The sequence below is a fragment of the Nitrospira sp. CR1.1 genome, assembly GCA_014055465.1.
In the GTDB taxonomy this organism is placed as follows: Bacteria; Nitrospirota; Nitrospiria; order Nitrospirales; family Nitrospiraceae; genus Nitrospira_A.
This window is the reverse complement of sequence record WIAF01000007.1, coordinates 115,344-230,686: the sequence shown is the minus strand read 5'-3', so window position 1 is coordinate 230,686 and position 115,343 is coordinate 115,344. Positions and strand designations below refer to the sequence as shown.

Annotated in this window: 109 protein-coding genes (2 of these 109 cut by a window edge); 70 read left to right on the top strand and 39 right to left on the bottom strand. The window is 59.5% G+C overall.

Translation table 11 applies throughout. From position 1 onward, the window contains the following. On the top strand, positions 1 to 216 hold the final stretch of the coding sequence (locus tag GDA65_14035; GenBank protein MBA5863812.1) for a response regulator. The gene continues 507 nt to the left of window position 1, outside the view; the window shows 216 of its 723 coding nt (coding positions 508-723); its start codon lies beyond the left edge, outside the window; the stop codon is at positions 214 to 216. Here GDA65_14035 and GDA65_14030 read toward each other — a convergent pair. Then, complete coding sequence (locus tag GDA65_14030; protein ID MBA5863811.1) at positions 184 to 1,047, bottom strand: CHAD domain-containing protein; 864 nt, start codon at positions 1,045 to 1,047, stop codon at positions 184 to 186. The genes GDA65_14035 and GDA65_14030 overlap by 33 nt on opposite strands. Positions 1,048 to 1,143: 96 nt before the next feature. Here GDA65_14030 and GDA65_14025 point away from each other — a divergent pair, with 96 nt between their 5' ends. Further along, positions 1,144 to 1,647, top strand: a complete 504-nt coding sequence (locus GDA65_14025; GenBank protein MBA5863810.1) for a phosphohistidine phosphatase SixA — start codon at positions 1,144 to 1,146, stop codon at positions 1,645 to 1,647. Positions 1,648 to 1,758: 111 nt separating this feature from the next. Here GDA65_14025 and GDA65_14020 read toward each other — a convergent pair whose 3' ends face one another. From GDA65_14020 to pstS, 6 genes are all read right to left on the bottom strand, one after another. Next, positions 1,759 to 3,312, bottom strand: coding sequence for an HD domain-containing protein (locus tag GDA65_14020; GenBank protein ID MBA5863809.1), 1,554 nt, complete (start codon positions 3,310 to 3,312; stop codon positions 1,759 to 1,761). Continuing rightward, a complete protein-coding gene (phoU, locus tag GDA65_14015; protein ID MBA5863808.1) occupies positions 3,313 to 3,981 on the bottom strand; it encodes a phosphate signaling complex protein PhoU in 669 nt (222 codons plus the stop codon). A 21-nt stretch (positions 3,982 to 4,002) separates the two neighbouring features. Further along, positions 4,003 to 4,764: a phosphate ABC transporter ATP-binding protein gene (locus tag GDA65_14010; GenBank protein ID MBA5863807.1), complete on the bottom strand. Its 762-nt coding sequence runs from the start codon at positions 4,762 to 4,764 to the stop codon at positions 4,003 to 4,005. 120 nt (positions 4,765 to 4,884) lie between these two features. After that, a complete protein-coding gene (gene pstA / locus GDA65_14005) occupies positions 4,885 to 6,513 on the bottom strand; it encodes a phosphate ABC transporter permease PstA (protein ID MBA5863806.1) in 1,629 nt (542 codons plus the stop codon). A 13-nt stretch (positions 6,514 to 6,526) separates the two neighbouring features. Beyond that, the gene (locus GDA65_14000; GenBank protein ID MBA5863805.1) at positions 6,527 to 8,755 is read right to left on the bottom strand and encodes an ABC transporter permease subunit; all 2,229 of its coding nucleotides are present in this window, start codon (positions 8,753 to 8,755) and stop codon (positions 6,527 to 6,529) included. Beyond that, entirely contained in the window at positions 8,755 to 9,723 is a 969-nt protein-coding gene (gene pstS / locus GDA65_13995) for a phosphate ABC transporter substrate-binding protein PstS family protein (GenBank protein ID MBA5863804.1), read from the bottom strand. Before pstS ends, GDA65_14000 begins: the two co-directional genes overlap by 1 nt. A 244-nt stretch (positions 9,724 to 9,967) precedes the next feature. Between pstS and GDA65_13990 the strand changes: the two genes are divergently transcribed. Further along, positions 9,968 to 10,672: a response regulator gene (locus GDA65_13990; GenBank protein MBA5863803.1), complete on the top strand. Its 705-nt coding sequence runs from the start codon at positions 9,968 to 9,970 to the stop codon at positions 10,670 to 10,672. Between the two features lie 41 nt (positions 10,673 to 10,713). On the opposite strand, the gene GDA65_13985 is transcribed toward GDA65_13990, so the two are convergent. After that, positions 10,714 to 10,956, bottom strand: a complete 243-nt coding sequence (locus GDA65_13985) for a hypothetical protein (GenBank protein ID MBA5863802.1) — start codon at positions 10,954 to 10,956, stop codon at positions 10,714 to 10,716. Positions 10,957 to 11,113: 157 nt separating this feature from the next. Continuing rightward, positions 11,114 to 11,536 carry a hypothetical protein gene (locus tag GDA65_13980; GenBank protein ID MBA5863801.1) on the bottom strand — a complete coding sequence of 141 codons (423 nt, stop codon included), beginning with the start codon at positions 11,534 to 11,536 and terminating at the stop codon, positions 11,114 to 11,116. A 349-nt stretch (positions 11,537 to 11,885) separates the two neighbouring features. On the opposite strand from GDA65_13980, the gene GDA65_13975 reads away from it, so the two are divergent. The 4 genes from GDA65_13975 (at position 11,886) to GDA65_13960 (ending at position 16,218) form a co-directional block, all read left to right on the top strand. Further along, the gene (locus GDA65_13975) at positions 11,886 to 12,596 is read left to right on the top strand and encodes a DNA-binding response regulator (protein ID MBA5863800.1); all 711 of its coding nucleotides are present in this window, start codon (positions 11,886 to 11,888) and stop codon (positions 12,594 to 12,596) included. A 160-nt stretch (positions 12,597 to 12,756) separates the two neighbouring features. Then, the gene (locus GDA65_13970) at positions 12,757 to 14,301 is read left to right on the top strand and encodes a hypothetical protein (protein MBA5863799.1); all 1,545 of its coding nucleotides are present in this window, start codon (positions 12,757 to 12,759) and stop codon (positions 14,299 to 14,301) included. A 53-nt stretch (positions 14,302 to 14,354) separates the two neighbouring features. Then, positions 14,355 to 14,909: a hypothetical protein gene (locus tag GDA65_13965; protein ID MBA5863798.1), complete on the top strand. Its 555-nt coding sequence runs from the start codon at positions 14,355 to 14,357 to the stop codon at positions 14,907 to 14,909. Positions 14,910 to 15,258: 349 nt separating this feature from the next. Further along, positions 15,259 to 16,218 (top strand): hypothetical protein, encoded by a 960-nt coding sequence (locus tag GDA65_13960; GenBank protein ID MBA5863797.1) that lies wholly within the window; start codon positions 15,259 to 15,261, stop codon positions 16,216 to 16,218. 513 nt (positions 16,219 to 16,731) lie between these two features. Here GDA65_13960 and GDA65_13955 read toward each other — a convergent pair. The 5 genes from GDA65_13955 to GDA65_13935 form a co-directional block, all read right to left on the bottom strand. Next, positions 16,732 to 17,850: a phosphate-binding protein gene (locus GDA65_13955; GenBank protein MBA5863796.1), complete on the bottom strand. Its 1,119-nt coding sequence runs from the start codon at positions 17,848 to 17,850 to the stop codon at positions 16,732 to 16,734. Positions 17,851 to 18,012: 162 nt separating this feature from the next. Continuing rightward, positions 18,013 to 18,396 carry a CBS domain-containing protein gene (locus GDA65_13950; GenBank protein ID MBA5863795.1) on the bottom strand — a complete coding sequence of 128 codons (384 nt, stop codon included), beginning with the start codon at positions 18,394 to 18,396 and terminating at the stop codon, positions 18,013 to 18,015. A 203-nt stretch (positions 18,397 to 18,599) separates the two neighbouring features. After that, positions 18,600 to 19,175, bottom strand: a complete 576-nt coding sequence (locus GDA65_13945) for an OmpA family protein (GenBank protein MBA5863794.1) — start codon at positions 19,173 to 19,175, stop codon at positions 18,600 to 18,602. A 74-nt stretch (positions 19,176 to 19,249) separates the two neighbouring features. Then, positions 19,250 to 22,939 carry a DUF255 domain-containing protein gene (locus GDA65_13940; protein ID MBA5863793.1) on the bottom strand — a complete coding sequence of 1,230 codons (3,690 nt, stop codon included), beginning with the start codon at positions 22,937 to 22,939 and terminating at the stop codon, positions 19,250 to 19,252. Positions 22,940 to 23,086: 147 nt separating this feature from the next. Next, positions 23,087 to 23,311 carry a hypothetical protein gene (locus GDA65_13935; GenBank protein MBA5863792.1) on the bottom strand — a complete coding sequence of 75 codons (225 nt, stop codon included), beginning with the start codon at positions 23,309 to 23,311 and terminating at the stop codon, positions 23,087 to 23,089. A 576-nt stretch (positions 23,312 to 23,887) separates the two neighbouring features. Between GDA65_13935 and GDA65_13930 the strand changes: the two genes are divergently transcribed. From GDA65_13930 to rnd, 4 genes are all read left to right on the top strand, one after another. Continuing rightward, positions 23,888 to 25,330: an NAD-dependent malic enzyme gene (locus GDA65_13930; protein ID MBA5863791.1), complete on the top strand. Its 1,443-nt coding sequence runs from the start codon at positions 23,888 to 23,890 to the stop codon at positions 25,328 to 25,330. A gap of 142 nt (positions 25,331 to 25,472) precedes the next feature. Continuing rightward, positions 25,473 to 26,732: a hypothetical protein gene (locus GDA65_13925; GenBank protein ID MBA5863790.1), complete on the top strand. Its 1,260-nt coding sequence runs from the start codon at positions 25,473 to 25,475 to the stop codon at positions 26,730 to 26,732. A gap of 113 nt (positions 26,733 to 26,845) precedes the next feature. Then, positions 26,846 to 27,475 (top strand): DnaJ domain-containing protein, encoded by a 630-nt coding sequence (locus tag GDA65_13920; GenBank protein ID MBA5863789.1) that lies wholly within the window; start codon positions 26,846 to 26,848, stop codon positions 27,473 to 27,475. Positions 27,476 to 27,478: 3 nt separating this feature from the next. Continuing rightward, positions 27,479 to 28,684 carry a ribonuclease D gene (rnd, locus tag GDA65_13915; GenBank protein MBA5863788.1) on the top strand — a complete coding sequence of 402 codons (1,206 nt, stop codon included), beginning with the start codon at positions 27,479 to 27,481 and terminating at the stop codon, positions 28,682 to 28,684. 29 nt (positions 28,685 to 28,713) lie between these two features. On the opposite strand, the gene GDA65_13910 is transcribed toward rnd, so the two are convergent. Then, positions 28,714 to 28,938, bottom strand: a complete 225-nt coding sequence (locus tag GDA65_13910) for a hypothetical protein (GenBank protein ID MBA5863787.1) — start codon at positions 28,936 to 28,938, stop codon at positions 28,714 to 28,716. Between the two features lie 88 nt (positions 28,939 to 29,026). After that, on the bottom strand, positions 29,027 to 29,377 hold the full coding sequence (arsC, locus tag GDA65_13905) for an arsenate reductase (glutaredoxin) (GenBank protein MBA5863786.1): 351 nt from the start codon (positions 29,375 to 29,377) through the stop codon (positions 29,027 to 29,029). Between the two features lie 102 nt (positions 29,378 to 29,479). Here arsC and GDA65_13900 point away from each other — a divergent pair, with 102 nt between their 5' ends. Beyond that, positions 29,480 to 29,857: a hypothetical protein gene (locus GDA65_13900; GenBank protein ID MBA5863785.1), complete on the top strand. Its 378-nt coding sequence runs from the start codon at positions 29,480 to 29,482 to the stop codon at positions 29,855 to 29,857. 78 nt (positions 29,858 to 29,935) lie between these two features. Here GDA65_13900 and GDA65_13895 read toward each other — a convergent pair whose 3' ends face one another. Beyond that, positions 29,936 to 30,283 carry a hypothetical protein gene (locus GDA65_13895; protein ID MBA5863784.1) on the bottom strand — a complete coding sequence of 116 codons (348 nt, stop codon included), beginning with the start codon at positions 30,281 to 30,283 and terminating at the stop codon, positions 29,936 to 29,938. 39 nt (positions 30,284 to 30,322) lie between these two features. Next, positions 30,323 to 30,577 carry a hypothetical protein gene (locus tag GDA65_13890; protein MBA5863783.1) on the bottom strand — a complete coding sequence of 85 codons (255 nt, stop codon included), beginning with the start codon at positions 30,575 to 30,577 and terminating at the stop codon, positions 30,323 to 30,325. Between the two features lie 219 nt (positions 30,578 to 30,796). On the opposite strand from GDA65_13890, the gene GDA65_13885 reads away from it, so the two are divergent. The 4 genes from GDA65_13885 (at position 30,797) to GDA65_13870 (ending at position 35,898) form a co-directional block, all read left to right on the top strand. Beyond that, positions 30,797 to 31,930, top strand: a complete 1,134-nt coding sequence (locus GDA65_13885; protein ID MBA5863782.1) for a citrate synthase — start codon at positions 30,797 to 30,799, stop codon at positions 31,928 to 31,930. Between the two features lie 289 nt (positions 31,931 to 32,219). Continuing rightward, the gene (locus GDA65_13880) at positions 32,220 to 32,675 is read left to right on the top strand and encodes an Hsp20 family protein (protein MBA5863781.1); all 456 of its coding nucleotides are present in this window, start codon (positions 32,220 to 32,222) and stop codon (positions 32,673 to 32,675) included. A gap of 215 nt (positions 32,676 to 32,890) precedes the next feature. Beyond that, complete coding sequence (locus tag GDA65_13875) at positions 32,891 to 34,345, top strand: aspartate ammonia-lyase (GenBank protein ID MBA5863780.1); 1,455 nt, start codon at positions 32,891 to 32,893, stop codon at positions 34,343 to 34,345. Positions 34,346 to 34,548: 203 nt separating this feature from the next. Continuing rightward, positions 34,549 to 35,898, top strand: a complete 1,350-nt coding sequence (locus tag GDA65_13870; GenBank protein ID MBA5863779.1) for an NAD(P)-binding protein — start codon at positions 34,549 to 34,551, stop codon at positions 35,896 to 35,898. A 15-nt stretch (positions 35,899 to 35,913) separates the two neighbouring features. Here GDA65_13870 and GDA65_13865 read toward each other — a convergent pair whose 3' ends face one another. Continuing rightward, positions 35,914 to 36,774, bottom strand: coding sequence for an NAD(+) kinase (locus tag GDA65_13865; protein MBA5863778.1), 861 nt, complete (start codon positions 36,772 to 36,774; stop codon positions 35,914 to 35,916). A gap of 286 nt (positions 36,775 to 37,060) precedes the next feature. On the opposite strand from GDA65_13865, the gene GDA65_13860 reads away from it, so the two are divergent. The 14 genes from GDA65_13860 (at position 37,061) to thiE (ending at position 51,149) form a co-directional block, all read left to right on the top strand. Further along, positions 37,061 to 39,490 (top strand): AAA domain-containing protein, encoded by a 2,430-nt coding sequence (locus GDA65_13860; protein MBA5863777.1) that lies wholly within the window; start codon positions 37,061 to 37,063, stop codon positions 39,488 to 39,490. A 246-nt stretch (positions 39,491 to 39,736) separates the two neighbouring features. After that, positions 39,737 to 40,807, top strand: a complete 1,071-nt coding sequence (gene tsaD, locus GDA65_13855; GenBank protein MBA5863776.1) for a tRNA (adenosine(37)-N6)-threonylcarbamoyltransferase complex transferase subunit TsaD — start codon at positions 39,737 to 39,739, stop codon at positions 40,805 to 40,807. Between the two features lie 25 nt (positions 40,808 to 40,832). Beyond that, positions 40,833 to 42,527: a GTPase HflX gene (gene hflX, locus GDA65_13850; protein MBA5863775.1), complete on the top strand. Its 1,695-nt coding sequence runs from the start codon at positions 40,833 to 40,835 to the stop codon at positions 42,525 to 42,527. A gap of 34 nt (positions 42,528 to 42,561) precedes the next feature. Beyond that, positions 42,562 to 43,233 carry an endonuclease III gene (gene nth, locus GDA65_13845; GenBank protein ID MBA5863774.1) on the top strand — a complete coding sequence of 224 codons (672 nt, stop codon included), beginning with the start codon at positions 42,562 to 42,564 and terminating at the stop codon, positions 43,231 to 43,233. Then, positions 43,110 to 44,108, top strand: a complete 999-nt coding sequence (locus GDA65_13840) for a YicC family protein (protein ID MBA5863773.1) — start codon at positions 43,110 to 43,112, stop codon at positions 44,106 to 44,108. Before nth ends, GDA65_13840 begins: the two co-directional genes overlap by 124 nt. Before the next feature lie 87 nt (positions 44,109 to 44,195). Beyond that, positions 44,196 to 44,855: a guanylate kinase gene (locus GDA65_13835; GenBank protein MBA5863772.1), complete on the top strand. Its 660-nt coding sequence runs from the start codon at positions 44,196 to 44,198 to the stop codon at positions 44,853 to 44,855. Then, positions 44,848 to 45,210: a DNA-directed RNA polymerase subunit omega gene (rpoZ, locus tag GDA65_13830; GenBank protein ID MBA5863771.1), complete on the top strand. Its 363-nt coding sequence runs from the start codon at positions 44,848 to 44,850 to the stop codon at positions 45,208 to 45,210. The genes GDA65_13835 and rpoZ overlap by 8 nt, the downstream gene beginning before the upstream one ends. Positions 45,211 to 45,219: 9 nt before the next feature. After that, positions 45,220 to 46,473 carry a bifunctional phosphopantothenoylcysteine decarboxylase/phosphopantothenate--cysteine ligase CoaBC gene (gene coaBC, locus GDA65_13825; GenBank protein MBA5863770.1) on the top strand — a complete coding sequence of 418 codons (1,254 nt, stop codon included), beginning with the start codon at positions 45,220 to 45,222 and terminating at the stop codon, positions 46,471 to 46,473. Between the two features lie 3 nt (positions 46,474 to 46,476). Then, a complete protein-coding gene (locus tag GDA65_13820) occupies positions 46,477 to 47,169 on the top strand; it encodes a tetratricopeptide repeat protein (protein MBA5863769.1) in 693 nt (230 codons plus the stop codon). A 105-nt stretch (positions 47,170 to 47,274) separates the two neighbouring features. After that, positions 47,275 to 47,772 (top strand): type II 3-dehydroquinate dehydratase, encoded by a 498-nt coding sequence (aroQ, locus tag GDA65_13815; protein ID MBA5863768.1) that lies wholly within the window; start codon positions 47,275 to 47,277, stop codon positions 47,770 to 47,772. Between the two features lie 25 nt (positions 47,773 to 47,797). Further along, positions 47,798 to 48,358, top strand: coding sequence for an elongation factor P (gene efp, locus GDA65_13810; GenBank protein MBA5863767.1), 561 nt, complete (start codon positions 47,798 to 47,800; stop codon positions 48,356 to 48,358). 125 nt (positions 48,359 to 48,483) lie between these two features. Beyond that, positions 48,484 to 48,933: an acetyl-CoA carboxylase biotin carboxyl carrier protein gene (gene accB / locus GDA65_13805; GenBank protein MBA5863766.1), complete on the top strand. Its 450-nt coding sequence runs from the start codon at positions 48,484 to 48,486 to the stop codon at positions 48,931 to 48,933. Between the two features lie 179 nt (positions 48,934 to 49,112). Then, positions 49,113 to 50,462 (top strand): acetyl-CoA carboxylase biotin carboxylase subunit, encoded by a 1,350-nt coding sequence (gene accC, locus GDA65_13800; protein ID MBA5863765.1) that lies wholly within the window; start codon positions 49,113 to 49,115, stop codon positions 50,460 to 50,462. Between the two features lie 72 nt (positions 50,463 to 50,534). Then, on the top strand, positions 50,535 to 51,149 hold the full coding sequence (gene thiE, locus GDA65_13795; GenBank protein ID MBA5863764.1) for a thiamine phosphate synthase: 615 nt from the start codon (positions 50,535 to 50,537) through the stop codon (positions 51,147 to 51,149). Here the strand turns inward: thiE and bioD are convergent. Both bioD and GDA65_13785 read right to left on the bottom strand, forming a co-directional pair. Further along, positions 51,097 to 51,843: a dethiobiotin synthase gene (bioD, locus tag GDA65_13790; protein MBA5863763.1), complete on the bottom strand. Its 747-nt coding sequence runs from the start codon at positions 51,841 to 51,843 to the stop codon at positions 51,097 to 51,099. The two genes, thiE and bioD, sit on opposite strands and share 53 nt — an antisense overlap. 31 nt (positions 51,844 to 51,874) lie before the next feature. Further along, positions 51,875 to 52,633, bottom strand: a complete 759-nt coding sequence (locus tag GDA65_13785; GenBank protein MBA5863762.1) for an SDR family NAD(P)-dependent oxidoreductase — start codon at positions 52,631 to 52,633, stop codon at positions 51,875 to 51,877. A 105-nt stretch (positions 52,634 to 52,738) separates the two neighbouring features. Between GDA65_13785 and GDA65_13780 the strand changes: the two genes are divergently transcribed. Next, positions 52,739 to 53,644: a hypothetical protein gene (locus GDA65_13780; protein MBA5863761.1), complete on the top strand. Its 906-nt coding sequence runs from the start codon at positions 52,739 to 52,741 to the stop codon at positions 53,642 to 53,644. On the opposite strand, the gene GDA65_13775 is transcribed toward GDA65_13780, so the two are convergent. Next, the gene (locus GDA65_13775; protein ID MBA5863760.1) at positions 53,534 to 56,623 is read right to left on the bottom strand and encodes an aldehyde dehydrogenase family protein; all 3,090 of its coding nucleotides are present in this window, start codon (positions 56,621 to 56,623) and stop codon (positions 53,534 to 53,536) included. The genes GDA65_13780 and GDA65_13775 overlap by 111 nt on opposite strands. A 130-nt stretch (positions 56,624 to 56,753) precedes the next feature. Between GDA65_13775 and GDA65_13770 the strand changes: the two genes are divergently transcribed. The 15 genes from GDA65_13770 (at position 56,754) to amrB (ending at position 69,938) form a co-directional block, all read left to right on the top strand. Then, positions 56,754 to 57,293: a hypothetical protein gene (locus GDA65_13770; GenBank protein MBA5863759.1), complete on the top strand. Its 540-nt coding sequence runs from the start codon at positions 56,754 to 56,756 to the stop codon at positions 57,291 to 57,293. A 177-nt stretch (positions 57,294 to 57,470) separates the two neighbouring features. Continuing rightward, complete coding sequence (locus tag GDA65_13765; protein MBA5863758.1) at positions 57,471 to 58,304, top strand: acyl-CoA desaturase; 834 nt, start codon at positions 57,471 to 57,473, stop codon at positions 58,302 to 58,304. 271 nt (positions 58,305 to 58,575) lie between these two features. Beyond that, positions 58,576 to 59,472 carry a P-loop NTPase gene (locus GDA65_13760; protein MBA5863757.1) on the top strand — a complete coding sequence of 299 codons (897 nt, stop codon included), beginning with the start codon at positions 58,576 to 58,578 and terminating at the stop codon, positions 59,470 to 59,472. A gap of 28 nt (positions 59,473 to 59,500) precedes the next feature. Then, complete coding sequence (locus GDA65_13755) at positions 59,501 to 59,806, top strand: Rieske 2Fe-2S domain-containing protein (GenBank protein ID MBA5863756.1); 306 nt, start codon at positions 59,501 to 59,503, stop codon at positions 59,804 to 59,806. Between the two features lie 81 nt (positions 59,807 to 59,887). Further along, positions 59,888 to 60,256 carry a hypothetical protein gene (locus GDA65_13750; GenBank protein ID MBA5863755.1) on the top strand — a complete coding sequence of 123 codons (369 nt, stop codon included), beginning with the start codon at positions 59,888 to 59,890 and terminating at the stop codon, positions 60,254 to 60,256. Between the two features lie 19 nt (positions 60,257 to 60,275). After that, positions 60,276 to 60,629, top strand: coding sequence for a hypothetical protein (locus GDA65_13745; protein ID MBA5863754.1), 354 nt, complete (start codon positions 60,276 to 60,278; stop codon positions 60,627 to 60,629). A gap of 127 nt (positions 60,630 to 60,756) precedes the next feature. Continuing rightward, positions 60,757 to 61,212, top strand: a complete 456-nt coding sequence (locus tag GDA65_13740; GenBank protein ID MBA5863753.1) for a hypothetical protein — start codon at positions 60,757 to 60,759, stop codon at positions 61,210 to 61,212. Between the two features lie 101 nt (positions 61,213 to 61,313). Further along, positions 61,314 to 61,688, top strand: a complete 375-nt coding sequence (locus GDA65_13735; protein ID MBA5863752.1) for a hypothetical protein — start codon at positions 61,314 to 61,316, stop codon at positions 61,686 to 61,688. After that, positions 61,685 to 63,535, top strand: a complete 1,851-nt coding sequence (locus GDA65_13730; GenBank protein ID MBA5863751.1) for a methylaspartate mutase — start codon at positions 61,685 to 61,687, stop codon at positions 63,533 to 63,535. The genes GDA65_13735 and GDA65_13730 overlap by 4 nt, the downstream gene beginning before the upstream one ends. 155 nt (positions 63,536 to 63,690) lie before the next feature. Further along, positions 63,691 to 64,818 (top strand): hypothetical protein, encoded by a 1,128-nt coding sequence (locus tag GDA65_13725; GenBank protein MBA5863750.1) that lies wholly within the window; start codon positions 63,691 to 63,693, stop codon positions 64,816 to 64,818. Beyond that, positions 64,815 to 66,062: a hypothetical protein gene (locus GDA65_13720; protein MBA5863749.1), complete on the top strand. Its 1,248-nt coding sequence runs from the start codon at positions 64,815 to 64,817 to the stop codon at positions 66,060 to 66,062. The genes GDA65_13725 and GDA65_13720 overlap by 4 nt, the downstream gene beginning before the upstream one ends. Then, positions 66,059 to 66,709, top strand: coding sequence for a hypothetical protein (locus GDA65_13715; GenBank protein MBA5863748.1), 651 nt, complete (start codon positions 66,059 to 66,061; stop codon positions 66,707 to 66,709). Before GDA65_13720 ends, GDA65_13715 begins: the two co-directional genes overlap by 4 nt. A 129-nt stretch (positions 66,710 to 66,838) precedes the next feature. Next, complete coding sequence (locus tag GDA65_13710) at positions 66,839 to 67,684, top strand: hypothetical protein (protein ID MBA5863747.1); 846 nt, start codon at positions 66,839 to 66,841, stop codon at positions 67,682 to 67,684. A 5-nt stretch (positions 67,685 to 67,689) separates the two neighbouring features. Continuing rightward, on the top strand, positions 67,690 to 68,445 hold the full coding sequence (locus GDA65_13705; protein MBA5863746.1) for a hypothetical protein: 756 nt from the start codon (positions 67,690 to 67,692) through the stop codon (positions 68,443 to 68,445). Between the two features lie 230 nt (positions 68,446 to 68,675). Next, the gene (gene amrB / locus GDA65_13700; protein MBA5863745.1) at positions 68,676 to 69,938 is read left to right on the top strand and encodes an AmmeMemoRadiSam system protein B; all 1,263 of its coding nucleotides are present in this window, start codon (positions 68,676 to 68,678) and stop codon (positions 69,936 to 69,938) included. A 611-nt stretch (positions 69,939 to 70,549) separates the two neighbouring features. On the opposite strand, the gene GDA65_13695 is transcribed toward amrB, so the two are convergent. The 6 genes from GDA65_13695 to GDA65_13670 form a co-directional block, all read right to left on the bottom strand. Beyond that, a complete protein-coding gene (locus GDA65_13695; protein MBA5863744.1) occupies positions 70,550 to 70,915 on the bottom strand; it encodes a PIN domain-containing protein in 366 nt (121 codons plus the stop codon). Positions 70,916 to 70,917: 2 nt separating this feature from the next. Then, positions 70,918 to 71,127 carry an AbrB family transcriptional regulator gene (locus GDA65_13690; GenBank protein MBA5863743.1) on the bottom strand — a complete coding sequence of 70 codons (210 nt, stop codon included), beginning with the start codon at positions 71,125 to 71,127 and terminating at the stop codon, positions 70,918 to 70,920. Between the two features lie 544 nt (positions 71,128 to 71,671). Further along, positions 71,672 to 72,058, bottom strand: coding sequence for a hypothetical protein (locus GDA65_13685; GenBank protein MBA5863742.1), 387 nt, complete (start codon positions 72,056 to 72,058; stop codon positions 71,672 to 71,674). Positions 72,059 to 72,104: 46 nt separating this feature from the next. Further along, complete coding sequence (locus tag GDA65_13680) at positions 72,105 to 72,635, bottom strand: hypothetical protein (protein MBA5863741.1); 531 nt, start codon at positions 72,633 to 72,635, stop codon at positions 72,105 to 72,107. Next, positions 72,616 to 72,951 carry a hypothetical protein gene (locus GDA65_13675; GenBank protein ID MBA5863740.1) on the bottom strand — a complete coding sequence of 112 codons (336 nt, stop codon included), beginning with the start codon at positions 72,949 to 72,951 and terminating at the stop codon, positions 72,616 to 72,618. Before GDA65_13675 ends, GDA65_13680 begins: the two co-directional genes overlap by 20 nt. Positions 72,952 to 73,038: 87 nt before the next feature. Beyond that, on the bottom strand, positions 73,039 to 73,590 hold the full coding sequence (locus tag GDA65_13670) for a peptidylprolyl isomerase (GenBank protein ID MBA5863739.1): 552 nt from the start codon (positions 73,588 to 73,590) through the stop codon (positions 73,039 to 73,041). A 255-nt stretch (positions 73,591 to 73,845) separates the two neighbouring features. Between GDA65_13670 and GDA65_13665 the strand changes: the two genes are divergently transcribed. Beyond that, the gene (locus tag GDA65_13665) at positions 73,846 to 75,375 is read left to right on the top strand and encodes an MBL fold metallo-hydrolase (protein MBA5863738.1); all 1,530 of its coding nucleotides are present in this window, start codon (positions 73,846 to 73,848) and stop codon (positions 75,373 to 75,375) included. A gap of 163 nt (positions 75,376 to 75,538) precedes the next feature. After that, entirely contained in the window at positions 75,539 to 76,513 is a 975-nt protein-coding gene (gene lepB, locus GDA65_13660; protein ID MBA5863737.1) for a signal peptidase I, read from the top strand. Between the two features lie 76 nt (positions 76,514 to 76,589). On the opposite strand, the gene GDA65_13655 is transcribed toward lepB, so the two are convergent. Further along, on the bottom strand, positions 76,590 to 77,876 hold the full coding sequence (locus GDA65_13655; GenBank protein MBA5863736.1) for an MFS transporter: 1,287 nt from the start codon (positions 77,874 to 77,876) through the stop codon (positions 76,590 to 76,592). Between the two features lie 434 nt (positions 77,877 to 78,310). Here GDA65_13655 and GDA65_13650 point away from each other — a divergent pair, with 434 nt between their 5' ends. From GDA65_13650 to GDA65_13615, 8 genes are all read left to right on the top strand, one after another. Further along, entirely contained in the window at positions 78,311 to 81,724 is a 3,414-nt protein-coding gene (locus GDA65_13650; protein ID MBA5863735.1) for an AsmA family protein, read from the top strand. A gap of 52 nt (positions 81,725 to 81,776) precedes the next feature. Next, entirely contained in the window at positions 81,777 to 82,934 is a 1,158-nt protein-coding gene (locus GDA65_13645; GenBank protein ID MBA5863734.1) for a M24 family metallopeptidase, read from the top strand. A gap of 79 nt (positions 82,935 to 83,013) precedes the next feature. Continuing rightward, complete coding sequence (gene sdhB, locus GDA65_13640) at positions 83,014 to 83,988, top strand: succinate dehydrogenase iron-sulfur subunit (GenBank protein ID MBA5863733.1); 975 nt, start codon at positions 83,014 to 83,016, stop codon at positions 83,986 to 83,988. Between the two features lie 5 nt (positions 83,989 to 83,993). After that, positions 83,994 to 84,434: a hypothetical protein gene (locus tag GDA65_13635; protein MBA5863732.1), complete on the top strand. Its 441-nt coding sequence runs from the start codon at positions 83,994 to 83,996 to the stop codon at positions 84,432 to 84,434. A gap of 47 nt (positions 84,435 to 84,481) precedes the next feature. Continuing rightward, positions 84,482 to 85,933: an RNA-splicing ligase RtcB gene (locus GDA65_13630; GenBank protein ID MBA5863731.1), complete on the top strand. Its 1,452-nt coding sequence runs from the start codon at positions 84,482 to 84,484 to the stop codon at positions 85,931 to 85,933. A gap of 55 nt (positions 85,934 to 85,988) precedes the next feature. Next, positions 85,989 to 86,375 carry a hypothetical protein gene (locus GDA65_13625; protein ID MBA5863730.1) on the top strand — a complete coding sequence of 129 codons (387 nt, stop codon included), beginning with the start codon at positions 85,989 to 85,991 and terminating at the stop codon, positions 86,373 to 86,375. A 28-nt stretch (positions 86,376 to 86,403) separates the two neighbouring features. Then, on the top strand, positions 86,404 to 87,132 hold the full coding sequence (locus tag GDA65_13620; GenBank protein ID MBA5863729.1) for a hypothetical protein: 729 nt from the start codon (positions 86,404 to 86,406) through the stop codon (positions 87,130 to 87,132). A gap of 148 nt (positions 87,133 to 87,280) precedes the next feature. Continuing rightward, on the top strand, positions 87,281 to 89,482 hold the full coding sequence (locus GDA65_13615; protein ID MBA5863728.1) for an EAL domain-containing protein: 2,202 nt from the start codon (positions 87,281 to 87,283) through the stop codon (positions 89,480 to 89,482). On the opposite strand, the gene GDA65_13610 is transcribed toward GDA65_13615, so the two are convergent. The 3 genes from GDA65_13610 to GDA65_13600 form a co-directional block, all read right to left on the bottom strand. Beyond that, positions 89,448 to 91,145 carry a tetratricopeptide repeat protein gene (locus GDA65_13610; GenBank protein ID MBA5863727.1) on the bottom strand — a complete coding sequence of 566 codons (1,698 nt, stop codon included), beginning with the start codon at positions 91,143 to 91,145 and terminating at the stop codon, positions 89,448 to 89,450. The two genes, GDA65_13615 and GDA65_13610, sit on opposite strands and share 35 nt — an antisense overlap. A 94-nt stretch (positions 91,146 to 91,239) precedes the next feature. Next, positions 91,240 to 92,658 carry a Si-specific NAD(P)(+) transhydrogenase gene (locus tag GDA65_13605; GenBank protein ID MBA5863726.1) on the bottom strand — a complete coding sequence of 473 codons (1,419 nt, stop codon included), beginning with the start codon at positions 92,656 to 92,658 and terminating at the stop codon, positions 91,240 to 91,242. After that, positions 92,658 to 93,578 (bottom strand): HDOD domain-containing protein, encoded by a 921-nt coding sequence (locus GDA65_13600; protein ID MBA5863725.1) that lies wholly within the window; start codon positions 93,576 to 93,578, stop codon positions 92,658 to 92,660. The genes GDA65_13605 and GDA65_13600 overlap by 1 nt, the downstream gene beginning before the upstream one ends. Positions 93,579 to 93,720: 142 nt before the next feature. On the opposite strand from GDA65_13600, the gene GDA65_13595 reads away from it, so the two are divergent. The 3 genes from GDA65_13595 to GDA65_13585 all read left to right on the top strand — a co-directional run bounded on the left by GDA65_13595 (position 93,721) and on the right by GDA65_13585 (position 95,534). Further along, positions 93,721 to 94,167, top strand: coding sequence for a hypothetical protein (locus GDA65_13595; protein MBA5863724.1), 447 nt, complete (start codon positions 93,721 to 93,723; stop codon positions 94,165 to 94,167). A 129-nt stretch (positions 94,168 to 94,296) separates the two neighbouring features. Beyond that, positions 94,297 to 95,220 (top strand): heterodisulfide reductase, encoded by a 924-nt coding sequence (locus tag GDA65_13590; protein ID MBA5863723.1) that lies wholly within the window; start codon positions 94,297 to 94,299, stop codon positions 95,218 to 95,220. After that, positions 95,217 to 95,534, top strand: coding sequence for a cupin domain-containing protein (locus GDA65_13585; GenBank protein ID MBA5863722.1), 318 nt, complete (start codon positions 95,217 to 95,219; stop codon positions 95,532 to 95,534). The genes GDA65_13590 and GDA65_13585 overlap by 4 nt, the downstream gene beginning before the upstream one ends. Before the next feature lie 2 nt (positions 95,535 to 95,536). Here GDA65_13585 and GDA65_13580 read toward each other — a convergent pair whose 3' ends face one another. From GDA65_13580 to GDA65_13550, 7 genes are all read right to left on the bottom strand, one after another. Further along, the gene (locus GDA65_13580) at positions 95,537 to 96,379 is read right to left on the bottom strand and encodes a DUF3365 domain-containing protein (protein MBA5863721.1); all 843 of its coding nucleotides are present in this window, start codon (positions 96,377 to 96,379) and stop codon (positions 95,537 to 95,539) included. Then, positions 96,318 to 97,379 (bottom strand): transporter substrate-binding domain-containing protein, encoded by a 1,062-nt coding sequence (locus tag GDA65_13575; GenBank protein ID MBA5863720.1) that lies wholly within the window; start codon positions 97,377 to 97,379, stop codon positions 96,318 to 96,320. Before GDA65_13575 ends, GDA65_13580 begins: the two co-directional genes overlap by 62 nt. Next, positions 97,349 to 97,978: a hypothetical protein gene (locus GDA65_13570; GenBank protein ID MBA5863719.1), complete on the bottom strand. Its 630-nt coding sequence runs from the start codon at positions 97,976 to 97,978 to the stop codon at positions 97,349 to 97,351. The genes GDA65_13575 and GDA65_13570 overlap by 31 nt, the downstream gene beginning before the upstream one ends. A 62-nt stretch (positions 97,979 to 98,040) precedes the next feature. Further along, complete coding sequence (locus GDA65_13565) at positions 98,041 to 98,373, bottom strand: hypothetical protein (GenBank protein MBA5863718.1); 333 nt, start codon at positions 98,371 to 98,373, stop codon at positions 98,041 to 98,043. Positions 98,374 to 98,500: 127 nt separating this feature from the next. Then, complete coding sequence (locus GDA65_13560; GenBank protein ID MBA5863717.1) at positions 98,501 to 99,430, bottom strand: multicopper oxidase domain-containing protein; 930 nt, start codon at positions 99,428 to 99,430, stop codon at positions 98,501 to 98,503. A 215-nt stretch (positions 99,431 to 99,645) separates the two neighbouring features. Next, positions 99,646 to 100,425, bottom strand: coding sequence for a cyclic nucleotide-binding domain-containing protein (locus GDA65_13555; protein ID MBA5863716.1), 780 nt, complete (start codon positions 100,423 to 100,425; stop codon positions 99,646 to 99,648). Then, the gene (locus tag GDA65_13550; protein ID MBA5863715.1) at positions 100,343 to 102,229 is read right to left on the bottom strand and encodes a transketolase; all 1,887 of its coding nucleotides are present in this window, start codon (positions 102,227 to 102,229) and stop codon (positions 100,343 to 100,345) included. Before GDA65_13550 ends, GDA65_13555 begins: the two co-directional genes overlap by 83 nt. A gap of 328 nt (positions 102,230 to 102,557) precedes the next feature. Between GDA65_13550 and pyrR the strand changes: the two genes are divergently transcribed. The 11 genes from pyrR to GDA65_13495 all read left to right on the top strand — a co-directional run. Continuing rightward, a complete protein-coding gene (gene pyrR, locus GDA65_13545) occupies positions 102,558 to 103,118 on the top strand; it encodes a bifunctional pyr operon transcriptional regulator/uracil phosphoribosyltransferase PyrR (protein ID MBA5863714.1) in 561 nt (186 codons plus the stop codon). Positions 103,119 to 103,132: 14 nt separating this feature from the next. Next, entirely contained in the window at positions 103,133 to 104,056 is a 924-nt protein-coding gene (locus GDA65_13540) for an aspartate carbamoyltransferase catalytic subunit (GenBank protein ID MBA5863713.1), read from the top strand. Positions 104,057 to 104,164: 108 nt separating this feature from the next. After that, on the top strand, positions 104,165 to 105,457 hold the full coding sequence (locus GDA65_13535; GenBank protein MBA5863712.1) for an amidohydrolase family protein: 1,293 nt from the start codon (positions 104,165 to 104,167) through the stop codon (positions 105,455 to 105,457). A gap of 12 nt (positions 105,458 to 105,469) precedes the next feature. Further along, positions 105,470 to 105,979, top strand: a complete 510-nt coding sequence (locus tag GDA65_13530; GenBank protein MBA5863711.1) for a DUF4149 domain-containing protein — start codon at positions 105,470 to 105,472, stop codon at positions 105,977 to 105,979. 2 nt (positions 105,980 to 105,981) lie between these two features. After that, complete coding sequence (carA, locus tag GDA65_13525; protein ID MBA5863710.1) at positions 105,982 to 107,166, top strand: glutamine-hydrolyzing carbamoyl-phosphate synthase small subunit; 1,185 nt, start codon at positions 105,982 to 105,984, stop codon at positions 107,164 to 107,166. Then, a complete protein-coding gene (gene sppA, locus GDA65_13520; protein MBA5863709.1) occupies positions 107,159 to 108,313 on the top strand; it encodes a signal peptide peptidase SppA in 1,155 nt (384 codons plus the stop codon). Before carA ends, sppA begins: the two co-directional genes overlap by 8 nt. 41 nt (positions 108,314 to 108,354) lie before the next feature. Continuing rightward, positions 108,355 to 109,344 (top strand): M48 family metalloprotease, encoded by a 990-nt coding sequence (locus GDA65_13515; GenBank protein MBA5863708.1) that lies wholly within the window; start codon positions 108,355 to 108,357, stop codon positions 109,342 to 109,344. Positions 109,345 to 109,366: 22 nt separating this feature from the next. Then, a complete protein-coding gene (gene carB, locus GDA65_13510; GenBank protein MBA5863707.1) occupies positions 109,367 to 112,636 on the top strand; it encodes a carbamoyl-phosphate synthase large subunit in 3,270 nt (1,089 codons plus the stop codon). Positions 112,637 to 112,779: 143 nt separating this feature from the next. Next, positions 112,780 to 113,256 (top strand): transcription elongation factor GreA, encoded by a 477-nt coding sequence (gene greA / locus GDA65_13505; GenBank protein ID MBA5863706.1) that lies wholly within the window; start codon positions 112,780 to 112,782, stop codon positions 113,254 to 113,256. 79 nt (positions 113,257 to 113,335) lie between these two features. Beyond that, complete coding sequence (locus GDA65_13500; protein MBA5863705.1) at positions 113,336 to 114,136, top strand: hypothetical protein; 801 nt, start codon at positions 113,336 to 113,338, stop codon at positions 114,134 to 114,136. A 351-nt stretch (positions 114,137 to 114,487) separates the two neighbouring features. Then, a protein-coding gene (locus GDA65_13495; protein ID MBA5863704.1) for an efflux RND transporter periplasmic adaptor subunit crosses the window boundary here: on the top strand, positions 114,488 to 115,343 show its 5' portion. The gene runs 293 nt beyond the window's last position; the window shows 856 of its 1,149 coding nt (coding positions 1-856); the start codon lies at positions 114,488 to 114,490; the stop codon falls past the right edge of the window.

The window sequence follows — 115,343 nt, the reverse complement described above, 5'->3', positions numbered from 1 at the left end:
ACGGCCGGGAGCGTCGTTCCTCGCGAGGAACTCAAATCCTTGCTGTGGGAAGACGAGAGCCTCATGCACGACAGGGAGCTCGACCGGTGCATAGAACAGCTGAATCGGAAGTTGACGGACGAAGCCCCGCCTGCGGCTTGCATTAAAACCGTGCCGGGCGGTTTTCGTCTGGCGACATCAACCTCAGAGAGTTCCGGCGGACCTCCGGTTCAATAACGCATCGGGATGACCCGCCGCAGTCCACACATGCCCGGCTGCCAATGCATCCAATAACCACGACATCTCCCCGGGAACAAGCCGGGCCCGTTTCCTCGCTCGCCTCCAGTCCTTTCTAATGCGTGCCTGCACCGGCGGACTCAGCTTCTTGCCCCAGCGATGAAAATCAGCCAGTTCCTCATACTTTCCCATTAGGGCCTGAACCCGTTTGAGTTGGGAGAGCAAGTCCTGTTTTGCTGCCGTTCGCCCCGGCAACCATTCCGTCTGATACCGGATCGTCTTCAGGGCCAGGCGCAAGGCATGAAGGCGCTTTCGCCGGGGGTTGTCCGATGCGGCTGCGATGAGCCGTTTGAGCAGGCATTCGTGCTCATGACGCAACCCGTCGAGCCGATCGGTCAAGGAATACGCAGGGGAGGTGATCCTGGGAAGCCCCTGCTTCCAGACAACTTGCTCGATCCGGTGATAGATCTTTGTGCGGTTCAGCTTCCTGATCCTTTTGATGAGCCGGTCATCCACCAAGGCCAGATCCTGCTGCGGAGCATCGCGGGTGACCAGATAGTGACGGAACACCTGGAGCGCTCGGAGCTTGCTTAAACTTCGGACACAATCCGCCATTGCGCCGGCGCGTCTCGCCTCCCCATACAATTCCAGTAATGCTTGAAGTCTTCGGCAATGCGTACGAATGGCGTGGATCGTGCCTGCATGCTCGTCGCCGGCAATCACCTGCCGCAACAACCTGAGGACCGTGGCCTGACTGGACGCGGCCATGTCGACCAACCCTTGAGTAGGGGACTGCGCTCCTGTATGAATAGATCGTCGCGCGCCTGCCATAGCGGTCAGTCCATGTCTGTGCGATGAGGCGACCGGACATCACCTATCGCGTGAATAATCGCGCTACCGAACTGCTCGAGTCTGTCTCGATGGAGGATGCTGATGGATTGCCTCTTATTTCGACATGGCATTGCGTACGATCGTGAGGACTGGCGCGGAAATGACCATGACCGGCCGCTCACGGAGAAAGGGCTGGTCCGCGCCCGGCAATCGATCAAAGGCCTCCTGACTCTGGGCCTCATTCCGACGCATATCCTTTCTAGCCCGCTGACGCGCGCGCTTGAAACAGCCAGGATCTTCACATCGTTGATTCCCGCAACGCCACCGCTACGGATCTGCCCGGAACTCAAGCCCGAGGTCGCCCCGCGCGCGCTGATTTCCCTGCTCAATACACTGCCGTCCGACGGGGTCGTATTGTGTGTAGGCCACGAGCCGCACCTGAGCGCGACGGCCGGAATTCTCCTCACGGGTAAGCCTTGCAAAGGGTTCTCGCTTAAGAAGGCAGGCGCCTGCCTTCTTCATCTCGAAGGATCCGTACGTCCGGCAAGAGGCCGGCTTGATTGGTGGCTCACGGCATCTCAGTTACGCGCACTTGCATGAACCTGCGCATCGGCGCGGAGACTGCTGCTCAGGCAAACGATGATATCCCGTCGATGATGCGGCGCACGCCGGCCGGCACAGAAAGGGCAGGGCGTTACCAGCGATCCCGAATCAGGATGCCTCGTCATCCCGGGTAGTCGTAATAAACTGCAGCGGCCGCTTGAAGACTTTCTCAAACAGATCGCTGCGGCCGCGCGCCGCCCAAATTTCCAGTTCAGCATCACCTGAGACCTGCGCGGTAATGACCACGGTTTTCCCGAGCTTGACATCGATACTCTGCACGACTGAAAACTGGCTTCGGTCCAATCCGTCCGCGATTCGCAGCAGCGCCGACAGGACATTGATGACGCGCTGAGAGCCTTCCGGCAAGGCCGTAAATTCATCATGCTTGCGGGTGGGAACCGAGCGCCGATGGTACCGGGCGACATTCGCGATCAGATCGATTTCCTCAGCGGTAAACCCCGAGAGATCGCTGTTCTTGATCAGGTAATAGGCATGTTTGTGATGTTGCCGTGAGTTGATGAGATACCCGATATCATGCAGGATCGCGGCACATTCCAGCCACTCGCGTTCCCGTTGCCCGAATCCATGCAACGCCTTCGTCTGATCAAAGAGGCGCAAGGCCAATCCCGCGACGTGGAGGGCATGGGTCTCGGAGACATGGCATCGATGGGCGAGGGCCAGGATGTTCCGTCTACGAACGTCGGGAATATCCCGTTCCGCCTGGATACGTTCGTGATGCCGTTGAATGAAATCGTAAATAATGCCTTCGCGGATGGCCTTATCGCAGATGGTGAGTTCGGACTTCTGTAATACCTCAAGCAGGATCCTGAACACCATGGCGGCCGGGAGCAGGGTATCCACACGCTTGGGATCAAGTCCCGGCATGGCCAGACGCGTCTTCAAGGAGGCCTCGGCCAGGCGCTTTTCGACGGCAGCGATGTCCTTTGCCGACACCTTGGCCAGATTGAGCTGCGGAAGCGGCCGGCCGGTGCGTTGCAGATGGATGACCTCCGCCAGGTTTCCCGCCATGCCGGACGTCGCGATGATCTGTTCCACCCGCTTGGTCTTGTACGAACCCAAGGCATTCTTCAGTTGAACGGTCACGGCGGCTTCCAATTCCCGGAGCATCGTCTTCGACGGCGGCGTTTTGGACAGGTAGAGATCTTTTAACCGGATCGCGCCAAGCTTGAGACTCCTGGCCTGAAAAATGGCCTCGCGGTTCCCAACGATCACCTCGACCGAGCCGCCGCCGATATCAATGACCAACGTCGGCTGCTCAGGCAGGGCCACGCTGTTCTGCACGCCAAGAAAAATCAACCGTGCTTCTTCCGCGCCTGTAATGACGCGCACGGTCAGGCCGGTTTGCTGTAGGACGTGATCTAAAAACTCGCCGCCGTTTCGCGCCTCCCGCACCGCGCTGGTCGCGACGCCTTCAATCTGCTCGTATCCCTTGTTCCGGGCCAGGGTCACGAGTGTCCGGATCACTTCCAACCCTCGCATCATGGCCTGGTCCGACAGGCGCCGGGACGTGAAGACCCCGTCGCCCAGGCGCGTCATATCTTTAAAACGATCCAGGATTTTATAAGAGTAGTCCGGCTGGACCTCGGCTAACACCATGTGAATGGAATTGGTGCCGATATCGAGGACGGCCAGCTTGGGCATCTACAAACTCGCGGTAGGAGCGACGTGCCGGATGTTCTTGCCTTCAACCATATAGACGACAAGTTCCGCAATATTGGTGGCGTGATCGGCAATACGTTCGAGCGACTTGGCCACGAACGTCAGGCGGATCGCGCGCGTGATGGTGCGCGTGTCCTCCAGCATAAAGGAGAGCAGTTCTCGAAACAACTGTTCGTTCACCTCATCGACGAAATCGTCGTCGGCGCAGACCTTCCGCGCCAACACCGGATCGGAATTCACGAAGGCGTCCAGGCACTCCTTGACCATGCGCATGGTCCAATTGGCCATGCGTGGAATATCGATATAGGGTTTGAGCTGGGGCTCGCCGTTCAATTCCAATGCGCGCTGGGCGATGTTGTCGGCCAGATCACCCATCCGTTCCAGTTCGGAAGAAATCTTCATCCCGGTTGTGACAAATCGCAGGTCGCGGGCCGTGGGTTGCTGAAGAGCCAATAATTGAACGCACAATTCGTCGATCTCGACATCCAACCCATTGACGTCGTGATCCTGCTTGATGACGTCGACCGCCAGATCGGAATCCCGATCCACCAGCGCCTGCAGGGCCTGCTGAATCTGCGATTCGACCAGGCCGCCCATGCGGAGCAACTGCTGCTTGAGATGTGCGAGGTCTTGATCGAAGTGTCGTTGCATGATGCCAACTCCTCTCGCGATTTATCCGAATCGCCCGGTGATGTAATCTTCGGTTCGTTTGTCGCGAGGCGTGGTGAAAATGGTCTTGGTGTCGCCAAATTCCACTAACTCCCCCATGAGAAAAAACCCGCACTGATCGGACACTCGCGCCGCCTGTTGCATATTATGCGTCACAATGACGACCGTGTACCTATCCTTCAAGTTATAGATGAGCTCCTCAATTTTACCCGTCGCAATGGGGTCCAGCGCGGAGCAGGGCTCATCCATGAGGATGACCTCCGGTTGCACCGCCAGGGCGCGGGCGATACACAGCCGTTGCTGCTGGCCGCCTGAGAGTCCGACGGCGCTGTGCTGAAGGCGATCCTTCACCTCATCCCAGAGACCCGCTCCTTGCAAGCTGTCCTGCACGAGCTCGTCCAACGACCGCTTGTCTTTCGTCCCGTGCAGACGCGGACCATAGGCCACATTGTCGTAGATCGATTTAGGGAAAGGATTCGATTTCTGAAACACCATGCCCACGCGCTTCCGGAGATCCGTGACATCAATGGCTGCATCGTAGATATCGACGCCGTCCAGTTCCACACGGCCTGCCGCTCGCGCGCCTTCCACCAGGTCGTTCATGCGATTCAAGCACCGGAGCAGGGTGGATTTTCCGCAACCGGAAGGGCCGATGAAGGCCGTCACGGAATGGCTCCGCACCGTCAATCCCACGTGAAACAGAGCCTGTCGGTGCCCGTAATAAAAGTCGAGATCGCGCACCGAGATTTTTGCCTGCACGGGCAACCCGAGATCCCGCTGGGATGGCACGACTCTGGACGGGGAGATGGCTGGGCGAAACGGTGCCATTGACGCCGTCGCCGTGACTCTGTCTGAGTGAACTTCCATACGAACTCCTCCCTGTGATCACACCGCCGACGCCGCGAAGCGTTTGCGTAAGCGATTGCGCAACATCACCGCGGCCAGATTCAACAGCACCACTACCAGAATCAAAATGAAGGTAGTCATATACACCATCGGCTTTGCCGCCTCGACGTTCGGCGACTGAAATCCCACGTCGTAAATATGAAAACCCAAATGCATGAACTTTCGTTCGAGATGCAGAAAGGGAAGATACTCGTCCAGTGGAAGCGCCGGGGCTAACTTGACGACGCCCGTCAGCATCAGCGGCGCCACTTCGCCTGCGGCTCTGGCCATGGCGAGAATCAATCCCGTCAGAATTCCCGGCAAGGCGCAGGGTAGAACGACATGCCGGATCGTCTCGAATTTCGTAGCGCCCAGGCCCACCGACCCCTCGCGAAAATCGCGCGGCACCGCTGACAGGCCTTCCTCGGTTGCGACGATCACCACAGGAACCGTGAGCAGCGCGAGGGTCAGGGAGGCCCAGAGAATCCCGCCCGTGCCGAACGTGGGATTCGGCAAGGATTCAGGAAACAGAAGCTGGTCGATGGTTCCTCCGAGCGCATAGACGAAAAACGCCAAACCAAACACGCCGAACACAATCGAGGGCACCCCGGCCAGGTTGTTCACCGCAATCCTGACCAGCCTGACGAGCGGTCCTTGCTTCGCATACTCCCGTAAATACACCGCCGCCATGACACCGAAGGGCATGACCGCCAACGTCATCAAGAACACCATCAGGACCGTGCCGAAGATGGCCGGAAAGATCCCGCCCTCCGTGTTCGCCTCTCGAGGTTCGCCTGAAACAAAGAGCCACAGATTACGGACATAGGCCATCATCTTCTCAACCCAATTCATCGCGTTCGGCCGGCTGACGGCCACGATCTGATCGAGCGGCAGACGCACCGATCGCCCGGTGGAGAGGGTGAGGAACACCACGTCCTGGCTTGCCTCTTTGTGCAAGCGCTCCAACGCTTGGGTCTTGGAGAGGTATTCGCGCTCAAGCCCGGCAATCTCATCGACGAGACGCCGGTCGGCTTCGGCAGTGGTTGCAGCAACTCCACCTTTCAACACTAGAGCCTGCCGCGCAAGCCTGGCCTTTTCGATACGATAGTTGATTGATCCGATGTCCTCGCGCTCGAGATGTTCGATTTGCTGGCGCAGCTGGTTTGCTCGATCCACAAGCCTGACGATGGTAGACCAGGTGCTTTGGTCATGAGTCGTTGCGGTGCTGCCTTCTTCCTCCAGGCCGATACGGCCGTAGGCAGGGCCCCATTCGCGCCGCTCCACGAACGTCAGATCGTCTGGAGAAGACGTCGACACGATGTCGGCTTCGTTGATCCACCGATACTCGGAGCCGAATTGATCCCGATTGCCGACGCGATACCGAAAGCGGCGTTGTCCCGATCGGGCATCAGTCGTGCCAGAGTGAGGGATTGTCTCTTCGCCCACGAGCTGTCCGATCAGCGTCTCCTGCGTGTTCAGCGTCACCTGCTGCAGCGTCCTTGGCCAGAACTGCCCCAGGCCATTGAACATGATCAGGGCAAGCATCCCGGCTACCATCAGCAAACTGATCGCCACGCCTGACGCCGTCATCCAGACGAAGAGCTCTCCGCCTCGCCAAAAATTTTTCATGCGCGTGGAGTGTTTACCCATGACTATATTTATCCCGGAGCCGCTGGCGAACGAGTTCAGCCAATGAATTGATGACGAACGTCACAATGAACAACAGGAGCGCGGCCAAGAACAGCACCCGGTATAGACTTCCCCCATGCGGCGCCTCCGGAATTTCGACGGCAATATTGGCCGACAGGGTGCGGAAGCCGTTTGCCCAATTCCAATCCAGAATCGGGGTATTCCCCGTGGCCATCAGCACAATCATGGTTTCTCCGATTGCGCGGCCGAACCCGATCATCACAGCGGAAAATATCCCGGGGCTGGCGGATAACAACACCAGATGCCATACGGTTTGCCAACGGGTGGCGCCCAGCGCAAGAGATCCGGCGATGTGGGATCTCGGCACGTTGGAGAGCGCCTCCTCGGCAATACTGTAGATCACCGGCACGATAGCAAACCCCATCACGATGCCGACGACCAGGGCGTTGCGCTGATCATATTGGATGCCGAGCCGATTCGTAAGCCAGGCTTTGATGTTTCCGTCGAACCACCAAACTTCAAAAAAGGAATGAGCCCAGAGGCACCCGCCGATCCCGAGCGCCAGAATGGGCATCAACATCAATGCTTCGTTGCCCGGGGAGAGGCGCCGTTTAACCGACAAGGGACAGAGGTGCCAGAAAAAGGAGGCCGTGATGACAAGCATGGGCAACACCAGCACCATGCCAGCGAGAGCCGGGAGCATGCGCTCCAGCAGAGGCGCTAACCAGAGTCCGGCCAGGAAGCCAAGTACCACGGTCGGCAAGGCCGCCATGACTTCAATAATCGGTTTAACTTTTGCGCGAAGATCGTGATGCATGAACTGGGAGGTGCAGATCGCGGCAAGGATCGCAATCGGGACGGCAAGGAACAGGGCATAGATTGTTCCCTTAAGAGTTCCGAACGCCAGCGGCAGCAAACCCAGTTTCGGTTCCACATCATCCGACCCAGAAGACGATTGCCAGACATACGCCGGCTGATCGTACCCCTCATACCAGACCTTGCCGAAGAGCGTTTCCCATGTGACTTCCGGATAGGGGTTCTGGACCTGATAGAGCGACAGTTGCCCGGCTTCATCCAGAGCGATCACCCCATCTCCCTTCGGCGCAAATGAGACGGCACGAATGGGAAACTCGCCGACGGTCAGCCGCAACAATGTTTGAGAAGATGTGGCGTGGTGCAGGAACACATTTCCCTTCGCATCTCCGGTGATAAATCCTTTAACTCGTTGCGACGGGGCGAATGCGGTCACCGGCGAGGGATGAGAGCGGAACGTATGCATTTGCGTGAGCTTCCAGCCCGATGGCGCGTCGGCGCGCCGGACGAGCCCCCACGTTGACACGACCCCGTCAGCCGCCATGACCACCAGACTGCGATCACCACTGAGAAATCCTAACATGGTGACTGCCGTCGTGGGCGCAGCGACCACGTAGGAACCCCTCACCTCAGGCGGCTGGGCCTCTGACAGTCCGACATGAACAACGTGCCCGTCGGCGGTGCCGACAAACAGATGTTCATGCGATGCGTCCAGCGCCAGAGACGTGACGGCGCTGGGCGGCTGAGGCAGCTCGGTGATAACCATGTCGGCTCCCCCCGGATCATCCGGAGCAATCCTCGCGAGAAACAGCCGCCCCGCCTTCGTAGCAAGGGCAAGGAGACTGCCCTGGTCGTTGGATCGATAGGCCAGGCGAACAATCGGGCTCTTCGCCACGGGAATGGGTGGACCGGCGTGAATCTGCGGACGTTTCCGTCGTTCGCCCTGCTCGGAAAATTCCGTCATGGTGCCGATCTTTAACACTATGAGTTCGCCGTCAGCCGTCCCCACGGCAAGACGCGAAGTGTGGCCGCCTCCCGAGGCCATGGCCGTCACCTGCCTTGACGTCAGCTGCGCCGGTGTCTCCACCAAGATGGGCCGGCCCGAAGCCAGGTCAAAAAATTGAATCGCACCGGACGTGAAAATCTGCGCGATTTCCCGATGTTCATCCACGGCCACCTGCGCGGGGCCTTCGTCTGCCAGCAAGGCAGGCACATTCAGGCGTTGGCTTAACTTCGCGCTCGGTGCCGTGAAGAGCGGAGTGACTTCGCGAAACAGAAAAAAGAACATGCCGAGAATACTGACAATGGTGGCCAACCCACCCACCGTAATGACAGCGCGGGCAACCCGGTCGATCAGCGACCGCACACGTACGGGCGCAAAAAAATATCTTAGGGGGTTCGTCTTCATTAGTGAATCTTGGCGAGTTGTTTCTCTGCCAGTGCCCCGGGGACGGGAAAGTATCCATCCCTGAGCACGTCGGACTGCCCCTCCTTGCTGTAGACGTACGCAAGAAATTCTTTCACGATGGGGGAGAGAGGTTTGCCAGGAGCCTGGTTCACATAGATATACAAATACCGCCAGAGCGGATAGGTTCCATTCTTCGTATTCGCATGGGTCGGTTCAATAAACGGCTGTCCCGGCTTTGCCGCCAGCGGAACCATTCTCACCCCCGATGTGCTGTATCCGATTCCGCTATAGCCGATGCCGTACCGATCCTCGCTGATGCCTTGCACCACCGAGGCCGATCCCGGCTGCTCCTTCACCTGATCCTTAAAGTCGCCGTTCTTCAACGCGTGTTCTTTGAAAAATCCGTAGGTGCCCGATGCCGAGTTGCGACCGTAGAGACTCACCGGTGCATTGACCCAATCGCCGCGATGACCGAGCTGGCCCCAACGGGTCAAGTCTGTGGTATGCCCCTGGCGTCGCGACTTCGAAAACAAGGCGTCCACTTCTGCAATGGTGACCCCTGCAACCGGATTGTCTTTATTCACGAACAACGCCAGCGCATCTACCGCGACGGGGTACGCGGTGGGGGGATACCCGAACTTGCCTTCGAAGGCGTCAATCTCACTGGATTTCATCGTGCGTGACATGGGACCCAGTTGAGCCGTATTTTCGATCAACGCGGGCGGGGCCGTACTCGATCCCTTCCCTTCCACTTGAATTTTGACATTGGGGTATTGCTTCCGAAATCCCTCCGCCCACAACGTCATGAGATTGTTGAGGGTATCCGATCCGATGCTGTTGATCGTCCCAGACACGCCGCTGACCTTCGCATAGGACTTGATTTCCGCATCAACGATGATGGTTTCGCTCGCGGAAGCATCACCCGGTGCGGCGCTGACCAGACACGCCGTCATCAATAACCCCAACATGGCCAGTGTGAGACTCAAGCAAATCTGACGTGAGATGACCATAGACACAATTCCTCCGGTTAAAGCGGCCCTGTACCGTTGCACTGCTCAGCATAGGATTGTGGCATTTCCACGCCATCAACCCAGTGTAAACAGCATGTTAACTTTCCTTGCCGCGCCTTCTCAGCAACGAGCGCCGATCTCATGGTGAAATTAACAGCACCAACAACAAGCGTTGAGGAACCTGAAACAATTGCTCCATAGCATGTCACACCGTATGACCATTCCAACCGTGCACATCATTGAAGACGAACCTCTTCACGCCGAACTGCTCGATCGCGCACTTCGCCATGCCGGATTTCATACGTGGCTGTCCACCGATGGCCATAGCGGGTGGCGGGACATTCAAGGCCGCCGACCAGCGCTCATTCTGCTCGACCTCATGTTGCCCGGACTCAGTGGTCATGAGATCTGCCGGATGGTGCGCCAAAGCCCTGCAACGCGAGGCATCCCGATCATCATGCTGACGGCGGTCGGAGGTGAAGCCGAACGGATCGCCGGCCTGGATATGGGCGCCGACGATTATGTGGTGAAGCCGTTTAGCCCAAGAGAGGTTGCCTCCCGCGTACGAGCCGTTCTTCGCCGACGCGAAGATTCATCCGCGGAGGTCAGCGCCGTTCCAAATGCGACGGTGACAGCGCAGGGTCCGTATTTTGTCGTCCTGCTGGGGAAACGAGAACTCACACTGTCACGGAAAGAGACGGTGCTGCTCCGCTGCCTGCTCGGTCGCGAACACACCCTGTTGAAGGCGGACGCATTACTGGCTCCTCTGTTCGGGGAGTGGCCGGAAATAACGCTTCAGGAGTTGGATCGCGACATACGCGGGCTTCGTCGAAAGCTTGAAAACAGTGGGGCGGGGGTTCTCGAAATACTGCCGGGATTTCGGTATCGATTGAGCTCGCGCCTCTGACGGCTCGTGCGTGAACGGATCAAACGATCCCGGTCACGTCATCATCCAACGCAGGACAATGCAGGCTGCCTGGGAGAAACCCGCTCGACTTCGTAGTCAAACCCTTTTCGCAGCAGAATAATCTTTCCTCGCCGACTCAACTCATCAACCGTCTTAAAGACCTGATTCCAGCTCAGTTCAGGAAGCAGGGCCACCACCTGCTCCAGCGTGAGAGATTTCTTCAGGTGCACTAATTCTAGAACTTTGTACTCGCTGCTCGGCAGTGCAACGTGATGAACCATCATAGAACCTCCTTGTTGAATGTTTCCAAGTTTCCGAACCGATGAACCGTAGAACCGGAGGGCCGTGGCAACATAGGCCTCTCACCTTGTGGTTTCTCTATGTCCACGTCCTCAGCGAGGCCTGACAATGGCGTGAACGTATCCCTGTGGCGACAGGGGGCTAGATTCCCTCCCGGCAAGAGCCCGCGCATTTCCCGCTGGCTTCTCCTTGTGCGGGCGAGCAACGCACGGCAACAATCCGTACCGCTCCCAATGCCAAGACAATGGCTCCTAGCGACAGGAGCTTGGTCTGATCGGCTTCCTTGAACCACAGCGAAATGATCTCCGTCAGCATGACGACCAGAATCGTATCGACGATAAAGGTCACCTTCACGCGTCCTTCTGAGAAATAGGTCAGCGTCGTCTTGAAGACTTCGACCACCGCGAGGAGAATCAGCGTATCCACAATGATCTGCCGAAGCCCGACCTCAACCGGCGCATCAAGTAACAATCGGATATCTAGAAACGTCTTGATAACGCCTCCCGTCAGGGCGAGAAGGATCGTCAGAATCAGGAGACTCAGTACGCCTTTAATTCCTTTCATCCAGAGGTCGGTGAGATCCGTTTCAATGATGCGATCTGCGACGTCTGCGACACGTGGCACTCGAACCGGAAAATTGGTGAACGTCATAATCTGTATACGCCTCCTTGCGAATGATAGGAGTCATGGCTGAGCCGTTTGCCCGCGGATCCTTCCCGAATCCTGTGAACCACGACCTCCAGCGCAAATCTATCTCGCTATTGTTCCATGGCATTCACAACGGCATTACAACTACGTTACGTTTTGGCGAATCGAACGGCAGTCGCCACTATACGTCGCTCGCGTCGCGGTATTTACACCGGCGTAACAATCGGGATACAAGCCTGCAACGGAGCGCCGGTAGCATCGGGTCATGCAGCTGGCGACGGAATCGGGACATCCTCACGGCATCGCGGTGCTGTTCGTGACCAAGGACGAGAACTTCGCAGCGGTCGTCCTGCATGTGCTGCGACCGAACGGGTATCAGGTGTCCCTTGCGCCGACGGCTGAGATCGCCCTGTCCCTCGCTCCTCGAGCCGCCTTCAAACTGGCGCTGATTGACCGGCGGCACAAGATCATTTCTGTATTACGGCAAAGCCATGCGTTCCAGCACATCCCCATGATTGCGCTTCAACCACGGGGAGAAGCGTGCACGGAAGAAGACACCGTAGAGGACCTTGCCGCAGGATTCGATATCGTGGTCGATTCGTACCGTCATCGCGAATGGCTGGCCATCATCAAGGCGCTCCTCCGGAGACAGGAATTTCAATCCGCGCCTGCCAGGGAATTTCGAGTCCGTGCGCTGTCCATGAATCTCGATCGACACGAGGTCAGGGTCGAGGGAAAATCGATTCAACTGACGCCGAAGGAGTTCCAGATTCTCCGTGTGCTCTTGCAAAACCCGGGACGCGTGCTGACGCGCCAGGCGCTGCTCAATCTTGTCTGGGGAGAAGACTACGCGCTTGAAGAACACGCATTGGACGTGCATATCCACGCGCTCCGCCAGAAACTGGAATACAAGCCGTCGGTCCCGCAATGGATTGTCACGGTCAGGGGCGTTGGCTACAAACTGTCGTCAGACTGACTAACTGCAAGAGGATCGGTGTCGCAAAAAATCTGACTCATCGAGCAATCCACGCCATGGTTTTACACATCGGTAACACAGTGTGAACGTGAGTGTGACGCCTCTTGACTACAATCCCCCCGCGTTCACGAAATCACCAGACACAAGGAGGATGTCCGTAATGGAAATACGTCCGTTGGTTGCATCTATCAGCGGCCTCATCGGAACCGCAATGTTCAGTCTGTGCGCGACTGCGTCCTGGGCCGGCGATTCACGGTTAGGCCCAGTGGCCCCGCAGACACACACGGTGGTCGCCCAGGCAATGGGCCCTTCTCCGGGTGGAAGCGGAACGCCGCCTCCCGCGACGGATATTCCTCTCGGCGGCACGTCAATCGAAGACCTCCTGATGCAGAAGGGCACGATCAGTAAAGAGGAGTGGATTCAGATCCGGGCCGAACAGGAATACAAGAGCGGAGAGCGGGACAAACGAGTCGACGGCCTGGAGGAATGGAAGTCGAAGGCGGAGTTGCTGCCGATTCTCAAGGACAAGGTGAATTTCGGACTGAACGCGCTCCAATGGTTATACACCCATCAGGATGCGCATGTGCCCGAAGGGCGAAGTCAGGACAACCTCTCCATCCGGCGGTCGGAAATTCTCTTCTGGGGCCGTATTAGCGATACCCTGCCGCGATGGCACACATTAATGGAATTTCAAAGCATCAATCTCTTGAACAACACGCCGACGGGAGGCAGCGCCGCCACCGGTGGAGTGCCGACCTCGTCGACCTTCTTTCGGGAAGCCTATCTCGACATACGACCCGTGCAGTCATGGGCGCCGAATGTGAATTATTTCCGTATGGGTATCTTTCGAATGCCCTTCGGTATTTTCACGGAAACCTCCGGCGGGTTGCGCGATATCATCAGTTCGCCATACCTCACGTCGGTCGGCTCCGGAGTCGGCAATCGTACCGGGTCCGCCGGGACAGTCGAGTTTCTCCAAGAGCGTGACTATTTCCTCGATATGCGAGGCAAACTGTTCAACCGGCTGGAGTATGTGGTCGGTATTATGAACAACAACAATTATGAGGCCAACGCGACCGGATCAAACGCCCCCAAAAGCTTCTACTCGCGGATACGCTTGTTCGGAAGCGACGTGTCCTTTATCAGTTTCACCACCATTCAAGGCGAATCGAACAACGCCAATACCAATATCAACGGTCGCGGGAAAGGAGCTTTTGATCGCTACGGATTGGACTTTCGTTATACCTCTAAAATTCTGCCCGGCTTCATGGTGCAGGGAGAAATCTGGCAGGGGCACGACGGAGCGAACCAGACCACGGTTGGACGACCGGCCAACGGCGCCTGCGATGTCCAACTTATCTGCGGCGGCTCCGGCGCACCAGGGGTGCAACGACGCACCTGGTATGTGCTGGCCAAGTATTTGATTACTGACGGACCGCTCGAAAACTTTGAGCCGGTCATTATGTACGAACAATTCGATCCCAATACCAGGATCAGTAATGATCTGTACACCAGAACCATTATCGGCCTGAGCTACTATTTCGAAAATTTCCCGCCCAAGGTGCAGTCCAAGCTCCAAGTCAACTACGAGTTCCGCCATCACTCCGGCAACGGACCCAACAACGTCGTCGATCCGACACGCGGCGTGGGCGACCCTTTCGCCCAGAATGCCTTCTTGGTACAGTGGCAAATACGATTCATGTAACGACACGAATGCAGACGTCGTCACGCATCGTTCACCGAACCGGTCTCTAGAAAATGGAAAGGCCTGCAATGAAGATATACCGAGGAGCGATCGTGGGTGTGCTGATCGGCATGGTACTCAGCGGATGCGGACCACAACGCATCTTCTCGCCCCAGGTTCTGGAGGGGGCGGATCAGAATTTCGACTTTACGGACTGGCGCATGGCTCCGAATGGCAAAGTAGGGAAAAAAGTTCAACTGGGTGGTCGAATCCTACAGGCTCCCCAAAAAGATGGCCTGGTGACTATGGTCCTGACTCAACTGCCGATCGTCGAGCACCCGGCCTATGGTCCGACTGATACGGAACGAGGCAGGGGGGAATTCCTCGTCTATTTCAACGGCAAAGTTCCCGCAAACCATTTGCAGCCCGGGAATCGCGTCATTGCCATCGGGACCACGCAACACGCCGCGGTGGTCGCCATTGAGGATAGTCAACGCAGTCTTCCGGCCCTTACGGCCCAGTGCCTTCACATTTGGAACACCGGAGGAAAAGAGATTGCTGATTTCCCGAACTTTGGGGCAGGATATCAGCCGCTTGAGGAGGAGACCTATTGCGCCGAGTCCCGCTGACAGTCTTCGAGAGGATCCGACCGGCGCGAGGGCGGAGTGGTTTGCTCAACGGCACCGTCGCACTCGCGCTGGTGTGGGCCTGCAGCGCCTGCGGAGGAGGCGTGACGCTGGTCCGCGACACGCCGACAGGAGGGCTCGTCACATACCCATTTCAAAATGAAGTCGATGTCCTCACATCAAGCGAGCGGCGAGACGCCATGGAGCTTATCAACCGGAAATGCCCGGCTGGATCCAAAGTCCAGAAAGAAGGCGAGATACCAAAGGTGAGCCGCGCCGCGGATCGAGCATGGCGAGGGCAAATGGGAGGCGAGAGATTGTGGGGAATTCAGTTCATATGCCAGTAGGGTCCATGGGCACCACAGCAGCCCCGCTCGTGAAATTGCGCCGCAGTCTCTGCCTCGTCGCGCTCATGTGCCTGACCTCCGCCTGCTCACTACTCAGCGGGGGCAAGGTGTTGTTCGACCAACAGAACAGCCAGGTGGGGATTCAAACAGATCCCACCGTCCACCGCGGGCCTTCTCCGGCAGAGAACAATCATCCTGCGCAGGTGACGACCGAGGAGGTTCGAGTGCTTCTCGGTTCGTTGATGGTGAGCGGGTGGAGCGGAACCCTCGTCGGCCTCCTGGAACAGCCACGGCCGGTTCCGGTCTTCACTGATATCGAGTTGAACCGTATCGCCGCGCCGCTCGCACAGGCTTTTCAACAAGTGAGTCCAACCGAGCGCGTGTTTTTCTCCTTGCCCAAATCGCAGACGAGCTATAGCGAGGAACGCACAACCGGCGCGCTGTTTCTGCGTGGCCGGTATCTTCATATCGTGCTCACGGATCACTCCGCCTTCACCCGGGCTGATACGGCCGGAGGCGAGGTGAAGGATCTACGGGATACCAAAGGAATGAAGTTGTGGGCCGCGGCGCCGGCAACGGCAGCTATGGTGCCCGACGCAGAAGAACCACGCTGGGCGTACTTTGAGAAAGTCCATCTCTCGCTCAATGCCAAGGAGGTTCTCGCGCTGCGAAACCGTCCAGCAGCCCCCTCGCCTGAAGGGTCACATTCAATCCCGCTCCCTGCGGAAAATTCAACAGAAACCGGCGTAAAGGGCAGCGTACCGGTGGATGCCACAGGCAGTCAGGCAGAGGAGCTTCGCCTTCAAGTCCGTGAGCTGACCACCTCAAATCTTGAACTTCGGAACCGCCTGGACAATCAACGTAAACAGATGCAGGCGTTGCAGGATCAGCTCACACAAATCCAGCAAGACCTCGACTCCGCTCGCGCGAAAAGCAAAACACCCCGCAGGTCCACCACTCAATAGCGACACCCCGGAGAAGTCTCAATCACTCGGGTCGTGAGGCATGACGGTTCCTGTCACCCGGGAGAACGCTGCGGCCTTGCGGGTGCTGGATGGCCATGCCCCATCTGCTAAGGCGCCCGCCCAAGTTCCGCATCGTCGCTCCACTGACTCCCGACAAGCTGGTTTTTGTGCATGTGCTGTGCGTCATCCTCCCCGGATCGGCAAACGCCCGTATCGTCATGTGCGACGCAAGCCTTATGGCTGCTCGCATGACGCCGAGGTTCGGTAACCATGGATCCGGACCAATTCTGCCGGACGGAGAGAAGCGTCGGGAGGATAACCGTGGAGTATACCACGAACGACGAGCGTTCGGAGGGACGATAATTCGAGAAAGGCGGGAGGATCGCGTGGAGATGCGAACGCGGGCCGTCATTCATCAAAACGAGGAGGAGGATCACGGCTTCTCGCCGCAGGCATCGGAGGAAATCGCCTCGATGACCTGCGGCTCTAGCGCTTGTTCTACCTCACGCGGGATCAATTCGGGAGAGGAGTATCCTGACCGGCAAGGCCGAGAGCCAGGAAATTCTTCTTGACCTGGTTCATCGGAAGCGGGAAAAACCCCGCCTTCATCACGGCTTCCTGGCCTTCGCGACTCGTTACAAAGGTCAGAAATTCCTGCACGGCAGGGGCAAGAGGAGCCTTCCGGGATTTATCGATATACAGATACAGCATCCGGCGAAGAGGGTACGTTTGGTCGGATACGGTTGCTGCCGTGGGAGCGACAAAGGGCATCCCTTGATTCTCCGCGAGTGGAACGATCCGTACATTGGAAGTCTCCAGACCTAATCCGCTGTAGCCGATACCCAATTGATCGCGCGTCAGGCCAAGAATGACCGACGCGGCTCCCGGTTCCTCCCGAAGGGTCGGCGCGAATTCACCGCCGGCTAAACAATGTTCCTGAAAGAAGGCGCGCGTCCCAGATCGCCGATCCCGACCGTACAGTCTGACGGGAGCCTTCTCCCACCCGTCTTGCAGGCCCAGAGCACCCCATTGGGAGAGGTTCGTTTTTAATCCGCGATTGTGCGTGGTTGAAAACATGGCATCGACCTGGTCGAGCGTCAGGCCCTGAATGGGATTATCACGGTGGACGTAGAGCGCCACAGCATCGACCGCGACAGGGATGCCGGTCGGTTCATATCCATGCTGTGCAACAAATTGTTTGATTTCCGCATCAAGCAATTCCCGCGAGGAGGCCACCAGAGACACATAGGTCGGGCGTTCTTCCTTGAGGGCGATTTTCCCGCTCAACTTTGCCGGGGGTTGGACGAACTCGTTCACGGCCTTCGTTGAACCGCCCCCGCTCACAGTGATCGAGACATTTGGCTGGCGCCGTTGGAACTCACCCGCAAGACGACTCATGAGGAGCGACATTGTCTCGGAGCCTTGAACGCGAAGACTTCCCGCCACTTGAGCCTGCGGATTGTATTGCACCAATCCTTCTTCAGTTGCCAGACTCGCCGCAGGCCCCGCGTTCTCGGCCCGCGCCACTCCTGTCGGAAACACGGCCAACGAACCAGTCGTAGCCAGGACTCCCGCCAGGCCCACAACGACTGCTCGCCGTCCCCATCGCTGCCTCTGTCCCTGACTCAACATGTTCCTCTCCTCCGCTAGAGTAGTGGTATCGTCCGTAGTCGACTCATCCTACAAACCGATGATTGCTGGCACATCACTGGCATGTTACGGGTGTGTTAAATACTGGCGTCTGAGGGCTGATAGACTGGCACGCACCCGGCATGAATACCTGCCGGATGCCGACTAAAACTCGTCCACCGCGACCGGTTGCAACAGGTCGCGCACCGACAGCACACCAACGATCGCGCCGCTTTGTAACACGCCCAAATGACGGGTGTGATGGCACTGCATCAAATCGGCGGCTTCCGTAATCGATCGCCGCTCGTCGAGACTGATGACAGGGCTACTCATGATGGATTCGACCGGAACAAAATGTACTGGTTTGTTTTCCCCGACGACCTTTCGAACAATGTCGGATTCGGTGACTATGCCCACCACACGATTGTTCTGCTCGATAAACACGCTACCGACATGACACTCGTTCATCACCTTGGCGGCCTCGGCCGTCGACGTGCCAACCGGTACCGTCACCAGTTTCTTGGTCATGAGATCGCTGACCGTCACCATGCTTGATCCTCCTTGTTAGATGAGTCGACTCAGTGAAACATCCTGAGTCTCTATCGGCAAGAGTAGACCGGGTGTGTTGAGACTGCGTTATGGGCAGGTAAACTCTTTGTTACGATCGACGGGGAGTCGGACGTAAGCGAGCTCCACGCGGCATGGACAACAGCTGCCCATGCCGCGTGGAATCCAAACGATGCGAGGCGCGATTACTCTTTGACCACGAAGTGCACACTGCGATTCTTTTGCCAACAGACCGGATTATGTTGCAAACACAACGGCCGATCTTTGCCGTAACTCGTCACATCCACCTGCACCTGGCTCATCCCCAACGATTCCAGGTAGCGCTTGACGGACAAGGCGCGGCGTTCACCCAGAACGAGGTTGTACTCGGCGGTGCCGATTTCATCGCAACGCCCCTCCAACAACACCTTGGTGACCCGATTGTCCTTCAAACGTTGGGCATTGGCCTCGACCGCGTTGAGGGCATCGTCCCGCAGCACATACTGATCGAAATCGAATAACACGTCGGGGAAGAGAATATTTTGCTCTCCGGTCGCGTTCCGGGCGGCCATTTCCACTGATCGCAAGGGAACCGGCGCCGGTTCCGGAGGCGGAGCAATTTCCTGAACTGGGGCAGCGGCGATACGCTCCTCCACACGGGGTTTGGAAGGAGTCACGGTCACTCCTCCGCTGGTTCCCGCCTTGCTCGAGCAGCCGTCAAGCACAAGGGGAGCGACAACGGCCAGCAGTCCGAGCAGGGCAAACGGACGCAAACACATCATGAAAACCTCCGGCGCTAGGTGAGTTCCTGGACTAGACGAGGGACAGAATAATCAAAACCTGCGAACGAGGCAAGTTACTTCTTCCCGGCACAACGATCGTAGACCGGTTTCCAATCCGGCAACGGTGGCCACCGCAAAATGTGTAGCGCATCTTCCACGTAGGCGGGCGTACGCATACCGTTGAGCACGGATGTGACACCCGGCGTGCTGGCAAGCACCCACAGCGCTTTCTGCGACAAGGTCGCCGTGCGCCGTTCATCCGGCAAGAGCGGATTGAGGGTTCGATGGAGTTCATCCGAACGCAGGCGGCTTTTTTCGGAGGCCTCCCGATGCAGGGTTCGCAAGAGGGCCAGCAGTTCCGGCACATACCGATCCCGCCAGGACTCCCACTGTTCAGCCACAGTGCCGGTAAAGGCTTCCGCCAGCGCGCGAAGCACCTGGTTCACATGCGGCGCGATCATTTGTTGTTCGATTTGTTCCCAATGCTCCAATCCTTGCACCTGACCCCGTATGCGCGTCAGTTCATCGGCCCATCGGAAAAAGTCGGCGGGAAGCATCCCTTGCCCGCTATGGGCCACGGCGGGGGCAAGACTGCTGCGATATTCTTCTTCTAAGGCTGCAACCTTGCGCTGCTGTGCCTCACATTCGGCCTCCGGGGGCGGCACCGGCACATCCGCCAACCGGACAACGCCGCCCCGCTGGACAGGCATGGCATTTAATGGACGATTGACCAACACGGCGATCCGTTCCCGCATCGCTTCCTCTAACAGCGTGCTGCCGTGGTGAGTTCCGGTGTTTTTGATCAGCGCGGCGCCGGACTCGTACAGATTCATCGGACATTGGAGAACGTGAAAGTGATGCGACGCGGTTCCGACGGTGGTGGCCGCCGATTTGGCCGCATCGATCATCCAAGAGAGGGAGGTGGCGCCCGGATCGTCGGGAGGCGAGGTGGCCGTGTTCGACGAGACGCCGTACCCACACAATCGGCCCGCCTGAACTTGCGTCTCAAAATATTCGAATGCCCGTTGCAGTCGGGCATAGAATTCCTTGCGCAAGACAGACAGGTCCCGCGGCTCATTCCCGCCAAGACGCGTCGCATGAGAGAGGAAATACTCCGGATTGTGAAGCAGGCACACATCGAGCGTAGCCAACCCCAGCCGGTCCAGGGACAACGTCAATTGATCCGCCAGAAAATCCGGATGGATGCAGTGCCAGATGTCGTCGCCGTACTTCACCATCTCCGGGTAGGGTTTGCCCGATTTTTCCCGCGCCTGGGCCTGCGTCAAATTCTGACCCTGCACATAGCCGATCTTCGACACCACGATGACGCTTTCACGGGCCAGATCACCTGCGCGCATCATGTCCCGCAGGACCGACCCGACCAGCTGTTCGCTCTCACCATCCATGTAATTCGTCGAGGTGTCGATCAGATTGCAGCCCCGGCGAAGCGCGGTGCGTAACGCCTCGCGATGCTCGCCCTCGCGTTGTCCGACCCGATAGGTTCCGAAACCCAATCGATTGACTGTCAGGCCCGTCGCACCGAAGAGACCGAATCCATTGGCCAGGGCCTCGTTGCCGTCGTGGATGTTTCGCGCAGCATAGGCCGCCGTTCCCTGCACGGTTGCATGGCCAGGGCATAATATCCCGCGTAGCACCTTTTGCTCAGACGTGGGAGACAGTGACGCCTGTGGTGTAGGATCGAGCAGGGCGGGAAATTCCGCTGGATCGGTGATCGGCCGGCCGCAGGCGAAATTCCGGCACACGTACAACGCCGCCTTTCCGTTGACCAGAGTCTTTCCCTGCAACAGCGGATGGTGTGTTTCGGTTTGTCCTGGGTCGCGGTAGGCCAGCACGCGGTTCGGAAGATAGGTTCCATTGACGGCGGCGCGCAAGGACTGCGTTCCGGACTCCCCGGGCCGACCGACCAGCGCGATCTCCACGGGACCGTTCATGAGGAGATCGACGACGATCAGACTCTTGGCAAAGGCTCGTGGATAGCGCGCAATCTGACGCCCGTACGCTCGAACCGCCGCGGTCGCGGCCTGCCGGAACTCCTCCCGCGCAAAGTGATAGGACAGTCGCCCGAGTACGGAGGCAGCCACGGCATTCCCGCTCGGTGTGGCTCCGTCAGGACTTTCCCTGCTGCGCATGATCAACGCCTCATGCCCGGTGGCGGTGGTGAAGAAGCCGCCATGCTGGCTGTCGGCAAAATCCGCCAGCATCCGCTCGGCGAGGCGAACGGACGCGAGCAGATAACGCTCCTCGCCCCCGGCTTCATAGGTGTCGATCAATCCTTCCGCGAAATAGGCATAGTCTTCCAGGTACGCATTCAAGTGGGCCGTACCCGCACGATAGGTCCGCAAGAGCCGGCCATCCGATGTGGAGAGCGTCTTCAGGAGAAAATCGCAGGCCCGTTCGGCGGCTTCGCGATACCGCGGCAGGCCAAACACCCGTCCGGCCTCCGCCATGGCGCTGATCATCATCCCGTTCCAGGCCGTAATGACCTTATCATCGAGCCCCGGCGCAATCCGTTTCGTGCGCGCTGCATAAAGTTTAGGTCTCAGGCGCGTGATGGTGTCCCGCAACTCGCCGGCGCTGATCCCCAATTCTTTGGCGACGGCCTCGACGCTCTTCGCGGTATGGAGCACATTCGTGTGTTCCCAATTGCCGGCCGACGTCACATCGTAATAGGCGCAGATGCGGCGAGCATCTTCATCATGGTCGACCGCCGCTCGCACGTCTTCCGGCGTCCACACGAAGAACTTCCCCTCGACGCCCTCGGAATCGGCATCGGTGGCGGAGTAAAACCCTCCCTCAGGCGAGGTCATTTCCTTGAGGATATAGTCCAGCGTCTCGCAAGCAACACGGCGGTAATTCTCATCTGCCGTGACCTGGTAGCCTTCCACATAGACGCGCGCCAGTAACGCATTGTCATAGAGCATCTTCTCAAAATGCGGCACCAGCCAGCGCTCATCCGTGGAATACCGGGCAAACCCGCCGCCGATGTGATCGTAGATTCCGCCGGCGGCCATGGCATCCAGCGTGGTCCGCACCATAGTGAGGGTATGGGGGTCCTTCGTCCGATGATAACAATGGAGCAACAACGACAAACCCGTGGCCGGTGGAAACTTCGGCGCCCCGCCGAACCCGCCAAGTTTCGCGTCAAAATCTTCCGCAAACTGGGTCACGGCCACATCGAGTTCCGCTTCGCCGACCGTCGTCGGTGAAGGAGCGTGAGCCCCCTCTTGAAGCCGCGCCGTCAGATTCACCGCCTGCGCAACCACGCCGTCATGATCCTTTTCCCAGTACTCGGCGATCTTCTTCAGGAGCGTAGGGAAGCCCGGCCGTCCGTAGCGATCCGTGGGAGGGAAATAGGTGCCGGCAAAAAACGGCTTCTGGTCCGGAGTGAGAAACACGGTCATCGGCCAGCCGCCTTGGTTCCGATTCAGCGCCAAGGTCGCCTGCATGTAGATTTCATCCAGATCTGGCCGCTCTTCGCGATCGACCTTCACGCAGATGAAGTGTTGGTTCATCAACGCGGCAATCGCCGCATTTTCGAACGACTCCCGCTCCATCACGTGGCACCAGTGACAGGAGGAGTAGCCGATGGAGAGCAGGATCGGCCGCCTCAGTTTCGCGGCCTGGGCCAAGGCTTCAGGCCCCCAGGGATACCAATCCACGGGATTGTACGCATGCTGCAACAGATAGGGACTGGTTTCTCGAACGAGGCGATTGGCTGTGCGATTCGCGTGGTGTTCAGTCATTCGCGAACCGTAACACGGGCTAACTTAACGGGTCAATGAAACGGGGAGTCGAGCAGGGAGGGCGCAGAGGGCATAAAAAATTGGCCCGCGCCGGCATCCGGAATCGCGAGCCAATTTTATCCTACGACTGAACGTCGGAAGCGGGGCTCAGTGGCCGCCCTTCTTTTCGTCCTTTTTCTTCTCTTCGCCGAACACGGTCTGGGACAGGTGTCCACCCTTCTTCTCTTCCTTCTTCTTGTCGTCACCGAAGAGGGTCTGGGAGAAGTGGCCGCCCTTCTTCTCTTCCTTCTTCTTGTCATCTCCGGCGAAAGACGGAGCGGTGAACGCAACGAGAATAGCTGCCGCTACGAATGCGAATAGAGCACGCTTCATGGAACCCCTCCTTGAAAGGTTGAGAATATAAGTGCCCACCACAAGGGCGCCCGAGGGTAGCCAACCTGTCAAAAAAAGTCAACGAAACTCTTTGCGTATATTTCAGCAGCAGGACATTCCGCCCGCGGGACTTCTGCCCACCCTCAGAAACTGGGTGATGTTCCTTTTATTTTAAGGCCTTAGCCACCTGACTCATACCGGTTCGTCATGCAATCGCCGCGTCATTTTGCAAGACCGGCTCGCGGAGCCGAGGGGACCCGTGGCGTACCCGTGCAGGATGTTGAGGGACAGAGGGGGAGAGCCCGCCGTCCGAAGGCCCGTCGCAGCCGTGAATCGGCACATGCGACAGAAGCGCTCATGAATAAGGCGGATTCAAAAGAGTCGCCCTGTTGTCAGACAGATGGCCTACGCCGCTCCACGAGAACATCCCCCGACACACGGGCGATGCGCCGTGCTATGCAGCCAGCAGTCAGACGAGGTGTATGATCTCGGGAGCCGCTACGTTCGCAGAGCGTCTGATATGCCGCGCTGTGATACACTCTTGCTGAGTGCTCCTCACGTTCGCAGAGCTAGTCTATGACCACCGACGACATCGGCCCTTACTCGAACTATCGCCTCACCGTCCGCCTCGCACTCCTCAACAAACCCGGCATCTTCGCGAAAGTGGCCGCCCTGCTCGCGGAGGATGGGGCGAATCTTGGAGCCGTGGATATCGTATCAGCCAATGCGGAACGCATGATCAGGGACATTACCTTCGATGTGCAGAATGAGGCGCACTGCGACCGGGTGCTCGAACACCTGGAAGCGCTACCAGAGGTCAATGTCCTCTCGGCGTCGGACCGGATCTTCCTCCTGCACCTGGGTGGGAAAATCAGGGTTCAGAGCAAAGTCCCGGTCACGACCCGCAATGTGTTGTCCATGATTTACACACCCGGCGTCGGGAGGGTTTGCAAGGCTATCGCCAAAGATCCGTCGAAAGCCTATGCCTTCACCAGCAAGAGCAATAGCGTGGCCGTCGTCACCGACGGGTCCGCCGTGCTGGGGCTCGGGAACCTCGGCCCTGCGGCAGCGCTCCCCGTGATGGAAGGGAAGGTGATGCTCTTCCGGGAGTTAGCCGGCATCGACGCCTGGCCGATTTGCGTCAGCACGCAGGACCCGGAGGAAATCATCCGCATTGTCCACGGCATCGCTCCCGGGTTCGGCGGAATCAATTTGGAGGATATCAGCGCCCCGCGCTGTTTCGAGATCGAACGCGCGCTCAAAACCTCCCTCGATATTCCTGTCATGCACGACGACCAACATGGCACTGCCGTGGTCCTGCTTGCAGCGTTGACCAACGCACTCAAGGTCGTCGGGAAACGAATGGACGACGTGCGCATCGTGGTGAACGGCCTCGGTGCAGCAGGAACCGCCTGCTGCCGCATCCTGCTGGCGGCCGGAGCGAGTCATCTGGTCGGATGCGATAGGGAAGGGATTGTCTTAGTGGGGGAGGCAGAGGAACTTCGCGCCTGCCGCACCGACCTTCAGACGTGTATCCGACGCGACAAGCCGCGCGGGACCATCCACGACGCCTTACGCGGCGCCGATGTGTTTATCGGCCTTTCCGTAGGCAACGTGCTCGAGAAAGCTGATCTCGACAACATGAACCCCGATCGTATCGTATTCGCCATGGCCAATCCCGATCCCGAAATCGACCCGAAGATCGGCGATGAAGCCTCGCGCATTTTTGCCACGGGCCGCTCCGACTATCCCAATCAGATCAACAATGCCCTCTCGTTTCCGGGAATTTTCCGGGGAGCCCTCGATGTCCAAGCCAGCGAGATTAACGAGGCCATGAAACTGGCTGCGGCTCAGGCTATTGCGGAATGTGTTCCGACCGAGGCGCTGTCGGAAGACTACATCATCCCCAGCGTCTTCGGTCGCGACGTGGTGCCGCGCGTGGCCAAGGCCGTGGCCGCCGCCGCCCGCGCGACCGGTGTCGCCCGACGCCGGGCTAAAATCGACGACGACCCGCGCTGACCCGAGCCCCCTTCACCCCAGTTCATTTTCGTGACCATTGGCGCCATACGCACAATCCATGTACAGTACGGCCAACGCCTGATGCCGGCGCCGTTGAATCTTCGCCACGCATCTGCACAGTGATGACCACCCGGAAACGAAAGTGACGCCAACCACCATTCAGCTGATCGGAACCCTGCTGTTCGCTGTCGCAATTTTGCACACGTTTGCGACAACCTTCTTCGAACATCTGGCGCATACCAGACCCACACACGCCGGGCTGTGGCATTTGCTGGGTGAAGTAGAGATTGCGTTCGGATTCTGGGCTTTTGTGCTCATCATCATCATGTTCGTCACCGACGGCGCAGCCGCCGCAACGGAGTATCTCGACTCCCGCAGTTTTACGGAACCCATGTTCGTCTTCGCAATCATGGTCATCGCCGGAACCAGGCCGATTTTACAAACCGCCATGACCGGGGTCCGGATCGTCAGCGGCGCCATCCCGTTTCCGCAGGGCATGTCCGTCTATGTCACCGTTCTGACACTTGTTCCGCTATTAGGATCTTGCATCACGGAACCGGCCGCCATGACATTGGGAGCACTGCTGTTGCGTGACGCATTTTTTCGCTATGGCCTATCCACACGGCTGAAATATGCCACCTTAGGGGTGCTCTTCGTGAATGTGTCCATCGGTGGAACGCTCACCCCGTTCGCTGCGCCGCCCGTGCTGATGGTCGCCGGCGCCTGGAACTGGGACCTTGGATTCATGATGGAAATGTTCGGCTGGAAAGCCACTCTGGCCGTGGTGATCAATGCATTCGCCGCGACCATAATCTTCCGTCGGGAACTCTGCCGACTCCCGACCGCTATCGATCAAGGGGAGCACGACCGGGCACCGCTAGCTCTGGTCGTGACGCACCTTGCCCTGCTCGCAATGGTGGTTGCATTCGCCCACCATCCCGCGATGTTCCTGGGGATACTGCTGCTGTTTCTCGGAATCGCGCAGGCCTATGAACAGTACCAGGATCGTCTGATTCTCCGCGAAGGATTGCTCGTGGCGTTTTTCCTGGCGGGCTTGGTGGTCCTGGGTGGGCAACAGCAATGGTGGCTGCAGCCAATCCTGCTGGGCATGGGCCCCGATACGGTCTTCGTAGGGGCAACCATTCTTACTGCGTTCACCGACAATGCGGCGCTGACCTATCTCGGATCCCTCGTGGATGGACTCTCGGATCGATTTAAGTATGCTCTGGTGGCAGGCGCCGTCACGGGCGGCGGCTTGACCATTATTGCCAATGCACCAAATCCGGCTGGAGTGGCCATCTTGCGAAGTTATTGCGATGAGGACACAGTCAACCCGTTCCGACTCTTCCTGGCCGCGCTGCCACCCACGCTGATCGCCGCCGTCATGTTCTGGTGTCTGTAGCCGGTGACCGCAGCCACGAATCGAACAATCGACTCTTATCGCGGCCCAAAGTGATGTGCTAAGATGCGGCCAACTGGGCCTTAGGCCTGCGAAGGCGCGCCTAACGAGGACTCGTGGCATTTTCAACCAATCGCCTGTTCAAATATCAGCGGGGCATGCGGCGCCGGATCGGCATGTTGCGCGCCAAGAATATCGACAGCATGGAGTTTGCCGTCGATTTCATGATGCAGGAACGGGTCGACAGCTATTTCCGGGTCGAACCGGCGTTGGAAGAAATCGAACGTTCACTGGGGCAGATTGAAGACGAATTGGACCTGGTGAAGGATGTGTCCGGGGCCATTCGATTGGAATCGCGCCTGGAGTTCGTGGAGGATCGCTGGGATGAACTGGACAGCGAAATACGTGAGCGCCCGCGAAGGCGACGGCGAAAAATCAACCTGGCCGATTTCTTGAAAGCCGCGGGAGGGGAGGGAAATCCCACCGGCACGTCTAGCGAAGTCACGAACGCCTACGACGCGTACCAATTGCTGGGGCTGGAATTCGGCACGTCCCTCGCAGATGTCACCACAGCCTTTCGTCAACGCGCCAAAGAATTGCATCCCGATGCCCGCAATGGAGACCGCAGCTCCGAACCTGAACTCCGGCGCATTCTCGAAGCCTATCAGTTTCTGAAAGAGTACCTGAGCCTGAGCAACACCGAACCGCCGATTTCACGCGGGGCGGAATATCGTCCTACCGAGTAATCCATGGCTATTGTAGAACCAGACCAGACTGTGATTGCGTCCGAGGACATGCTTGACCGCCTGTGCGACCAACTGGCGGAGAGTACGGTGATCGCCATCGACACCGAATTCATGGGGGAAGACCATTTCATTCCGCGCCTGGAACTCATCCAGGTGGCGGCGGAAGGGGTCGCGGCCGTCATCGACTTCCCCGCCGTGCAGGATAGCGCGCCCATGACGCGGTTCTGGGAGCTCGTCTGCGACACCCGCATCGAGAAGGTGCTTCACGCGGGTCGTCAGGATCTGGAGCTGTTTGCGCACCATGCCGGGCGGCTGCCGAAGCCGTTTTTCGACACGCAGATTGCCGCCGCGATGGTCGGGTACGGCGCGCAAACCGCCTACGCCAACCTGGTGCAGCGGGTGCAAGGCGTGAAACTCGATAAAGCCCATACCTTCACCAACTGGAGCCAGCGCCCGCTGAGCCGGGAACAACTGGTCTATGCCCTCGACGACGTGACATTTCTGCTGCCCGTCCACCGGCACCTGCGGCAAAAGCTGACCGTCATGGGGCGGCTACAGTGGGTGGATGAAGAGTTCTCCCGCCTGGAGATCTCACTCGGCGCTCAAGCCCGCGATCCGCAGGAGCGATATCAACGCATTCGCGGATGGGATAGTCTTAAACCGCGCGCCGCCGGCGTTCTGCGCGATCTGGCCGCCTGGCGTGAAGGGGAAGCCCGGCGCCGCAATGTCCCGCGGGGACGCGTGATGCGCGACGAGGTGCTGGTGCAGCTCGCCCGCCAAACGCCACGCACGCTTGATCAACTTCGCGGCATGCGCGGGATGTATTCCTCGGAAGTCGAACGGAACGGCCAGGCGCTGCTCTCCACCATGCAGCAAGCCTTGGCGCGGCCGGAGTCCGAGTGGCCGGAGGTGCCGCGAGACCGAAAGCCGGATCCTGAATCCACGGGAGTGCTAGAACTTCTGCAGGCCGTGCTGAAGTCCCGCGCCGCAATGGAGAACATCGCGCCGACCCTGATCGCCACGACCGGCGATTTGCAGGCCCTGGTCGAACGCGCCTCGCCGGTGGAAGAAATCGATATTCCGGTTCTGCGGGGATGGCGGCGTCAACTGGTGGGAGAAACGCTGCTCAGCGTCTTATCGGGGAATCTCAAAGTGTGGATCGACCCGCACATCGGCAAGCTCCGTTTCGGACATTTGGACCATCCATAAACACGCAGACATCGAGAAGAGGTGGCCTATCACCGGGATGCCCCGCGAGCAGGCCCCTCCCGATGGAGCGAGCGACGGTCTTTCCACATTCCCAATAACAGCGTCAACAGCGCCAGCCCGATTTCGTCAGCCAGCGGAATCACATCAGGAACGATAAGATCCGCCAAGGTGAGGAAGGCGAATACCACGAACAGGGATGGAAATCGAAGATTCAGACGCTGCACAACCCGCCCCAGCAGTGACACCCGTTCCATCGAGCTAGATGCAAACACCTCTGCCTCCCCCCATCTCACCGTCCCGCCACTGCGGGCTGGGTCTCCGCGATCGTCTCAGCCGGATCGTTCAGAGCAACTCCGTCACCGTATCGGCCGGGCGCGCCAGCATGACGTTGTCGCCTTTGACAACGATGGGCCGCTGGATCAAATCAGGATGCGCAAGCATCTGATCGAGCAAATAGTCCTCGCTCAGCGAGGGATCGGCAAGCTTCAGTGACTTATAGAGGTCTTCTTTCGTGCGCAACACGTCGCGCGCCGAGAGGCCGGCCTTTTTCAGCAGGTCTTTGAGCCGGCTCTTCGTGAACGGTTGTTCGTAATAATTGACCGCCGTGAACGGCTGCCCGCTCTCCCGCACCAGGCGCACGGCCTCTCGACAAGTTGAACACGTGGGTTTCTGATAAATGGTGATCTCCGGCATGCCGTCAGCCTTTCTCCCTCATAACAGGGTTCCCTTGACGCAAATTTTTCACCTGTGTTACATGGACACACGACATTCATCTCAACACGATAGTCACCACCGATGCCCATCTTTGGAACCGACACCAGCGATCAGACCGGCAAATTCGCCTGCGCCACCGCCACGCAGCGCACCTTGAAAGATCTGCGCACCAAACGCAAAGGCCAACCGGTGTTTGTCGTGGGGCATCGGTTGGAGCGGAAGGGAAAAGAAGCCACGTTTGAGGTCTTCAACGACCGCTTGGCCATCATCCGGTTCGAAGACGACGTCCGGCTGGGCTACGATCCGCTCGAACTGCTGCTCCCCACGGATATCGATGACAAGGGGATCGCCTATTTCGAGATCCGCACCTGCGGACTCTGCGAGCAATTTTTCCCCCTCACGGCTGATGAATGCGACAGGGAGGAAGAGCCGACAACCTGCCAGGACTGTCAGTCCTGACGAATGTGGTGACTCCTCAGGCCTGAGCCGCGAGGCCCCTCTCGTGACTTCAAACTCACGACTAACCGCCGTTTCATATCACTCTGCGAACGGGGCAATCTCCACGGCCTTCTTAATCAGACAATCGCCCGCGAATCCTTGTAGCGCCATCGGCAACATGCTGGCATCCAACACGCGCGCAGACATCACCTTCAAGCCCTCGCCGATCTTCACGCCCTCGATCTTGAGGGCATGACAGACTTCCAACGTGCGCCAGACGGGATTCGTGATCACCGTCTCGCTCGGAATGAGTTTCATGTCGGAAGAGGCGCTGTCCTGGAGGACTTTCGCAGAAATGCGCGTTTTATCTTTCGGCACCTCACTGACGACGGCAAAGAAGATCTGGTCGTCATCAGCCCGGGCCGTGATACTTAGGGCAGATACCATCAGCATTCCTAGCGCCATTCCACGGAACCAGCTCATGCCTTACCTCTTTGTTGCCGGTGGAAACTGTGTGGACGGCTCGTGGCTTCCGCTGGCAGGCAGCCGTTCGGAATTGCCGGGAACGGCCCCGGCAGCCGGGCCTCCATGACTCAAGGTGCTGCGTCCCGCCCGATGTGATCCCGGAGAGGCGGCGGCATTCTCGTGCGCATCCGGCCGCTCCCCAACCTGCAGCATCACCAGCGCGACGCCTGCCGCCAACAGCCCGGCCAGCAGAAGCATTCGCGCGAGTCGCCTCACAGTGTATTCTCCACAGTCGACCGTCATACGTGTTTCGAGGTAGTATGCCAAGCGACTCCGCTCAATTCAAGGTGACGGCTGAGTCCATCCTATCGATCGTGATAAGCTGACGCCATGCGGCCCCCCCCCTCAGGAACCCGGGACGCGAGGGCCGTTCGTGGAATCCATCGCATCACGCGTGATGCCCCATAGAATTGTTGAAGAGAGGAGACAGACTCTATGCCGCATGACTTCATGCCGGGTCTTGCCGGTGTTCCTGCCGCAAAATCAGCGATCAGCGACGTGGATGGACTGCGAGGAGTGCTCGAGTATCGCGGCATTCGGGTGGAGGAACTGTGTCAGCATTCGTCCTTTCTCGAAACCAGTTACCTGCTCTTGTTCGCTCGGCTGCCGACTGCAACTGAACTCACGCGGTGGGTGGATGACGTCACCCACCACCGGCGGATCAAGTTCCGCATTGTGGACCTGCTGAAGGTCATGCCTGAACATGGGCACCCGATGGACGCCTTGCAGGCGGCGGTGGCGGCGCTCGGCATGTTTTACCCGGGCCGCAACGTCAAGGATGTCGACAACAACTACTGGTCGGCGGTACGCCTGATCGCCAAACTGCCCACCATCGTCGCGGCCTGGGCGCGGCTGCGGCGTGGGGACGAATATATTCCTCCTCGGGACGATCTGCCCTTTGCCGAGAACTTTCTGTACATGCTGACGGAAACCGTCCCGCATCCCCTGTGGAGCGAGGTCTTTGATGACTGCCTGATTCTCCACGCCGAACACACCATGAACGCCTCGACCTTCGCCGGCATGGTCACGGCTTCCACGCTGGCTGATCCGTATACCGTTGTGGCCTCCTCGATTGGGGCCCTGAAAGGCCCGTTGCACGGAGGCGCAAACGAAGAAGTGGTGACGATGCTGAAAGAAATCGGCACTCCGGCGCAGGCCCGCGCGGCGGTGGATGCGCGTCTCAAGGGGAAACACAAATTGATGGGATTCGGACACCGCGTCTATAAGGTGAAAGATCCTCGCGCAACCGTGCTGCAGGATCTCTGCATGCGACTGTTCAATGTCTGCGGAACGTCTCCGCTCTATGAGGTCGCGGTGGCGGTGGAACAACTCGCCGGCGAACACTTACAAGGAAAGGGCATTTACCCGAACGTCGATTTCTATTCGGGCATCATCTACGACAAGATGGGCATCGAGGTCGATCTGTTTACGCCGCTCTTCGCCATGGCGCGGGTGAGCGGATGGCTGGCGCATTGGCTGGAGCAATTGCGGGAAAACAAACTCTACCGGCCCGATCAGATCTATTCCGGGGAACATGATCGGCATTACGTGCCGATCGATCGACGATAGGCTGACGGCGGATTATTCGGTTCGGCCGATGAACCACCACAACACCACGGACGTAACCATCATGATGACGCCGAGCAATGCATAGGAAATGAATTCCAACATGGCGAATGTCTCCTGTATGAAGGGGGCTACTAAATAATGCCGAGGGTTCCAATGTCAAGGCCCCGGCTACGACCATAACTCTCGAGGCCGCGCCCTTGACTTCGCCGGCGCGGAGATTACCTCCCCTATTGTAAGTAGGATGGCTCAAGTGAAGACCATCAAGACATCCACACAAGGAGGTTCCACAATGGCGATCGTACGATGGGATCCATTTCGGGAATTGGAAGAAATGTCCGACCGGCTGAACCGGATGATCACACGACCGGGAGCCGCTCAAACCGCCACCCAGGGCAAGGAAGTGATGACGGTGACCGATTGGGCGCCGACGGTCGACATCAGCGAAACCGAAGCCGAATATGCCATCAAGGCCGAGCTTCCCGAGATCAAAAAAGAAGACGTGAAGGTGACGGTCGAAGACGGAGTCCTTACGTTGCAGGGCGAGCGGAAGCAGGAGAAGGAAGAGAAGGCGAAGAAGTATCATCGGATCGAACGGTCGTACGGCCGGTTTGTCCGGAGTTTCACACTTCCCGATTCAGTGGACGAGAGCAAGGTGAAGGCTGAATATACGGATGGCGTGCTGCACCTGCACCTGCCCAAATCAGAAAAGGCGAAACCGAAACAGATCGATGTGAAAATCGGCTGAGCAGAGTGCGTCCCGGTCAGGAAGCAAGGCCCGCCCCCCCGGCGGGCCTTTTCTTTTTTTCATCGCGTCACCTGCCACCCATTCCCCTCCGAACGGTCCTTGACCAATCGCCCATCGTGCGGTTGCTCAAGGCCACGCTTGTGCTTCTGAAGGGCGAGCGTTTATTATGCGCGCGTCAAGCAGCTCAACCGCCAGTCATTCGAGGAGATTCAACGATGAAGAACGCTTCGCGCATGCCCAAGAGCCCCGCATCAGCGACGACCGCCACGCGCATGGAGCGCGACACGATGGGGGAACTCCCGGTCCCCTCCAACGCCTATTACGGGGTGCAAACGGCCCGCGCGATCGAAAACTTTCCGATCAGTTCGCTGCGCATTCCTCGCGCCATGATCCGGGCGATGGGACTCATCAAACGCGCCGCCGCCTCAGTCAATCACTCGCTGAAGCTGCTCGACAAAAAACCGGCAGACGCCATCATTCGCGCCGCGACCGAAGTCGTCGACGGTCGTTTGGATGTCGAATTTCCGGTGGATATTTTTCAGACCGGCTCCGGCACTTCCACGAACATGAATACGAACGAGGTCATCTCAAACCGGGCAACGGAACTGCTCGGCGGCGCCAGAGGCAGCAAACTCGTGCACCCGAACGACCATGTGAACCTCGGCCAATCGAGCAATGACGTCATTCCGACCGCCATTCATATTGCCGCCTCGGAAACCATCCAGCGGCAACTCATTCCCGCGCTGACCCAACTCCATAAGGCGCTGAGCGGCAAGGCGCGCGAATTCGACAAGATCGTCAAGATCGGCCGCACGCATTTGCAGGATGCGACACCGGTCCGATTGGGGCAGGAATTCGGAGGCTACGCCAGGCAAATCGAACTGGGGATAGCCAGGATGAAGCAGGCACAGGCGGCCCTGTCCGAAGTCGCTCTCGGCGGCACTGCGGTCGGCACTGGCCTGAACTGTCACCCCAAATTTGCCGGCAAGGTGATGACGCTTATTTCAAAGGAAACCGGGTGCACCTTCAAGGAAGCGGCTAATCACTTCGAAGGACAGTCGGCGCAAGATTCACTGGTCGAAGCGAGCGGGGCATTGCGCACCTTGGCCGTCAGCCTGATGAAGATTGCGAACGACATCCGCTGGCTCGGTTCCGGTCCGCGGTGCGGCCTCGGCGAGATCAATCTGCCGGAAACCCAACCGGGGTCCTCCATCATGCCGGGCAAAGTGAACCCCGTGATTGCAGAATCCGTCACCATGGTCTGCGCTCAGGTGATCGGCAATGACGTGACCATCACGGTCGGGGGGCAGGCCGCCAACTTTGAATTGATCGTGATGTTGCCGGTGATGGCCTACAATCTGCTGCAGTCTATCGAATTGCTTGCGACGGCTTCGACAAACTTTGCTGTGAAGTGCATTGCGGGCATCAAGGCAAATGAAGAGCGCTGCAAGAGCCTCATTGAGGAAAGCCTGGCCATGTGCACAGCACTCGCGCCGGTCATTGGCTACGAAGCCGCCGCAAAACTGGCCAAAGACGCATATAAGTCCGGCAAGACCGTCCGCCAGGTGGCTCGAGAACAAAACGTTTTGCCTGAAAAGCGACTCACTCAACTGCTTGATCCTTGGCGCATGACTCAGGCCGGAGGACCGGTCGGGAGCGCAGGCGGGTAGAGAGCGGGCAAAGCGGATCGCCGGAATTTCGTGTCAGCAGGGCAGGAGCACACCGCCGGCTGCGCTCGGCTTTTGACAGCCCGAGGAGCCCTATGCTAACGTGCGAAAAATTTTGGGGACTTTAGCCGTCTGACCGTCACGATCCGCGGAGGGTCCCTGTGACCACGATTCATCCATTGTCGATATAGATTGAAGGATAGATAATGAGCGGACATGTAGTCATTGTTGTCGGCGCAGGCCCTGCGGGAATGGCCTTGGCAAAAAAGATGGCGGATGCGGGCCACGAGGTCATCATACTCAATCGGGACATCAAGTTCGGCGGACTGGCCGAGTATGGGATTTTCCCCAGCAAGTTGAAACTGCGCGGCGGTTTGAAAAAACAGTATTGGGAGATGCTCGAACAGCCCAATGTGCATTATTTTGGAAACGTCTCGGTGGGACAGGGGAAGGATCTGACGGTCGAGGAGTTGCGCGGATTGGGCGCCTGTGCCGTGGCCTTCTCCATCGGCGCCCAGGGCACCAAAGCGATCGGCGTCGAAGGTGATTCCGCCAAAGGCGTCTTCCATGCCAAGGATGTGGTGTATCACTTCAATCGCCTGCCCGGTTTCGGTGATCGTCCGTTCGACATGGGCAAACATGTCGCCATTATTGGGGTGGGCGACGTCATGGTCGATATCGCGCATTGGCTGATTCGCTACAAGAAAGTGGAGCGGGTGACCGCTATTGCCCGCCGCGGTCCCGTCGAGCGCAAATATAATCCAAAAGAGATTCGAGCCGTCTGCTCAAATATGGATCACGATGGCATCGCCAAAGAATTCGCCCGCATCAAAGAACGGCTGGCGGCAGTCGGACAAAATGCCGACGAAGTCCTGGCCGGCCTGACGGCGGAATTTACGAAGTGCGAGTCGACAGATAGTTCCTCCAAAATGGGATTCCGGTTTCTCGCTTCGCCGAAGCGCGTCCTCGTTGATGCCAACAACCGTGTGCGCGCCCTCGAGATGGAAGAAAATAAGCTGGAACCGAAAGGCGAAGACACTGCCGCGGTGGGGCTCAAACAGCTGTATGAGTTCCCGGTGGACAGCGTCGTATTCGCCGTGGGCGATCGGGTAGATGACACGGTAGGATTGCCCTACAAGAACGGCGTGTACGTCACGAATCCGACCAAGACCGGCAATGATCCGGACGATTCGTTGTTTCAGGCCTATGATGAAAAATCAGGGCAGGTGGTGGACGGAGTGTTTCTCGCCGGATGGGCGCGCAAGGCGAGTGAAGGTCTTGTGGGCATCGCCAAGCGGGACGGCGACTGGTGCGCGGAAGTGATCTCGCGCTACCTGACGACCAAGTCTTCACAATCCGGCGCTCCGGTAGACCAGATTCTGTCAAAATTGCACGCGATCCTGAAAGAACGGAAGAGCAAGCCAGTCGACCTCGACGGCCTGAAAGTGCTGGATACGGTGGAGAAAGCTCACGCCACATCGCCAGATGCCATCGGAGAATTCAAGTTTGCGTCGAACGCCGATATGCTGTCTCACATCGAGCGCGGGCGCGTCTAACGCGCCCGCTTCTATTTAGCCATCGCCCCACTTCAGCTTTTCCCGCAACACCTCATAATAACTGCTCTCTGGAAATCGGATCAGCCTGGTCAGGTGCTCGGAGGCTTGAATTTCCACCGTGTCGCCCTGAGTCAGGGCCACACCGACCTGGCCATCGAGCGTTGCCATCGCCCCGTCATCTTTGCTGGTCAACACGACTTCGATTTCCGCGCTGGCCGGCACGATCAATGGGCGATGTGTCAGCGTATGCGGACAGACTGGCGTTAAGATCAATGACGGGACGGCAGGATTGATGATGGGTCCTCCGGCTGACAGCGAATAGGCCGTCGACCCCGTAGGCGTGCTAATGATCAGACCGTCGCCGCGCAGGTTCGTGACGAACTGCCCTTGAATGGCAATTTTGAGTTCAATCATCCTGGCCAGAGTGCCCTTGCTGATGACCACGTCGTTCAACACGACCCCTCGCGCAACTGTTTCTCCGTGCCGGTGCACGTGCGTCCTCAGCATCAACCGTTCATCGAGCACAAAGTCATTGGCAAACACGCGCTCCAGGGACGGATACAAATTCTCCAGGACGACTTCGGTCAGAAATCCGAGGCCGCCCATATTGACTCCGAGAATTGGAATGCCGCGTTCGCCGGCCAATCGCGCCGCGTTGAGCATCGTCCCGTCGCCCCCCAGAACGAGCAGCACATCGGCCTTGCTGGCTAATTGAGTTTTTTGAAACCCGCCCTGTTCTCCGAGCAAGGTCGTCGAAGTCGTATCCAGGAGCACGTCGATGTTCCGCGAGCGTAACCAACTCACCACGGCTTGCACCGTAGCCTTCACTTCAGGAAATTTGGGTTTGGTGAGAATGCCGATGCTCTTGCTTTTCATACGTGAGACCGCGTCGCGCTGAGATGAGGAGCCGGTTGAAAGGTGCGGGATTGTATCGGGATGGTTCTTTTACTGTCAAACCGGCGCGCAAGATAATCCTGCGACGCCAGGTCTCCCAAGCGCGCGTTTCCCCAATCGCAGCGCGTCGTCCGCGATTCGCTCAATACCTTGACACCCCATATTGTGGTAGTTAGAATCACAACATCAGTATTTTCGAGCCTTTGACCTGCATCTATTCACTCAGCTAAGGCTTCTCTTACAGGCCCCATCACCATAAGGAGGCGGGATGTTCGAACGGTTCACGGACAAGGGTCGCAAGATCATCATCCTGGCACGTGAAGAAGCCGAGCGCCATCAGAACGATTACCTGGGCACCGAGCACCTGGTGTTGGCCATCCTTCGCGAGACGGATGGGATTGCGCTGATGATCCTGAAAAAAATGGGCCTCTCGACCGAACAGATTCGCCTCGAAATCGAGCGCAACCTACCGGGCGGCGGCACGACAATGACCTTCGGAGAAATTCCTTTCAGTCCGCGGGTCAAGAAAGTCATCGAGTACGGGGTGGAAGAAGCCCGGCTCCTCGGTCATAACCATATCGGCAGTGAGCACTTATTGCTCGGACTTCTGCGTGAAGAGGAAGGCATCGGCGGAAAGATTCTGCGGAGTCTTGGCGCCAACCTCTTGACCGCCAGGCAGCTCACGGTGACCTTCCTGCGGAAGTCCGCCCCTCGCGAGCGGGACCGCAAGAGCAACACCCCGGCGCTCGACGAGTTCGGACGTGATTTGACACAACTCGCCCAAGAGGGGCAGTTGGATCCCGTCATCGGACGGGCGGATGAAATCGAACGGGTGCTTCAGATCCTCAGCCGACGCTCGAAGAACAATCCTGTACTCATCGGGGAATCCGGCGTCGGCAAGACGGCCATTGTCGAAGGGCTCGCGCAGCGCATCATCGCGTCGGAAGTCCCGGACAATTTGCTGTCCCGTCGCGTCATCGCGCTGGACCTGGGCTCGCTGGTCGCCGGCACCAAATACCGCGGCCAGTTCGAAGAGCGCTTGAAAGTGGTGATGAAAGAGATCGTGCAGGCTGGCAACATTATTATCTTCATCGACGAATTGCACACGCTGGTCGGCGCCGGCGCTGCTGAAGGTTCGATCGACGCCTCCAATATGCTCAAGCCGGCGTTGTCGCGCGGAGAAATTCAATGTATCGGCGCCACGACGCTGGACGAATACCGCAAGCACATTGAGAAGGACGGGGCCCTCAAGCGCCGCTTCCAACCCATTCATGTGCAACCGCCAAGCACAGATGAAACGGTGCGCATCATTCAGGGCTTGCGTGATCGGTACGAGGAACACCATGGCGTAGAGATCACCGAAGACGCCATTGTGGAGGCGGTCAAGTTAGCGGATCGCTACATCACCGACCGGTTCCTGCCGGATAAGGCCATCGATCTGATCGACGAAACCGGCTCCCGGGCGAAGTTGCAGACCTACGCGCTTCCGTCCGAACTCAAAGCGCTGGAGCAGGAGCTCAAGAAGATCTCGCGGGAAAAAGAACTGGCCATCTCGATGCAAAATTTCGAAGAAGCTGTTCGTCACCGGGAGGAAGAAGAGCGTCTGCGGAAACTGCTCGACGAGTCCAAGCGCGAATGGAAGAAGAACCAGGAAAAGCACAAACCGACCATCGGCAAGGAAGAAGTCGCGTATGTCGTGTCGAAAATGACCGGCATTCCGCTCTTCAAGCTGGAAGAAGAAGAATCCAATAAACTGCTCCGCATGGAAGAATTCCTCCACAAGCGGGTCATTGGGCAAAACGAAGCCATCTCGGCGGTTGCTCGCGCCATCCGTCGATCCAGGGCCGGGCTCAAGGAAGCAAAGAAACCCATCGGTTCCTTTATTTTCCTCGGTCCGACCGGAGTCGGAAAAACGGAGTTGGCGAGAACTCTGGCGGAGTTCCTCTTCAATAGCGAAGATGCGCTCATCCGGATTGATATGTCCGAATACCAGGAGAAATTCACCAGTTCGCGGCTCTTCGGGGCGCCTCCCGGTTATGTCGGGTATGAGGAAGGCGGCCAGCTGACGGAGAAAGTTCGCCGCCGGCCCTATTCCGTGGTGCTGTTCGACGAAATCGAAAAGGCGCATCCGGATGTGTTTAACGTCCTGTTGCAGGTGTTGGACGACGGCGTGCTCACCGATAGCTTAGGCAGAAAAGTCGATTTCAAGAACACGGTCGTCATCATGACGTCCAACATCGGCACCAAGTTGATTCAAAAAGGAGTCTCGCTAGGATTCCAAAACGACGAAAAGAGCGGACAAGCGTTGCGCAAGAAGGATGAAGTGATGGGCGAGCTCCGCCGCTCCTTCAGCCCGGAATTCTTGAACCGCATCGACGAGATCGTGGTCTTCCACTCACTGGAGAAGGAACACCTCATCCATATCCTGGATATTCTGCTGCACGAGCTGAATCTCCGCCTCATCGACAAGAGCGTCAGCATCGAGGTGGATGATGAGGTCAAACAGTGGCTGATCAAGGAAGGATACGAACCGCTGTACGGCGCGCGCCCCATGCGGCGCATCATTCAGCGGGCCATCGGCGATCCGCTGTCCGAAGAGCTCATCAAGGGCCGGTTCAAGGACAACCGGAAAATCAAAGTCGTCCTCCGCGACGGCGCGCCGGCCTTCATCGAACAGGAAGCCATGGCGGGCGTGTAACCTCACGAGCGCCTGTCACAATAGGATCGATTGATATTTGAGATCCTGTACACTACCCGGCAACCCCCGCGGTCCCAACCGGATCCGGGGGTTGTCGTTTTTCACGATGGAGTGAATTGCGAAATTCATCCAGTACCGAGCAGGTTGACTCCCGAGGCTCCTTGCCATAAGTCCACGTGACTCATCACTGTCATCACAGCCGATCAAACGGCTTGTCATTCCGGAAAGGTTGCGCCTGTCCGCCATATGAATAGGGCTACTTCGGCAACACTCCTCGGTCCCATCCTCGGCATCGAAACCTCCTGTGATGAAACTGCCGCCGCCGTTCTTGATGGGAACGGACAGGTTCTTTCCAACATCATTTCGTCGCAACAAGCCGTGCACGAACGATTCGGCGGAGTGGTCCCGGAACTCGCGTCGCGGGCGCATATTCAGAATATAGACCAGGTAACTCGCAGGGCGCTTGACGAAGCAGGTCTTGGCTGGAGAAATTTGCGAGCCGTCGCCGTCACGCAGGGGCCTGGTCTGGCAGGCGCCCTTCTGGTCGGCCTCAGTTATGCCAAATCCACGGCGTATGCTCTGGGGATTCCGCTGGTCGGCGTGAGTCACCTGGAGGGGCATATCGCGTCGGCCTGGATCAACCGCCCGGCATTTCCGAGAACCTGCGTTGTGCTGATTGCATCGGGGGGGCACACGCATCTCTTCCACGCGGAAGAGAAAGGCGGATTCCACCTCCTGGGACGCACCATCGATGACGCCGCAGGCGAGGCCTTCGATAAAGGCGCGCAGATGCTCGGCCTCGGGTACCCGGGCGGGCCGCTCATCGATGCCGCAGCCCGGAACGGGCGACCAACGGCCGTGCGATTTCCCCGCTCACGCGTCAGAACGGGCCAGTTTGATTTCAGTTTCAGCGGGCTCAAAACCGCGCTGCTGTATCACCTCCGGGACATGAGTCTTGATGCGATTGCCCAACAACAGGCCGACCTGGCTGCCGCCTATCAGGAGGCGATCGTGGATGTGCTTGTCGGCCAGGCCTTCGCCGCAGTCAAACGTGCGGGGGTATCCGCGCTCGCCGTCGTGGGCGGCGTGTCGGCCAATTCGCGGCTTCGCGCTCGTTTGGCCGAGCGAGCCGTCAAGGAGGGGATTGAATTGGGGCTTCCGGCACTTTCGTACTGCACCGATAATGCGGCCATGATTGCCACTGCAGGGCAGCGAGCGCTCCTTCAAGGCAACGTCGCGTCTTTCGACTGCGAGGCTATGCCCGACTGTGCATTGCCGGTCTGGTCGGGGAGCGGCGCCGTCCGCCACCCATCTTAACCTTCCCGTCGCAAGGAGCAGGACTATCCCAACCGTCTATGGACATGTCAACGGCCTGAAGGCCAGCCATCTCGCAGCGCTGGAACGATTGTATCGCCGCCGCATCCCTGCCTCGAACGTGCTCACTGCCGAGTTGGCCCGAACCACAACCCTGCTGTCGCGTGACCTTCGCCGTCCGATCGGACTCCTCATCACGCGCCGCGGAGTCGTTGAGCAGGTATTGGTGGGGGCCGGCTGCGCGCCGACGTTCGAGTCGCTTGCGAAGTTCAGGGGCGGCCCCCATTCATTGCGCGGCCTGAGGCTCATCCGAACGCATCTTCATGACGAGCCGCTCAGCCAGGACGATCTCACGCACTTGGCGCTCCTGCGACTGGACATGATCGGAGTCCTGGGCGTGACGGAAACGGGCGAACCAAGCCGGCTGCACCTTGCGCACCTGCTGCCGCCGAATCAACAAGGCGAGGTCTGCCGCATTCTGAAACCGGTCCCGTTCCATGATCTGGATCTGCAACTGGATACCTTCCTCCATGCGCTTGAAAGCGACTTCCAGCGATCGGACACGCAGCATACCGTCGCGGCAGGCCAGGAGTCGGCCATATTGGTGAGCGCCGCACCAAAGGGCCACGCCGAACAGGAAGAGCACTTGGAGGAATTGAACGAACTCGCCCGGTCAGCGGGGGTACGCGTATTGGATCGTGTTGCGCAACGCACCCATGAGGGCTATGAGCGGTATTTGCTGGGCAAGGGCAAACTCAAAGAAGTCGTTATGCGCGCGCTGCAAAAGGGCGCCGACCTTATCATCTTCGACCAGGACCTAGCTCCGGCACAGGCACGGGCGATTTCCGAAGTGACCGACCTGAAGATCATCGATCGCACCCAACTCATTCTGGATATTTTTGCCCGCCGCGCGCACACGCGGGAAGGCAAGGTCCAAGTCGAATTGGCCCAGCTCCGGTATCTGCTGCCGAGGCTTTCCGGACATGGCGCCTCATTGTCACGGCTCGGCGGAGGAATCGGCACACGCGGACCTGGCGAAACCAAATTGGAAACCGACCGCCGCCGCATCCGCGACCGGATCGCCCATCTGGAGCGCGAGATCGATGACGTGGCTCGGCATCAGGATCAGCGGCGGTCCAGGCGCCTCCGGCAAGGATTACCGATTCTCTCCATCGTCGGTTATACCAACGCCGGCAAATCGACTCTGCTCAACACGCTGACCCACAGCCAGATCCCGGCGCAGGACCGCCTGTTTGAAACGCTGGACACCACCAGCCGCCGCCTGCGCTTTCCGCATGATCGCGAAGTTATTGTGACCGATACCGTCGGGTTTATCCGTGACCTTCCCAAAGATTTGGTCGGCGCCTTTCGCACCACGCTGGATGAATTGCGTGATGCCGACATGCTGCTGCACATCGTCGATGCCTCCGCACCCAATCTCGACCAGCAGGTGACGGCGGTTGATACCGTCCTGCAATCGCTCCAGATGGATACGATACCGCGCATCATGGTGCTGAACAAATGTGATCGACTCTCGGCGCGAGAGGCTGAGGCGCTCTGCCAACGGTATCATGGCATTGCCATTTCGGCACTGGACCGGGAGACCTTGCGGCCCTTGATCGCGCACCTGGAAACTCTGTTACCAACCGTTTCCAGCCCCGCTTCGCTCGAAACAGACCCCGGCCAGCCGCCTCAGGACCTGGCACTTGCATCTCACCCCTGACCACTGCACAATTGGCCGCCACCAGCCGCGCATCATGAAAGCCGCCGCCTCACATCACGCGTCTGCTCAGACCGGCAAGCGCCGCCTTGCGCGAATGCTTGACGCGTTACGGACAACCGCGCCCGCCCTGAAAGTCGAGCTGGACTATCACACGCCGTGGGAGCTGTTGGTCGCCACGATTCTCTCGGCGCAATGCACGGACCAGCGCGTGAACCAGGTCACTCCGGCTCTCTTTCGGCGGTATCGGCAGCCGCGCGACTATGCGGCGGCTGACCCTGCGGAGTTGGAGGCGTTCATCCGTCCGACCGGTTTTTTTAAGACCAAGGCCAAACATCTCATGCACTGTGCGAAAGCCGTGGTCGAAACGTTTCAAGGCAAGGTGCCGGATACAATGGAGGCGCTCACGGGACTGCCGGGGGTCGGGCGTAAAACCGCCAACGTCCTGCTCGGCAATGCGTTTGATAAGCCGGCCGTGGTGGTCGATACCCACGTGAAACGAGTGGCGGGGCGACTGCACCTCACCCGCCATACGGATCCGGAAAAAATCGAGATGGACCTGCAGCGGTTGCTGCCCGCAGAGGAATGGACGGAAGGCTCGCAGCGACTCCTCTTGCACGGGCGGTATGTCTGCCTGGCGCGCGCGCCGAAATGCGGGCTCTGCGCGCTCTACACCGATTGCCATTGGGAAGGGAAACTCGCACGATGATCCGAAGTATGACCGGGTATGGGAAAAAAGACGGCACCTCGCAGAAGGCCGGCGTCACCGTAGAAATTCGCTCCGTCAACCACCGGTTTCTGGAGGTGGCGGTCAGGGTCCCTCGATCCCTGGCGCAGTTGGAGGACCACATTCGCAAGGCCGTTCAACAGCGCTGCCTTCGCGGGAGAGTCGATGTGTCGGTGTCGGTACAGGCCGCCGGCGGCAGCCTGAAAACCGTTCAGATCGATCACGCGCTCGCCAAACAATACCATGCGGCCCTCAAAAAGCTGCAGAAGACCCTCGGATTGCGGGGCGCGGTAGAGATGTCCATAGTCGCCGGGTTTCGCGACATCGTCTCCATTACAGATGAACCGGTCGATACCGACCATCTTGGGAAAACCGTGTTGCGCGTGCTTGGCGGAGCCCTGACCGACCTGGAGAAGATGCGCAAGCGCGAAGGGGACGCGCTGGCGAAGGACTTGGCTGTTCACTTGGACGCGATCCGGTCAGCCAAATCAACCGTGGCGGAAAAGGCTCCGGAACTCTCCAGAATCTCCTTTGAACGCATGAAAGCACGGATCGAGGCCCTCCTGCAAAGCGAGCTGCCGGATCCGGCCCGTCTCAACCAGGAACTGGCTGTGTATGCGGACCGTTCTGACATCTCGGAAGAATTGGTCAGACTTGAGTCACATATGATACAGTTCGACCAGACACTCCGCAGCGAGGAGTCCGTGGGGAAAACGCTGGAGTTTCTCCTTCAGGAAATGGGGCGTGAAGTGAACACCATCGGCTCGAAAGCCAATGATGCGGAGATCGCCGCGCTGGTCGTCCGCATGAAAGCCGAACTGGAAAAATTGCGCGAACAAGTTCAAAATGTGGAGTAACGTCGGCGCCGAGCCGGCACAGAATCATCTATGAACACTGCGCCCGTTCCATCTCACGAGAAACCGGCTCAAGTACGGCGGGGCATCCTGTTCATCATTTCCGCCCCGTCAGGGAGCGGGAAAACGACGCTGTGCAAACAGATCACGGCCAATGTTCCAGGCTTGTGGCATTCCATTTCTTACACCACCCGCAAGCCGCGCCCCGGAGAGGTGGATGGGCAGGACTATCATTTCCTGGATGAAGCCTCATTCCGGCAGATGATTGATCGAAACGAATTCGTGGAATGGGCCCACGTCTACGGCAATCTATACGGAACGCCCCGCAAGGAATTGACGGAAAAAATGGAACAGGGCATCGATGTCCTGCTCGAAATCGACGTGCAGGGCGCCCGGTCAGTGAAGAAGAAATTCGAGGACGGCGTCTATATTTTCATTCTCCCGCCGTCATTTGATACCTTGCGAACCAGGCTCCAAAACAGAGCCGGGGACTCGCCGGAAGAAATTCAGCGGCGCCTGCAGAAGGCCAAGGAAGAGGTCTGGAGCTATCGCGAGTATTACTACATCGTCCGGAATGATGATCTGAAACAATCGCTGAAAGAACTCGAAAGCGTGTTCCTGGCGGAACGCATCAAAACGAAACGCCTGAACATGACCTGGCTGGAAGAAAAGTTTATTCTCGACAAAGAGGGCAAGCAGGGGAATTCCTCCTCCGCCCCCGCATCAAAGGAGCACTTGCATCATGGGTGAAATGTTATCGTTGTTACCGGAATATGCCGCCGGCGAATTCGATTCCCGCCACCGCCTGGTCATCGTCGCGGCGCAGCGCGCCAAACAATTGGTCCAGGGCGCGCGCATGACCGCGTCCTCCAAGTTCACCAAAGAAACCAGCATCGCGCTCGATGAGGTGTTGCGACATAAGGTGAAGTTCCTGGTCGGCAAGGAAGCCCGCGATGCGATCAAGGAATCCAAGCGCGTGAAGGAAGGCGAGACCGAACGCCTGGCGATGATGACCGGAGAAGACGCCAAGGAGATCAAAAAAGAACTCAGCGTCTACGTCGACGATACCGCCAAGCCCGTCGCCGCCCCGGAGGCCGAGGAGTAGTTCCCCTTCGTGCAGACCACCGGCCCCTCACTTCCCGGTGTCCGCCTTGTGCTCGCCGTCACCGGGAGTATTGCCGCCTATAAAGCGGTGAGTCTGCTGCGCCTTTTACGGCGCGAAGCCGCCACGGTCAATGTCGTGATGACGGCCGGCGCCTGCCGGTTCGTCACCCCGCTGACATTTGAGGTGTTGTCCGGCGCCCATGTGGCGACGGACCTCTTCGAAGCTCACCAGGAGATGCTTCACCTGTCTCTGCCGGAGCAGGCGCACGCCATCGTGATTGCACCGGCCACGGCCAATTGCCTCGCCAAGGCCGCCCTCGGACTCGCAAACGATCTCCTCTCCACCATGCTCCTCACGACTCAATGCCCGGTAATCTTCGCGCCGGCCATGGACGGCGACATGTGGCGACATCCCACCGTCGTGGAACATGTCGCCGCCTTGCGAGCACGCGGAGCGATCATCGTGGAACCGGAGGATGGTCCGCTGGCATCCGGCCGCCAGGGACAGGGACGGTTGGCCGATGAGGAACGAATCCTGGCAGCCGTTCTCACCACCGTTCACCCGCGCCGAGATTGGTCTGGCCGTAAAGTGCTCATTTCAGCCGGACCAACCCAGGAAGCCATCGATCCCGTCCGGTTTATCTCCAACCGATCGTCGGGGAAAATGGGATACGCCTTGGCCGAGGCTGCCCGAACCCGTGGGGCGGAAGTCGTGCTGGTCTCGGGTCCGACATCGCTGCCGTCACCCGCCGGAATTGAATATTGTCCGGTCGTCACGGCCGAGGAGATGCGAAAGGCGATCACACACCGGTTGGCCTGGAGCGATACCGTTATTATGGCCGCCGCCGTCGCAGACTTTCGTCCCGCGCGCCCCTCGGCCAGCAAGATTAAGAAGCAGCGCGGGCCCGTCACTCATCTCGAACTCGAAACGACCGACGATATTCTTCGCGAACTGAGTGAACGCCGCACGAGCCAATTACTCGTCGGATTTGCCGCAGAAACTGAGGATCTCCTTGCCCACGCCAAGGAAAAACTGCATGCTAAGGGCGTTGATCTCTTGGTCGCCAATGACGTGACAGCGGCAGGGTCGGGCTTCGGATCCGACACGAACCGGGTCTGGCTCCTAACCCGCGAGGGTGATCCCGAAGCGCTTCCGCTGCTGTCCAAGCGCGATGTCGCAGACCGGATCCTGGACCGCATGCTGACAGTGCAGAGCGGCCAGCGACGGTCGACACAACCATCGCGACCGCGTCGGAAGGAGTAACACGTGTCGTCACCGCACCGTATCGCCCCCAGTATCGCCGCCGAGATCGACCGTTTGGCAACGGCAGTGGCCAAGGATCCCCGCTCCAAAGACTTCCTTCCTCTCGCAGACGAATACATCAAAGCCGACATGTGGCAGGAAGCCGCAGCCGTGCTCGAGGATGGCCTGAAGGTCTATCCGGGGTTCGTAACAGCCATGGCTGCGCTGGGCAGGGTCTACGATCAACTGGGCCACTCAGCAAAAGCGAAGGCCATTCTCGAAGACGTCGTCAAGCAACGCCCCGACAATCTTCGCGCGCACCGCATCCTCGCCAAGCTCTACGACACGGAGGGACAGGCTGAACTGGCGCTCCGTTCCTGCGCAGCCATCCTCAACGCCAACCCCTTCGACGAAGAAGCGCTGGCATTCAAGCGACACGTCACTGGCGCGCCGAACGATCCGCCGCCAGCGAAACGCGACAAGAAACGCAACGCCACAGAACCAACCGCCGACAAGCCTCCTGCGGCTAATCCCGCCGTGTCGGCTGCCCAGTCCGCGCTGTCGGAGGTGGCGTTGCCCACCATGCCGACTGGTGAACCCCTTCATGACCCGGTCCCTGCACCTCCCGCCGTTCAACATGCCGCCGCTATCGCGCGCCTTGAAACCTGGCTCGGCACCATTCAGGCCAAACGGCATGCCGACGCGAGCCGACGCTAGTCCGTTTCAGCGTTTGACCCACCCCTGACAGCCTGTTAGAATGCCGCGCTGCTGGCATCCCTATCCATTTGCAGCCTACTGCTAACCGAGGCGCGCGACAGACACATGGTGCGGCTACTGGTGCTTCATGGTCCCAATCTCAATCTCCTGGGGACGAGGGAACCCTCCCTTTATGGGCAGATGTCGTTACCCGACATCGATCAGTCTATTACCCGCCGGAGCGGTGAACTCGGGATTGCGGTGCAGACCAAGCAGTCCAATATGGAAGGGGAACTGGTCACCTGGATTCAAAACGCCAGAGGACATTTCGACGGGATCATCATCAATCCGGCCGCCTATACGCATACCAGCATTGCGATACGTGATGCGATTGCCGCCGTCGCCTTGCCGACGGTCGAAGTCCATCTGTCGAACATTCATCAGCGGGAGGAGTTTCGCCATCACTCCTTCATCGCCGGTGTCGCCCTGGGACAGATTGCCGGTTTCGGCCCGACCGGATACCTGCTGGCGCTGGAAGCATTGGCCGCACATCTGGGAGCCAGACGCACCCCCTCGCGCAGACGAGCAGACGTGAGAAAAAAACCCGCGGCCTTGCGCCGTTGAACTTGTTGCACCAAGGAGAGTTGTTGTGATTTCGACCGCAGAGTTTCGGAACGGCAGCCCGTTAATGGTAGAGGGACAACCCTTTTATATCGTAGAATTTCAACACGTCAAACCCGGCAAGGGCGGAGCATTCGTGCGGACGAAGCTGAAAAGCTATCTTTCAGGCAACGTGCTCGACCGAACCTTCCGCTCCGGGGAAAAATTCGACACGCCCGAGATCGAAGAATGCGACATGCAGTTCCTCTATGCCACGAACGATTCCTATACCTTCATGGATACGGACACGTACGAGCAGTCGACGTATGAGAAGAGTCAGTTGGGCAGCAATGCCGATCTGCTCAAAGAGAACATGATCGCGAAGATCCTTATCTATGAGCACAAGCCGATTACCGTCGTCTTGCCGAATTTCATAGAACTGAAGGTCGTGGACGGCGAACCGGGTGTGCGAGGCGATACGGCCTCCGGCGGCAGCAAACCGGTCACCGTGGAAACAGGCGCCACGATCAAGGTGCCCCTCTACCTGGAAATCGGGGAAGTCATTCGTATCGATACCAGAACCCGTGAATTTGTGGAGCGCGTGCGTTGAGCTCATCACGTAAGAAGACCGGAAAAGGCGGCACTGCCGGGAAAACCATTGTGCTGCCGAGCGCCTTTGCGCCACGAACGTCTGCAGCCGACGAGACGATCTTGAATCCTGACCAGGCCGCGCAGATTCAGCAACTGGCCGATCTTCTGAAGCGAAATCATCTGACCGAATTGGAAATCGAGCGCAGCGGCATGCGCATCCGGATCCGGCATGAGCCGGCCGCGCGCGCCACAACGACGCACACCGTGGAAACCGTCCACAACCAATCGGCGGCGCCCGGCGCGGCGCCGGCGCCGCAAACTCGCCCCTCGGCAGAAACAGACGGCCAGGTGACGATTACATCACCGATCGTCGGCACCTTCTACCGGTCGCCCTCGCCCGACGCCGACCCATATGTGGAGGAAGGCGACTATGTGAAGAAGGGCCAGGTCTTGTGCATCGTCGAAGCCATGAAGCTCATGAATGAAATTGAGTCCGAGGCCGACGGACGCATCACCAAAATTCTGGCGGAGAGCACCAAGCCCGTCGAGTATGGACAACCACTCTTCTTGATAGATCCCAGCGCCACGCCCTAGCCGCAGAGGTCATGGGGATTCGTGACGAGACCCGTCCTGGACTCACCAGCCTCATGAAGCCCATTCCATCTGCGACCGGCGAATGCCCACTGGCAACGGCCTTCTCGAAAGCTGAACGAGCGCGACGGACAGCGGCAGCATAAGGTAGACGCACAGCAAGATGCGCATCGGAGTATCTCGTGTTTAAAAAAGTATTGGTTGCCAATCGCGGAGAGATCGCCCTTCGGGTCATCCGGGCCTGTAAAGAGCTCGGCATCAAGACCGTGGCGATTCATTCCGAGGCCGATGCCGCCAGTCTGCACGTACGGGCGGCGGACGAACATGTCTGCGTCGGCCCGCCCGAAGCCGCCCTCAGCTATCGCAACATTCCCAATGTCCTCAGCGCCGCCGAAGTGACCGGCGCCGACGCCATTCATCCCGGCTATGGATTTCTTTCCGAAAACGCGCACTTTGCCGAAGTCTGCGAATCGATCGGCGTCAAGTTCATCGGCCCCACGTCCGAACACATCGCCCTGATGGGCGACAAGTCCAAAGCGCGTGAAGTCGTGGCGAGGAAAGGCCTCCCGGTCACGCCCGGCAGTCCAGGCGAACTCCGGAGCGAACAGGATGCACAGGAGGCCGCCAAAATCATCGGCTTCCCCGTGATCATCAAAGCCTCCGCTGGGGGCGGCGGACGCGGCATGCGCGTGGTGAATAAGCCGGAAGAATTGACCAGGGCCTTTCAGGCGGCGCAGGCGGAAGCCAAGTCCACCTTCGGCCATGACGGCGTCTACCTCGAACGGTATTTTCTCGAACCCCGGCATATCGAAGTGCAGATCGTCGCGGACAACCGCGGCCATGTCGTCCATCTCGGCGAGCGTGACTGCTCGATCCAGCGGCGCCACCAGAAACTCGTCGAAGAAACCCCGTCCCCGGCCATCGACGAACGGCTGCGGCGCGAGATCGGCCGGACGGCGGTCGAGGCCGTCAAAGCCATTCGCTACTGCAATGTTGGCACAGTGGAGTTTCTGCTCGACAAGGACCGGAACTTCTTCTTCATGGAAGTGAACACGCGCATCCAGGTCGAACACCCGATCACGGAAATGGTGACCGGCATCGATCTCGTGAAAGAACAAATCCGTATCGCGGCGGGACTGCCGCTTTCGTTCAAGCAACCGGACATTAAGCTGACCGGGCACAGTTTCGAATGCCGGATCAACGCCGAAGACCCGGAAAAATTCACTCCCTGCCCGGGCCAAATCACTAAATATTCCGCCCCCGGCGGTATGGGCATCCGCGTCGACTCAGCGATGGAGCCAAACGCTGTCGTGGTGCCGTACTACGACTCCTTGATCGCCAAATTGATTACCCACGGACGCGACCGGCAGGAAGCGATGGCCCGTATGCGCCGGGCGCTGGACGAGTTCGTCATCGAGGGCATTAAAACCACGATCCCGCTCCACCGAAAGATTTTCAACGATCCTGATTTTCAGAAGGGGCATGTCTCCACAACATTCCTCGACCGCTTTCTCGCCGGCCAGTCTGCGTAACCAATCGACGATACCAGGGAGCGCGCCACGTCTCAGTCCGCTCGACAATCTTCTCTCAACGGGCTGTATCTCATCCTTGATCCGACCGTGCGTCCTGAGCGCCCGCTCACTGATGTGCTGCGGGTCGCCGCGGCAGCGGGAGTGCACCTGTTTCAATACCGCGACAAACAGGCGACAATGAAAGAAGCCTACGCGCTGGCGCTCGCACTACGTCAGGCGGCGACGGAGGTCGGGGCGACGCTGATCATCAACGATCGTTGCGACCTGGCATTGGCGGTTCAAGCAGACGGGGTGCACCTGGGACAGGAGGATCTCCCGCTGGCCGATGCGCGGCGACTCTTGGGACCAGAGAAAATCATCGGGCTCTCGACCCATACTCCGGAGCAAGCGAGTGAAGCGGTGGGGCTGCAACCGGACTATATCGGCTTTGGACCGATCTTCAGCACGGCCACCAAAACCGATCACGACCCGGTTGTAGGGCTTAAGGGATTACGCGCAGCCCGCGCACTCACCACCTTGCCGATGTTCGCCATCGGCGGTATTACTTCTCAGCATGTCACGGACATCATGACGGCAGGGGCAGACGGGGTGGCGGTGATCTCCGCAATTCTCACAGCCGCGGACCTTGAGGCAGCTATCCGGAGCTTTCAGCAACCGCCTTCCACACCAGCTCGGCCAGCTCACTGATCGGACGGCTCCCGGCCAAGTGCTCGACGGTTTTGTTCCACAGACCATCCAATTGCGGTTGATAGGGCAACGGTCCCAGCAATGGAACCGCAACTCGCGTTTTCAATAGCGCCACGGTTGATGCACTTTGCGCTTCTTCAATAGGAGTGGTCGCAGGCGCCGTCTCATTCAAGAGCAGAGCCAGAACCCGGATTCGGCGTCGCTCCAGCGCTTCCAGCGTGAGCAGCGCGTGATTGATTCCACCAAGACCAACCCGTCCAACCAACACGACGGGAAGCCCGAGACGGCCGATCAGATCACTCATATCCCATTCGCTGCCCATCGGCACAAGGAGGCCGCCGGCTCCTTCCACGACGACGCAAGGATACCGCAGGGCCAGCTGATCGTACCGTCGAGCAATTTCACTGACATCAAGTACCCGCCGTTCCGCTGAAGCCGCAGACCAGGGGGCCAATGGCGCGGGAAAACGATAGGGCGACACAAGGTCGAGAGAGTCCCGTACCCGCGCAGCCGCCATCAGTCGAGCGGCGTCGCTGTGATCCGGCTGGACAAAATCCACGCCGGTTTCGACCGGCTTCATCACGCCGACCTGGCGGCCCAACTGCACGAGCCTACGGACCAGCGCCGCGGACACGAGCGTCTTACCGACCGCCGTGTCGGTACCCGTCATGAACACGCCCGCCCTGTTCGTCATTCCTGTTTCGTCTCCAGCGCCCAGGTATCGATTAGAGGATCCGGCTGTCCAGGTTCATGATCTGTCCCGACAAGCCGGGCATTTGAGCAAGGTGGCAGATTGTTCGGCTCACATCCTCCAGATTCGAGATCTGTCCCAGCACATGGTCGCTCAACTGGCCGGAGGAAGGAAATGCATCACCGGCCAATGCGGTCGGTTGCCAACCCGGGCAGACCAGATTCACCCGGATATGGTACGGCCCCCATTCGCGGGCAGCGGTCTGCACGAGCCCCACAAGGCCGGCCTTGGAGGCCGCATAGGCAGCCTGGCCGCTCGTCCCATGCCATCCGGCATAGGACCCGATCACGATCATGGATCCGCCGCCCTGCTTCATCATTACCGGGGCCGCAGCCGTCAGGCACCGATAGGTTCCCGTGAGGTTCGTGTCGATCATGCGCTGCCATTCGTCTTCCGGACAACGCACCACGAGATGGCTAGACGCGACGCCGGCATTGCACAACAGCACGTCGAGGCGGCCCTGCCGATCCAACACAGCATCGATCATCGCCTGAATGTCCTGACGTGACCGTATGTCCGCCTGATACACGGCGCCTTCTGCCCCATCGACGGAGAGCTGGCGTAATGTCTCCTCGGCTGCCTCCTTGTGACGGCAATAGTGCACGCCGACCCAAAATCCAGCGCGGGCGAAGGCAAGGCACAGGCCGCGGCCGATCCCGCCGGACCCGCCGGTGACTAACACCGTCCGGGGTTCGCGAGTAGAAGAACGGGGGAACTGTGGTTCAAGTTTCACGGCGAGCGATTATGCGAGCAGCACAGAGAGAAGGCAAGGCGGCAGGAGCCGGCTTGCCGCGGCAGTTCCGGTATGGTACCGTATTTTTTTGACTGGAGGATCGCTGTGATTGTTCAGAACCTGGTTCGCTCGACCCTGATCGCAGTAGGCATTTTCGGATCCGCGGCCATTCTTCTTGAACAGGACCGGGCCTCGGCCGCCGACGCAGGGCAGGCCATCGCCCAATCCGCAGATTACTTTCCGGACACCGTCGGCACACGTTGGCAATATCGCGGGCAGATTTCTGAAGGGCCGCTGCAGACGATCGAGAATAAGTATTTCAGCAACGTGTCTTCGGTCACCGGCACCCGCACCTTGAAGGGCGGCCTGGTCGTCACCGTCTTTCACGATACCAATCCCGGCAACCACGGTCCTTCCGATAGTTTTTACCGGCGCGACGCCGCCGGCGTGGTCTACTACGGGTCCGAACCGGGCACGCCGCTGGAGAAGCAATTGACGCCGTACCAGATCATTCGGTTCCCGATGAAGGTGGCACAATCGTTTCAACAGTTCAACCGCACCGATATCGACTTCGGCAGCGATATCGACGGGGACGGAACCAACGAACATGTGGACGTCGAAGGGCTTTCAACGGTGGTGGGCCGGGAATCGATCACCGTTCCGGCAGGAACTTATCCCGATGCGGTGCGCGTGGAGGCGAGGATGACGCTGAAGATCCGGCTCTCCTCTGTTGAGCGAACCGCGGTGGGCACGGATGTGATGACGGCCTGGTTTGCCAAAGGCGTGGGGCTGGTGAAGTATATCGAACGACAGGAACTGGCCGCGCTCAAGGACGACCGCGGAAACATCACCGACATCACGGAAGAACTCGAAGAAGTCAGCGTGAAGTCGGCGCCGGGCCTACAGGGTCGGCACGAACCCGCGCCGGAGGGTTTGCTCGCTGACGACGCGGGCAACCAGAAATTGTTTCAGGTACTCTTCGCCCCCGGCCTTCGCGCCTACGCCCGATAACCGGTGTCCGCCGAATGGCTGGCGCCCGACCAGGGCTCCGGTAATCGGACGGTTGATGTACAGATTCCCGACATCAAACGCCTCGCGCGCGCGCGCGATGTGCCGGGGACTGCGCGAATAGAGTCCGCCGGTCAGCGCGTAAGCGGTGCCGTTGGCGCATTCCAGCGCCTGCTCAAACGAGGCGACACGCAGCACGGCTAGAATCGGACCAAAAATTTCCTCCTGTGCCATCCGGTGCGCAGGATCAATGTCCGCGATCACCACGGGGCCGACCGAGTATCCAGGCCCTTCCGCCGACCGGTCCACCAGCACCCGCCCTTCCCGCCGCCCGAACTCGAGATACTCCAGAATACGTTGTTTCGCGCGCGCATCAATGACCGGGCCGACTTGAGTCGCGGGATCGTCAGCCGTGCCGATGCGGAGACTCATCACGGCATCGGTCAGCCGTTCGAGAAACGCATCGTGAATCGAGTCCGTCACAATCACGCGCGAGCAGGCGGAACATTTCTGTCCCGCATAGCCGGTGAACGATTGCACCACGCCTGTCACGGCTTCATCCAGATCCGCCGTCTCATCAACGACGATGGCATTTTTCCCGCCCATCTCGGCGATAACCCGCTTCACGAAACGTTGTCCCGGCTGCTGAACCGCAGCGGCCTGCATGATGCCCAAGCCCACGTCTTTCGATCCGGTAAAGGCAATGGTTCTCACCGCAGCAGAGGCCACCAACTCGCGCCCGACTTCAGGCCCGCCCGGAACATATTGCAACAACCCTTTCGGCACCCCGGCGTCCAACATGATACGCGCCAGTTGATACCCCACGGCAGAAGCCCGCTCAGAGGGCTTGAATAACACCGGATTGCCCGCAACCAAGGCCGCAGCCACCATGCCGGTCGGAATCGCCAGGGGGAAGTTCCATGGCGCAATCACTACCGTCACCCCACGCGAGCTCCAGCACACCTCGTTTGATTCACCCGGATACCGGCCCAAGCGGGGCGGGGGATCGAGCCGCGCCATTTCCCCGGCATAATATTCCAGAAAATCGATCGACTCCGCGACATCACCGTCGGCCTCCCGCCAGGGTTTGCCTTCCTCGAACACTTCCCACGCGGCCAGATCCCACCGTTCCTCCCGCATCAGGGCGGCAGCCTTCCGCATCACCGCGACACGGTCAGCAACCGGCCGTCTACTCCAGGCCTCTTCAGCAGCCTCGGCAATCTTCGTCAACGCCGCGACATCGGCGGGCTGATAACTCTGCACCACCGCTATGAGTTGATCCGGCTGACCCGGATTATGCGTCGACAGATCGGACCCTGTCGGAAGATGGACGGCCAGCTTCGATATGTCGAGTCGTTGTCCCAATTGCCTGCGGCGCCGCTCGATCGCATCGGCCATGGCGGTACGGACGGGTGCACGCGAAAAATCCGCGACCGGTTCGTTCACAAATTCGGTAGATGAGGCGGAGGGGGAGGAATGTTGATCAACAGGCGGGGAGCCTGCGGACTGGTACAGGGTGCCATCAGGCGGGGACAACAACAACGACAGCGGCTGCGACTCCACGTATTCTTTCCGCAAGAACGATTCATTGGACGTGTTCTCCAACAGCCGACGGACGAGATAGGCCATGCCGGGCAAGAGTTCACCGACCGGCGAATAGAGCCGGAGACGGCGACCCCGATCACTCATCGCATGCTGAAACGGTTCTGCCATGCCGTAGATCATCTGATATTCCCAGGCCGCCTGGGGCAGGCTGAGCGCTTCCGCCACCGCCTCGATCACGGCCAGGCTCCGCAGATTGTGCGTGCCAAACGCCGGCCTGATGAGATGCGATTGCTCCAGCAACAGACGAACCAGCGATTCATAATTCACGTCGGTCCGGGACTTCTGTTCGAAGAGCGGCATCGACCATCCGCGCTGGCGATACCGGATCGCGTCGGAATCCCAGTAGGCGCCCTTCACCAGGCGAATCGTCATCGGCGCCTGCCGAGTTTTCGTCCAGGCCAGCAAGCGCTGCACATCATCCCCGGTGTCGGTGCGGTAGGCCTGCAGCGCGATCCCTGCATGGGGGAACGTGCGATACGGTTCCTCCTCAAAGAGGCGCATGAAGATGGAAAGAATCAGATCCTTCGTCTCCGCCTGTTCCATATCGAAGATGATGGAGGCGGGGAGTGTGCCCGCGACATTCAAGAGCGGCCGCAGGCGAGCCGCAACGGCACGATAGCTGCGCTCGGGATCGATGGGATCGAGTTGCGAATAGAGGGCCGAAATTTTAATCGACAACTGGACACGGGGAAGCGGGCCGAGATGATCGCGCTCAAGCAACGGCGAGGGGGACCAGGCCGGGCAGACGTCACCGAGGATCCGCAGGGCTGCCAGGCAGCGATCCCGATAGGCATCCGCCTCCCGTTCGTTCACACTCGCTTCGCCGAGCAAATCCACCGAAAAGGCCCGCCCCTCGCCCCACAATCGGCGCAGCGCCGGCACCGCCTGCTCGATGGACGCCCCGGCAATGAAGCTGGTCGCCATCTGCTCCACCTGATGCCGGATGGCCTTCCCGCTGAGCGATGCGCCGAGCTTCGTGGACGCGAGTGCCTTAAGTCCCCACTGTGCACCGAAGAGATGCCCGCTCATGTCGCCGAAATATTCTTCAGCCAACCGCACAACCTGCGCATCACCCTTCAGCGACGGCAACACATCAATGAAGCGAAACAGCTGCGCCTTGAAGGCAGGATCTTTCATGGCCAGGTTGATCGCCGCCTGCGACCACCAGCGGGAATCGAACAGACCGGGCGACAATCCGCTGGAACGGCGGGCCAAGTCCTCGCCAATCGCGCGAATACGGGGTTCAAGCAGGGCAGGGTCGAGAGGCATCGGTTCCTCCTGAGCAGCGTGAGCGGTACTTACCGCAGTATACACCGCGCCGCAGGGCGTGAACATTTGATCGCGAACGCCTGTCTCGCACACCTGGCCGGGCTGCACGAGCAAATCCTATCCCTTGTAAACTTCTTCTGACTTGTTAGAATCGGCCCCTTGTTTCACGGCCTCCTGAAGACATCGTCACGGAACGGCACACGACATTCTTTCTCACTTTTTCTTGCCCATGAACCTTATGCCGATCGAGACCACGCACGAGCTGATCGAAACAATTCTTGCGAAATGGGCAGGGGCGATCGGGGAAGACTATCTCGGATACAGGGGACATGTGTACCGCATGTTCAACTTCTGCCTGGCGTTGCATCCATGCACCGAGGAGGAGAACACAAAGTTAGCCATCGCGGGCTGCTTTCACGATATTGGTCTTTGGTCTGATCTCACGCTCGACTACCTCCCGGCATCAATTTCCCACGCCGCCCAATACCTGTCCGATTCAGGGCGGGAGGAGTGGTCTGAAGAAATGGCCTTGATGATCGGCATGCACCATAAGGTGCGCGCCTATCCTGATCGCCGTTACCCTCTTGTCGAAGTGTTCCGAAAAGGCGACCTGGTTGACGTTTCGTTGGGCCTGTTGAGTTGCGGGATTCCGCGATCGCACATCACAGACGTGAAGAACCACTTTCCCAATCACGGCTTTCACAGATTCCTCCTCAAAACAGGTGGAGCCTGGTTGCCGAGGCATCCTTTCAATCCAGCACCCTTTATACGGTGGTAGCACAGACTGAGTAGGTCAGGTGACCTTCACGCCCACCTGGCTGGCGGCAGCCAACCACGTTTCTCCCTTGAATATCCGACAGCCGCTCCGGTACAGTGCGCCGTTTGCCTTGACCATTACCCTATCTATGGCGGTGCACTGTGGCGATGAGTGGCGCACAGGTTCCGAAGGAGTACGATGGCCGACTCATCAGCACAATCCGTCTGTTGGGGCACTGTGGCCCTCTTCACCACGCTGACGATCCTGACCTTCGTCGGGGTTCCGCTCTTCGCCTATTACTATGACTATACCGTCCTGGATTGGACGCTGCTGGCCATTCTCTATGTCATCACCGGCATGGGGATCACGGTGGGGTACCACCGCATGATTACCCATCGCAGCTTCGAGAGCCGTCCCTGGATCAAGATCTGCCTGCTGGTGATGGGGGGATGGGCTGTACAAAATTCCGCCTTGCTCTGGTGCGCCGATCATATTCGCCACCACGCGCATACGGACAAGGAGCCCGATCCGTACAACGCGAGCAAGGGGTTTTGGCACAGTCACGTGGGATGGTTATTCATCAATACGCCGTATCGTGAAGACCGGTTCGCCACAAAATTACGGACCGACCCGATGATCAGGTGGCAACACCGGTATTACTGGGTGATCGTGGCCTCAGGCCTGTTATTGCCCTTCGCGGCCGGCTATTTGAACGGCGGATTGATGAGCGGCCTCGGGTGTTTTTTGCTCGCCGGCGTGTTGCGTACGGTCCTGGTGTTGAATTCCACGTTTACCATCAACTCTCTCTGCCACATGGTCGGCACCCAGCCGCACGGCGCGCAAGACAGCAGCCGGGACAGCTGGCTGATTTCATTCATCAGCTTCGGCGAGGGGTACCACAATTACCATCATACCTATTCGCGCGACTATCGAAACGGGTCGAAATGGTACAACTTCGACCCGTCCAAATGGTTGATCTATACGCTTTCGGTGGTTGGGCTGACCTATAACCTCCATCGGGAACGCACGTAAACGGCTGGTGAACAACGCCCGCCGCTGTTGTTCCCGCATCGCTCCGCCCCTCGACGTATTTCTGCAGATGCACCTCGGCTCTTCGCTCGCTGCGGCCGTGCTGGACAGACTTTTTGACCATCCTTTCAGCTTATACCTTTCGCATCGCTGATCTCTTTTACCCAACCACCTGCTGCGCCGGTTGACCCATTTCTTTTCGCCGCGGCGATAGCTTAAGATGCGTGAAGCCCGCGCAATCCAATCGGACCAGCGGGGTGGAGGAGGCATCACTATGGCAGAAGAAGCAGGCGGCGCGCCGCACCAGGAAGAAGCAGCCGCCAGACCCAATATCATTCCCGGAGTCAAACACGTCGTCGCCGTCAGCAGCGGCAAGGGCGGCGTCGGTAAATCCACGGTCTCCGTCAATCTGGCGGTCGCCCTCGCGCTCACCGGCGCCAGGGTCGGATTGCTGGATGCGGATATCTATGGCCCCAACATCCCGATGATGATGGGGGTCGAGAAAACTCCCGAACAGAAAGACGGCAAAATCGCGCCGGCGGAAAGCCACGGCGTGAAGCTGATCTCCATGGGATTTTTTGTGCCGGAAGACACGGCCGTTGTGTGGCGCGGCCCGATGGTGCACACCGCGATTCAACAACTCTTCCGGGATGTGTTATGGGGGGAGTTGGATTATTTGCTGATCGACCTGCCTCCGGGAACCGGAGACGCGCAGCTCACCCTGACCCAGCTCGTGCATCTGTCCGGCGCCGTCACCGTCACCACGCCGCAGGAAGTGGCGTTGCACGATGTGCGCAAGGGCATGATGATGTTTCAGAAGGTGAACGTGCCGCTTCTCGGCATCGTGGAAAATATGAGCTTTTTCGTCTGCGGCCATTGCGGAGAACGGACGGAGATTTTCTCTCATGGCGGCGGCGAGCGGGCGGCGGAGAAACTCGGGATTCCCTTCCTCGGCCGGGTTCCCATCGATCCCGTCATTCGCGCCGGTGGTGATACCGGCAATCCGATCGTGGTCGCCAAACCCGATTCTCCGCAGGCCCATGCCTTTCGGGAGATCGCGGCAAAATTGGCGGCGGCCTTGCAAACAGGCGGGGCATCGGCGGCCAAGAGCCGGATCGAGAGTCTATTAGATAAAATCAAACGGCCGGCCGCCGATCGGAAGCCGGACTAGGAAAGAGTGACGCACTCAGGGAGGATGTATGGGCGAGTTGATCAGAATCGCAGGAACCGCCGACGTGAAGCCGGGAGCCGGCATGGTCGCGGAAGTGAACGGGAAAGCCATTGCGGTCTTCAATGTGGACGGGACGTTTTATGCCATCGACAATACCTGTGTGCATCGCGGCGGCCCGCTGGGCGAAGGCGATGTTGTGGGGGATGTGGTCGCCTGCCCGTGGCATAACTGGGAGTTCAATGTGAAGACGGGCGCCTGCATCAACAACCCTTCGGCCAAAGTGACCACGTACGAAGTCACGGTCGAGGGCACCGATATTAAAGTCCGGCTGTGATGCAGGGACCACCTTGCTCGCGACGTCGCCACAACGAAACAATCATTCCGACACCATCGTGAATAGTGAATGGAGGCTCCAATGGCGGACAATCAGCTGACCCCGAAACACATCGAGATCGCCGAAACCTTCGTGCGGCTCTATGTCTTTCTGACCCAGTACATCGACCGGTGCGAGGATGAATCCGCGCGGAAGGAATATCCGGAAGCGGAACTCCAGAAACATCTGGGCGAAACCCGCGCCAAGATGCTGGAGATCCTGAAGGTGAATCCCGTGGTGAAGGGCAAGGTGGAAAAGGAATGTGAACGCGTCCTCGCACTGGGCACGAAGTGCCTCATGGGCGGAACGGAAAAGGTCGCCGCGCTGGATGTGCTGGGCGCGGAACGCGTCATCCTCAAGAACAAGACCATCGCGCTCAGCGATCTGCTGGCCGTGTATCGCGCCTTGTAACGTGCAATGGTAACGTCCAATGCCGGAGCCGGCTGGAGAGAAACACCAACTCGCCGGGTTTGATGCCAGGGAGCGAGGGTTTAATCGCCCCGTGGAGTTGGTACGGACAGCCGCCGGTTATCAGGCAAGGTTGCGGTACGAATCCACCCACGTCGTCACTCCCGATGCGCCCAGCGCAGCCGAAGCACTGCAGCATATGATCCAGCTGCTGCTGGAACAGGGCTACACGCAATTGCGCAGCCAGCAAAGCTACCGCGACGGCCTGTATCTCGGATCGCAGGAACTCTGGGTGGAATACCCCGACCGCCAGCCGGAGCCGGAGGTTGGGCTTCTGGGCCTGATGAAGAAATGGCTGGGGCGTTCATCCGGCTGAAGGCCGCCACGCACATCCTTGCAGATTGACAGGCTCCTGTTCTGCGCCTATAGTCGATCAGAGTCACAGGCGTCCTGCCTCAAGCGCCATCCGGCCTCTGCCATGGTCTCGCTCAGGGAAATTGACGATGATCCGGGTTTACGTCCTGCCCTTCAGCTTCCTGGCTCTGCTCCACTCGATCCCGGTTGAGGCCAAGGTGTACAGCTGCGAAGGCCCGAACGGCGGGACCATGCTGACGGATCAGCCCACGGGAAAACGCGGATGTACGGTCGTCAAGACTCCGTCTCCGTCACCGCCGGGCGGATTCACTCCACCGGTTGAAGAAACGCCGATACCCTCACCTGACCTTCCACCCAACGCGTTTCCCCCATCCCAGCCGCTTTCGCCGATCCATCAACAGAGCCCGCGTCAGCTCGGCCCGAACGATCAGCCCCAACCACCGACCGGCTCACCGGCAGGAGGGGAGAAGGCCGCAGCGGAAGCCCAACACTGTTCGCCGCGCGTCAATCCACTGAATCCCTTCGCCGGCATGAATTGCCCGCCGGCCTCCGGCAATACGGCAGAGGAGCCGAAGAAACCCTAGCCCGGCTCTCTATAGGCTGCGGCAGTGCCGATTGATTGACTCTCCCTTGGCCCCTTCATATAATGCCGAACCAATCGTTTAAGCTGATCTGACAAGCACTTATGGCTGTCTTCTCATCTGAATTGTTCTCCCGTCGCGCAGAGAATCTTCGTCACAGTTTCCGGCATGCCTTTGCCGTGCGTTCCGAGCAACCGGCCTTCACGACGGAGGAGCTCGCGCTGCTCGAACGGATCGCCGAGGCCATCGTGGCCCGCCGCATGGCGGCGCCCACCACACTGTTTCTCGAATCGATGGGCCCCATGAATTTTCTCGGCAGCCAGGCGTTACACTTTCTGACTCCGCTCGTCGAATGTGTCTTCAGCAGCACCGAACTCGTTCAGATCGCTCGTCTGCTGGAGCGACGGGACTCTTTGCAACGCCTCGCCGCGCTCATCGAAACCAAGGCCGCCGCGTCCAGAGGAGCGCCGGCTCGATGACGGCAGCGCATCAGTCTCCCGCCATATCGAACCCCGCGCAATCGTTGAACGTCATCGTCGCGACCGACTGCGGCAGCACGACCACCAAAGCCATCCTGATCGAGAAGGTCGGCAACGAATATCGCCAGACCTACCGCGGCGAAGCCCCCACCACCGTGGAAGCTCCGTTCGAGGACGTGACTCGCGGTGTACTCAATGCCATTGCGGAAATCGAAGAACTCTCCGGCCGGACGATCCTGGACGGCGACCGTATCATCACGCCGAATCACGCAGCACAAGGCGAACCAAAGCGAGGCGTGGATATTTACGTATCCACCAGCAGCGCCGGCGGCGGCCTGCAGATGATGGTCACGGGTGTGGTGCAGAACATGACGGGGGAAAGCGCCCAACGCGCCGCACTCGGCGCCGGCGCCATCGTCATTGACGTCCTGGCGTCGAACGACGGACGCTTGCCTTACGAAAAGATCGAACGGATTCGCACCATGCGGCCCGACATGATCCTGATGTCCGGCGGTACCGACGGCGGCGCCGTGACCCATGTAGTAGAAATGGCCGAATACATTGCCGCAGCCGAACCACGCCCGCGCTTCGGGAGCACCTATCGGTTGCCGCTCGTGTATGCCGGCAACAAGGATGCGCAATCACAAATCAAGATGATCCTCGGTGAGAAGACGGCGCTCGAATTCGCCGACAACATCCGGCCCGTCCTGGAACGGGAAAATCTCGCCCCGGCGCGCAACAAAATCCATGACCTGTTTCTCGAACACGTCATGCAGCAGGCCCCGGGCTACAAGAAACTCATCGAGATGGCCGGCGCGCCCATCATGCCGACTCCGGCGGCGGTCGGCGTGATCATGGAAACCATCGCCAAGCGCGAGGGGATCAACTTGATCGGCGTGGACATCGGCGGCGCCACCACCGACGTGTTCTCGGTATTCGGCGGTCTCTTCAACCGCACGGTCAGCGCCAATCTCGGCATGTCCTACAGCATTTCGAACGTGCTCGCTGAAGCGGGGCTGGACAACATCATGCGGTGGGTGCCGTTCACCCTCGACGAACAGACCCTCAGGAATCGCATTAAGAACAAAATGGTGCGCCCCACGACCATCCCGCAGTCACTCGATGAGCTGCAAATCGAACATGCCATCGCGCGCGAAGCATTGCGGCTGGCGTTGATCCATCATAAGTCGCTGGCGACGGGACTCAAGGGCGTGCAGCAGGAACGCACCATCTCCGATGTGTTCGAGCAACGCACCTCCGGCAAAACCCTCATCGATCTCTTGAAGTTGGACTTGATCGTCGGCAGCGGCGGCATCCTGTCGCATGCGCCGCGCCGCATCCAGTCCATGTTGATGATGGTCGATGCCTATGAACCGCTCGGCGTCACCACGCTCTCGGTCGACAGCATTTTCATGATGCCGCATCTCGGGGTGCTGTCCACAGTGAACGAGCAAGCCGCAACCGATGTGTTCGTGCGTGATTGCATGGTCTATCTTGGCACCTGCATTGCGCCGATCGGCCAAGGCAAGGACGGAGAGCGTTGCGCCGATTACGAGGTCGCGCTGCCGGATGGCCGCATCGAAAAAGGCCTGCTGGCATTCGGGGATCTGAAGTTGTTCAGCCTCACCCGAGAACAGCAGGCGATGGTCACTATACAACCGGCCAAACACGTGGATCTCGGCGAGGGTCCCGGGCAATCGTTTACACGAACGGTGAAGGGCGGTGTCGTGGGTCTCATGCTGGACGGGCGTGGCCGTCCGTTACAGTTGCCCACGGAGCAGGCCGCGCGAGTCGCCATGCTGACGCGGTGGTATCAAGCCGTCGGGCTGTATCCAAAAGGGAGTTGATGGCTGATAGCGAATAGCTGGCGGCAAGAAAGGTTGCTCAAAACGCCCTGCAGCAAGGCCGCTAGGCGCGAAAGCCCCGAGCCGTACCGGGTGTTGTACGGTGAGGGGCGCGAGCAACTGAGAACGACGCTGCAGGGCGTTTTGAGCAACCGATTATGGCGCATTCGTATACACCAGGCTTGACCGTCACCGAGCGGACCACCGTCCGCCGTCGGCGCATTCTTCCGTTGCCAGGCGCCGTCCTGGTGAAAGTCGGCGACGCCGTACGGGCCGACACCGCGGTGGCGCGCGCCGAATTGCCGGGAAAAGTCGTCCCGCTGAATCTGGCCAATCAGCTCGGCATCGCGCCCGATGAGATCAACGACTATCTGGTCAAAAAAGAAAAAGACTCCGTCCAGAAAGACGACGTGCTCGCCGAAAACAAACCCTTCATCAAATGGTTTAAGACCGAAATCCGTTCGCCGATCACCGGCAAGGTGGAATCCGTCTCAACAATCACCGGGCAAATCCTGTTGCGCGAACCGCCCCGGATGTTGGAATTGCGCGGTTATATCGACGGCTCCGTGGCCGAGGTGCATCCCGAGCAGGGTGTGACCGTGGAAAGCACCTGCAGCCTCGTGCAAGGCATCTTTGGCATCGGAGGAGAAACGAGCGGCGAACTGGTGATGGGCGTGAAGGCGCCGGATCAGCCGCTCTTGCCGGAACACCTCAACCAATCCATGAAGGGCAAGGTCATCGTCGGAGGCGCCTTTTTACCCGCAGCCACCATGGCGCGAGCAAAAGAACTGGGCATCGTCGGCCTGGTGGTCGGCGGCATCCATGACAAGGATCTGCGCGCACTGCTCGGGTATGATCTCGGCGTGGCGATCACCGGCACCGAGCAGGTTGGCTTCACGTTGATTCTGACGGAAGGGTTCGGCACGATTCCGATGGCGCCCAAGACGTTCGCCTTGCTCTCCGCCCATGCGGGACAAAAAGCGTCGATCTCGGGAGCCACGCAGATCCGCGCCGGGGTGATCCGCCCGGAGATCATCATTCCGCACAGCGGACCGGCAGCCGCCACAAAGGTGGCGCAAGCCGAGCGCGAAGGGATTCAGCTCGGCGATCCGGTCCGCATCATCCGCGACCCGCTATTCGGGAAGATCGGCGCGGTTTCAGGACTACCGTCGGAGTTGCGCGCCATTCCGACTGAAAGCGAAGTCCGCGTGCTCGAAGTCCGTTTTCCGGACGGCACGAGGACGGTGGTGCCACGCGCCAATATCGAAGTCATCGAAGGAGCCTGACCCGCGTGCTGCATCGCGTTCTCATCCTAGCCCTCATAATCTGCCTGCCGGCGCTGATGCCGCCTCTCGCCCTGGCGCAGACCATGCCGCGACAGCTCCGCGTGATCGACACCCCCAGCGACGGAGGCGGAAGCCTGACCGTACTCTGGGCCCCTTCCGCGAATGACACGGCCACCGCGAAATATCAAATCCTGGTCCATGAGGGCGGCCTTCCCAGCGACCCGACGGCCTGGAAGGTGGTGGCGGAATTTCCCGCCAATACGCGTTATGTCCGCGAGAGCAAGTCCGCTTGGTGGACGAGAGAGGGTGATCCCAATGACCATCTGTTTTTGATCAAGAACGGCAAAGGCCTGGAGATCAAATCCGGCCAACCCTATGCCGTGACCGTCGCCTCCGTCAACGGGCAGGAACGATTGATCGCGCCCCCGGTCGTCGCTTCGGCGGAAGCGAACTGGATGAACTGGAACCAGGTGAACAATCTCGTGTTAGCCCTGATGTTCGGCGCAATCGTCTTTTACGCCATCAACCTGGCCAAGCGGAAAGACATCTTCCTCCGCCGCATTCCCGGTCTGGATGCCGTCGATGAAGCCATCGGGCGGGCCACGGAATTGGGCAAGCCGGTGCTGTACATGACCGGCGCGCACGACTTGCACGACCCCTCGACGATCGCCGCCGCCGTCATCCTCGGGCGGGTCGCCAAGAAAGCCGCCTCCTACGAAACGGAACTGCTGGTGCCCCATCGCGAGCCGATCACCATGGCGGTCTGTCAGGAAATCACCAAACAGGCATACATGGAAGCGGGGAAACCGGACCTGTTCAAGGACGACGCGAACTTTTTCATCACCAGCGACCAGTTCAGCTACACCGCAGCGGTCGACGGCATCATGCTGCGGCGAAAACCGGCGGCGAACTTTTTTATGGGGTCGTACTTCGCCGAGTCGCTCCTCCTGACGGAGACCGGCGCGAGCACGGGGGCTATTCAAATCGCCGGCACCGACTCGGATCACCAGTTGCCATTTTTCGTGACGACCTGCGACTACACCCTGATCGGCGAAGAACTCTATGCCGCCAGTGCCTACCTCTCGAAGGAGCCGGTCCAGATCGGGACGTTGCGCGGACAGGACCTCGGCAAGGCGTTCATTCTGGGTGTGATCGGGATCGGGACGCTGCTCGCCACGGTCGCCGTGCTCACGGGCAATGGTTGGGCGCAACCGCTGCTGGACCTGTTTAAGGATCTCAAATGATTTTCCTCCGCCGACAACTGCCGCTGCTCATCACCATGATCACGGGACTGGTCATGGCGGCGCAATACTACGTGCCGCATCCGGCCTCCGAGCAACTGCTCACCACCGTGACCAAATGGCTGCAGATCATCGGCGGCTTCGCGCTCGTGCTCGGCATCACCAGCCTGTTCCATCTCCATGCCGCCAAGATCCGCCGGAAAGAAGCGGGATGGGCCTATAGCCTGGTGCTCTATGTCGGCATGCTCGGCACCATCATCGTGGGACTCTGGAATAACGGCAAGGAAAGCATTGACGGCGCGTTGACCTCGTTCGGCTGGGTCTATTCCTATACGTTGGTGCCGCTGCAGGGCACCATGTTCGCCATCCTGGCCTTCTTCATCGCCTCTGCTGCTTACCGATCGTTCCGCGCACGAAGCCGCGAGGCCGCCGTGCTGTTGGTTGCGGCCGTCATCGTCATGATGGGACGGGTGCCGCTCGGCGAATATATCCTGCCCCTCAGCGGCGACCTATCGAGCTGGATTCTGAATGTCCTCAACGCCTCCGTGCGCCGAGCGATTCTGATCGGCGTGAGCCTGGGCGCCGTCGCCCTCTCGTTCAAAATCATTTTCGGCGTGGAACGCTCCTACCTCGGCGGAGGCAAAGAATGACACGTGAAACGTGAAAGGTTAGACGTAAAAGGGACCACGTGTTGAGATTGGAATTAAGAGACATGACAGTACTTCCGCCGTTTCACGTTTCACCTTTCACGTTCGTTTTACGTTTCACGAGGAACCGAAGTGACCTTCGCTGAGCGCATGTTGCGGATCGACCGGCGGATCATCTTTTTGGTGATCGGCCTCTGCACACTCGTGCCGCTGCTCTTCCCGGTCGGACTGCCCATTAAGATTTCTTCCGAAGTGCGAGGCGTCTACGACTATATCGAAGGGCTGCCCGAAGGATCGGTCTTTCTCCTCTCGTTGGATTTCGATCCGGCCTCCAAACCTGAACTCTATCCGCAGGCCATCGCCATTCTGCGCCACGCGTTCAAGAAGAATCTCCGGGTCGTGGCCATGACGCTCTGGGTCTCCGGTACCGGTCTCGCCGATCAGATCCTGACGCAAACGGCCAAGGAGGCGGGCAAGGAGAACGGTAAGGATTACGTCTTCCTGGGCTGGAGTCCCGGCGGCAGCGCCGTCATTTTGAACATGGGACAGGATCTGTATAACACCTTCCCCGCCGACTACGGAGGCAAAGCGACCAAAGGCCTGCCGGTGCTGGCCGGGGTGCAGAACCTGCGCGACGTCACCTATGCCGTGAGTCTAGGTGCCGGGAATCCCGGTGTCGAAGCCTGGTACGTCTTCGGCAAAGATAAATATAAATTTGAACTCGGCGGCGGCTGCACCGGTGTCATCGCGCCGGGCCTCTATCCATTGTTACGCAGCGGGCAGATCAACGGGTTGATCGGCGGCCTGCGCGGGGCGGCGGAATATGAAACATTGATCGGCCAGAAGGGCAAAGCGGTCGCCGGGATGGACGCTCAATCGGCCACGCATCTGGCCATCATTGTGCTAGTCGCCATCTGTAACATCTTTTACTTCTCGTTACGGCGGCACCAGCGCCGGCAGGACGAGATGGGATCCTAGCCGCTATGGAACTGTCGTTCGGTGTCATACTCGGCGCCTGGGTCGCCACAGGGTTGACTCTTTTCATCCTCTCGTTCTTGTATGAGGATAATCCGCTGTTCAAGCTCGCCGAACATCTATATGTCGGCGTGTCGCTCGGCTATACCATCGTCAAGACCTACGACACGGTCGTCATGACCCTGATCGTCCGCCCAATCATCGACAAGGGGGAATGGTCGCTGCTGATTCCGGTCGGCATCGGCATGCTCATGCTCACGCGCTACGTGCCGAAGGCGGCCTGGCTGTCGCGCTACGCCTTCGCGTTTATCGTCGGCGTCGGGGCGGGGTTGGCGATCCCACGCACGATCTCATCGTTTATTCTCAAACAGATCGAAGACACGGTTCGACCGCTCCTGGGGGTCGCGCCTGGGGGAGGCGTCACCTTCGACTATTCGCTGCTCAATCCGGCGAGCCATCTGAACGGCATCATCATCCTGGTCGGCGTGGTATCGGTGCTCTTTTACTTCTTCTTCTCGGTGGAACATTCCGGCCCGGGCAAGACTGTGGCACGCGCGGGAATTCTGTTTCTGATGATCTCGTTCGGTGCGGCCTTCGGTTATACCGTGATGGCCCGCATGTCGCTCCTGATCGGCCGCCTGACCGATTTGATCGAATTTTCCGACGCCTCCTATGGACGCCCCACGCTTTGGCTCTTCCTCCTCACCGTCGCCACCCTGATTGTCCTCAGCCGGCGCGGCAACGCCCATCCGCCGGATCAGTAACCGGCTGATGGAGCCACGAGGTTGTTCTGGAATAGCGACCAGGTTGTACATTGCGAAGACCTGCCACGCCGCGGGATGTTCAACAAGTCGTCCAGCAAGGCCGCAGGGAGCGCAGCGGCGAGGCGTACTGTGAGTCGTACGTCGAGTCGGTAAGCGATCCGAGAACGCAGCTGGGCGGCTTGTTCAACATCCCGCTCTCCTGTTGCGCCTGAGAAGTTTGCTCCGTTACAATGCGCCTCACTATGGAATCCACACCGACCATGACCGCCAAAGATCCCAAGCAGTATCCGCTGCTGCGCAATCTGCAATTTTCACCGATCAAGGAAGGGGAGGAGCAGTTCATCGTGCTCTGGGACCCCACCGGATTGAGCAAGGAACGCTTGGTCCTGCCGTTGAATTATTTCTTCATCGTGCAGCACCTCGACGGGGAGCATAGCGTTCAGGATATCGGGGCGATTTATCTGAAGCGCTTCGGCGAATTCCTCATGCCGAATAAGGTCGAGCAGTTGCTGGCCGATCTGGATACCAAACTGTTTCTGGAAGGGGAGCGGACCGAGCAGGCCAAGCAGCAGGCGCTCAACGCGTACCGCCAGGCCCCCGCCCGCTCGGCGCAATTTGCCGGTCGCAGCTATGAAGCCGATCCCGCCAAGTTGCGCGCGCAGATCAACAGCTTCTTCGTGTCGAAAGAAGGCCCGGAAGTGAAGGCCTCCGAACACAAGGGCAAACTCATCAAGGCGCTCGTCGCGCCCACCTACGAACTGAAACATGCCGGACCGATTTATGCCTGGGCCTACAAAGAATTGCAGGACGCCCAGAAGCCGGATCTCTATGTCGTCATCGGGACTGCCTACTCAGGCCTTGAACAACCGATCGCCGTCACGGACAAGGATTTCCACACACCATTGGGGCTCGTAAAGGTCGAACGCGCGGTCACCGACCGCCTGCGCGAACAGATCCCCGCCGCTTTCACCGACGAATTGGCACATCACAATGAACATGCATTGGAATTTCAGCTGCCGTTCCTGCAAGAGAGTCTCGGCCAGGACCGGGCGTATACGATTGTTCCGATCCTCACGGCGTTTTCAGCGAACAGCTTGCGCGATCCGCAGATTAGGGAGCAGGTCGAGACGTTTCTTCAGACCTTAAAAGAGGCGCTCGCCGCCACCGGCAAGTCCTATTGCGTCGTGGTCGGCGCGGAACTGGCCCACATCGGCATGCGCTATGGCGACTCGGCCCCGCCGACAGACTTCTCCTTCCATCGCTGCATGCAGACCGATCTCGAAATGCTCAAACATGTCGAGAATCGCGACCCGGAAGAGTTCGCCAAGTTCATTCAGAAAGAAAACGATCAGCGCCGTATCTCGGGCTTCTCGCCGATTTACTCCATGCTGCGTCTGATTCAGGCGGAAACGGGGCAGGTGCTGCGGTACGATCGCGGGATCACGGATCAGTATAATTCCACCGTAACTTATGCCAGCATGGCCTTCTTCTAAGGCAGGCCGCTGAAAAATCCCGCCACCTGCGTTCTCAGCTCGACAAAATCCTCAACGTAGCCAGAGGCTACGCCTCCGGTTTTCTCTCGCCTGCGGCCTTGTTGGACGGGCTTTTTGAGCAGCCTGCCTGTGAAAGCGAGCCGTCGTTCTCGCGTCGCTCAGCTCGCTCAACGTAGCGCAAGGCTACGCCTCGCTCCTTCGCTCGCTGCGGCCTCGATGGACAGTCGTTTTGACCGTTCTGCCGCAAACCTCCTGAAACAGGCCTCCAGCTTCGTTCTCCCCTCGAAACCATCCTCAACGTAGCCCTGTGGGAAAAGAGCCTGTCCCGGCAGGCGAAGGGTGGGCGGTAAGAATGTCCCGCCTCCGGTTTTCTCTCGCCTGCGGCCTTGGTGGACGAGCTTTTTGAGCGGCCTGCCTGTGACAGCGAGCCGTCATTCTTGTGTCACTCAGCTCGCGCAACGTAGCGCAAGGCTGCGCCTCGCTCCTTCGCTCGCTGTGGCCTAGGTGGACAGTCGTTTTGACCGTTCTGCGAGAGAGCTGCAGGCACACATTCTTGCGCTTTCATTCTTTCTTCAGCATCGAGGCGTTTCCCGTTATGCGCTTGTATCCGTCTACTTTAGGTAGAGCACTTCAGGTAAATCTTTTAAATCGGCATCGCCTGTAATCACCTCTGCATTCTGGTCTTGGGCCGTCGCGCAGACAATCGCATCTGCCATCGCCAAACCGTGCCGAAGGCTGAGATCCGCAGCCAAATAGGCGATGGATTCCGTGAGTGGCGCCACCCGGGTCGCATGAAGCCGTCCGGAGAACAGTATGGCTAGTTCCTTGCCACGCTCGCGTTTAATCTCCTTATAGACTTCATACAACACGATCGACGGCATGATGAGGTCGTATCGGGAAGCAAGATATGCGGCATAGCGATCAGCTAATGGTCCGCCGGTAAAGAATTCGATCCATCCGCTGGAATCCAACACAATCTTCACAGCCGATTCTTCTTTTCTCGAATCCCTGTCTTAGACATACCCTTGAGCGCACCCTTCAGAGACTTCAGCGGTGCTTCCGGCACAAGCGCAATGACTCCACCTTTTTCCAGAACCTGCAACCGTTGCTGCGGAACCAAGTGCAGTTTTTCCCTCACGTCTTTAGGAATCACGATTTGAAACCTTGACGAAATGGTGGTCATGGACATGTGGAGACCTCCTTACCACTACGTGATCGATCATCGTATCGTCATACGCCTTAGTCGTCAAACTGTCAGGCTATGCCCAATGAATGTCGGAGGAGGCTTCAGGGAAGGCAGGAAGGATTTACGTTTGACGCGGGCGATCCCCGGCTACAGGCTGTTCAAAAAGGCCGGCCAGCAAGACCGCGGGAAGCACGGCGGCTGAGGCGGTGCAAACCAAACTTCGTTTGACCCGTTCGCCGAATTAGATGCTCCCGGCGAACGGATACACCCCACCAGGATACCCGTATTAGCACTTGGACGTCGCAGGGAGACGAGCGACCGAGAACGCCACTGGCTGGCCTTTGTGAGCAGCCTGATAGCCCGCGTTATTCATGACGGGGCGTCGCGAAATCGCGGAGTCCCAAAGCGAGACGGGCGCGCGGAGTCGTGAGGGAGGAAGGCATCCTTGAACGGGATGTCGCCCGACCGAACGGCGAGCCCGCCCGCCGACAGGCTTGTCGCAGCTGCGAATCTGCGGTGCAGCAGAGGCGTTCATGAAGAATGCAGGCTAATAGGCGGGTACGCCGTCGGCCGGATCGGTATATCTGGTCGGTGTAGTGTAGCGATCCCAGGTGGTGACGGCGCCTTGTTCGAAGTAGACACGGAAGGCGCTGGTGATACAGGCGTTGCGTCCGATCGGCGGGTAGAGCCAGACCGTCACGGTCCGCCCCTCGTCCTCCACGTCCTTCTTGCACACCGGGGAGCCGAGAGCCAGGTAGACCTGATCCTGGGTCATCCCGCGCAGCACGTTTCCCTTATCGATCGCCCAGCGCACACTTTCCGGATAGGAAGGATATTGCTCCGTCATCAGGCGCTGTCGATGGCCATCGCAGGCCGACAGAAAGATAGTAAGCAGGAGCATGCCATTGAGGGCAACCAGTCGTAACCTTGTCATGGAGCCCCCTGCCTAAGGCCGAGCACAGATGGTCAACGCACAGGAATTATGCAGTCGGCTCTGGGAGTTGCCGACAGAACAATTCCACTGTTTTCCTGAATAAAAAGAGTGCAGTGTCCTGGGGAGAGGCAGCGATAGCCGCGGCCGCAGCTTGTTCTACGGCACCTCGTGAAATCTGAAACCGGCGCACCACATACAGCGCATCGTCCAAATCAAGCTCAATGCCTCGTCGAAGTTTTGCGATGACAAAATCCACCGGCTCCAGCAAACGGATGCGCAGACCCGGATGTGAGACAAGCTCTGTGGCACGATCTCGATATCCTGGCGGCATCGCCACAATGGACCAGCCTGAAATATCCTGCGTGAGATCTGCCGGCACACCTTCACCAGTCAAAAATGTGACAAGCGGCTCGAGCGGACCGGTCAGTTCGCCGTCCACGTCATTCGTGTAGCGTTCGCGCAGACCATAACATTGCATCGCGAGCGCGCCGACAAGCAGCAAGTCGACCGGCTTTCCGGTCGTTTTGACAAATTGCTCCAATAAGGCAAGGAGGCGGTCAGCGGTGATGGTAGGCAAATTGAAGGGCCTCTGCAAAAGTTCGATAATCTCGAAAATCGATCGGGCCTGAATCATCAGGGAGGGGAGCCCGGTTAAACAAAAACGTGATCAAACGACGATACTGGGTATACCAGCGACAAGCATTTCGATAGACCGCTTCAAATTCAGGATCTATCCGCCAGGCCGACCAATCCGGTTGGTCGTTCACCACAATCTCAAGCCACAGAATGCGACGCCCGCGCGGAGTCTTCAGAGCTTCAGCGATGGAATCTGTATTCAGATAGGCAGGAAGGAGCTTCAGGGAACAGGAGAAGGGGTGATCGGGGGTGTTCATGCGGCGAAGTCTAGCACAATCGCGTTTTCCAGAGAACTTGCGAGGATGCCGGAAGGTCGCAAACACCGAAAACGGAACATGACACGACTATTCCTTGACCGTCACCTTCATGCGAATCGGCTCCAGCGGATTGTCGCGCTCGTCGCGCGGCATCTTGGCGATCATGTCGATGACTTCGATGCCCCGGATGATTTCGCCGAAAATCGAATAGCGCCGGTCGAGCCCGCCGTTGTCCTCAAGGGAAATGAAAAACTGAGAACCGTTGTCGTTGAAGTCGCGCGTGCTATTGCCGTCGCGGGGCATCTTCGCCATCGAGATCGCGCCGCGCTTATGGGGCCGGTCGTTCGTCTCGGGATTGAGGAAATAGCCGGGGCCACCCGTGCCGTGCAGCAGGCGATCCGGCGTCTTGCTCAACGGGTCGCCGCCTTGAATGATGAAGCCCGGCACCACACGATGAAAGGTGGTGTCGTCGTAAAAGCCCATCTTGGCCAGGTTGATGAAGTTCTCCACGTGACGGGGGGCGTCGTCCGGGTAAAACCGAATCCGGATGTCGCCGAACGGGGTGCTGATCGTGGCACGGGGATCTTTTTTCTGGAATTGCATGGTCATGGCGCAAATGTACCAGGCGGGAGATTCCATCGGCAAGGGGGCGGATCGCGTGATTTCTCCCGATGAACGGCGTATTCTGTCGCCGAAATCGTCGGGTCACCGTTAAGAGGGCAATGGCGTGAAACCGGCCGCCACAATGTGTGCAGACTGCTCAGAGTGACGGTCCGGCAAGGCCGCAAGAAGATCGGCGACTGCGACGCACCCTTGCGGTACGTCGCTGGGAGAGGAGCGACCGAGCACGCCGCCGGAGGTCATTCCAACAGCCTGACGGGGAAGGAAGATGCGATGCCAGATCAAGCCGTGCTCAATGTCGATCTTGCCGATGTGTGGGAAGAGCGGGGCCGCAAACAGTACATTCGCACGATCGCCTGGGGCGACGACATCACCGTGGTGAAGCAGACAGCGACGTACCTCGAGGTCAGCATCACCGTCTTTCGCGAAAAACCCGACGGCAGCATCCTTCCCGAATCCGTCACCGGCTACATTGAACCGACCAAATCCTCCGGCATCAAGGTGGCCGATCTGGTCCGTCCTGTCGCCGACAACAAGGTGCTGAAGGTCAACTTCGTCGATGTCCAACAGGGCGACGGCATGGTCATCGAATCGCCGGACGGCAAAGTCCTCCTCATCGACGGGGGCGACAACCAGATGTTCGCGCGTTATCTCGCCGGGCGCTTCCGCAATACCAGCGCCGACCACCCGAAGCAGATCGACTGCATTGTCGTCACCCACGGCGACGCGGACCACTTCGCTGGCCTCACGGAGATCCTCAAATCTGAGACCAACAAGGTCAAACGCAAACAGCTCTTCATGCAACCGCAGCGCGTCTATCACAACGGCCTCGTCAAACGTCCGTCCAGAATGAACAATAAAAACGTGCCGGATACCAAACTCCTCGGGCCGGCCAAGACGGTGGACGGGCAACTGTACCTCACCGGCCTTGAAGAGAATCTGCTCGACGTGGACGACAACCAGATGAACGAGCCGTTCAGGGAATGGAAACAGACCCTCGCCACCTACAACAGCCGCAGCCCGGTCAGTTTCCGCCGCCTGCAACTCGGCGACAACCAGGCCTTTGAGTTTTTCAATCGAACCGACATGCATATCGAGGTGTTGGGCCCGATCACCACACAGGTGGAAGGACAACCGGCACTGCGTTTTCTCGGTGAGCCACCAAAGGGACCGCGCATCGGCCATGACTCGTTCAACGACAGCGATGAAGGCTTCACCGGCCATTCCGCCTCCCATACCATCAACGGTCATTCGATTGTGCTCCGGTTGAGTTACGGCGGGTTCAGTTTTCTCTTTTCGGGCGATCTGAACGACGAGGCCAGCCGCTTCCTCGCCCGCGAACACAACAAGGGTACGCTCAATCTGCGATCCGAAGTCTTCAAGGTGCCGCACCATGGCTCGGCCGATTTTTCCGGCGCATTCATTCAGGCCGTGTCGCCCATCGTGAGCGTGGTCTCCAGCGGCGACGAAAACGCGCGCAAAGAATACATCCATCCCCGCGCCACCCTCATGGGTGCCCTGGGCAAATGGTCGCGCGTGCCGGAGCCGCTCATCTTCGTCACCGAACTGGTGGCCTTTTTCCAAACCGAAGGCCCTTGCCGCCTCAAGGATGACAATGCCGCCAAGAAACGCGGGCCCTTCTATGGCTTCAGCCGCACGGCCTATGGCCTCGTCAAAACCCGCACCGACGGCCACCGCCTGTTCGTCTACACCGACAGCGGCAACGTGCAAATGAAAGAAGCCTACGCTTACCAATTGGATTCGTCCGGCGTGCCGCAACCGGCCGAAGTGAATCGGGCGTGATCGGCTGGAGTTGCGCAGGCCCAACGGACGAACCACTTTCCTTTCTCGCCCACGAGAAACGACTATTTTTCCTTTCGTGATCACACATGTCACGATCAGCGGCTACGCTGACCCTAGGTGAACAGACAAGGAGGGCACTCTGGGATCGTTACAACTTTCCGCCATGATGACCTTGGCATTCACGTTTTCGATTCATGCCGATACCGTCCTTGTGCCTGAGGCGTACGGCCGCACAGATACAGTCACTGCTATACCGGATCGTGTATCGGAGGTGTTTCACGAATTGGCTCGACGCGACCTTGCGAGTGGAGCGCTGACGGAGGCTCTCGACAACTCAATCGACGTCGCGGACCTCAGCACGATGCTGCAAATAAAAGCGGGCCTCGCGAACACGTTGACCACTCTCGAACTCAAACGCATCAAGCAATCCTTGCTGAAGGCGATCAAATACATGTTGGTCGATCTGGCGCCGTCAGGCTTCTTGGAGACTCGATTAGCCACACACTATGAATCGTCCTTCAGCAGAAATGACGCGCAGAAGATCATCGACCGCTATCATGACGTAAGGGATCGACCAGAAAAGGCGAGATTGCACACCGCTCGTTTAATATTCTGGGAGAAGGCTGGTCAAGACCTGACGACTGAGGCCCGATCCTGGTCGCAAAGCTTTCACATTCCAAGCGGAGCCATGCTCCCCACTTTGATGCCGGGGGACCATGTCCTTGTCAACAAACGAGCCTATTCGGATACCACGCCACAGCGTGGTGACGTCATCGTGTTTAGATATCCTGAGGACGAATCAAAACTCTTCGTCAAACGAATCGTCGGACTTCCTGGTGACATCGTGGAGCTGCGCAATCAATCGATGTATTTGAATGGTGTCCCTTTTGCCGAGAGGTACATTCAGCATACCGATAACAACATTCTGGCGGACAACCCTCGAGATAATTTGCATGCCGCGACTGTTCCGCCCAACGCATACTTTGTGCTGGGTGACAATCGTGAGAGCAGCCTGGATAGCAGATTCTGGGGCTATGTCGCCAAAGACAAGGTTCTCGGTAAGGCCGAATCCATATACTTCTCAATAGATCGACCATCACTGACCATCCGTTGGGAGCGATTGGATTTGCCGGTCTGATAGCAGCTCACGCTTTGCATTCGCGGACAAAGAAACAATTGAGCTTCTTTCTCCTGCGTTACTCGGCTTCAGCGCCTCACTCCCTCAGCCCTTCCTCCGGATCTACCTTCATCCACATGAGCCCTCCGCAGAGTGCAATCACTGCGGCTACCAACAATGATGCCGTCCATCCCCAATGGTCGGCGAGCCAGGGGGTGAGGCTGGGCGAAATCACGCCGCCCACATTGGCCCCCGTATTCATCACCCCCGACAAAGTTCCCGCATGGGTTTTGGACAAATCAGTCGTCACGCTCCAATAGGCGCCGACGGTGAAATAGAGCCAACCTGCGCCGAGCGAGAGACACACGATTGCCATGGTCTGCGATTCCACCCAAGCCCCGACCGCAATCAATCCACCGGCCAATGCCATGCCGAGCATGCCGATTGAGAGGCGGGCCTTGCGCAACCCGAGGCGGGGCACCAGCCTGTCCGTAATCAATCCGCCAAGCGGGCAAAATAGCAAGATGGCGAGAAAGGGACCCGCCGCCAGCCAGCCGCCGCGCAAAAGATCAATCCCGCGCACGTTCACCAGATAGAGATAAAACCAGCTCATGTAGATATAGGCGACATAGCCGAGACACGAATAACTCGCGACGAGCCACCAGAGAGACCGAGAGCGCAGAACGTGCCGCCAGGGCACCGGGGTGGAGATGGTCGCAGCCGGTGCTGAGCCTCCGCTCCGCCCATCCCGCGAGCACAACACCCACAGGATCGCCACCACCAGGCCGATCAAAGCCGAAAGATAGAACACCGATTGCCAGTGATAGTTCACCATGACCCAGGAGGCGAGGGGAGGCGTAACCGCCGCGCCGATGCCGATGCCGCCGATGGCAATGCCGATGCCGAGCCCACGTTGGCCTGGCGGCATCCAGTCGGCCACGGCGCGATTGAAATTCGGCAGGGCCACCGACTCGCCCACGCCCAGGAGGAACCGCACGATGACCAGCGCTCCGACAGTACCAACCACGGTGGCTAGCGGCAGGGTGGCGACCACGGCGGTCAAGACCGTGCAGAGCGACCACCAGACCAACGCGCAGGCCAACACCACCCGCGCCCCCCAACGATCGCCCAGGCGGCCGCCTGGGATCTGGCACAGCGCGTAGCCGAAGACAAACGCGGAGAACACGTAGCCCATGTCCTGACCGGTGAGCCCGTAGGCGGGCATCATCTGCCGGGCGGTGACGGAAATGTTGACCCGGTCCATGTAGGTCACCGCGCTGATCGCGAACAACAGGGCGAGAATGCCCCAGCGCGGCCGTGTCGTCGATGTGTCAGCCCCCACTCGTGATTCTCCCAGTGTCCCGCCATCCGTCAGCCGGCGCATTATAGACTGGCGAGCATTCACCGACGAAAGTTATTTGCGAGGCCTCCTAATCGTCGTTTGTTCAGTGGCCATCATGTCCGATCCCAAACGAGAGCCGCTTCACGAGAGACGAGATACGGTCCTCTACCGTGTGACCTTGCACGGTGTACGACTCCGAAGCACGCCCGTGTATGGATTTCCCGCGCATGCATCCAGTACACTGCATTCTTGTTCTACCTAGCAGGATGCAGAAAAAGTCCACCAGCGGCGTTCTCGCATCGTTCAGCGGCTCAACGTACGACAAGAGCACGATTCGCCGCTTCACGCACTGCGGCCTTGCTGGATGGCCTTTTTGCGCATCCTGCGTACTATCCTGATACCAACACGCCACGTGACCTGATCGCGGCGTCGCGTGCAAAAAATGAGTTTTTCCGCAGCCTGCTAGAGGAGGGTCAGTGAGGGTTCGTCCCCGCACGGTGGTGCTGTCGCTGCTCGGCCTGGTGGTCGCGGGGGTTCTGCTCCTCTTCTATTCGCGCGAGTTGTTCGGCGTCGACATTCTCAAAAACTTCTTCCTGCAGCAACTCGAAACCAGCCTTCGCCGTAAAATCGAAGTCGATCGCATCAAACTCGTGGTGCTGCCCAGCCTTCGCCTGGAACTCACCAACGTCGACATTTACGGCCATGATGATCCGACGCACGTCGTGTTTTCCGCCAAGGAAATCGATATCGTCCTGCGGTTGCTGCCGCTGCTGAAGAAGCAGGTTGTCGCGAAACGCATCTTTCTCAACGAACCCACCGTGACGCTGGTTCGAAACCGCTCCGGACATTGGAATGTGTTGGCGGGCCTGCCCTCGGCGGCGAAGGACGAGTCGGCCTACCAGATGTTCAGCCGCCTCCTGCTGATCCGTGAGGCCACCATCCAGAAGGGCCACATCACGGTGACGGACGAGGCGCGGCCGGACGGCGTCCGGACCACGCAGCTCGAAACGGTCGAGATGGCGTTGAAAGTCTACCCGGGGAAAGGCCAAGGCGACTTGCATATTTCCGCCGCGCTGCCGACCAATGGCGCGCCCTCCTCCTTTTCGCTGACCGGCACGATCAGCCTGAGCGAATCGTCATCCACGCTGGCGGCCGAGGAACCCTACTCCGTCCGCCCGGCCTTCCAATTCGACGGTGAGATTGACACGACCAATCTTCGCCTGCGCGAAGCCGCCGACTTCTTCGGGCCCCGGCCGGTTCCTCCGCAACTGCAAGGAGGCGCCAGTCTGCACAGTCGCATTCGCGTGGCGCCGGGTGTCGCCGGTTACGATGTCGTCCTGACCGAGATTGCGGCGAACGTGGATGAACTGGCGGTGACAGGCAAGGCCAACCTGGCCGGGCTGTTGACGTCGCAACCCACCTTTTCCATCACCTTCGCCGCACCCTCGATCGATCTTCGGTCGCTCTTTACAAGGATTCCCGCGCAGTGGATTCACCCTCAACTGCCGGCCATCGTCGAGCAACGCCAGTTGGGAGGCACCGTTGAAATTCTCTCCGCCACCTTGACCGGCGCCACGGCGCCCAGCCCGCAGTTGTCGTTGACGGGTGATTTCCGGATCGACAAGGGCATGGCCCTGATCGGCAACGATCGTGTGCCGACGCAGAACCTGGCTGCCACCGTTTCGGTGGAGCCGGGACGAATCCGGGTCGGCAAGGTGACGGGCGCCTACGGCACATTGCAGATCACCGACGGCAAAGCCCTCGTCTCGTTCCTGGACGAGGGCCCCTGGATGGAATTGGATGTGAGCGGCGACATGACCGCCGCCGACCTGGTCAAGTTTTTGACCAAGACCATTCGCGCGGACAAACTGACGTCGTTGCTCGCGCAGTCGCGCGACATCGAAGGACAAACCCATCCGACCTTTCGCCTCGTCGGTCCGCTGGACAAGCCCGAGGGCATTACCTTTGCGGGCGGGGAGGTGCTGGCCGAACAGGTCAGTCTCATGAATCCTTCGCTGCCGCAACGCCTCACCGCCATGCACGGCCGTATCGTCTTCTCGCAAACCGGCGGCGCGCAGTTCGACCAGGTCACGGCCAATCTGGGGGAGGCGCAGCTGCAATTCAACGGCATGATCAGCGGAGGCACGCCCAGCGTCTTTCAAGATTTCGTCATCCGCGCGAAGGGCAGCGCCTCGCAACTGCGGCAGATGATCTCGGCGGGCACCTTTCCGGACGATCTGCTCTACGGCATGGTCAACGCCCGGGTGCAGCTCTCGGGGCCGTCCGGGGCGCCGCACTTGCGCGGAGAGATCGGCCTGAACGAAGCCAAACTCGTGCTCCCGACGCTGGGCGAAAAACCGCTGGGATCACCGGCCTCCTTGGAACTGGACGCCGACGTGACCAAAGGCATCGGCCTCGTCATTTCGCGCCTCGAACTCGTCGTGCCGCCCTTGCGCCTGCCGTTGAAGGGCCGCATCACCCTCGGCGACCAGTTCACCATCGACGCGTCGCTGGCCACTGGCACCGTGTCGGTCTCCAGCCTTCCGGACTGGGTGTACCGCAGCGGGTTTGAAGCCGGCAATCTCGAAGTCTCCATGGACGTGAAGGGCTCGGATGCCGAGTGGAAAAATTGGCGCACCGGCGGCTGGCTGGCGCTGACCAACGGCCTGATGACGCTCAAAGGCGTGGATGGCGCGGTGGAAGACATCTATCTTCGCTTGAAGTTTTCTAAAAACATCGCCGACATCAAGCAGCTGTCGTTCCGCATTAAAGACAGCGACGTCAGCCTGTCGGGCGCCCTGAAGAATTGGACCACCAAGCCGGTGATCGCAGTCAAAATCGAGTCGGCGCAAATGGACCTGGATCTGCTGATCCCGAAAGGACACCGCTCGCCGATCCGTGAATTTCTCGAAACCCTGGCTTCGACCAGTCAGGTCAGCGCCACGGCCACCATTGAAAAGGGCCTCTACAAACAATTGCGGTTCGGCGGGCTCTCGGGGCGGCTCACCATACAGGACGGCATGCTGGATCTCGACCGGGTCGTCGCGCAATCGGGAACCGGGCATGCGGCGGGACGGATGGTCGTGCGGCTTCCCAAAGGAGAACCGGCCGAAACAGAAACGTCGGTCCGTATGACGGGCATCCCCGCCGAGACCGTGCTGCAGTTGCTGGGCGCGCGCGAGCAGCCCGTGACCGGCGACATGAAACTCACCGGCGCGCTGCGCGGTCATGGACGAAATCCTCATGGCCTGCTGCCGACGCTCAACGGCAAGGTGGAACTGGTGCTGCAGGACGGACGCATTCTCAAAGCAGAGAAGCGCGCCATCTGGAAAATCCTCTCCATCCTGAACCTGCCGGCCGTGTTGCAAGGCAAAGTCGACCTGGAAAAGGATGGCCTACAGTACAACCGTGCGAGCGCCACCCTCACGGTGCAAAACGGGCTGGTCAAAACACAGAACATCATTCTGGACAGCGCGGTGCTGAAGATTTCGGCCGTCGGCACCTACGACATGCCCACCGATCAACTGGACATGATCTGGGCCGTGAGCCCGTTCGGGTCCTATTCGCAGTTCTTGAAATCCATTCCACTCTTCGGGCGGTTGGTCGCGGGGGATCGCAAGGGGCTGGCCACGGCCCTGTTTCAGGTGAAGGGGTCGATCGACGATCCGCAGGTGACCTACCTGCCAATGAAATCGTTTACCACCGGCCTGACCGGCGTGGCGCAACTTGCCTTCGATCTGTTGAAGAATACCGTCATGCTGCCGATTGACATTCTCACGCCGCACGAGGAAAAGGAGCCGCTGTTCGATCCGTCATTGGAGATTCAGACGCCGCCGTCCGCGCCGCCGCCCGTGGAGGTTCCGACTGCGCCGGCGCCGGCCGCGCCTTGACCGCCTCCGGAGCGCGTGATAGCATCCGCGATCATCTGATCGCCTCAACCTCATGAGCCAGTCCATCGACCGCCATACGACTCCCGGGCCCGGCGCGACGCTCTTCATCGCCGCCAGTGAAACCGATTCCAATCTCTACTACGCGACCAAATTCATCGCGCCCGATCCCTTTATCTACCTTGAGGTCAAGGGTGAGCGGTTAATGATCATGAGCGACCTGGAGGTGGATCGCGCGCGTCACCAGGCCACGGTCGATCGCGTGGTGTCCTATTCCGAATTGGAACGGCGGGCGAAATCCCTGGGCGAGAAAGATCCCGGAACCATCGACGTCATTCATCTCGTCCTGCAGGACGCCGGCGTGCACGACGTTCTGGTGCCGCCGACATTTCCGTTTCTCCATGCGCAACGACTGCAGGAGCTGGGATACCGGCTGCGCACGAAACGCGAGCCGTTTTATGAACGCCGGGTCGTGAAGTCGGACGAAGAGATTCGACACATCGAGGCCGCCCAGCGCGCGACGGAAACCGCCGTCGCCGCCGCGCACCAGAGCCTTCGCCGCGCTGAGATTCGCGAGAATGTGCTGTGGCTCGACGGAGAGGTCCTGACCTCGGAGCGCGTGAAGAAACTGATCAACGTTGCTCTGATGGAATGTGATTGCGTCGCGCAACATACCATCGTGGCAGGCGGGGAGCAGGCTTGCGATCCCCACGACGAAGGCAGCGGCCCGTTGCCGGCGCATCGCAGCATTATCTTCGACGTGTTTCCGCGTTCAGCCGATTCCCGGTACTTTGCCGACATGTCTCGCACCGTAGTTCGCGGACAGCCTTCGCCAGAATTGATGAAACTGTACGGGACCGTCAAGGACGCGCAGGAGGAAGCCATAAGCAAAATTCGCGACGGCGCAGACGGCGCCGTCATCCATCAAGGGATTTGCGATCGCTTCGAGAAGGCGGGCTACAAGACCGGCCTGGTCAACGGCCGCATGCAAGGGTATTTCCACGGCACCGGACACGGCGTCGGCTTGGACATTCACGAAGCGCCTCGCATCAGCCGCACCGGGTCATTGCTCCAGGAAGGGCATGTCGTCACCGTGGAACCAGGACTGTATTATCCCGGTCTCGGCGCCGTGCGCATCGAAGACATGGTGCTCGTGACCAGGGACGGTTGCCGAAACCTCACGAACTATCCGAAAGTGTTTGAACTCGACTGACCTTTTGTGAACGCTCCATCAACGGGGAGAGGAAGCCTTTCGCTCGTTTCACGTTTTACGTCTCACGCCTCACGCTAATATGCGCCTCACCTTTACGATCCAGCGCTTCAATCCCGAAACCGATCAGCATCCGCACCAAGAAGAGTACCGCCTCGACATCGGACGAGGCATGACGGTGCTCGAAGCCTTGATCCGCATCAAGAACGAACTCGATGGCCGCCTGGCGCTTCGCTATTCCTGCCGCTCCGCCATTTGCGGCTCGTGCGCCATGCATATCAACGGCACGCAAAAGTTGGCCTGCCGGACGTCCATCCGGAAAGAGCTGGAGCGGCATGGCGGAATCACCATCGCGCCCTTGCCGAATCTTCCGGTGATCAAGGATCTGGTCGTCGATATGGCGCCCTTCTGGGAAAAGATCCGGGCGGTCACGCCGTGGCTGACCCCGATCACGCACCCGACCAAGCGTTACGGCTCGTCAGGGCAATTGCGCTTACTGCCCGACAGTTATCAATTTCACAACGTGGACGCGTGTATCATGTGCGCGGCCTGCGTGGCTGCCTGCACTTCCCACGAAGTCTCGCGCGGGTTTCTCGGGCCGGCGGCGCTGGCCAAAGCGGCGCGCTTCGTGGCGGACCCGCGCGAACCGGCGGACGCCAAACAGGTGCGGCTCTCCGCACTGCAAGAAGCAGACGGCATCTGGGATTGCACGCGGTGCAACATGTGCGTGCAGGTCTGCCCGAAAGATGTTCAGCCGATGGAGGCGATCATTCGCTTGCGCCGGTCTTCGCTGCGACACGGCCTGACCACCGCCGAGGGTGCCCGCCATATCACCGGCTTTGTCGATCTGATCCGTCAGGACGGGCGCTTGAACGAAGCCCTGATGCCGCTCAAAGTCCTCGGCTTCAGTGTGCGACGGGTCCTCGACGTCATGCCGCTGGGCTTCCGCATGTTTTTCAAGGGCAAAGTCCCGTTGCCGTTCGGCCACACTATCCCCGGTATCGAGCAGGTCCGGGCGATCTTCACTGCGGCGCGACGGCGGACCACGCGTCTCTGACGCCCATGCCGGGCACGTTCCGATACCTCGACGACATCGCGCTGGCCGATATGGCCTTCGAAGCGGAGGGCGATTCCCTTTCGGAGCTGTTCGAGGCCGCGACTGAGGCCCTCATCCAGATCCTGGCCGATCCTGCGTCTGTTGCCCAAACCTGGCAACAGACGATCGAGTTGGAGGAATCGGATATCGGCACGCTGCTGTTCGAGTGGCTGAACCGGCTCGTCTATTTGAAAGACGCGCAGGCCGTGGTCTTTCACCATGCCATCCTGGCCCTACACGCAACGCCTGATCAATCCGCCTGGCGCCTCCATGCCGAATTGGTCGGAGCGCCGGTGGATCAGGCGACGCAGGATCTGCGATCCGACGTGAAAGGCGTGACCAAACATCTCTACGCCGTGACACAGACCGGGAACAGCTGGAAGGCCAGGGTGGTCTTGGATGTCTGACGCATGACAAAGTCCCCACAACGTTTGTTTGACACCTGGGTGAAGCGATGACACTCAACACCGACATGCAGGTCAATCGTCTTGATGATTACCTCTGGGAAATTCCGCCCTCCGAAAAGGCGGGCATGCTGGTCCCGGCGAGAATCTATGCGAGTCCGGCCATTCTCAGCGCAATGGATCGCGGGGTCTTCGATCAGGTCACGAATGTTGCCTGTCTGCCCGGCATCCATCGGTATGCGCTCTGCATGCCCGACGGCCACTGGGGGTATGGGTTTCCCATCGGCGGAGTCGCGGCCTTCGATCCGGATGACGGCATCATCTCGCCCGGCGGAGTCGGTTATGACATCAACTGCGGCATGCGGTTGATCCGGACGGACCTGTCGCTCTCCGAGGTACGGCCGAAACTTGAACTATTGATGACCGAATTATTTCGCCGCGTACCGGCCGGCGTGGGATCACGCGGCTTCGTCACTGTAAACCGGCGGGAGTTTCGCGAGGTGATGCGCAAAGGCGCGGCCTGGTGCATCGCCAAGGGTTACGGATGGGAAGAAGATTTGGATCGAATCGAAGAGCGGGGCTGCCTCGAAGGCGCTGACCCGACGCACGTCACGGATTACGCCATCGAACGTGGCATCAACCAACTCGGGACCTTGGGATCGGGCAATCATTATCTGGAGGTGCAGGTTCTCTCGGATAAGGGCATCTTCGATCGGGAGGCGGCCGCCGCGATGGGCCTAACCGGTCGCGACCAGGTCGTGGTGATGGTCCATTGCGGCTCGCGCGGCTTTGGGCACCAGGTCGCGAGCGACTATCTGAAAATATTCGAGAAGGCGATGCGCCGCTACGGAATCTCCGTCAAGGATCAGCAACTCGCCTGCGCGCCGTTTCGCTCACCAGAAGGGCGGGACTATTTCGGCGCGATGAACTGCGCAGCCAACACCGCGTTCGCCAATCGCCAGGTCATCACGCATCAAATCCGCGAAGCCTTCGCCGCCGTGTTCGATTCAACGCCGCATGCGCTCGGCATGCATCTGATCTACGATGTGGCGCATAACATCGCGAAGGTGGAACGCTACGGAGACGGGGAGTGGCTGGTGCATCGCAAGGGGGCCACCAGGGCGTTCGGCCCAGGCAGTCCCGAGCTGCCGGACTGTTATCGCCATATCGGCCAGCCGGTCATCTGCGGCGGCTCGATGGAAACCGGATCCTATCTCTTAGTCGGAACCAATCGCGCCATGCACGACACCTTCGGCTCCACGATGCACGGATCCGGCCGGACGATGTCGCGCGCCCAAGCCAAACGCACGGTGCGGGGCGAACAGCTGCTGCGCGACATGAAACAACACGGCATTCTGGTAAAAGCGGTGTCCATGTCAGGCCTCGCCGAGGAAGCCGGGTCGGCGTATAAGAACATCTCCGATGTGGTGAACACGGTGGACCAGGCGGGAATCACAAAAAAAGTGGCGGAACTCAAACCAATCGGCAATATAAAGGGCTAGCACGGCATGCACGCGACACACATGCGCGGCTCCGGGGTCACCGGGGGTCGAAAGCGTGTCGTCACCCAATCAGCGCCGCCCCACGATGGAACAACGCCAGCACGAACGGTTTCCCGCTCACTTCCGAAGCGCCTTCAGCTCAGTGAATCGCGTCGAGGGAGATGGCACCGTGGTCGATCTCTCCTTGCGAGGCTGCGGAATCGTCAGTCAGACGGCTATTCATCCTGGCACCATGCTGACGCTCCGCATTCATGTGCCGGATCCGGAGACGACGCTGACGGTCCAGCAAGCCGTCGTCCGCTGGCGCCGGGACGGGCGCCTCGGTCTCGAGTTTCTCTCCCTGCCGCCTGACGAATGGGCTCGCCTCCAACGCATCGTCAAAGAACTCTCTCGCCATCCCTACGAACGGACCCACGACCGGCAGGACGATTCCGGCGCCTAGCGCCGCTTCCTGTCGAGGAGGATACAGCATGGCTGACGCTTCCGCATCGCGATTGCCTCGAACCTGGATCCCGGCGCTGCTGATCAGCATCATCGTGTCAGCCGTCTGCGCTGCGGCTCTTTACGTGCTCCTGGCTCAGCATGACCGCTCGCTCGTGGCGCAACGAAATGCCTCGGCCGTCATGGCGGCGGAGTACAGTGCGCGCGCCACGGCGCGAACCCTGGCCTGGTTCAGCGAATCAATGGGCAGCGAGAATTTCGCCTCCATCCAGCAGACCCTTGAACAACATACCCAACAGGCCAATCTCCTCTCGGCCGCTGTCATCCTGGAAGACAATCTGGTAGTGGCAGCCAGCAATCCCGCCGCCATCGGGACCACGCTTCAAGATGCGGCCTGGCTGGCCGCGCGCCGGACACAGACCGGTGTCATCACGCCCGGTATCGAGCAGGGCAGACCAGCCTTCATCGTCGTGGAACCGTTCCGCCGAGACAACCGCGTGGCCGGATGGATCAGACTGGCCGTCGCCACGCCGCCCGAAGCAGCGGCGCCGCGATCCGAGGATGATTTAGGCCGGGATGTCGCCCTCGTCATCACGCCGCTGCTGCTCTTGATGGCGACCCTCTTGATGCTGACCATGCGCGGCCTCATGAGCCGGGTCCGCTCGCTCCTCGCCGGCATTCTGCTCGAAGCCAGGGAGCAGGCTCCTCACACGATGCGCGGAGGCGTCGAAACCCAGGACGGAGGCGGGATGGCCTGAAATCCCACCATCCGGGACGTGGCCTGGTCCCTATCACCTTCACCCAGAAAGGCAACCTGCCCTTAGGGCGCTCGACAAGTGCTATTTCTCTGGCAGTTCTTCCAAAGTTTGATAGGCTGAGACGAACGCACAGGCAGTAGGCCGGCCAATGCGCGCGAGGCGCCTGCCTGGATCCGGCGACGCGATTCAACCGACCGATCGCCACACAGGTGATACCGACATTATGAGTCAAGCGAATCCCAAGATCCTCATCGCCGACGACGACCCGCTCGCGCGGCTGTTCGTCAAGAACGCCTTGGAACCGGCCGGCATGGCCGTCTTAGAGGCCACCGGCGGGAAGGACGCGCTGGCGAAGTTTGAGGCAATCGGCCCGGATCTCGTGATTCTCGACATCATGATGCCGGATCTGGACGGGTATCTGACCTGCTCCCGGATCCGCTCGCTCCCGCGCGGCAAACGGGTGCCCATCCTTGTGCTCACCGGCCTGGATGACGCGCAATCCATCGGGCAGGCCTATCAGCACGGCGCCACGGACTTCATCACCAAACCCGTCAATGCCACCATTCTCTGCCATCACGTCCGGTACATGCTCCGCACCAATAACGTGCTGCACGCGTTGATCCGCAGCGAATCCCGGCTGGAACTGGCGCAACGCATTGCCCGCATCGGGAACTGGGATTGGAATCCCAAGACCAATCGCTTCACCATGTCGAACGAATTGTGCCGCCTGGTCGGTGTGCGGCCGCAGGATTTCGCCGGCACCTTTGAAGCGTTCCTCGCCCTCGTGCATGCGGATGACCGCCCGATCGTGACGGGCGCCCTGCAAAAACTTATCGGGCAACAGACTCCCTGCGATATCGACCATCGCATCGTACTGCCGAACGGCACCGACTTCATCATCCATTTGCAAGCCGAGGCGGTGCGCGAAGAAGAGACGGACGACATCACGGTCATCGGGACGGCCCAGGACATCACCGAGCGCAAACAGGCGGAACGGGCCATCCATCAATTGGCCTATTACGACAGTCTGACCGGCCTGGCCAATCGCGTGTTGTTCAAGGACCGCCTCTCGAATGCCCTGTCCTATGCCGCGCGCCATCACCAGCACCTTGCCACGCTGTTTATCGACCTGGATCGTTTTAAAATCATCAATGACACGCTAGGACATACCGTGGGCGATCTCCTGCTGACGCATGTCGCGGAACGTCTCAGCGACTCGGTTCGTCAGAGCGACTCGGTCAGCCGGCATGCCGACCATGAACCGGTGCATGCCCTTGCCCGGCTTGGCGGGGATGAATTCACCATTCTCCTGACGGCACTGCCACAGCCGGAAGATGCGGGCAGAGTCGCCCGGCGCATTCTGGAATCGCTGGCCCATCCCTTCAGCATCGACGGACATGAAATTTTTATTTCCGCCAGCATCGGCATTTCAATCTTCCCGTCGGACGGCTCCACCGTGGAGGCGCTGCTGAAGAACGCCGATACCGCGATGTATCACGCGAAGGAACAGGGCCGGAATAATTGTCAGTATTATTCGTCCGGCCTGAATGCCGCGGCGGCCGAACGCCTCGATCTCGAAAACGAACTCCGGCGTGCGCTTGAACGGGAAGAGTTTGTCGTCTTTTACCAGCCGAAGCTGAATATCCATTCGCGCCGTATTCTGGGCGCCGAGGCGCTGGTGCGATGGAAGCATCCCAAGCGCGGCCTGGTGCCGCCGGGGGTTTTTTTGAACGCCGCCATCGACACCGGCCTGATCCGCTCCATGGACGAATGGGTGCTTCGGGAAGCCTGCCGTCAGGTCAAGGCCTGGGAGAAGGCGGGCCTTCCCGCGATCACCATCTCCGCCAACGTCTCCAACTCGCTCTTCCACGGACGCACGCTGCCCGCCACGGTCGCCGACGCCCTGCGGGATTCCGGCTTGAACCCTGCGCAACTGGAACTGGAACTGACCGAGTCCATCGCGATGCGGGATGTCGAGGCTTCTGTCACCATGTTGGAGGGGCTGCGGACCATGGGGGTGCGGCTGTCGATCGATGACTTTGGAACCGGCTATTCGTCGTTGAGTTATCTCCAACGATTTCCGCTGAGCCGGTTGAAAATCGATCAATCCTTCGTTCGGGACCTGCTGACGAATGAGAATAACGTAAAGATCACGCGCGCCATCATCGCCATGGCCCACAGCTTGAACCTCTCAGTGTTGGCCGAAGGCGTGGAAACGGAAGGGCAGTTGGCGCGGTTACGGGAAGAAGGCTGCGATGAAGTGCAGGGCTATCTGTTCAGCCGCCCTGTCTGCGCGGAGGAGTTTGAAACGCTGCTCAAGGGCGATGCCGATGCCCGTACAGCAGCGTAATGTTGATCCGCCGGTTGGTGAGTCCTTCCTTGAACGCAATGTCGTCGGTTTCGTGAAACAGATCTGAGTTAAACAGGACCGCTCGATTGGCCCGATAGGGAATCTTGATTTCCTTCGCCCCTTGCGATGTGAGCCATTCGTAGATGCTGCCCCGGGCCTTGTCGCTATTGTAGGTTTTGAAGTCCCACTCCCTCGGCGCTTCCTTGTCCCATACCACCAGCCCCCCGCTCTCAGGATTGAGATTCGCGTCGTCCGGCGTGATCCAGAAATTGACGTTCACCGCGGCGGCATCGGCATGGATATTCAAGCCGCGCCGGGCGCTATCGTGCTTGAAGGCCCAGGCCTGCGTGAGGCGGTGTGTGCCGAAAATGCGCGGCAGCCGCCGGCGAAGTTCCTCGGCAATCTGCAGCAGCAGGGGTGACGCAAAGCCGTCGCCGAGAAACGCCCCGATGTACCCGTTCTCATAGTCTTTCTTCCAGATCGTCGACGTCCAGCAGAACTCTCTCAGGCGCCGCAGCGCTTCCTCTGACAGCAGTCCATCAACAGAGGTCACCTCCGGCTGCGTCGCCAGATACCGTGCTTCAATCGCGGCGTGATCCAGATCAGACGAGAGCGCTCCCTCTCCCATCGTCTCACAAGGCGCAATGTACAACAGCCGGTTGAACGAGGGAGCAATAGGCTGAAGGTCGGCAGGGGACAGGGCAACGCGATTGGACGGGACAGTGCCAGGGGCCGGCTCCAGGCGCCCGCGCAAATGACGCAGCGCCTCGTGATATCCCCGCCATTCTTCGCCCAGTAACCCGCGCTCAAACAAGTAGCCGATTTGCTCGGCATCATGCTTCACGCGGGAACGAAAGACCGCGGAGTCGGTGACGGGGCGGCCGTGCGCACACTTGGCCTTGGCCGTTTCCGCAAAACAGCGCAGAGCGCGAGGAATATCCTCCCGCCAGATCCACGCGATGCCCAGGTTATACAACGCCGTCCCGTACCCGGGATGGGCCTGCAGCGCCCGTTCGAAGCAGCGGATGGCGTCATCCACCAGGCCCTGCTCCAGCAAGACCAATCCTAGATTGTTGTGGGCTTCGGCATGCGCCGGCTTCAGGGCAATGGCCTTCCGATACGCATCTGCCGCCGCATCGAGCCGGCCTTGTTCTTTCAACACCACGCCGAGATTGTTGTGAGCTTCGGCATGCTCCGGATTGAGCGCCAACACCTGTTCGTAGGATGCGTGTGCCTCAGCCAAACGTCCTAACTCTTTATAGACATTCCCGAGGTTCGTGCGGGGGTCGATGTAACGCGGGTTGAGCTGAATGGCTCGAGTGTAGGCTTCAACCGCGTCGGGGAGGAGTCCCGCCCGTTGGAGCACGACGCCATGGTTAAAGCAATAGACGGGGTTACCCGCATCGGCAGCCCGAGCCTGGGCAAGACGGGTCAACGCGTCCCGGAAGTTCCCGCGCCGGTACAACAGCAGACCCAACCCGTGCAGGGCATCCGGCTGGGCAGGGATTCGTGCGAGTAGCTGCTGATAGCCCCGTTCCGCGTCATCCAGGCGTCCGGCCTGATGATGCATCTGGGCCTCGCGCAAACCGGCCGCGGCAGCCGCTGCGCCTCCCGCGCTTTTCCCCTGTAACTTTTCTTCCCGGCGACGCTCCTCACGATTCATGAACCACCTCCATCGATCGGAAGACCGGCCGATGGAGAGAGTAACGCAGATCGGGGATGGGGGTCAAAGGAACCGGGGAGGGGAATCCGGACGATCAGGCCGCTTGGGCATCGTCCTGCCGTTTACGGCGTTGGCCCAAAATGTCGAGGGCGGCGACGCGGTAGGCTTCGGCAAACGTGGGAAAGCTGAAAATGGTATCGATGAACCGATCGATGGCCGCCCCGTCCTGCAACGCCATCTGGCCGAGATGAATCAGTTCCGCCGCATTCTCGCCCACAATCTGGACGCCCAGGAGGCGCTCCCCGGACGGATCGGCGACCAGTTTCAGTAGCCCGTTGCACGCGCCGGTGATCTGCCCCTTGGCAATTTCCGTAAACGGAGCGCGGCCGATGATCGGCCCCCGATATCGGGCCGCAGCCTGTTCCTCATCCAGGCCGATAGAGGCGATCTCCGGAATGGTATAGATCCCGATTGGCACCTGATTGAGCGATTCACCGACCGGGAGGCCTAAGGCGTAACTGACGGCCCGACGACCATCCTCCATCGCTTGTGAGGCCAGGGCCGGGGGACGACCCAGCATATCGCCGGCGGCAAAAATATGCGGGACGGAGGTTTGCCCGTATTCGTTGACGGGGATGCGGCCCTTCTCGTCCATCGTGAGTCCGGCCGCCTCGAGATTCAATTCTTCAATGTTCGGCCGACGCCCCAGTGCCACCAGCATTTTTTCGCTCTTGACCGCCATCCCGTTCGCCAGTCGGGAGACGACGGAGGACACGCCGTCCCAGGCCACTTCGGTGACTGTGTGGCCGGAGTAAAACCGTCCGCCCTGGCGTTCGATGCTGCGCTGAAACACCTCGACGATTTCCGCGTCCATGAACGACAGGGGGCGCGGGGCCCTGTCGATGAGCGTCACTTCGACCCCCAGTAGCGCAAAGGTCGAAGCATATTCGCAGGCGATGACCCCGCCGCCCAAAATCGTCAACGACCGGGGAAGGTAGATCATCGACAAGATCGAATCACTATCCAGCACATGTTCGTGATCGACGGGGATCTGCGGAATCGACGAAGGGCGAGATCCTGTTGCCAGCACGATCGTTTCGGCCGTCAGGGTTTGGCAGGCGCCGTCGACGGTTTCCAGCTGGACTTCGTGGGGCGAGAGGAGTCGCGCGCGCCCGTGCCGGTAGGTCACGCCGTTGCGCGTGATTTGACCGGCCATATAACACTCATGCGCTTTCACGACCTCGTCGAGGCGATGCAACAGGACGGTCATGGGCACGTCGAAACGCATCTTGCCCTCGAACACCTCACTCGACCGTTTCAGGCGCTCGTATTGCACCGCTGTTTCGCGCAAGGTCTTGCTGGGGATCGTGCCGCGGTACACGCAATTTCCGCCGATGCCGGGCTCCTGCTCGATCAGCACGACCTTCTTGCCGGCTTTGGCGCCCTGGATCGCAGCCTTTTGCCCGGCCGGTCCGCTGCCGATCACGACGATGTCGTAGGCGCTCGCGGGCATCACAATGGCATCGCCTCCACGACGGCTTGTACCTTGTCCTTATGGGCCAAGAGCGCATCGATATCTTTCGGATACAGGTTCAGATCGGCAAAGACCGAATGCTCCCGCACCGTGGCTTCATCGAAGCCGTCGGGATCAAGAAAATGTTTCGCCAGGCGACCCGCCAGGCAGGTCGTCATACATTCCTGCTTCGCCGTTTTGGCGTAGTGATAATCGGCATGGAACCCGATCGATTCCACCACGGGCGGAGGCAGGCCCCATTCGTCGGCGACCAGCAGACCCACCTGGATGTAATACCCGTCGAGCAGTTGATGGAGGAGACCCTGCGTCAATGCGCTGCCTCGTTCCTTAGCCAGGGCGACCAGGGTTTGCAACACGACCGGGCGGCCGATTCCGTGCAGGAGACCGCACAGGTAGGCGCTTTCAACGTTGAACCGGCGCATACGCGCAATTTCTTTGGCATAGGCTCCGCTGGCGAGAGAATAATGCCAGAGGCTCTTGACTTCGTTATCCCATCCCGGCACTTTGAATGCGCTGCCTTTGATGGATGCGGAGAAGGCCAGTTCGGACATCAGGTTCATACCCAGCATGGACACGGCATGCTGCAGCGAGACGACGGGATTGCGGGTCATGTAAGCCGGAGAATTGGCAATGCGGATGACATGGGCGGCCAGCGCCTGATCCTGATGAATGAGCGAGGCCAGTTTGGCCGCTTCGGCATCGGGATCATACACCATGGCCAGAATTCGGGAAGCCACCTGCGGCAACAGCGGGAGTTCGATGGCTCCTTTCCGGATCCGTTCGATCAAGAGCTGCTCTAACGGGCTGGTTGAGGCAGGGTCTGAGATCGGGGCAAGTTCAGCACTCATATAGGGCTCACACCACAGGTCTAGGGTTGCGGGATTGTGTTCGTTGTACATCCTTTTCGGCTCGTTCGGCCGAAAACCTTAACCTTCGAGAGTAAAGGGGACCGGCACAGAACATGCCAGATCAGTTGAGGTATTCGCAGCGGCGCCCCCTCCTTCTCCTACAGGCCGTTTCCCTAAAGAAGGAGCACCAGCCATGATCGCAGGGAGAGTGTTATTGTTCCTCTGTCTCACGGGCGCCATGCCCGGTCTGGCTCCACGGGCCATCGCCGCCGGAGACCAGGCGTCACCGTCGACCACCGAGAAAATGATACGGGACACGAAGGAGGCCGTCGAATCCACGAAACAATACACGATGCAACAAAAGGACAACTTTCAAAAAACTGTCCAGGCTGAACTGGCTGAGATGCAAACAAAGATCGCGGAGCTTCAAACGAAAACCAGGGCCGCCTCCGCAGAAGCCAGGAAAGAGTTGCAAGCAGCCCTGCAGGATCTGGAACGCAAGAAAGAAGAGGCCCGGAAGCAGCTGGACGAGGTCAGCCGTTCGACCAGTTCGGCCTGGAACAGGTTGAAAGACAACCTGGACGCAACCGTGGCGGATCTCAAGAAAAGTTATAAGGAAACGGTTTCCAAATTGCCCTGACCGGGAAGACAACGCCTTCCTTGTGAACGCCTCCTTTCCCCCGACAACGAATCCCGGTCCGACCTGGTCAAGGAGGGGGACAATACGTTAAGGTGCGGAGACAAGCAGGACCACCACACGACGAGACCTATGCCGCTCACATTTGCCCTCTATCCCGGTTGCGCTGCCAAAGGCGCAACGCCTGAACTCTACCAATCCACCATGGCCATCATCGGCCGCCTGGGCATCGAGGTCGTTGAACTCGCGGCCTCGTCCTGCTGCGGTGCCGGGGTCATCGGGGAAGCGGACCCGGACCTGGCTCTCGCGCTCAATGCCCGCACCTTCGCCCAGGCCGAACGGATGGGACTGGACGTGATGACGATTTGCGGCACCTGCCAGGGAGTCATGAGCGCAGCCAATCGGCGCCTGAAACACGAGCCGGCAACCCTTGAGCGGGTGAACAAGATGCTCGCGCAGGACGGCATTTCTTACGGCGGCGGCGTGCAGGTGAAACATCTCCTGTGGATCGCCGTGCGTGATCTCGGACTCGGCCGTGTCACTGAAACGGTCCGGTCGCCCTTTCGCGATTTCCGTATCGCCCCTTTTTACGGCTGCTACATGCTGCGCCCATCCTGGGAACTGGGTTTCGATGATCCCGAAAATCCCAGTTCGTTGGAAAAAATCATTCGTGCCGTCGGCGGAGAGCCGGTCGCCTACGCGGGCCGGACCAAATGTTGCGGCTTCCCGATTATCCTGGAGAAGGAAGCCATCGCGGTGGCCATGGCCGGCACGAATATGAAGGACGCGAAGGACCATGGTGCAGACTTTATGGTGACGCCCTGTCCGCTCTGTCATATGAGCCTGGATATCTACCAGGAGCGCGCGGGGCGGGCGGTGAAGACTGAACTGAACCTTCCCATTCTCCATCTCCCGCAATTGCTCGGTCTCGCCATGGGGATTCCCGCGCAGGACCTTGGGCTGTCGCGCCATCTGATTTCCGTCGAACGGATCGTGACTCGTTTGCAGACACCGGACACAACACATTCATCCTTACCCGTGGAGCCCACGACATGAAGGTCATCGCCCTCTCGGATTGTCAGCAGTTCAGCCAGGACAAAATGAAAAAGAATAACCTGTTCGAAACGCCGCGGTTTTTTTGCGACATCTATTGTTTCGAACCAGGGCAGGAACAGAAGGGTCATATTCACGGCGAACAGGACAAGGTCTACATCGTGCTGGAGGGCGAAGGCACGTTTCAGGTCGGCCCGGAAAAACGCGTGCTGGGAGCCGGGCAGGGAACGATGGCGGCCGCTGGTGAGGAACATGGGGTCAGGAATCACAGCGCGCAGCGTCTAAAAGTGCTCGTGTTTGTCGCGCCGAATCCCTGAGATTATCGAGTTCCCAGCGGTGCGGTGACCGTGATGGCTCCGGCAAGATCGCCTTCCTTATGCCCCTCCTTGGGATAACCGGAGATGTCGAGATCACCTTTCGGTTCACCATGGCAGGACAGGCAGTCCTTGGCGTAATAAATCGGCATCACCACCCGTAAGGTGCGTCCCTCATCGGTCAACTCGCTCACATAGGCCTCAGCCCTGGGCCTCGCGGATAGCCATGTCAGCACCGATGCTTCGTACTCGTCGGGCTCGTTTTTCGGATTCCGGGCATGAATGGCTGTCTGCTTGAGCCGCACGTGCGCGGCCTTCGAAAATCGCGCTGACGCCTGGCTGCCGTAGGTGGCCGGAATAAAATTCTTATAGCCGATGCCGCGCTGATTGATGACCACCTGCGCGTCGCGTACGACCTCCCGGCTGGCCTGGACCAACGCCGGCAGGAGCTCCTTGGCCAGCGGCGGAACGAGAATGGACACCGGCGCCGTGGGCAGCGCCGCCAGGTCGATCCCTGTCTTTACGTGAAACTCCCGCACCAATTGCTGCTCGAATAATTCCGGCGTGAATCCTTTTTCCCCCTTGTGAGGATCGTCGATCAACGACTGGTTGCGCTCGATGACGGCGCGCCCGGATTCCAGGAGTTTCGCCAGGAGGCGCGCCGTTTCCTCCGCCTCGGCTCGTTCGACCGCCATGCTCACCGGAGGATGCACGGTCATCAACAGCACAACTGCAGCCAGAAACCATGCTGCGCGACGTCTCATGATCGTTCTCCTCTCCCTGCTGTCATGACCCGGACCTGCTGCGGCAAGCGCCCTGGATATAGTGGGCCGCCATTTTTTCCACATCGAAGGGCAATCCCTCCAGAGAGGCTCGCCGGGGAAAGGCGTACTCCTCTTCAAGCCAGCGTGTCCGCATCTCGCCCAGACGGCCTGACTCGTCCAATTTCAACAGTAGATCATTCACCAGCCACCGCAGGCGGTAACTTTCTTCCGCTACAACGACCCCATAGTCAGCTTTAGTCAGAAACAAGGGTCGGCCGCTTTCATGGGTCAGGAGAGACCAGTCCTTGCGAACACGTTTCACCATATACTCCAGCACCGGTTGGGCGCCGAGAATGATGTCGATGCGCGGCTCGGTCTGCCCATCGGCATATTCGAACGCCGCGGGCAGGGAATCGCACACGATCAGCCGGTTGGCGCCCCCGTTCGCCTCGGCATAGTAATACGCGCTGGTTTCATCCTGTACCGCAATCGTGAGCCCGTCCAACGCATGGCTCGTAGCCGCCAGCCGGTCGGCCGCGGGATGCCTCGCCTGTTCCTGAACATTCACCCGCACCCGCTCCAGCACCGCCGCACTGGTGGTAATCCCGCTGATGCCGCCGCCGTAAAAATACGGGAGGGAATAGGCGACTCCGGCGCGGGAAGGGGCGGGAGTATTCGTCGCCACGGCCGACACAAACCAATCCAAATGCCCCTCATTCAAGAGCCGGAACAGGTCCCTGAAGCGCACGAGATGCAAGACGGGGATCACCGGTTGTCCGCACCGCCGCGAGAGTTCGTCGGTCATGGCCCGGGTCAGTTCGACATCGAGCCCCGTTACGCGAGCTCCTTCGTCCGTCCAGATCGTTGGAAAGACGAAGGGCCGGAACGGCTCCATCGCCAGGCCGACCTGGACACGCCCGCGCTCGCAGATGATATCGACTTTGCTGCCCGTGACCGGCCAGACCCGTTCAACCGCATCGATGAGCAGCCCGCAGCCGGACAGCAGCAGGCAAAACAGGGCCGGCCAGCCCCTCCTGCACCAGGACGACTTGTTTAAAATCGCACACCTGTCAGGAATACCCATTGCTGCGCCTGCCCTGCGTCCCCTCGAAAATCCACCCCGTATTGACTGTACTGCACACTGATATCGACCGAAAGACTCTGCGCGACCGGAAATCGCACGCCAACCTGGCCGCCGATTAAGTGGCCGGGCGCATGGTTTCCGGGACCGGGCAGGACGCCCCCGGCGAGCACGCCGACGTAGGGCACCGCCCGGTCCTCCAATGGTCCGAACAGCACGTGGCGGATGATGCGGCTGATCGGTTTGTGTTTCGGGAAATCCAGGATGTCGATGAAATTGTTCCAGCGAGGATTAAGAAACAGGGAATGCTGGTCGGTCCTGAATTCCTGCGTGTGAATACTGAAGAACTGATAAATGGCCCGAACCTCGACATTGCCATAGCGTAACGCCGTGATTCCGAGTTGCACGCCGATCTCACGATCATCCGGTGCGAACGTCTGCTGGCGCAGCATCACATCGACATTAAAGGGCCGGATGGGAAATTCGAGCACCGCCTCCTGAGCGATCACCGGCGTCACGGACAGCAGCCAGGCCCCGGCCATCGCAGCCAGCCGGCAGATCAAGGCCCTCCATGTTTGCCCCGTGGCGCCCGTCGTCCGCATGACAGATCTTGGCGTGAGGGTAGTCCAGTCTCTGGGATCGGTCACATCGTTGCATGCGCGGGTTAACGATCGGCCGGAGAAGGCCCGGCGGAAATGCATGACTTCATGATCTCCACCTCACAGCGCGCACCCTTGAGCGTAGGACGCCGCGCTGCCGCGAGCAGCTCCTCCGGAGTCACCGCGCCGCTCACCACATCAACCAGGGCATGGTCAGGAACGCTCTCCACATCCACGCGGGTGACGCCTGGGACTTGCGCCAGCTCCGCAGCGATAGTCCCGCGGGAAGAGAGACAGCCTTGGCCGGATAAGAAGAGCGCCACTCGCTCGCGCGAGGTGTCGGCATTGACCGGACTCGCGAGGCACCCGACGGACAGGAGTAAGCAGCTCAGCGTCATCCCAGGACATCGCATCGGCATCCCCCAAAAACCACGATCCGTGACTGAATGGTGTCGGCATCATGTTCTCTCAGAGTAACCGGCCGGCCCGATCGGGCCGGCCGGATCATTTCGCCCCAGGCCGGGATTACTTGGCCGGCAATTCCCACGGCACCATCGGCATTAACGGCGCCGGTTTCGCATCCGGCCCCGCCAGCAACACCGCAATCGCGCCGCGCAACGCACCCGTCAAAGAATGTGTGACGAGCGGATAGGCCCCGGCGGATTCCACCACGACATCAAAGGTGGCCGCGCTACCCGGTCCCACCACGTACGTTTGCACGCCTTTCAGATTATTGGCGGGATTACCGCTCTCGTACACGTTGTCCCAAATCTCACCGATCGGATGGAACGAGGAAAACTCGTTCGGGCCGGCGTTGACGAAATAAATGCGCACACGCTCTCCCGGCTTGGCATCCAGTTTTCCTCCACCGGTGACGAACGGGTGATACTTGAAGATACCGCCGTTGAACAGCATGCCGTCGTACTTGCGGTCGAACATCGCCTGGACGTCATTCGGATTTTTGTAGAACTCCGACTGCACCAACACATATTCCCGATCCGCCTTCGGCCACACTGTGGCATCTTTCGGATCCACAATGATCGCCCCGAACATGCCGCGCGCGACGTGTTGGATCATGGGCGGAGCCCCGCAGTGATAGAAGAACACGCCCGGCTTCTTCGCCGTGAACGTGAAGCTGATGGTTTCACCGGCATTGATCGCTCGATAGTTTTTCAGGAAATCGATTTCCGCCGCATGGAAATCCATGGCATGCGGATTCTTGTTGGTCTCCGGATTGGTCAATGTGAAATTGATGGTATCGCCTTCCGTCACCCGCACGACTGGGCCGGGGAACTGCCCGTTGAACGTCCAGGCGGCATATTTTTCGCCGCCGCCGTCGATGACGATATCCGTCTCCACCGCGGTCATCTGGATATCGTGGGTCTTCGCCTGAGCCGAAAGCGCCATCCCTGCCACTAACCCCAGGGCCATGCCCATGCGCAATGCCGCCTTCATCCGTCCGCCCTTGTGTTCATGGTTCTCTCTACGTGGTTGCATCGGTGCCTCCAGATCCCTCGGGTTGACTTGGCGCCCGGGAACGCGCTGCTCCCGGATCCACATTCGTCACGCTCGAATGCTGCGCCTCTTCCTGCACCATACGGGAAAACATCGTCAATAAAACATGACAATTGTCATGTTTTGAAAAAATAGACCCATTGTCGTGAAAACAATTACGTGGAGGCGAGGAGTCTGAGCCTGGGAAGATCCCGGATGACGAGGCGGGCAGCCGTTCCGGACACCAACCGGTCTTTCTTAAACCGCGCCATGATCCGGATCGCGGTTTCGGTGGTCACGCCCACCATGTTCGCCATATCCTGACGCGTCAGCCGAACGGTCACCCGAATCCCGTTCGGCTCCTTGATGCCGCTGCGTTCGGCCAGGTTCGCCAACAAGGAGGCTAATCGTTGATCGGCCCGGTCAAGGGCGAGCACCTTGGCCTTTTCTTGGGCTTCGTTGAGCCGGTTTCCCAGATACCGGATAACTTCCATCGCGGCATCGGGATTCGCCCGCAGCATCTTGAAGTAGGCCTCTTTTTTCATGCGGAGCACACTGACATCGCCCATGGGCTGGGCGGTCCCCGGATGATAGGCTCCGTCGAACGTCGCCGCGTCGCAGCAGAACAAATCACCCGGCATCAGGACTTTGAGCGTGCACTCCTTTCCGTCGAGCGACGACTTGACGCACTTGACCGATCCTTCCTTGACGATGTGGAAGTATTCCGTCGGATCGCCCTCGCGGAAGATATACTCGCCCTTGCCGTAGCGGGTTTCGGTCATCTCGCCCAGGACCTTCTGGCGATCCTGGGCGCTGAGAATCTGGAGCAGAGGAATCTGAGTCAACGCGGCAGGCGCGTCGGGGCCGGACCGTTCAGCGGTGGGCGGCTTTGGCGATGTCTTTGGCTGCTTCGACAATCGAACGCACTCCAATTCCGAAATGATCCACGAGCTCATCCGGTTTTCCGCTGCGCGGAATCTCCCGGATGGCCAACTTGCGAACCGTCACGCCCTCGGACGCCAATGCGCTCAACACAGCGTCGCCGATGCCGCCGTGCGCATAATGATCCTCGACGGTCAGGAAGCGGCCACCCGTAGCCCGCGCGCAGTCGATCAAGGCGGCCTGATCGACGGGCACGATACTGTACAAATCCACCACGCGGGTGGCAATGCCGGCCGCCTTCAGCTGGTCGTGGGCCTTGAGGGCTTCGAAGAGCGTGACACCCGCGGCGACAATCGTGAGCTGATCGGCGGCACTCTGCCGAAGGACTTTGGATCCGCCGATTCGGAACGTCTCATCCCCGCCATAGATCACCGGAGTTTTGGGACGACCGGCGCGCAGATACACCATGCCCTGATGGGCCGCGGCCGACTCCATTAATTTGTACATCGACTGGCCGTCGGACGGGTAGAGCACGGTCACGCCGGGCTGGGTCGACATCATGGCCAGATCTTCGAGCCCCATCTGCGACGGGCCATCCTCGCCGATACTGACACCGACATGAGTCCCCACCAGTTTAATGTTCGACTGGCTGATCGCCGCCATGCGAATAAAATCATAGGCCCGCGTGAAAAATGCGGCGAAGGTCGCGACGAAGGGAATCTTGCCGCAGGCGGCAATGCCGGCCGCAGCGCCCAACATCGTCTGTTCGGCGATAAAATTTTCGAGGAACCGGTCCGGAAACCGCTTGCCGAATTTGTCGCTATAGGTGGAGTTCTTCACGTCCGCGTCGAGGGCAACCACCTGCGAATTTGCCTCCCCCAGCGCCAGAAGCGCGGCGCCGAATGCTTCCCGCGCCGCCACCGCATCACCCAGCTTGTACGGAGCAGGAGCCATCGCTCCCTTGGTCGCGGAAGCCGTTTTGGCCGCGGTCGGCAACGAAATCTGAGGCTGGATCGAGCTGGGTTTCAACTGACGCGTCAATTCGTCCAGCGCCTTTTGAGTTTCTTCGCCCTTCTTCAGGGGTTTCCCATGCCAGTCCGGATGATCTTCCACAAAGGAAATGCCGCGCCCCTTGAAGGTCTTCGCCAGCAGCACCGTCGGCCGCCCCTTGGTTTTGGCGGCCTCTGCGAACGCCGCCACCAGGGCGCCGATATCGTGACCGTCCACCACGATGGCATGCCAGCCGAACCCGCTCCAACGAGCGCGGTAGGCCGCCATATCATGCTGCAGCATCGTCGGATCGCTTTGGCCCAAACGGTTCACGTCCACGATCGCGCAGAGATTATCCAGCCCCGTTTGCCGGGCCACATCTGCCGCTTCCCAGACCGACCCCTCGACGGATTCGCCGTCGCCCATCAAGACATAGGTGCGGTAGTCGGTCTTATCGATCGCCTTCGCATTGAACGCGAGACCGACACCGGCCGGCAGCCCCTGGCCCAACGACCCGGTCGCCATGTCCACGAAGGAGAGGCGGGGAGTCGGATGACCTTCGAGATCGGAGCCGAGCGTGCGCAACTTCAGCAATTCCGCCTTGGGAAACAAACCCGCTTCCGCCCAGGCCGCATACAGCAGGGGCGCCGCATGGCCCTTGGAGAGGACAAACCGGTCGCTGTTCGGCAACTTCGGATTCTTGGGGTCATACCGCATGACGGAGAAAAACAACACCGCAACAATGTCCGCGGCAGAGCAACAGCTGGAGGGATGGCCGCTCCCGGCTTCGCTCGTCGCCTTCACGCTGTCGATGCGAAGGGTGGTCGCTTTATTGGCCAGGGCGGTCAACAGATCAGGGGTTGCGGTGGAACCAGAAGAGGAAGTCATGCGCGATCCTTTCACGATGGGAGCCGATGAATCTGGGTGACCTGAACGACAACGGGAGAGAGAGACCCCTCTCGATGGCACGAAGCTAACAAATGGCATGCAGGGAGTCAATGAAGCCATCCCTCTCCCACTCAGGCTCGTCTCAGGCATAGAATTCTTGACACGGTAGGACCAACTCGTTAAGATCGGCTCGCCTTTAACGCTCATCCTGTGAGGTGGGTAAGGAGCTCATGACTATGATGCACGGCCCAAGCCGTCGGACAACCCGCACCTTCTCGTCCACTCCGGAGGAGAAGGTTTTTTTGTGCCCGCCGCTGATTCGCCACCTATGACGACAGAACCGACAACAGGCAACCGGCAGGAGCACGTCGTGATGGACGCGGGTGATATCGCCCGCGCCGTGACTCGCATCGCCCATGAAATCCTGGAACGGAATAAAGGGATTCACGACCTCGCATTGGTCGGCATCCGGACAGGAGGGGTCCATCTGGCCCATCGACTCGTGCGCCGCATCCATGACATTGAAGGCACGCAGATTCCGATCGGCGAACTGGATATTACGCTCTATCGGGACGACCTCTCGCTGCGCAAGGATCAACCGATCCTCCGCACCACTTCCGTGCCGTTCAAAATATCCGACCTGAAGGTGGTGCTCGTCGACGATGTGCTGTTTACCGGCCGGACCATCCGCGCCGCCATGGACGGATTGATCGATCTGGGGCGGCCGGCGGAAATTCAATTGGCGGTGCTGGTCGATCGCGGCCACCGGCAGCTACCGATCAAAGCCAACTACATCGGAAAAAATATTCCCACCTCGCGCGACGAGGCCATTGAGGTCCATCTCGAAGAAAACGGGGAAGAGGACCGCGTGGTCATCCTCAGGGCGTAACCGGAGACATTGTCGTGGGGCTCAAACGAAAAGACCTGCTCAGCCTGAGCACCCTGTCGGCTACCGACATCGCCTTGATCCTGGACACCGCGGATTCCTTCAAAGAAGTCTCCGGCCGGGAAATCAAGAAGGTGCCGGCCCTGCGGGGCAAGACCGTGGTGAATCTCTTCTTCGAGCCGAGCACAAGAACCCGAACGTCCTTTGAGTTGGCCGCCAAACGGCTGAGCGCCGATGTCATCAACTTTTCGCCCTCGTCCAGCAGCGTGGTCAAAGGCGAAACGCTTCTGGACACCGCGCGGAATATTGAAGCCATGCAGGCGGATATCATTGTGTTGCGACATTCTTCCGCAGGCGCGGCGGAGACCCTGGCGCGGGGGGTGAAGTCTTCGGTCATCAATGCCGGCGACGGGTGGCACGAACATCCGACGCAGGCCTTGCTCGACCTCTATACCATCCGCAGCCGGGGCATGGGGTTCGCCGGACTCAAGGTGGCAATTGTCGGCGACGTCGCGCACAGCCGCGTCGCCCGCTCCAATATTTTCGCCCTCACCAAACTTGGAGCCGAGGTGCGGGTCGTGGGGCCGCCGACGATGATTCCCTTGCACATCAACCAACTCGGCGCGCAGGTGTACTACAACCTGGATGAAGCGCTGCGTGGTGTGCATGTCATCATGATGCTGCGACTGCAACTCGAGCGGCAGGGTCGCGCCTTGTTTCCGACCATTCGCGAATATGCGCGGCAGTATGGACTGACCAACGAGCGGGTGAAACTCGCCGAACCGGGCGCCATCGTCATGCATCCCGGTCCCATTAACCGGGGCGTCGAAATCGCGCCCGACGTGGCAGACAGTCTGTCGTCCGTCATTCTCGATCAAGTGGCCAACGGCGTGGCGGTGCGTATGGGGATTTTGTACCTCATGTCGGGAGCCAATGCCTAGCACGCGATAATGAGCGAGCCATGTCTTCCTGGGATGATGGCCGGGCACGGAGTCACTCGCACAAGAATGTCATGATTCACCTGGTTGAACGGGGGAGCTGAGCAACGCATTATGATCTTGATCAAGGGCGGTCACGTCATCGATCCCGGACGCGTCAACGGCGTCGCGGATGTTCTCATTGAAAACGGGAAGATTTCAGCCGTGGGGCAAACCCTCGCCGCACCGGCCGGCGCGACAGTGATTCAGGCCGCCGGACAGTTGGTGCTCCCTGGCTTCGTGGATCTCCATGTGCACTTCCGCGAACCGGGCTTTGAGTACAAGGAAACGATTCAGTCGGGAACGGAAGCGGCCGTCGCGGGGGGCTTCACCACCGTCTGCGCCATGCCCAACACCAATCCCGTGAACGACAACCAGGCAGTCACCGAATTCATGCTCGAACGGGCGAAGGCGGCGGGCAACGCCAACCTCTACCCGATCGGCGCCATCACGAAACGATCTGAAGGCAAGGAATTGGCCGAGATCGGCGACCTGCGTCGCGCCGGATGCGTCGCGATTTCCGACGATGGGAAGCCGGTGATGAACAGTCTCGTGATGCGACGCGCCATGGAATACGCGCGAGCCTTCGACGTGCCGGTTGTCGATCACTGCGAGGATTTGCATCTCTCCGAAGGCGGATGCATGAATGAAGGGGTGATCTCGACCGAACTCGGATTGCCGGGCATTCCTTCGGCCGCGGAGGATGTGATGGTGGCGCGCAACGTCTCCCTGGCCGAACTGACCGGAGCACGTCTGCATCTGGCGCACATCAGCACCGCCGGCTCGGTCCGCATGGTGCGCGAAGCCAAGGCGCGCGGCCTCAAGGTCACGGCGGAAGCCTGTCCACATCACTTTACCCTCACGGAGGAAACCACGCGCGGCTACAATACGCACGCCAAAATGAATCCTCCGTTGAGGACCAGTCAGGATGTGCAGGCGATCAAGGAGGGATTGCGCGACGGCACGATCGACGTGATTGCGACCGACCATGCGCCGCATGCGACGCAGGAGAAACAACAGGAATTCACCGAAGCCCCGTTCGGCATCGTGGGCCTGGAAACGGCCTTGCCGCTGACCCTGGCGTTGGTCGAAGAAGGCGTGCTCACGCTGGAATCGGCGGTCGATAAGCTTGCGACGGCGCCGGCAAAGGCCTTTAGCCTCAACGCCGGCACCCTGGCCGCCGGCGCTCCGGCCGACGTGGCTATCGTCGATCCCACGCTTGAGTGGGAAGTGGATCCGGCGCGGTTCCGTTCTAAGAGCCGGAACACGCCGTTCGCCGGGTGGAAGGTCAAAGGGCGCGTCACCACGACGATCGTCTCCGGGCGGGTCGTCTACGAACTCGACCGCCCCGGGCGGCCGGCGTAGGAACAGACGATTGTGCGGCAAGGATTAATCGCCTGTGTCACCTGCGAGATGTTGGCCCTGGCCGTCTGGATCGGCGGGCTTCTGGTGCTCGTGGCAGCCGTGATTCCCGCCGTGTTCAACACTTTCGGCGGGCAGGATACGGGCGGGTTTTTTTTGACTCGCGCGTTCGACGGGTACAATCGGCTGGTGCTCGGCGCAGCGGCGATCCTGATCGCCGGCATCCTCTGGCGCGCCTGGCTGTATCAACAAGGACTGGCGGATGAGGCCATCACTAGAACCGAATGGTTGCTGCTCGGCGCGATGCTGCTCACCGCCGGTGTGATCACATTTGTGCTGCACCCTCAGGCGGCCGCCTTGCAAGCGCAGGCCTTTGCCTCCAAAGGCGAAGAGGCGAGGAAAGCCGCCTTCGAGGCGTTCTTTCAGCTACATAAACCGGTACGGGTGCTGTATATCCTGAATGTGGGGCTCGGTATCGCGCTGGTGACCCTGCGCGTGCGATCCTGGATCCGAGTGAAGGAGTGATCGTGAAGAAAGCGATTCTTGCGCTCGCCGATGGAACCTGGTTCGAAGGACGAGCTTTGGGCGCGGAAGGGGAGACCGGCGGTGAAGTCGTGTTCAACACGGCCATGACCGGCTATCAGGAAGTGCTGACCGATCCCTCGTATCGCGGGCAAATCGTCACCATGACCTCTCCACAGATCGGCAACTATGGCGTCACACCGGAGGACGTCGAATCAAGGAAAATCTGGGCCGAAGGGTTCGTCGTCAAGGAGTCCAGCCGTCTGGCGAGTAACTGGCGCGGCAAGGCGACGCTGCAAGAGTATCTGCAGGCGGCGAATATCGTGGCGATAGAGGGCATCGATACCAGAGCTCTCACCAGGCACTTGCGCGAACGGGGCGCCCAACCGGGAGTCATTTCCCACATCGATCTCGACCCCCGCCGCGTGGCGGAAAAAGCCCGGCAGGCGCCGAGCATCATCGGGCGTGATCTGGCAGCGACCGTCACCTGCGAACTTCCTTATCCCTGGACGGAAGGAACGGGTGATTGGGCGCCGAAGATCACGATGCCGGAACAGGGCGCCGCACAGGCCACAAAAAAAACCTGGCGCGTCGTCGCCTACGATTTCGGCGTCAAACAGAATATTCTCCGGCGGCTGGTCGATGTCGGCTGCGAGGTCACCGTGGTGCCGGCCTCGACTCCGGCGAAGGAGGTGTTGGCCCTGAAGCCGCAAGGGTTGTTCCTCTCGAATGGTCCCGGTGACCCGGAAGGTGTGCCCTACGCCATGACGGCGCTCCGTGAGCTCATCGGCCGCGTGCCGATTTTCGGCATCTGCCTGGGGCACCAATTGCTGGGGCTCGCGCTGGGATTTTCCACCTACAAACTGAAGTTCGGTCATCATGGCGCCAATCATCCGGTCATCGATTTGCGCACGAGAAAAGTGGAAATCACGTCTCAGAATCACAACTTTGCCGTGCGGTTCCCCGGTAGGACACCGGCCACCGGACAGGACCTGCCCGTCGTGGACACGCCGTTCGGGCGCGTGCAATTGACGCACACCAGCCTGAACGACGGATCGGTCGAAGGCATGCGCTGCCTGGATCGCCCCGTCTTTTCGGTGCAATACCATCCCGAAGCGTCTCCTGGCCCACATGATTCCGCCTACCTATTTGAACAATTTGTCACATTGATGGAGACACACCATGCGTAGGAGCCTGTCCGACATTGACCGCTCTGCTGCGGCGAATGACCTGCGACCATCTGCGTCGTTCTCGGCCCTCAAAAATCCTCAATGTAATTCTGCGAATACACTTCCGGTTTTTTCCGGCCTGCGGCCTCGCACCTGGCCGCAGCTCCTTCGCCTCGCTACGAAGCGCAACGTCGGTCAGGCTCCCGGCGTCTGGCAGCTCTCGACCGGTCTTGTGGTGCTGGCCCTGGCGCTGATGCAAGCCGCCTGCGTCACGATCAATCTCCCGCCGGGTCCCGGCGCCCTGGAAGAACACAAAGTCAGCGGCACCGGCAAGGACAAGGTCCTGATGATCGATGTGTCTGGCGTGATCAGCTCAGAAAACAAGGACGGATTCTATTCCTCGCCAGGCATGCTGGCTACCGTGAAGGAAGAATTGGAACGTGCCGCCAAAGACGAACGCGTCAAAGCGATCGTGCTCCGGATCAATAGCCCGGGAGGGACCGTCACGGCATCCGACATCATTTATCACGAACTCAAACACTTCAAGACCAGCCGGAAAATTCCGATCGTCGCGTCCATCATGGATGTGGGCGCCTCCGGCGGCTACTACATTGCGGCCGCCGCCGATGCCGTGCTGGCCCATCCCTCATCGGTCACCGGCAGCATCGGCGTCATTATGCTGACCGTGAATGCCAGGGGATTGCTCGAGAAAGTCGGCGTGGAAACCAATGCCGTCACCTCCGGTCCACGCAAAGATATGGGCTCCCCGTTCCGGGCGATGCTGCCGGAAGAACGCGCGATTTTCCAAGGCGTGATCGATGGCTTTTACCAGCGATTTCTCCAGGTCGTGCAGGAAGGACGCCCGGGGTTGACCGGCGAAACCATCAAGAAGCTGGCCGACGGCCGGATTTATTCCGGCGACCAGGCCAAATCCTCGGGGCTGGTCGACGAGATCGGATACCTCGACGATGCGATTGAGCTGGCCAAGAAAAAAGCCGGATTGCTGGAGGCGAAGGTCGTGACCTATCGCCGGCCCGGCGAATATCAGAACAATGTGTATTCGCGGCTGGTTGCCCCGGCGCCCAGCCTTGCCAGTCTGGCGAACGTGGATCTGCTGTCGGTCGTGCGAGGCGGATCGCCGCAATTCATGTATCTGTGGATGCCTTGAGGCGGTGAGTTGCTTCCGTCGCCCGGTGCTGATTGAATGGAATAGACGTGATGTATCCGTCAGACCAACATTCAATCGAAACGCTGCTCAAGACGCCGATGGGGCGACGCTCGGCGCTCGCGCTGGGGGCGCGCGCGGCTTCGCTGTTGGCCAGCGTCATGGGGATTGGCGCAACGATGGGCTTGCTGCAATCGCTCGGCGGCTGTCAACGAGCGCCCGGCACGGCGCGCGACCAATTCATTTATCTGTCGGAAGAAAAAGAAATGGCCATGGGCCTCTCGGCCTTTCGGGAGGTGCTCAGGCAAGCGCCCTTGAGCGACAACCCGGAGCTCAACGAGATGGTGCACCGTGTCGGCAACCGCATCGCCAAGGCGGCGAACAAACCGGAATACCAATGGGAATTCGCCGTGATTCAGGACGATCGCACGATCAACGCGTTCGCGCTGCCAGGAGGCAAGGTCGCGGTATTCACCGGAATTTTGAAGGTAACCAAGAACGAAGACGGACTGGCGACGGTCATGGGTCATGAAGTGGCGCATGCGCTCCAGCGCCATGGGGCGGAACGGATGAGTCGCGGCATTCTCGAACAAATTGGGCAACTGGCCGCCTTGGGCGCCGGCGCCGCCGTGGGACGGCCGGATGCGGCCATGGCCGCGATGACCGTCTATGGCGTCGGCGTCTCCCTGCCCTTCGACCGCCGCCAGGAATCGGAAGCGGATTTTGTCGGCCTGCGCCTGATGGCCGAGGCGGGGTACGATCCGCGCGAAGCGGTGGCGTTCTGGGAACGGATGAGCGGCTGTCCGCGCGCCATGATCAACAAGCTCTGTTTCCGCTCGCAGCAGGCGATTCCGGAGTTCCTCTCGACGCATCCGTCCGATGTCACCCGCATCAACCAGATCGAGGCCTGGATCCCCGACGCCATGAAACACTATCATCCCGCAGGAAAGGCCCCGGCAATCCCGTCCGGTCCGATCCAACCCTACCGGCCGCCGGTGGGGCCCATGCCAGAGGCGCCTCTGCCAACCGGCTAACTTCTTTTATTCGAGGTCAATTGTGCCACGACGGACAGACATCCGCTCCATTCTCTTGATCGGCTCCGGCCCCATCGTGATCGGGCAGGCCTGCGAATTCGACTATTCGGGAACCCAGGCGTGCAAAGCGCTCAAGGAGGAGGGGTACCGCGTCATCCTGATCAACAGCAATCCGGCCACAATCATGACCGATCCGGATTTTGCCGACCGGACCTACATTGAACCGATCACGCTCGACGTGGTGGAAAAGGTCATCGAAAGCGAACGCCCGGACGCGCTGTTGCCGACCATGGGCGGGCAGACGGCCTTGAATACCGCCATCGGGCTGGCCAAACGGGGCGTCCTGGAAAAATACGGAGTACAGCTAATTGGGGCATCGATCGAAGCCATCCATAAGGCCGAGGATCGCGACGCGTTCCGGCAGGCGATGTGGAAAATCGGCCTGCGCGTACCGGATAGCGGCGTGGCCACGTCGCTCCAAGAAGCCGAAGAAGTGGTCCGGCGCGTGCAGTTCCCGGCGATTGTACGGCCATCATTCACCATGGGCGGAACCGGCGGCAACATCGCCTACAACATTGAAGAATTCCGGACACAGGTGGAATGGGGCCTGGCCATGAGCCCGGTCCGCCAGGTGCTCGTCGAACAGTCCGTCATCGGCTGGAAAGAGTTCGAGCTCGAAGTGATGCGCGACCTGAAAGACAACGTGGTCATCATCTGCCCTATCGAGAATCTCGATCCGATGGGCGTCCACACCGGCGACAGCATCACCGTGGCGCCGGCACTCACGCTGACCGATAAGGAATATCAGATGCTGCGCGATGCGGCCGTGCGCATTATTCGCGAAATCGGCGTCGATACAGGCGGAGCCAATATTCAGTTCGGCATGAACCCGGTGAACGGAGACATGGTCGTGATCGAAATGAATCCACGCGTCTCCCGAAGCTCAGCCCTGGCGTCCAAAGCGACGGGATTCCCCATCGCAAAAATTGCCGCCAAGCTGGCCGTCGGGTATACCCTGGATGAAATCACGAACGACATCACCGGCGTGACGAAAGCGTCCTTCGAACCGACCATCGATTACGTCGTCGTGAAAATTCCCCGCTTTGCCTTCCAGAAATTCCCCGGCGCCGATCCCACGCTGACCACCCAGATGAAATCGGTCGGGGAAGTCATGGCGATCGGGCGTACGTTTAAAGAATCGCTGCAGAAGGCGATCCGTTCCATGGAAGTCGATCAGTTCGGCTTCAGTTCGAAGATGGGCCTCGATCTCGGCGTGCCGCCGACGCTCGATCGCGAAGAGGCGGCGGAACAGGTTCGCAAGGCCGTGCGCACACCGCTCCCAGACCGGCTGTGGCGCCTGGCCGACGGCATGCGTCTCGGCATGACGAATCAGGAACTCTTCGCCCTGACCAAAATCGATCCCTGGTTCCTGGATCAGATTCGTGAAATCGTCGAGTTCGAGCCGCGCCTCGTGGCAGAACGCGGCAGGCTCGGCGACCCTGGCCTCCGGCCGGACCTCCTCGTCGAAGCGAAAGAATTGGGCTTCGCCGACGAACGCCTGGCTCAATTGCTGGGAGTTCCGCAAGGTACGGTTCGACGTTGGCGCTTGGCCCTGGGACAAGGCAGCACCCCTCGCAGCGTAACCTACAAGCGCGTCGATACCTGCGCCGCCGAGTTTGAAGCCCATACGCCATACCTCTATTCCACCTATGAGCGCGAGTGCGAGGCGCGCCCGACCGACAGGAAAAAGGTCGTGATTCTGGGCGGCGGACCAAACCGGATCGGGCAGGGGATTGAGTTCGACTATTGCTGCGTGCACGCCGCCATGGCGTTGCGCGAGGAACAGATCGAAACTATCATGGTCAATTGCAATCCGGAAACGGTCAGCACGGACTATGACACCTCCGATCGCCTCTACTTCGAGCCGCTGACGGAGGAAGATGTGTTGAATATCGTGGCGCGCGAACAACCGATGGGCGTGGTGCTCCAATTCGGCGGGCAGACGCCCCTGAAACTCGCGCTCTCCCTGTCACGCGCCGGTGTCACTATTCTGGGCACAAGTCCGGATGCCATCGACCGCGCGGAAGACCGCGCGCGGTTCCGCGACCTCCTCGATACACTCGGTTTGCGTCAGGCGGAAAGCGGGATGGCCCATTCCGTCGATGAAGCCTTGAAGATCGCCGCCGACATTACCTATCCCGTGATGGTGCGGCCGTCGTATGTCCTTGGTGGACGGTCGATGCAGATCGTCTACGACGAGGCGGGACTGCTCCACTATATGAATACGGCGGTCAAGGCGTCGGAGAAACACCCCGTGCTGATCGATAAGTATTTGCGCGATGCCATCGAAATCGATGCCGACGCGATTTCCGACGGCACGACTGTGGTCGTGGCGGGCATCATGGAACACATCGAGGAAGCCGGTGTGCACTCGGGGGACTCGGCCTGTTCCCTTCCGCCCTATACGCTCGACTCCGCGACGATCGAAGAAATCCGCCGTCAGATGACCGCGCTGGCATTGGAACTCGGCGTGATCGGACTGATGAACGCGCAGTTCGCCGTGAAGGATCAGACCATCTATGTGCTGGAGGTCAATCCGCGCGGATCGCGCACAGTGCCGTTCGTCAGCAAGGCCATCGGCGTCCCGCTGGCCAAACTGGCCATGAAGGTCATGGTCGGCAAATCGTTGAAGCAATTGAATTTCATGACGGCCCCCACACCGACGCATCTTTCCGTCAAGGAAGCCGTGTTCCCATTTACGAAATTCGCCGGCGTCGACGTCCTGCTCGGCCCGGAAATGAAGTCCACCGGGGAAGTGATGGGCATCGACAGCGATTTCGGCTGGGCATTCGTCAAATCCCAAGCCGGCGCCGGCGCCATCCTGCCCACCTCCGGCACCGCATTTCTCAGCGTGAAAAGCGAGGACCGCGCCGGGGCCTGCGACGTCGCCCAACGGTTGGTCGCGCTCGGATTCCGGATCACCGCCACCTCCGGAACGGCTGCGTATCTGACCGAGCAGGGGATGCAGGTGGATGTAGTCAACAAGGTGCAGGAAGGGCGGCCGCACATTGTGGACCATATCAAGAATGGCGATGTAGCCCTGGTCGTCAATACCGTGCGGACGGCATCCGCGCAGACCGACTCCTTATCCATTCGACGCGAGGCCTTGCACAAAGGCGTGCCGTACTACACCACGATGCGGGGAGCCCTGGCCGCCGTCATGGGGATCGAAGCGCTGCTGAAAAAGGGGCTTGCCATTCGAGCATTGCAGGAGTATCACCGGGTGAATTGAGCGAAGGTCCTGACAGAGGGACAATTGACAACAGGTTCCAGGAAGGACATACATATCGAAGACTTTCCTGAACGCGAGGTAACCGGTGTGACGACCGAAAGGCGCGACCGGAAGCCGGTTTCAATGGTCATCGGGGGGAAGATATGCCGACACCGATCACGAAAAAGGGATACGAAGCGCTGAAAGCCGAATTGGACCGACTCCATAAAGTGGAACGTCCGCGCGTCATCGAGGCGATTGCAGAAGCGCGCGCACATGGCGATCTGAGCGAAAATGCCGAATACGATGCCGCGAAAGAGCGGCAGGGGTTTATCGAGGCGCGCCTGGCGGAGTTGAAGGGGAAACTGGCCGACTGCCGGATCATCGACATTGCCGGCCGCACCAGCGACACCGTGGTGTTCGGCGCCACCGTCGTGTTGATCGAACAGGAAGCCCAGGCCAAGAAGCAATATACCCTGGTCGGGCAGGATGAAGCGGACCTCAAGTTTTCCCGCATTTCCGTTCAATCCCCGGTTGGCCGGGCACTCATCGGTAAGCGGGTCGGGGACCTGGTAGAGGTGACGACTCCCGTCAAGGTGGTGGAATACGAAGTGATGGAAATCCGTTTCGAGGAATTGTAGACGTCATGGTGTCGCCCGCACCTTTTTCGCGCTCCTTCCGCGCCAGATTTCGTTCGCATGCCGGGGCCGGGTTGATGTCATGCCGGTAACCATTCCCCTGATCACACTGTTGACGGATTTCGGCGACCGCGATTATTTCGTGGCCAGTGTGAAGGGCGTGATCCTCAACATCAATCCTCAGGCGCAGATCGTGGATCTCTCTCATCACGTCACGCCGCACGATGTGGCGGATGCCGCGTATCTGCTCAAATCCTGCTATCGCTATTTTCCGGATGGCACCATCCATGTCGCGGTCGTGGATCCCGGCGTGGGCACCGCCAGGCGGCCGCTGCTGGTATCGTCCTCGCGCTACGTGTTTGTCGGACCGGACAACGGCCTGTTCACCCACATCTATCAGGAAGAAACGGGCGTCGAAGTACGACACCTCGAAAACCGGCAGTACCGGCTGGACTCGGAAGGCGCCACATTTGACGGGCGCGATCTCTTCGCCCCCGCCGCCGCCTGGTTGACCAAAGGCCAACCGATCGGTTCGTTCGGCCGACTCGTCCCCAATTACGAACGTCTGCCGATTTCCGAACCGGCCTGGGACAAACATGCCATGGCGGGAGAGATCGTCTATATCGATCGGTTCGGCAATCTGATTTCAAATCTCACCGCCTACCACATCCGGGAAGTCCGCGGTGTCACCAAACGCTCCGACCCATACATTCGCATCGGCGGCCTGACGATCGACCGTCTGGTGCATACCTACGGGGAAGGTTCAACCGATGCCCCCCACGCTCTAATCAACAGCAACGGATACGTTGAGGTGTTCCTCAAGGAAGGTCGTGCGGCCGACCGGTTACATGTGGCCAGAGGCGCGCGAATCGAGCTCAGCTGACCCACGGCATCTTCAATCCCAGTCAGGCTCCTTCTGCGACCCATTCCGATCTCCTGGAATTGACAGTCGAAAGTGGCCGGTGTTTTAATAAGATTGTGCGCTCGCAGGCCGGTATGCATGACGTGGCCACCACGGAATAGGCTGATTTTCCGTGCATATTTGGTCCAGCATATGCCAATCGCCCCATTCCCGATGGTCCTGCGTCCCGCCCTTACCGTCCCTGCAAAATGGTATGAGCTGTCATGAGGGATTTATGCCGGCAGGACAGCATCGAGCGGACCCGGCACCACGAGCCAGGACTGTGGTCGAACGACAGATCGACCGATATGACAGAAGAGGAAACCGGGTTTCATGAAACGATCTCTGCGACATGTGTCTGTCATTCTCCTCGGCCTGACCCTGGTGGCCTGCACAAGGCCGGATCCCCCGGCGCCGGCCGCCAAACAGGTTCCGCCCTCAGTCGTCGCCGGCCGCCAACCGGATATCCAGACGATGCGCATCGATGCATCGACGTCGCAGCCAGGCTTGACCCTGTCGGCCAGAGTGACGTATGCGGAGGACGGATTCTCGAAAATTTCCTCACCCCTTCAAGGTCCGGTGCTCGACGTGCGGGTCAAACTCGGCCAGGCGGTCAAGGCCGGGGACATCCTGATGGTCATCGACGCCGCTGATATCGCTCGCGCCTACGCAGCCTATGTCGAGGAAATTTCGGAGTTGGGGCTGGCTGAACGGAACTATGAACTGACCAAGGATCTGTACGACGCTCAAGCCATGGCTCTGAAGGATCTCGAACATGCGGAAAACGACCTGAATCGCGAGCGAGCCGAATTCAAGCAGGCGAAGGAACGACTCCTCTCCCTGCGGGTGCCGTCCGCCGAACTCAGCAAGCCGCTGGCGCAACAGCAGATTACGTCGCGTTTCGAGCTCCGGAGCCCATTGACGGGCACCGTCGTGGAACGCAATGTGACACCGGGGCAAATCGTCGGGACCGCTTCGGACCAGCCGCTGTTCACCGTAGCCAATCTGGATCGGCTCCAGGTGGTGGCGGATGTGTATGAGCACGACCTCTCTGGCATCCAGGTCGGCGCGGTCGCGGCCATGACGGTCGAAGCCTATCCGGCCGTTGAATTTCCGGCAAAGATTGCCGTCATCGGCGATGTCGTTGATCCGGCGACCAGGACGATCAAAATTCGCGCCACCGTCTCAA

Bases quoted from the DNA above. Each gene is read 5' to 3' on its own strand.
- rpoZ (MBA5863771.1), top strand. From the start codon at position 44,848: ATGGGTGAAATGTTATCGTTGTTACCGGAATATGCCGCCGGCGAATTC.
- amrB (MBA5863745.1), top strand. From the start codon at position 68,676: ATGCGCCTCACTATGGAATCCACACCGACCATGACCGCCAAAGATCCC.
- GDA65_13585 (MBA5863722.1), top strand. From the start codon at position 95,217: ATGAAGGTCATCGCCCTCTCGGATTGTCAGCAGTTCAGCCAGGACAAA.
- GDA65_13765 (MBA5863758.1), top strand. From the start codon at position 57,471: ATGGCCGACTCATCAGCACAATCCGTCTGTTGGGGCACTGTGGCCCTC.
- GDA65_13750 (MBA5863755.1), top strand. From the start codon at position 59,888: ATGGCGGACAATCAGCTGACCCCGAAACACATCGAGATCGCCGAAACC.
- GDA65_13565 (MBA5863718.1), bottom strand. From the start codon at position 98,373: ATGACGCTGAGCTGCTTACTCCTGTCCGTCGGGTGCCTCGCGAGTCCG.
- GDA65_13690 (MBA5863743.1), bottom strand. From the start codon at position 71,127: ATGTCCATGACCACCATTTCGTCAAGGTTTCAAATCGTGATTCCTAAA.
- GDA65_13595 (MBA5863724.1), top strand. From the start codon at position 93,721: ATGATCGCAGGGAGAGTGTTATTGTTCCTCTGTCTCACGGGCGCCATG.
- GDA65_13600 (MBA5863725.1), bottom strand. From the start codon at position 93,578: ATGTACAACGAACACAATCCCGCAACCCTAGACCTGTGGTGTGAGCCC.
- GDA65_13590 (MBA5863723.1), top strand. From the start codon at position 94,297: ATGCCGCTCACATTTGCCCTCTATCCCGGTTGCGCTGCCAAAGGCGCA.
- GDA65_13655 (MBA5863736.1), bottom strand. From the start codon at position 77,876: ATGCGCCGGCTGACGGATGGCGGGACACTGGGAGAATCACGAGTGGGG.
- GDA65_13955 (MBA5863796.1), bottom strand. From the start codon at position 17,850: ATGTTGAGTCAGGGACAGAGGCAGCGATGGGGACGGCGAGCAGTCGTT.
- GDA65_13980 (MBA5863801.1), bottom strand. From the start codon at position 11,536: ATGAAAGGAATTAAAGGCGTACTGAGTCTCCTGATTCTGACGATCCTT.
- GDA65_13865 (MBA5863778.1), bottom strand. From the start codon at position 36,774: ATGAAAAGCAAGAGCATCGGCATTCTCACCAAACCCAAATTTCCTGAA.
- GDA65_13665 (MBA5863738.1), top strand. From the start codon at position 73,846: ATGCCAGATCAAGCCGTGCTCAATGTCGATCTTGCCGATGTGTGGGAA.
- GDA65_13935 (MBA5863792.1), bottom strand. From the start codon at position 23,311: ATGAAGCGTGCTCTATTCGCATTCGTAGCGGCAGCTATTCTCGTTGCG.
- GDA65_13575 (MBA5863720.1), bottom strand. From the start codon at position 97,379: ATGGGTATTCCTGACAGGTGTGCGATTTTAAACAAGTCGTCCTGGTGC.
- GDA65_13840 (MBA5863773.1), top strand. From the start codon at position 43,110: ATGGACGGAAGGCTCGCAGCGACTCCTCTTGCACGGGCGGTATGTCTG.
- GDA65_13635 (MBA5863732.1), top strand. From the start codon at position 83,994: ATGCCGGGCACGTTCCGATACCTCGACGACATCGCGCTGGCCGATATG.
- GDA65_13745 (MBA5863754.1), top strand. From the start codon at position 60,276: ATGCCGGAGCCGGCTGGAGAGAAACACCAACTCGCCGGGTTTGATGCC.
- GDA65_13740 (MBA5863753.1), top strand. From the start codon at position 60,757: ATGATCCGGGTTTACGTCCTGCCCTTCAGCTTCCTGGCTCTGCTCCAC.
- GDA65_14020 (MBA5863809.1), bottom strand. From the start codon at position 3,312: ATGCCCAAGCTGGCCGTCCTCGATATCGGCACCAATTCCATTCACATG.
- rnd (MBA5863788.1), top strand. From the start codon at position 27,479: ATGGCTATTGTAGAACCAGACCAGACTGTGATTGCGTCCGAGGACATG.
- GDA65_13950 (MBA5863795.1), bottom strand. From the start codon at position 18,396: ATGGTGACGGTCAGCGATCTCATGACCAAGAAACTGGTGACGGTACCG.
- GDA65_13715 (MBA5863748.1), top strand. From the start codon at position 66,059: ATGATTTTCCTCCGCCGACAACTGCCGCTGCTCATCACCATGATCACG.
- GDA65_13770 (MBA5863759.1), top strand. From the start codon at position 56,754: ATGCCGATCGAGACCACGCACGAGCTGATCGAAACAATTCTTGCGAAA.
- GDA65_13755 (MBA5863756.1), top strand. From the start codon at position 59,501: ATGGGCGAGTTGATCAGAATCGCAGGAACCGCCGACGTGAAGCCGGGA.
- pyrR (MBA5863714.1), top strand. From the start codon at position 102,558: ATGACGACAGAACCGACAACAGGCAACCGGCAGGAGCACGTCGTGATG.
- GDA65_13675 (MBA5863740.1), bottom strand. From the start codon at position 72,951: ATGAACACCCCCGATCACCCCTTCTCCTGTTCCCTGAAGCTCCTTCCT.
- GDA65_13880 (MBA5863781.1), top strand. From the start codon at position 32,220: ATGGCGATCGTACGATGGGATCCATTTCGGGAATTGGAAGAAATGTCC.
- GDA65_13580 (MBA5863721.1), bottom strand. From the start codon at position 96,379: ATGTGGAAAAAATGGCGGCCCACTATATCCAGGGCGCTTGCCGCAGCA.
- bioD (MBA5863763.1), bottom strand. From the start codon at position 51,843: ATGACGAACAGGGCGGGCGTGTTCATGACGGGTACCGACACGGCGGTC.
- arsC (MBA5863786.1), bottom strand. From the start codon at position 29,377: ATGCCGGAGATCACCATTTATCAGAAACCCACGTGTTCAACTTGTCGA.
- phoU (MBA5863808.1), bottom strand. From the start codon at position 3,981: ATGCAACGACACTTCGATCAAGACCTCGCACATCTCAAGCAGCAGTTG.
- GDA65_13945 (MBA5863794.1), bottom strand. From the start codon at position 19,175: ATGATGTGTTTGCGTCCGTTTGCCCTGCTCGGACTGCTGGCCGTTGTC.
- GDA65_13605 (MBA5863726.1), bottom strand. From the start codon at position 92,658: ATGCCCGCGAGCGCCTACGACATCGTCGTGATCGGCAGCGGACCGGCC.
- GDA65_13725 (MBA5863750.1), top strand. From the start codon at position 63,691: ATGGCGCATTCGTATACACCAGGCTTGACCGTCACCGAGCGGACCACC.
- lepB (MBA5863737.1), top strand. From the start codon at position 75,539: ATGATGACCTTGGCATTCACGTTTTCGATTCATGCCGATACCGTCCTT.
- GDA65_13930 (MBA5863791.1), top strand. From the start codon at position 23,888: ATGACCACCGACGACATCGGCCCTTACTCGAACTATCGCCTCACCGTC.
- GDA65_13560 (MBA5863717.1), bottom strand. From the start codon at position 99,430: ATGAAGGCGGCATTGCGCATGGGCATGGCCCTGGGGTTAGTGGCAGGG.
- GDA65_13860 (MBA5863777.1), top strand. From the start codon at position 37,061: ATGTTCGAACGGTTCACGGACAAGGGTCGCAAGATCATCATCCTGGCA.
- GDA65_13895 (MBA5863784.1), bottom strand. From the start codon at position 30,283: ATGGTATCTGCCCTAAGTATCACGGCCCGGGCTGATGACGACCAGATC.
- GDA65_13985 (MBA5863802.1), bottom strand. From the start codon at position 10,956: ATGATGGTTCATCACGTTGCACTGCCGAGCAGCGAGTACAAAGTTCTA.
- GDA65_13940 (MBA5863793.1), bottom strand. From the start codon at position 22,939: ATGACTGAACACCACGCGAATCGCACAGCCAATCGCCTCGTTCGAGAA.
- GDA65_14025 (MBA5863810.1), top strand. From the start codon at position 1,144: ATGCTGATGGATTGCCTCTTATTTCGACATGGCATTGCGTACGATCGT.
- GDA65_13960 (MBA5863797.1), top strand. From the start codon at position 15,259: ATGGGCACCACAGCAGCCCCGCTCGTGAAATTGCGCCGCAGTCTCTGC.
- GDA65_13970 (MBA5863799.1), top strand. From the start codon at position 12,757: ATGGAAATACGTCCGTTGGTTGCATCTATCAGCGGCCTCATCGGAACC.
- GDA65_13620 (MBA5863729.1), top strand. From the start codon at position 86,404: ATGGCTGACGCTTCCGCATCGCGATTGCCTCGAACCTGGATCCCGGCG.
- sdhB (MBA5863733.1), top strand. From the start codon at position 83,014: ATGCGCCTCACCTTTACGATCCAGCGCTTCAATCCCGAAACCGATCAG.
- GDA65_13990 (MBA5863803.1), top strand. From the start codon at position 9,968: ATGTCACACCGTATGACCATTCCAACCGTGCACATCATTGAAGACGAA.
- GDA65_13550 (MBA5863715.1), bottom strand. From the start codon at position 102,229: ATGACTTCCTCTTCTGGTTCCACCGCAACCCCTGATCTGTTGACCGCC.
- pstS (MBA5863804.1), bottom strand. From the start codon at position 9,723: ATGTTGGGGTTATTGATGACGGCGTGTCTGGTCAGCGCCGCACCGGGT.
- pstA (MBA5863806.1), bottom strand. From the start codon at position 6,513: ATGAAAAATTTTTGGCGAGGCGGAGAGCTCTTCGTCTGGATGACGGCG.
- GDA65_14030 (MBA5863811.1), bottom strand. From the start codon at position 1,047: ATGGCAGGCGCGCGACGATCTATTCATACAGGAGCGCAGTCCCCTACT.
- GDA65_13555 (MBA5863716.1), bottom strand. From the start codon at position 100,425: ATGAGCTCGTGGATCATTTCGGAATTGGAGTGCGTTCGATTGTCGAAG.
- GDA65_13965 (MBA5863798.1), top strand. From the start codon at position 14,355: ATGGAAAGGCCTGCAATGAAGATATACCGAGGAGCGATCGTGGGTGTG.
- GDA65_13615 (MBA5863728.1), top strand. From the start codon at position 87,281: ATGCGCGCGAGGCGCCTGCCTGGATCCGGCGACGCGATTCAACCGACC.
- GDA65_13685 (MBA5863742.1), bottom strand. From the start codon at position 72,058: ATGACAAGGTTACGACTGGTTGCCCTCAATGGCATGCTCCTGCTTACT.
- GDA65_13500 (MBA5863705.1), top strand. From the start codon at position 113,336: ATGCCGGTAACCATTCCCCTGATCACACTGTTGACGGATTTCGGCGAC.
- GDA65_13875 (MBA5863780.1), top strand. From the start codon at position 32,891: ATGAAGAACGCTTCGCGCATGCCCAAGAGCCCCGCATCAGCGACGACC.
- greA (MBA5863706.1), top strand. From the start codon at position 112,780: ATGCCGACACCGATCACGAAAAAGGGATACGAAGCGCTGAAAGCCGAA.
- GDA65_13885 (MBA5863782.1), top strand. From the start codon at position 30,797: ATGCCGCATGACTTCATGCCGGGTCTTGCCGGTGTTCCTGCCGCAAAA.
- GDA65_13645 (MBA5863734.1), top strand. From the start codon at position 81,777: ATGAGCCAGTCCATCGACCGCCATACGACTCCCGGGCCCGGCGCGACG.
- GDA65_13630 (MBA5863731.1), top strand. From the start codon at position 84,482: ATGACACTCAACACCGACATGCAGGTCAATCGTCTTGATGATTACCTC.
- sppA (MBA5863709.1), top strand. From the start codon at position 107,159: ATGCGTAGGAGCCTGTCCGACATTGACCGCTCTGCTGCGGCGAATGAC.
- GDA65_13670 (MBA5863739.1), bottom strand. From the start codon at position 73,590: ATGGAATCTCCCGCCTGGTACATTTGCGCCATGACCATGCAATTCCAG.
- GDA65_13910 (MBA5863787.1), bottom strand. From the start codon at position 28,938: ATGGAACGGGTGTCACTGCTGGGGCGGGTTGTGCAGCGTCTGAATCTT.
- tsaD (MBA5863776.1), top strand. From the start codon at position 39,737: ATGAATAGGGCTACTTCGGCAACACTCCTCGGTCCCATCCTCGGCATC.
- GDA65_13610 (MBA5863727.1), bottom strand. From the start codon at position 91,145: ATGAATCGTGAGGAGCGTCGCCGGGAAGAAAAGTTACAGGGGAAAAGC.
- nth (MBA5863774.1), top strand. From the start codon at position 42,562: ATGAAAGCCGCCGCCTCACATCACGCGTCTGCTCAGACCGGCAAGCGC.
- GDA65_14000 (MBA5863805.1), bottom strand. From the start codon at position 8,755: ATGAAGACGAACCCCCTAAGATATTTTTTTGCGCCCGTACGTGTGCGG.
- GDA65_13735 (MBA5863752.1), top strand. From the start codon at position 61,314: ATGGCTGTCTTCTCATCTGAATTGTTCTCCCGTCGCGCAGAGAATCTT.
- GDA65_13730 (MBA5863751.1), top strand. From the start codon at position 61,685: ATGACGGCAGCGCATCAGTCTCCCGCCATATCGAACCCCGCGCAATCG.
- aroQ (MBA5863768.1), top strand. From the start codon at position 47,275: ATGGTGCGGCTACTGGTGCTTCATGGTCCCAATCTCAATCTCCTGGGG.
- GDA65_13975 (MBA5863800.1), top strand. From the start codon at position 11,886: ATGCAGCTGGCGACGGAATCGGGACATCCTCACGGCATCGCGGTGCTG.
- GDA65_13705 (MBA5863746.1), top strand. From the start codon at position 67,690: ATGGAACTGTCGTTCGGTGTCATACTCGGCGCCTGGGTCGCCACAGGG.
- GDA65_13870 (MBA5863779.1), top strand. From the start codon at position 34,549: ATGAGCGGACATGTAGTCATTGTTGTCGGCGCAGGCCCTGCGGGAATG.
- GDA65_13570 (MBA5863719.1), bottom strand. From the start codon at position 97,978: ATGCGGACGACGGGCGCCACGGGGCAAACATGGAGGGCCTTGATCTGC.
- GDA65_13760 (MBA5863757.1), top strand. From the start codon at position 58,576: ATGGCAGAAGAAGCAGGCGGCGCGCCGCACCAGGAAGAAGCAGCCGCC.
- GDA65_13900 (MBA5863785.1), top strand. From the start codon at position 29,480: ATGCCCATCTTTGGAACCGACACCAGCGATCAGACCGGCAAATTCGCC.